At 45.3% G+C, this 115,343-nt stretch carries 98 protein-coding genes, 9 tRNA genes, 3 rRNA genes and 2 other annotated features (2 of these 112 running past the window's edge); of the genes, 96 read left to right on the top strand and 14 right to left on the bottom strand.

Annotated elements, in window-relative coordinates; genetic code table 11:
• The 6 genes in view from MKY99_RS24285 to MKY99_RS24260 are tightly spaced (at most 49 nt apart) and all read left to right on the top strand, a layout consistent with a single transcriptional unit that may run on beyond the window.
• Nucleotides 1–636 carry the final stretch of a UDP-glucose/GDP-mannose dehydrogenase family protein gene (locus MKY99_RS24285; protein ID WP_339271780.1) on the top strand. Its footprint begins 711 nt before the window's first position, so the window shows 636 of its 1,347 coding nt (coding positions 712–1,347); its start codon lies off the left edge, out of view; the stop codon is at nt 634–636.
• A 49-nt stretch (nt 637–685) separates the two neighbouring features.
• Nucleotides 686–2,134, top strand: coding sequence for a flippase (locus MKY99_RS24280; RefSeq protein ID WP_339266760.1), 1,449 nt, complete (start codon nt 686–688; stop codon nt 2,132–2,134).
• Nucleotides 2,135–2,165: 31 nt separating this feature from the next.
• Complete coding sequence (gene rfbA, locus MKY99_RS24275; RefSeq protein ID WP_339266758.1) at nt 2,166–3,044, top strand: glucose-1-phosphate thymidylyltransferase RfbA; 879 nt, start codon at nt 2,166–2,168, stop codon at nt 3,042–3,044.
• Between the two features lie 20 nt (nt 3,045–3,064).
• The gene (gene rfbC, locus MKY99_RS24270; protein WP_339266756.1) at nt 3,065–3,625 is read left to right on the top strand and encodes a dTDP-4-dehydrorhamnose 3,5-epimerase; all 561 of its coding nucleotides are present in this window, start codon (nt 3,065–3,067) and stop codon (nt 3,623–3,625) included.
• 41 nt (nt 3,626–3,666) lie between these two features.
• Complete coding sequence (gene rfbB / locus MKY99_RS24265) at nt 3,667–4,662, top strand: dTDP-glucose 4,6-dehydratase (RefSeq protein WP_339266754.1); 996 nt, start codon at nt 3,667–3,669, stop codon at nt 4,660–4,662.
• A gap of 3 nt (nt 4,663–4,665) precedes the next feature.
• Complete coding sequence (locus MKY99_RS24260; protein ID WP_339266752.1) at nt 4,666–5,310, top strand: YdcF family protein; 645 nt, start codon at nt 4,666–4,668, stop codon at nt 5,308–5,310.
• 456 nt (nt 5,311–5,766) lie between these two features.
• Here the strand turns inward: MKY99_RS24260 and MKY99_RS24255 are convergent, their stop codons facing one another.
• The 3 genes from MKY99_RS24255 to MKY99_RS24245 all read right to left on the bottom strand — a co-directional run bounded on the left by MKY99_RS24255 (nt 5,767) and on the right by MKY99_RS24245 (nt 8,581).
• Entirely contained in the window at nt 5,767–6,831 is a 1,065-nt protein-coding gene (locus MKY99_RS24255) for an acyltransferase (RefSeq protein WP_339266750.1), read from the bottom strand.
• 126 nt (nt 6,832–6,957) lie between these two features.
• Nucleotides 6,958–7,575 (bottom strand): acyltransferase, encoded by a 618-nt coding sequence (locus MKY99_RS24250; protein ID WP_339266748.1) that lies wholly within the window; start codon nt 7,573–7,575, stop codon nt 6,958–6,960.
• Nucleotides 7,576–8,074: 499 nt separating this feature from the next.
• Nucleotides 8,075–8,581, bottom strand: coding sequence for a hypothetical protein (locus MKY99_RS24245; protein WP_339266746.1), 507 nt, complete (start codon nt 8,579–8,581; stop codon nt 8,075–8,077).
• A gap of 285 nt (nt 8,582–8,866) precedes the next feature.
• On the opposite strand from MKY99_RS24245, the gene hemA reads away from it, so the two are divergent.
• From hemA to MKY99_RS24170, 15 genes are all read left to right on the top strand, one after another.
• Nucleotides 8,867–10,264 carry a glutamyl-tRNA reductase gene (gene hemA, locus MKY99_RS24240; RefSeq protein WP_076286482.1) on the top strand — a complete coding sequence of 466 codons (1,398 nt, stop codon included), beginning with the start codon at nt 8,867–8,869 and terminating at the stop codon, nt 10,262–10,264.
• 5 nt (nt 10,265–10,269) lie between these two features.
• Nucleotides 10,270–11,097 (top strand): cytochrome c biogenesis protein CcsA, encoded by an 828-nt coding sequence (gene ccsA, locus MKY99_RS24235; protein WP_339271778.1) that lies wholly within the window; start codon nt 10,270–10,272, stop codon nt 11,095–11,097.
• A 5-nt stretch (nt 11,098–11,102) separates the two neighbouring features.
• Nucleotides 11,103–11,750 (top strand): NAD(P)-dependent oxidoreductase, encoded by a 648-nt coding sequence (locus MKY99_RS24230; RefSeq protein WP_339266744.1) that lies wholly within the window; start codon nt 11,103–11,105, stop codon nt 11,748–11,750.
• Nucleotides 11,751–12,099: 349 nt separating this feature from the next.
• Complete coding sequence (gene hemC / locus MKY99_RS24225; RefSeq protein ID WP_339266742.1) at nt 12,100–13,053, top strand: hydroxymethylbilane synthase; 954 nt, start codon at nt 12,100–12,102, stop codon at nt 13,051–13,053.
• A gap of 5 nt (nt 13,054–13,058) precedes the next feature.
• Nucleotides 13,059–14,606: a uroporphyrinogen-III C-methyltransferase gene (cobA, locus tag MKY99_RS24220; protein WP_339266739.1), complete on the top strand. Its 1,548-nt coding sequence runs from the start codon at nt 13,059–13,061 to the stop codon at nt 14,604–14,606.
• A gap of 222 nt (nt 14,607–14,828) precedes the next feature.
• Nucleotides 14,829–15,827, top strand: a complete 999-nt coding sequence (hemB, locus tag MKY99_RS24215) for a porphobilinogen synthase (RefSeq protein WP_042191201.1) — start codon at nt 14,829–14,831, stop codon at nt 15,825–15,827.
• Nucleotides 15,828–15,869: 42 nt separating this feature from the next.
• Complete coding sequence (gene hemL, locus MKY99_RS24210; protein ID WP_339266738.1) at nt 15,870–17,171, top strand: glutamate-1-semialdehyde 2,1-aminomutase; 1,302 nt, start codon at nt 15,870–15,872, stop codon at nt 17,169–17,171.
• Nucleotides 17,168–18,103: an RluA family pseudouridine synthase gene (locus MKY99_RS24205; RefSeq protein ID WP_339266737.1), complete on the top strand. Its 936-nt coding sequence runs from the start codon at nt 17,168–17,170 to the stop codon at nt 18,101–18,103. Before hemL ends, MKY99_RS24205 begins: the two co-directional genes overlap by 4 nt.
• A gap of 361 nt (nt 18,104–18,464) precedes the next feature.
• Nucleotides 18,465–19,835, top strand: coding sequence for a LysM peptidoglycan-binding domain-containing protein (locus MKY99_RS24200; protein ID WP_339266735.1), 1,371 nt, complete (start codon nt 18,465–18,467; stop codon nt 19,833–19,835).
• A 341-nt stretch (nt 19,836–20,176) separates the two neighbouring features.
• Nucleotides 20,177–20,459, top strand: a binding site (T-box leader).
• Nucleotides 20,460–20,521: 62 nt separating this feature from the next.
• The gene (locus MKY99_RS24195; RefSeq protein ID WP_339266733.1) at nt 20,522–23,221 is read left to right on the top strand and encodes a valine--tRNA ligase; all 2,700 of its coding nucleotides are present in this window, start codon (nt 20,522–20,524) and stop codon (nt 23,219–23,221) included.
• 5 nt (nt 23,222–23,226) lie between these two features.
• The gene (locus tag MKY99_RS24190; protein WP_042191194.1) at nt 23,227–24,603 is read left to right on the top strand and encodes a folylpolyglutamate synthase/dihydrofolate synthase family protein; all 1,377 of its coding nucleotides are present in this window, start codon (nt 23,227–23,229) and stop codon (nt 24,601–24,603) included.
• A 6-nt stretch (nt 24,604–24,609) separates the two neighbouring features.
• Nucleotides 24,610–25,989 carry a UDP-N-acetylmuramate--L-alanine ligase gene (gene murC, locus MKY99_RS24185; protein WP_042191191.1) on the top strand — a complete coding sequence of 460 codons (1,380 nt, stop codon included), beginning with the start codon at nt 24,610–24,612 and terminating at the stop codon, nt 25,987–25,989.
• 281 nt (nt 25,990–26,270) lie between these two features.
• Nucleotides 26,271–27,437 (top strand): GGDEF domain-containing protein, encoded by a 1,167-nt coding sequence (locus MKY99_RS24180; protein WP_339266731.1) that lies wholly within the window; start codon nt 26,271–26,273, stop codon nt 27,435–27,437.
• A 36-nt stretch (nt 27,438–27,473) separates the two neighbouring features.
• Nucleotides 27,474–28,631: a GGDEF domain-containing protein gene (locus tag MKY99_RS24175; RefSeq protein WP_339266729.1), complete on the top strand. Its 1,158-nt coding sequence runs from the start codon at nt 27,474–27,476 to the stop codon at nt 28,629–28,631.
• Between the two features lie 335 nt (nt 28,632–28,966).
• The gene (locus MKY99_RS24170; protein ID WP_339266727.1) at nt 28,967–30,151 is read left to right on the top strand and encodes a glycosyltransferase; all 1,185 of its coding nucleotides are present in this window, start codon (nt 28,967–28,969) and stop codon (nt 30,149–30,151) included.
• A 94-nt stretch (nt 30,152–30,245) separates the two neighbouring features.
• Here MKY99_RS24170 and MKY99_RS24165 read toward each other — a convergent pair whose 3' ends face one another.
• Nucleotides 30,246–31,232 carry a diaminopimelate dehydrogenase gene (locus tag MKY99_RS24165; RefSeq protein WP_076286493.1) on the bottom strand — a complete coding sequence of 329 codons (987 nt, stop codon included), beginning with the start codon at nt 31,230–31,232 and terminating at the stop codon, nt 30,246–30,248.
• Between the two features lie 216 nt (nt 31,233–31,448).
• Between MKY99_RS24165 and MKY99_RS24160 the strand changes: the two genes are divergently transcribed.
• The 40 genes from MKY99_RS24160 (at nt 31,449) to MKY99_RS23965 (ending at nt 63,891) form a co-directional block, all read left to right on the top strand.
• Nucleotides 31,449–32,684 (top strand): SPOR domain-containing protein, encoded by a 1,236-nt coding sequence (locus MKY99_RS24160; protein WP_149645994.1) that lies wholly within the window; start codon nt 31,449–31,451, stop codon nt 32,682–32,684.
• A 240-nt stretch (nt 32,685–32,924) separates the two neighbouring features.
• Nucleotides 32,925–33,170: a DUF4321 domain-containing protein gene (locus MKY99_RS24155; RefSeq protein ID WP_042191180.1), complete on the top strand. Its 246-nt coding sequence runs from the start codon at nt 32,925–32,927 to the stop codon at nt 33,168–33,170.
• A 34-nt stretch (nt 33,171–33,204) separates the two neighbouring features.
• On the top strand, nt 33,205–33,801 hold the full coding sequence (locus tag MKY99_RS24150) for a Maf family protein (RefSeq protein ID WP_042191178.1): 597 nt from the start codon (nt 33,205–33,207) through the stop codon (nt 33,799–33,801).
• Between the two features lie 24 nt (nt 33,802–33,825).
• Nucleotides 33,826–34,515 (top strand): DNA repair protein RadC, encoded by a 690-nt coding sequence (gene radC, locus MKY99_RS24145; protein ID WP_042191176.1) that lies wholly within the window; start codon nt 33,826–33,828, stop codon nt 34,513–34,515.
• Nucleotides 34,516–34,554: 39 nt separating this feature from the next.
• Nucleotides 34,555–35,589, top strand: coding sequence for a rod shape-determining protein (locus MKY99_RS24140; protein WP_042191174.1), 1,035 nt, complete (start codon nt 34,555–34,557; stop codon nt 35,587–35,589).
• Between the two features lie 62 nt (nt 35,590–35,651).
• Nucleotides 35,652–36,530: a rod shape-determining protein MreC gene (gene mreC, locus MKY99_RS24135; RefSeq protein WP_042191173.1), complete on the top strand. Its 879-nt coding sequence runs from the start codon at nt 35,652–35,654 to the stop codon at nt 36,528–36,530.
• Nucleotides 36,530–37,060 carry a rod shape-determining protein MreD gene (gene mreD, locus MKY99_RS24130; RefSeq protein ID WP_081383060.1) on the top strand — a complete coding sequence of 177 codons (531 nt, stop codon included), beginning with the start codon at nt 36,530–36,532 and terminating at the stop codon, nt 37,058–37,060. Before mreC ends, mreD begins: the two co-directional genes overlap by 1 nt.
• A gap of 80 nt (nt 37,061–37,140) precedes the next feature.
• Entirely contained in the window at nt 37,141–37,800 is a 660-nt protein-coding gene (minC, locus tag MKY99_RS24125) for a septum site-determining protein MinC (RefSeq protein ID WP_042191171.1), read from the top strand.
• Nucleotides 37,801–37,805: 5 nt separating this feature from the next.
• Complete coding sequence (gene minD / locus MKY99_RS24120; protein ID WP_042130573.1) at nt 37,806–38,600, top strand: septum site-determining protein MinD; 795 nt, start codon at nt 37,806–37,808, stop codon at nt 38,598–38,600.
• Between the two features lie 276 nt (nt 38,601–38,876).
• Complete coding sequence (locus tag MKY99_RS24115; protein WP_042191169.1) at nt 38,877–39,740, top strand: M23 family metallopeptidase; 864 nt, start codon at nt 38,877–38,879, stop codon at nt 39,738–39,740.
• Nucleotides 39,733–40,575, top strand: coding sequence for a M50 family metallopeptidase (locus tag MKY99_RS24110; RefSeq protein ID WP_076300739.1), 843 nt, complete (start codon nt 39,733–39,735; stop codon nt 40,573–40,575). The genes MKY99_RS24115 and MKY99_RS24110 overlap by 8 nt, the downstream gene beginning before the upstream one ends.
• A 58-nt stretch (nt 40,576–40,633) precedes the next feature.
• Nucleotides 40,634–41,875 (top strand): Rne/Rng family ribonuclease, encoded by a 1,242-nt coding sequence (locus tag MKY99_RS24105; RefSeq protein WP_042194404.1) that lies wholly within the window; start codon nt 40,634–40,636, stop codon nt 41,873–41,875.
• Nucleotides 41,876–41,937: 62 nt separating this feature from the next.
• Nucleotides 41,938–42,023: a sequence feature (ribosomal protein L21 leader region), on the top strand.
• A gap of 14 nt (nt 42,024–42,037) precedes the next feature.
• On the top strand, nt 42,038–42,349 hold the full coding sequence (gene rplU / locus MKY99_RS24100) for a 50S ribosomal protein L21 (protein WP_042130566.1): 312 nt from the start codon (nt 42,038–42,040) through the stop codon (nt 42,347–42,349).
• 12 nt (nt 42,350–42,361) lie between these two features.
• The gene (locus MKY99_RS24095; RefSeq protein ID WP_042191166.1) at nt 42,362–42,697 is read left to right on the top strand and encodes a ribosomal-processing cysteine protease Prp; all 336 of its coding nucleotides are present in this window, start codon (nt 42,362–42,364) and stop codon (nt 42,695–42,697) included.
• 17 nt (nt 42,698–42,714) lie between these two features.
• The gene (gene rpmA / locus MKY99_RS24090) at nt 42,715–43,026 is read left to right on the top strand and encodes a 50S ribosomal protein L27 (protein ID WP_042130564.1); all 312 of its coding nucleotides are present in this window, start codon (nt 42,715–42,717) and stop codon (nt 43,024–43,026) included.
• Between the two features lie 282 nt (nt 43,027–43,308).
• On the top strand, nt 43,309–44,049 hold the full coding sequence (locus MKY99_RS24085) for a Spo0B domain-containing protein (RefSeq protein WP_339266721.1): 741 nt from the start codon (nt 43,309–43,311) through the stop codon (nt 44,047–44,049).
• 15 nt (nt 44,050–44,064) lie between these two features.
• On the top strand, nt 44,065–45,375 hold the full coding sequence (gene obgE / locus MKY99_RS24080; RefSeq protein ID WP_339266719.1) for a GTPase ObgE: 1,311 nt from the start codon (nt 44,065–44,067) through the stop codon (nt 45,373–45,375).
• Nucleotides 45,376–45,587: 212 nt separating this feature from the next.
• Nucleotides 45,588–46,907, top strand: coding sequence for an SPFH domain-containing protein (locus MKY99_RS24075; protein ID WP_339266717.1), 1,320 nt, complete (start codon nt 45,588–45,590; stop codon nt 46,905–46,907).
• Between the two features lie 11 nt (nt 46,908–46,918).
• Nucleotides 46,919–47,665, top strand: a complete 747-nt coding sequence (locus MKY99_RS24070) for a hypothetical protein (protein ID WP_339266715.1) — start codon at nt 46,919–46,921, stop codon at nt 47,663–47,665.
• Between the two features lie 14 nt (nt 47,666–47,679).
• Nucleotides 47,680–48,450, top strand: a complete 771-nt coding sequence (locus MKY99_RS24065) for a hypothetical protein (RefSeq protein ID WP_339266713.1) — start codon at nt 47,680–47,682, stop codon at nt 48,448–48,450.
• A gap of 54 nt (nt 48,451–48,504) precedes the next feature.
• On the top strand, nt 48,505–49,866 hold the full coding sequence (locus MKY99_RS24060) for a hypothetical protein (RefSeq protein WP_339266711.1): 1,362 nt from the start codon (nt 48,505–48,507) through the stop codon (nt 49,864–49,866).
• Nucleotides 49,867–50,024: 158 nt separating this feature from the next.
• Nucleotides 50,025–50,462: an ACT domain-containing protein gene (locus tag MKY99_RS24055; RefSeq protein WP_042130552.1), complete on the top strand. Its 438-nt coding sequence runs from the start codon at nt 50,025–50,027 to the stop codon at nt 50,460–50,462.
• Nucleotides 50,463–50,498: 36 nt separating this feature from the next.
• Nucleotides 50,499–51,785, top strand: a complete 1,287-nt coding sequence (locus MKY99_RS24050; RefSeq protein ID WP_042191151.1) for a homoserine dehydrogenase — start codon at nt 50,499–50,501, stop codon at nt 51,783–51,785.
• Between the two features lie 35 nt (nt 51,786–51,820).
• Nucleotides 51,821–52,825 (top strand): homoserine kinase, encoded by a 1,005-nt coding sequence (thrB, locus tag MKY99_RS24045; RefSeq protein ID WP_339266708.1) that lies wholly within the window; start codon nt 51,821–51,823, stop codon nt 52,823–52,825.
• Nucleotides 52,822–53,709: a prephenate dehydratase gene (gene pheA, locus MKY99_RS24040; protein ID WP_042191147.1), complete on the top strand. Its 888-nt coding sequence runs from the start codon at nt 52,822–52,824 to the stop codon at nt 53,707–53,709. The genes thrB and pheA overlap by 4 nt, the downstream gene beginning before the upstream one ends.
• A 4-nt stretch (nt 53,710–53,713) precedes the next feature.
• Complete coding sequence (gene ilvE / locus MKY99_RS24035; RefSeq protein WP_042191145.1) at nt 53,714–54,595, top strand: branched-chain-amino-acid transaminase; 882 nt, start codon at nt 53,714–53,716, stop codon at nt 54,593–54,595.
• 324 nt (nt 54,596–54,919) lie between these two features.
• Entirely contained in the window at nt 54,920–56,749 is a 1,830-nt protein-coding gene (locus tag MKY99_RS24030) for a LysM peptidoglycan-binding domain-containing protein (protein ID WP_339266705.1), read from the top strand.
• 444 nt (nt 56,750–57,193) lie between these two features.
• Nucleotides 57,194–58,751: ribosomal RNA gene (locus MKY99_RS24025) — 16S ribosomal RNA — on the top strand.
• Between the two features lie 213 nt (nt 58,752–58,964).
• Nucleotides 58,965–61,893: ribosomal RNA gene (locus MKY99_RS24020) — 23S ribosomal RNA — on the top strand.
• Between the two features lie 128 nt (nt 61,894–62,021).
• Nucleotides 62,022–62,138, top strand: a 5S ribosomal RNA gene (rrf, locus tag MKY99_RS24015).
• Together the 16S, 23S and 5S rRNA genes form the textbook arrangement of a ribosomal RNA operon.
• 131 nt (nt 62,139–62,269) lie before the next feature.
• Complete coding sequence (locus MKY99_RS24010; RefSeq protein WP_076287119.1) at nt 62,270–62,809, top strand: AAA family ATPase; 540 nt, start codon at nt 62,270–62,272, stop codon at nt 62,807–62,809.
• Nucleotides 62,810–62,891: 82 nt separating this feature from the next.
• Nucleotides 62,892–62,966 (top strand) — tRNA-Glu (locus MKY99_RS24005).
• Between the two features lie 88 nt (nt 62,967–63,054).
• Nucleotides 63,055–63,130 (top strand) — tRNA-Val (locus MKY99_RS24000).
• Nucleotides 63,131–63,173: 43 nt separating this feature from the next.
• A tRNA-Met gene (locus MKY99_RS23995) sits at nt 63,174–63,250 on the top strand.
• A gap of 26 nt (nt 63,251–63,276) precedes the next feature.
• Nucleotides 63,277–63,354: transfer RNA gene (locus MKY99_RS23990), tRNA-Asp, on the top strand.
• A 15-nt stretch (nt 63,355–63,369) separates the two neighbouring features.
• Nucleotides 63,370–63,442: transfer RNA gene (locus MKY99_RS23985), tRNA-Lys, on the top strand.
• Nucleotides 63,443–63,478: 36 nt separating this feature from the next.
• A tRNA-Gly gene (locus MKY99_RS23980) sits at nt 63,479–63,553 on the top strand.
• 10 nt (nt 63,554–63,563) lie between these two features.
• Nucleotides 63,564–63,640: transfer RNA gene (locus MKY99_RS23975), tRNA-Arg, on the top strand.
• A gap of 19 nt (nt 63,641–63,659) precedes the next feature.
• Nucleotides 63,660–63,738 (top strand) — tRNA-Leu (locus tag MKY99_RS23970).
• Nucleotides 63,739–63,818: 80 nt separating this feature from the next.
• Nucleotides 63,819–63,891, top strand: a tRNA-Lys gene (locus MKY99_RS23965).
• A gap of 118 nt (nt 63,892–64,009) precedes the next feature.
• Here the strand turns inward: MKY99_RS23965 and MKY99_RS23960 are convergent.
• From MKY99_RS23960 to MKY99_RS23950, 3 genes are all read right to left on the bottom strand, one after another.
• On the bottom strand, nt 64,010–64,930 hold the full coding sequence (locus MKY99_RS23960) for an aldo/keto reductase (protein WP_339266703.1): 921 nt from the start codon (nt 64,928–64,930) through the stop codon (nt 64,010–64,012).
• 217 nt (nt 64,931–65,147) lie between these two features.
• Nucleotides 65,148–66,338, bottom strand: a complete 1,191-nt coding sequence (gene fabV, locus MKY99_RS23955) for an enoyl-ACP reductase FabV (RefSeq protein ID WP_076284851.1) — start codon at nt 66,336–66,338, stop codon at nt 65,148–65,150.
• A gap of 272 nt (nt 66,339–66,610) precedes the next feature.
• Nucleotides 66,611–67,546, bottom strand: coding sequence for an aldo/keto reductase (locus MKY99_RS23950; RefSeq protein ID WP_339266701.1), 936 nt, complete (start codon nt 67,544–67,546; stop codon nt 66,611–66,613).
• Nucleotides 67,547–67,730: 184 nt separating this feature from the next.
• Here MKY99_RS23950 and MKY99_RS23945 point away from each other — a divergent pair, with 184 nt between their 5' ends.
• The 11 genes from MKY99_RS23945 (at nt 67,731) to yajC (ending at nt 79,959) form a co-directional block, all read left to right on the top strand.
• Entirely contained in the window at nt 67,731–68,705 is a 975-nt protein-coding gene (locus tag MKY99_RS23945) for an ornithine cyclodeaminase family protein (RefSeq protein ID WP_076284849.1), read from the top strand.
• An 11-nt stretch (nt 68,706–68,716) separates the two neighbouring features.
• The gene (locus tag MKY99_RS23940; protein ID WP_339266699.1) at nt 68,717–69,880 is read left to right on the top strand and encodes a membrane dipeptidase; all 1,164 of its coding nucleotides are present in this window, start codon (nt 68,717–68,719) and stop codon (nt 69,878–69,880) included.
• Between the two features lie 11 nt (nt 69,881–69,891).
• Nucleotides 69,892–72,018 carry a CocE/NonD family hydrolase gene (locus tag MKY99_RS23935; RefSeq protein ID WP_339266697.1) on the top strand — a complete coding sequence of 709 codons (2,127 nt, stop codon included), beginning with the start codon at nt 69,892–69,894 and terminating at the stop codon, nt 72,016–72,018.
• Between the two features lie 116 nt (nt 72,019–72,134).
• Entirely contained in the window at nt 72,135–72,854 is a 720-nt protein-coding gene (locus MKY99_RS23930) for a BofC C-terminal domain-containing protein (RefSeq protein WP_197071247.1), read from the top strand.
• 254 nt (nt 72,855–73,108) lie between these two features.
• Nucleotides 73,109–73,612, top strand: coding sequence for a crossover junction endodeoxyribonuclease RuvC (gene ruvC / locus MKY99_RS23925; protein ID WP_036677679.1), 504 nt, complete (start codon nt 73,109–73,111; stop codon nt 73,610–73,612).
• Nucleotides 73,609–74,226: a Holliday junction branch migration protein RuvA gene (gene ruvA, locus MKY99_RS23920; protein ID WP_042191130.1), complete on the top strand. Its 618-nt coding sequence runs from the start codon at nt 73,609–73,611 to the stop codon at nt 74,224–74,226. The genes ruvC and ruvA overlap by 4 nt, the downstream gene beginning before the upstream one ends.
• Before the next feature lie 36 nt (nt 74,227–74,262).
• Nucleotides 74,263–75,270 carry a Holliday junction branch migration DNA helicase RuvB gene (gene ruvB, locus MKY99_RS23915; protein ID WP_042191128.1) on the top strand — a complete coding sequence of 336 codons (1,008 nt, stop codon included), beginning with the start codon at nt 74,263–74,265 and terminating at the stop codon, nt 75,268–75,270.
• A 32-nt stretch (nt 75,271–75,302) separates the two neighbouring features.
• A complete protein-coding gene (locus MKY99_RS23910) occupies nt 75,303–77,405 on the top strand; it encodes a SpoIID/LytB domain-containing protein (RefSeq protein WP_339266694.1) in 2,103 nt (700 codons plus the stop codon).
• Nucleotides 77,406–77,414: 9 nt separating this feature from the next.
• Nucleotides 77,415–78,443, top strand: a complete 1,029-nt coding sequence (gene queA / locus MKY99_RS23905) for a tRNA preQ1(34) S-adenosylmethionine ribosyltransferase-isomerase QueA (RefSeq protein ID WP_339266692.1) — start codon at nt 77,415–77,417, stop codon at nt 78,441–78,443.
• 21 nt (nt 78,444–78,464) lie between these two features.
• Nucleotides 78,465–79,601 carry a tRNA guanosine(34) transglycosylase Tgt gene (tgt, locus tag MKY99_RS23900; protein ID WP_339266691.1) on the top strand — a complete coding sequence of 379 codons (1,137 nt, stop codon included), beginning with the start codon at nt 78,465–78,467 and terminating at the stop codon, nt 79,599–79,601.
• A 49-nt stretch (nt 79,602–79,650) separates the two neighbouring features.
• On the top strand, nt 79,651–79,959 hold the full coding sequence (gene yajC / locus MKY99_RS23895; RefSeq protein ID WP_042191123.1) for a preprotein translocase subunit YajC: 309 nt from the start codon (nt 79,651–79,653) through the stop codon (nt 79,957–79,959).
• A gap of 94 nt (nt 79,960–80,053) precedes the next feature.
• Here the strand turns inward: yajC and MKY99_RS23890 are convergent, their stop codons facing one another.
• Both MKY99_RS23890 and MKY99_RS23885 read right to left on the bottom strand, forming a co-directional pair.
• Nucleotides 80,054–80,878, bottom strand: a complete 825-nt coding sequence (locus MKY99_RS23890; protein ID WP_094874239.1) for a phosphatase PAP2 family protein — start codon at nt 80,876–80,878, stop codon at nt 80,054–80,056.
• A gap of 110 nt (nt 80,879–80,988) precedes the next feature.
• Entirely contained in the window at nt 80,989–81,381 is a 393-nt protein-coding gene (locus MKY99_RS23885) for a TIGR04086 family membrane protein (protein WP_339266688.1), read from the bottom strand.
• Between the two features lie 225 nt (nt 81,382–81,606).
• Between MKY99_RS23885 and MKY99_RS23880 the strand changes: the two genes are divergently transcribed.
• Complete coding sequence (locus MKY99_RS23880) at nt 81,607–82,371, top strand: DUF421 domain-containing protein (protein WP_042191118.1); 765 nt, start codon at nt 81,607–81,609, stop codon at nt 82,369–82,371.
• Between the two features lie 5 nt (nt 82,372–82,376).
• Here MKY99_RS23880 and spoVB read toward each other — a convergent pair whose 3' ends face one another.
• The gene (gene spoVB, locus MKY99_RS23875; RefSeq protein ID WP_339266686.1) at nt 82,377–83,972 is read right to left on the bottom strand and encodes a stage V sporulation protein B; all 1,596 of its coding nucleotides are present in this window, start codon (nt 83,970–83,972) and stop codon (nt 82,377–82,379) included.
• A 196-nt stretch (nt 83,973–84,168) separates the two neighbouring features.
• Here spoVB and MKY99_RS23870 point away from each other — a divergent pair, with 196 nt between their 5' ends.
• From MKY99_RS23870 to MKY99_RS23845, 6 genes are all read left to right on the top strand, one after another.
• The gene (locus MKY99_RS23870; protein ID WP_042191115.1) at nt 84,169–84,420 is read left to right on the top strand and encodes a post-transcriptional regulator; all 252 of its coding nucleotides are present in this window, start codon (nt 84,169–84,171) and stop codon (nt 84,418–84,420) included.
• 227 nt (nt 84,421–84,647) lie between these two features.
• A complete protein-coding gene (gene secD, locus MKY99_RS23865; protein WP_042191112.1) occupies nt 84,648–85,898 on the top strand; it encodes a protein translocase subunit SecD in 1,251 nt (416 codons plus the stop codon).
• Nucleotides 85,888–86,787 (top strand): protein translocase subunit SecF, encoded by a 900-nt coding sequence (gene secF / locus MKY99_RS23860; RefSeq protein WP_076284843.1) that lies wholly within the window; start codon nt 85,888–85,890, stop codon nt 86,785–86,787. Before secD ends, secF begins: the two co-directional genes overlap by 11 nt.
• Before the next feature lie 165 nt (nt 86,788–86,952).
• Complete coding sequence (locus MKY99_RS23855) at nt 86,953–87,903, top strand: cation diffusion facilitator family transporter (RefSeq protein WP_042191108.1); 951 nt, start codon at nt 86,953–86,955, stop codon at nt 87,901–87,903.
• Nucleotides 87,904–87,932: 29 nt separating this feature from the next.
• The gene (recJ, locus tag MKY99_RS23850; protein ID WP_339266684.1) at nt 87,933–90,335 is read left to right on the top strand and encodes a single-stranded-DNA-specific exonuclease RecJ; all 2,403 of its coding nucleotides are present in this window, start codon (nt 87,933–87,935) and stop codon (nt 90,333–90,335) included.
• Between the two features lie 224 nt (nt 90,336–90,559).
• Nucleotides 90,560–91,078, top strand: coding sequence for an adenine phosphoribosyltransferase (locus MKY99_RS23845; protein WP_042191103.1), 519 nt, complete (start codon nt 90,560–90,562; stop codon nt 91,076–91,078).
• A gap of 207 nt (nt 91,079–91,285) precedes the next feature.
• On the opposite strand, the gene uraA is transcribed toward MKY99_RS23845, so the two are convergent.
• Nucleotides 91,286–92,599, bottom strand: a complete 1,314-nt coding sequence (gene uraA, locus MKY99_RS23840) for a uracil permease (RefSeq protein ID WP_042191101.1) — start codon at nt 92,597–92,599, stop codon at nt 91,286–91,288.
• A gap of 306 nt (nt 92,600–92,905) precedes the next feature.
• Here uraA and MKY99_RS23835 point away from each other — a divergent pair, with 306 nt between their 5' ends.
• Nucleotides 92,906–95,086 carry a bifunctional (p)ppGpp synthetase/guanosine-3',5'-bis(diphosphate) 3'-pyrophosphohydrolase gene (locus MKY99_RS23835; RefSeq protein ID WP_149647662.1) on the top strand — a complete coding sequence of 727 codons (2,181 nt, stop codon included), beginning with the start codon at nt 92,906–92,908 and terminating at the stop codon, nt 95,084–95,086.
• A 21-nt stretch (nt 95,087–95,107) separates the two neighbouring features.
• Complete coding sequence (gene dtd / locus MKY99_RS23830) at nt 95,108–95,551, top strand: D-aminoacyl-tRNA deacylase (protein ID WP_339266681.1); 444 nt, start codon at nt 95,108–95,110, stop codon at nt 95,549–95,551.
• Between the two features lie 163 nt (nt 95,552–95,714).
• Here dtd and MKY99_RS23825 read toward each other — a convergent pair whose 3' ends face one another.
• From MKY99_RS23825 to MKY99_RS23815, 3 genes are all read right to left on the bottom strand, one after another.
• Nucleotides 95,715–96,836 (bottom strand): hypothetical protein, encoded by a 1,122-nt coding sequence (locus tag MKY99_RS23825; RefSeq protein ID WP_339266679.1) that lies wholly within the window; start codon nt 96,834–96,836, stop codon nt 95,715–95,717.
• 130 nt (nt 96,837–96,966) lie between these two features.
• Nucleotides 96,967–98,430 (bottom strand): HAMP domain-containing sensor histidine kinase, encoded by a 1,464-nt coding sequence (locus MKY99_RS23820; RefSeq protein WP_339266677.1) that lies wholly within the window; start codon nt 98,428–98,430, stop codon nt 96,967–96,969.
• Nucleotides 98,431–98,432: 2 nt separating this feature from the next.
• Nucleotides 98,433–99,125, bottom strand: a complete 693-nt coding sequence (locus MKY99_RS23815) for a response regulator transcription factor (protein ID WP_339271773.1) — start codon at nt 99,123–99,125, stop codon at nt 98,433–98,435.
• 283 nt (nt 99,126–99,408) lie between these two features.
• Here MKY99_RS23815 and MKY99_RS23810 point away from each other — a divergent pair, with 283 nt between their 5' ends.
• The 15 genes from MKY99_RS23810 to MKY99_RS23740 all read left to right on the top strand — a co-directional run.
• Nucleotides 99,409–99,564, top strand: coding sequence for a hypothetical protein (locus MKY99_RS23810; protein WP_156113176.1), 156 nt, complete (start codon nt 99,409–99,411; stop codon nt 99,562–99,564).
• A 148-nt stretch (nt 99,565–99,712) separates the two neighbouring features.
• On the top strand, nt 99,713–100,222 hold the full coding sequence (locus MKY99_RS23805; RefSeq protein ID WP_339266674.1) for a type 1 glutamine amidotransferase domain-containing protein: 510 nt from the start codon (nt 99,713–99,715) through the stop codon (nt 100,220–100,222).
• A gap of 44 nt (nt 100,223–100,266) precedes the next feature.
• Entirely contained in the window at nt 100,267–100,716 is a 450-nt protein-coding gene (locus MKY99_RS23800; protein ID WP_076284836.1) for a hypothetical protein, read from the top strand.
• Between the two features lie 351 nt (nt 100,717–101,067).
• Complete coding sequence (locus tag MKY99_RS23795) at nt 101,068–101,208, top strand: hypothetical protein (protein ID WP_339266673.1); 141 nt, start codon at nt 101,068–101,070, stop codon at nt 101,206–101,208.
• Between the two features lie 197 nt (nt 101,209–101,405).
• The gene (gene hisS, locus MKY99_RS23790; RefSeq protein WP_042191091.1) at nt 101,406–102,659 is read left to right on the top strand and encodes a histidine--tRNA ligase; all 1,254 of its coding nucleotides are present in this window, start codon (nt 101,406–101,408) and stop codon (nt 102,657–102,659) included.
• An 81-nt stretch (nt 102,660–102,740) separates the two neighbouring features.
• Nucleotides 102,741–104,519, top strand: a complete 1,779-nt coding sequence (gene aspS / locus MKY99_RS23785) for an aspartate--tRNA ligase (protein ID WP_042191089.1) — start codon at nt 102,741–102,743, stop codon at nt 104,517–104,519.
• Nucleotides 104,520–104,585: 66 nt separating this feature from the next.
• Nucleotides 104,586–105,341, top strand: coding sequence for a tRNA threonylcarbamoyladenosine dehydratase (locus MKY99_RS23780; RefSeq protein WP_042191088.1), 756 nt, complete (start codon nt 104,586–104,588; stop codon nt 105,339–105,341).
• A 238-nt stretch (nt 105,342–105,579) separates the two neighbouring features.
• The gene (locus tag MKY99_RS23775; protein ID WP_042191085.1) at nt 105,580–106,878 is read left to right on the top strand and encodes an NCS2 family permease; all 1,299 of its coding nucleotides are present in this window, start codon (nt 105,580–105,582) and stop codon (nt 106,876–106,878) included.
• A 130-nt stretch (nt 106,879–107,008) separates the two neighbouring features.
• The gene (locus MKY99_RS23770; protein ID WP_339243265.1) at nt 107,009–109,192 is read left to right on the top strand and encodes a UvrD-helicase domain-containing protein; all 2,184 of its coding nucleotides are present in this window, start codon (nt 107,009–107,011) and stop codon (nt 109,190–109,192) included.
• A 395-nt stretch (nt 109,193–109,587) separates the two neighbouring features.
• Nucleotides 109,588–109,869 carry a CD3324 family protein gene (locus tag MKY99_RS23765; protein WP_042191081.1) on the top strand — a complete coding sequence of 94 codons (282 nt, stop codon included), beginning with the start codon at nt 109,588–109,590 and terminating at the stop codon, nt 109,867–109,869.
• A gap of 244 nt (nt 109,870–110,113) precedes the next feature.
• Nucleotides 110,114–111,418, top strand: a complete 1,305-nt coding sequence (locus MKY99_RS23760) for a replication-associated recombination protein A (RefSeq protein ID WP_339266671.1) — start codon at nt 110,114–110,116, stop codon at nt 111,416–111,418.
• A 374-nt stretch (nt 111,419–111,792) separates the two neighbouring features.
• Nucleotides 111,793–112,809, top strand: a complete 1,017-nt coding sequence (locus tag MKY99_RS23755) for an ABC transporter ATP-binding protein (RefSeq protein ID WP_076284833.1) — start codon at nt 111,793–111,795, stop codon at nt 112,807–112,809.
• Entirely contained in the window at nt 112,796–113,731 is a 936-nt protein-coding gene (locus tag MKY99_RS23750; RefSeq protein WP_076284832.1) for an ATP-binding cassette domain-containing protein, read from the top strand. The genes MKY99_RS23755 and MKY99_RS23750 overlap by 14 nt, the downstream gene beginning before the upstream one ends.
• Nucleotides 113,732–113,735: 4 nt before the next feature.
• The gene (gene opp4B, locus MKY99_RS23745; protein ID WP_042191072.1) at nt 113,736–114,698 is read left to right on the top strand and encodes an oligopeptide ABC transporter permease; all 963 of its coding nucleotides are present in this window, start codon (nt 113,736–113,738) and stop codon (nt 114,696–114,698) included.
• Nucleotides 114,699–114,725: 27 nt separating this feature from the next.
• A protein-coding gene (locus MKY99_RS23740) for an ABC transporter permease (protein WP_042191070.1) crosses the window boundary here: on the top strand, nt 114,726–115,343 show its 5' portion. The gene runs 288 nt beyond the window's last position; 618 of the gene's 906 nt are visible here — the first part of the coding sequence; the start codon lies at nt 114,726–114,728; its stop codon lies off the right edge, out of view.

Genomic DNA, 115,343 nt, shown 5'->3' with positions numbered 1-115,343 from the left:
GACATTCAAGAAGTTACTAAAGGAATGGGATATGATGAGCGAATAGGTGATAAATTTCTAAATGCAGGCATTGGATATGGGGGTTCTTGCTTTCCTAAAGATACTAAGGCTCTTCACTGGCTGGCAAGTTTTCATGATTATGAAATAAAGACAATAAAGGCAGCAATTGAAGTGAATGAACAACAGAAGATTAAATTATTCAAAAAATCGCGTAAGTATTATGAAAGTCTGGAAGGGTTAACTGTCGCGGTATTGGGACTAACCTTTAAACCAGGGACTGATGATTTAAGAGAAGCTCCTTCATTAGTTAATGTTCCGTTATTTGTTGATGATGGTGCTAGAGTTAAAGTATGGGACCCAGTAGGGTCTGAGGCATTTAAGAATGCAATGGAACGTGAACATAATAGTGACTTGAACGAAAAAGTAGAATATTGCAATGAAATAGGAGAGGCTTTAAAAGATACGGATATTTGTTTTATATTTACTGAATGGCCAGAAATAAAAGCACTAAGACCTAAAGATTTTGATAATATGAAGGGCTTGATTGTTCTTGATGGTAGGAATTGTTATGACGTAAATCTTTTTTCTGGGACAAACATTAAATATGAGTCTATAGGTCGTAGTTTATTAGGTTGAGAGTAACTAGAAAGGTCTATAGTAGAGTTTACTATATAGTATATAGGAAATGAAACAAAAGTCACTAATTTATAATGTGTTTTTTAATTTTGTATACACTGGATTAAATTTACTGTTCCCTTTAATAACAGCACCTTATGTTTCTAGAGTGCTGGGGGCATCCAATTTAGGACAAGTTAATTTTGCTGCAACTATTGTTAGCTGGTTTGTTTTGTTTGCTACATATGGTACTGCTACATATGGCGTAAGGGAGATAGCTAAGGCCAGAGATGATAAAGAAAAACTTAGTAGTATTTTTTCTGAACTTGTAATTATAAATGCTATTTTATCTTTCGTAGTTGTTGTAATTTACTTTTTTGCGATCTTCAATATTTCAACATTCTATGATGAACTACATTTATATTTAATCATGGCATTGAGTATTTTATTAAATATGTTTGCTATAGATTGGTATTTTCAAGGGATAGAAGAATATAGGTATATAACAATTAGAAGTGCTATTTTTAAAACAATTTCTTTGGTTTGTATCTTCCTATTTGTGAAGAAGCCAGATCATTATGTTTTATATGGTCTTATAAGCGTTTTTGCAACAAGTTTAAGTGGTGTTTTAAACTATATATACAGCAGAAAAAGCGTTAGGATGAAATATAGGGGTATAAACCCATTTAGACATTTTAAGAAATTGAGTGTTTTTTTCTTCCATACATTAATTGTGAGTATCTATACAAATATGGATCAAGTACTCCTTGGTTTATACTTTGATACAAAAGCAGTAGCATTTATGAATAGGAGTAGGACACTTGTAAATATGGCTGTTGCTATTTCCACCGCAATTTCTAATGTTACTTTACCTAGGGCATCGTATTATAAAGCGAATGATGAAAGTAAATTCAGATATTTGTTATCAGAAATACCGAATTATATATTGTGGATTACAATACCTATTACTGTAAGTTTTATGTGCCTGGCTTCTAATATTATGTATATTTTAGGAGGAAGTGAGTTTTTAGAAGCAGGAACATTGTTACAGATAATGTCTATAACCATTGTTTGTTCACCATTATCAGGGTACCTTCAGTATCAAGTATTTGTGGCTTCAGGTAAAGAGAGAATTGGATTATATATCGCTATAATAACCAGTTTGTTTAGTTTAACTTTAAATATATTGCTTATTCCTAGAATTGGTATATTAGGTGCTGGGATTGTACAGGTGCTATCTGAATTTATGGCTGTGAGTATTAGATTTTATATTGCGAAGAATAAACTAAAGTATAGCGAAATAAATTTTGTGAATAAATCCGCAATCTCATATTTGATTGTATCCATTCTTATGGGAGTTGTAATGATTATAGTTCGTAGTCTAATTGATAATCTTTTTGTGTCTTTCGCAGTCGGAATTCTACTAGGCGGAATATTTTATTTCTCAGTTTTATATTTAATTAGAGAGAAAATTACAATGCATTTATTTAATCAATTAGTTCATAAATTTAGAAACTAAGCTTTTTAAATTTAAATAAGGGGGATTCATTTTGAAAGGCATTATCCTAGCCGGCGGCTCTGGAACCCGCCTCTACCCATTAACGATGGTAACCAGTAAACAACTTCTACCCGTTTACGACAAGCCCATGATCTATTACCCTTTATCCACTCTTATGTTAGCTGGAATTAGGGATATCCTAATCATATCTACTCCGGAAGATACACCAAGATTTGAGAGCCTATTTGGCGACGGCTCTCAATTCGGCATTTCTCTTCAATACATAGTCCAACCAAGTCCTGAAGGTTTAGCTCAGGCTTTTATTTTGGGTGAAGCGTTTATTGGTGATGACTCTGTAGCTATGATTCTTGGAGATAATATTTACTACGGAAATGGGATTCGTAAAATGCTCCAGCGTGCTTCCGACAAAGCTCAAGGCGCGACAGTGTTCGGTTATCATGTACAAGATCCGGAGCGTTTCGGTGTGGTCGAATTTAACGACGAAGGTAAAGTGTTAAGTGTGGAAGAGAAGCCGGCACAGCCTAAGTCTAATTATGCTATCACTGGTCTCTACTTCTATGATAACCGTGTTGTGGAGATTGCCAAGAATGTGCAGCCTTCCTCTAGAGGCGAACTTGAGATTACTTCCATTAATGAAGCCTATCTTAAAATAGGTGAGTTGGACGTTGAACTCCTGGGACGAGGGTTCACATGGTTAGATACCGGAACTCATCAGAGCCTGGTGGATGCTACTAACTTTGTCCGGACGATTGAAGACCATCAAGGAATTAAAATTGCCGCTCTTGAAGAGATTGCATACATCAATGGGTGGATCACGAAGGAACACCTGTTAAGCTGTGGGCAGAAGTTATGCAAGACAGGCTACGGTCAATACCTGATTAAGGTAGCTACTGGGAAGATTCAATATTAAGCAGTAAAGGTGTGGAAGATATGAAGTTAACTGAAACAGTGCTCCCTGGGGTATTTGTAGTGGAACCTGCGGTGTTTGGCGATCACCGGGGATGGTTTATGGAGACGTTCAGTGATGCGAAATTTAGAGAGCAGGGCCTTGATATTTCTTTTGTACAAGATAATCAATCGTATTCTGCTACCCAAGGGACTTTGCGGGGACTACATTATCAGCTGAATCCTAAAGCTCAGACTAAGCTTGTCCGCTGCACACGTGGAGTCATATTCGATGTGGCAGTGGATGTCAGACAAGGCAGTCCTACGTACAGCAAGTGGTTTGGAATTGAACTGAGTGCCGAGAATAAGAAGCAGCTGCTGATTCCCAAAGGGTTCGCCCATGGATTCATGACTCTGACAGAGGACGTTGAAGTTCAGTATAAATGTGATGAATTGTATACTCCGGAATGTGATGGTGGCATTCTTTGGAATGATCCTTTCATTGGAATAGAGTGGCCGTTACATGTTACTCCAGTTCTATCTGGCAAAGACGAGAAGGCTCCTGTGTTGAATGATGCTGTTCTGAACTTTACCTATAATAACTGAAGCAGATAGATACTAAATCGAATAATTCTGAGGTGTAACTCATGAGTAGAAAGAAATTGCTGATTACCGGAGGTGCCGGTTTCATTGGCGGGAACTTTGTGCAATACATTGTGGATAAATACTCCGATTATGATGTCTATAACCTGGATCTGTTAACCTATGCCGGTGATTTAACCAAGCACAAGCAGATTGAAGATAGAGATAACTATCGGTTCATCCAGGCGGATATTGCTGACCGTGATGCGATTATGTTGCTTTTTGAACAAGAACGCTTTGATTATGTTGTACATTTCGCAGCAGAGAGTCATGTGGACCGCTCGATTACAGATCCGGCCATATTTGTCCTGACGAACGTAATGGGAACCCAGGTGCTGCTTGATGCTTCACGGGTAGTTGGAGTAGCGAAATTTGTTCATGTGTCCACAGATGAAGTGTACGGTGAACTGGAATTCGATCCATCGGTATTCTTCACTGAGGAGACGCCTCTGCAACCTAATAGTCCTTATAGTGCCAGTAAGGCATCGTCTGATTTGTTGGTTCGCGCGTATTATGAAACATTCGGCTTGCCAATGAACATTACCCGCTGCTCTAATAATTACGGCCCTTATCATTTCCCTGAGAAGCTGATCCCGCTTACGATCTCGAAGGTCTTGAATGAACAGAAGGTTCCTGTCTATGGGGATGGTGCCAACATTCGGGATTGGCTGCATGTCTGGGATCATTGTGCTGCTATTGATCTCGTATTGCACGAAGGTGTAAGTGGTGAAGTATACAACGTAGGCGGTCATAATGAGCGCACTAATCTCGAAGTAGTGAAGACTATTATTCATACCTTAGGTAAGTCTGAGGAATTGATTGAATTCGTTGCAGATCGGCTGGGTCATGATAAACGTTATGCTATTGATCCCGCTAAGCTGGAGAGGCTGGGTTGGAAGCCCACCTATACCTTTGAGACAGGAATCGCTCAGACGATTCAGTGGTATACGGAGAATGCTGAATGGTGGGAACAAATTCTTAGCGGCGAGTACAGGAAGTAACTTATGACCAGAACATTAACCAGTAAAAAGATGGGCAAGTGTAGAAAGAGAATATTCTTTCTGTACTTGCCTGTCCTGCTAATGGTCTTGTTGTTCCTGTGTGTGGGGCGGTTTCTCCCCCTGTCCGAATTTCCCAAGCAGGCCGATGTCATTATGGTACTCAGCGGCGGGGGAGGTCGTGTTGAGAAGGCTGCGGAACTTTTTAAGGAAGGCTTCGCTCCGTACATCCTTCTATCCAAGGCTTCAGAAGTAACAGGTCCTTCAGGCGACTTGCAACAAACTGCCCTCGCCCTCGGAATCCCGGAAAAGGCCATCCTTACTGAAGACGCTGCTCAAAGCACCTACCAGAACGCTGAGTTTACGCTCCCTATTATGAAGAAGAATGGTTTCGCTTCCGTAATTGTGGTCTCTTCTGACTTTCATATGCGGCGGGTGAAATTGATATTCGATCATGTCTATAAGAAGTCTGGTGTTGAATTGACCTATATAAGTTCTGACTCCGGCTATAACACCAAGGAATGGTGGAGTGACCGGTATAGCAGGGAGACAACCTTTAACGAGTATACTAAGATGATTGGCAATGCCTTTGGCTATGATGGCCCGGAAGCTAAGAGTGCTTTGGAACAGATCAAACACTGGTTTCGCTAATGATGTATTTTCGATAAAACTACTTATGATATTATTGTCATCTCATTTACAAAGTTTGTGAATCTTGTGGGGGTACTACATTCACTAAAGGTGAAATAAACAGCGGATATGCTAACTTCATGCAGATTGGTAAACACTCTCCTTTGCCTTACCACTTATATTTACATTTTGTAAAAGATGCGGTGAAGTAGCTTCAATAAAGTTGAGAAACCCGAGGAATTTTAAACCATTGAATAATGACAGATCGTATAAACTTTCAAACCAACCCATCTAATAGTAGTGCCCCTACGTTTTTTTATTTGACACTTTCACAAGCTAAGTGCGACACTTCGTTCATTATGTGACCCTTGCTCTTTATCGTATCAAACTGGAAATGATAGGTAGGGGCTTGAGGTCCTTTCCTAGTCGGTACTATTTTTAGTTATTTACTGCTGGACAGTATGATCCTATAAACTATTAAACGACCACACCGTTGTTAACTTTCGCATTCCTTTTTTTTACATGTCTGTTCAAGACATTCAGTAGAGGTTTTTCTATAATCGTATGGAATACACAACTAATAATTATAGTTAAGAGTATCACCAATAACGTAGCTGCTAAATATCCTAATGTAGTGTAGATATTCAATTTTAAAAAGATTTTATTCAACACTGAGAGTAGCGGATAATGAATCAGGTAAATTGAATAAGAAGCATCTCCTAAAAAAACAAAAACTTTAGGTATTCTAATCTTTTTCAATACCTCATAGGAAACCATCCCGTAAATCAATAGAAATGAAGGAATACCGTAAGAAATCACTCTATTAATTCTTAAGAACCCATAATAATCGTTGCCCCATGATAATATGAAATAAACAAGTCCAATAATAATGAAGTACATTCCGTATTTATTTTTGTTATTCAAAATCAGATGAGCGGCAAAGAGACCACCTAAAAACTCCAAATTAAATGCGTTAAATAAAAAATCAAGCCAATAGTTAAACGAAACTCCATCTGCAAAATCAACTAAGAAGAGAATGAGCGTAGCGAATAACCATGCAATTATAATAGGGTAAGATGCCCGCTTTTTTAGAATTATTAGTGATCCAAACATCAAATAGAACAGAATTTCATGGCTGAGTGTCCACGCAACAGTTAATGGCATATGCTCTGGTGGTTGTGGAATCAACAAAACGGATTTAATCAAATTTCCGACATTTCGTGTTTCTTCGTCACCAAATGATGGAATCAAGAAATAAACAGGAATGAGGAATACTAATATCAGCCAGTAAATTGGATAAACCCTTAAGAATCGTTTAACAAAGAATGCTTTGCCTTTTTTAGAAACACCTATATCTATTTTGTGAATGTAATAAATAACGAAACCACTTATAACAAAGAACAGGTCAACACCGGCATATCCTTGTTGAAATACTCCGTTAAAAAAATCATAGTCAAGTGTAGAGAATAGAAGCGTTGCATGAAAAAACAAAACTGTTAGTGCTGCGATACCTCTCATTGATTGAAGACTATTGAGTCTCATCGAAAAATCCTCCAGTCCCAAATTTATCTAAATCAGAATATCATAATTTGGAACTTAATGTCGCTCTATTTCAGAAAAAGGTTTGTGTTTACAATTTTTATAATTACTGAAGTTACTTAATGTCTCCTATATCCGACTTCTTACAACCTTTACAGGATTCCCAACTGCAACACTGTAAGATGCAACATCTTTATTCACAAGGGAGTTAGCTCCAATTACCGAACCTTTACCTATAGTTACACCGTCTAAAACTACAGTGCCGGCACCAATCCAACAATCATCCTCAATAATAATTCCTAATTGATTAGTACCTTGCTCTCTGATCGGAATATCTATACGGTCAAAGTTGTGATTCTGAGCGTGAAATCGAACATTCTGACCCATTATCACATCGTTCCCGATTTTTATTCCTCCAGCACAGCCAAAGTAACAATTTTCACCGCAGCCAAAATTATCTCCGATTGTCATTCCGGTCTTAGGCCCATTAAAATCACTTTTAATTATTGAAAATTTTCCGATATTGATGTTATTCCCCATAATAACACCACTTGTTGATTCCACGTTTAATTCAACATAATCATTAATTGTTACATTATTACCTATGCTTATGTGGGCGCCGTATCTTAGTGTTGTCCTTTTTCCTATAAAAACTCGCTCCCCACTCTCTCGGAAAAATAACTTTATGAACCCTCCTCTCACTAACCTCATTAACCTCGCCGTCTTCTTTTTAAAAGATATAATCACACTCAAAAACTCCTCTTTTTTTCATATCACTAATCTCTTCTATACGGTTTGTTGTTTTTCCTTTAAACAAGCAATAAGGATTATCAGATCCTCTGAAAGTAAGGGAAGCGCTCAGAATACACTTACGCATTAAGCTCAGTTAAGTTATTATCGTAACTATCTGCTGTTAGCGTAATGTACCCTTCAAATCGTCCTGCCTCAAGCGGTCCCTACGGCTTATAAATGACTTTTGTTTTGCCTGCTGAATAGCTCCAAAACATATTATTGTAGAACGTGATTGTCGTATCCCGGTTATCTCTCCGGTTGCCCCTGGGTAGCTGTTGTTACTGTCTATGATGGAAAGCACTCTGCCGTAGTTACAGCAAATACTTCAGTTTTGCACGATAAGCTTTTGATGCATCCCGGTATAAATTTACAGGTGAAACAGCGCCGGACGGGTGTTTGTTGTGTAAGCCACACCGATTGTATCCGTCAGGATGTCACAATTTTCAATGGTTAACTACTGATTCCCAATGCCTACCGCGGCTGACTGATACGCCTCATTGATCGTTACAGTGTCAGTCACCGAAATCGTTAAACGCACCCAGTAGCAGTTTGACGGGGTTGTAAACGTTCTAACTCCGTCAGTGGTTATCGGGATAATGAACACCTTACTCGCGTCATAGAATGCGGCAGAGTTAAACGCCTTCTTGTGGTAAGTGGTGTTCGGAAGAACCGGAATCCAATCGGAAATATAGCAACCCACCACTGTGCCGACTGTCCCTGTTTCGGTAATGTAAGAGTTTGGCACCGCAGTAGCTTTATTAAATAAGTTCTTGCTTTTTGATCCGATGACAACGGTTATAGCCATCATCGGTTCGGTCACGCTTTTGGTAGCCGTGATTACATTTACGCCAGCTGTTCCGGCAATCTGCGCAAGCAACTCGGGAGTCAAAAAGGTCTGGTCGATCTTGCCTAGATTTTTATAAATTTGATGGATCGATATGTCAGCAGTATTCTTATCCATCTTACCATTGTCTACGCTGATGATCGCTATTCCCTACCCACTTCCACCAACTAATAATTAATCACAAAATAACCCATCCTAACCGTAGCGAACCTGCGGTTTTTTATTTATAATAATTATTATCTGGATTTCATAAAGCGTTCAAAAAATCTGTAAAAAGTCGTATTTTCGTGTGATATACTTAACACAGTGTTTTGAGATGTTGTGAAAGTGAATATTATGTAAAAATATTCTTTAATATAACTGTACACAGTAATGAATAGAGACTAGGATGGTGAACTATCGATGCACATCGTCGTCGTTGGCCTGAATTATCGTACGGCTCCCGTGGAGGTTAGGGAACAGTTTGCTTTTGCGGAGAGTGATCTTCCGGCAGCGCTTCATCAACTGATGAAGACGAAGGGTGTGCTGGAAGGGGTCGTAGTAGCCACCTGCAACCGTACGGAAATTTATGTGGTCATGGACCGCCTTCATATGGGAGGGTATTTCCTCCGCGGCTTTATGGAGCAGTGGTTTGGAGTGAAAAACGAGCAATTTGCACAGCATATGTATATATATGAAGACGAGCAGGCGATTGCGCATTTGTTCCGCGTGACCTGCGGTCTGGATTCCATGGTGATTGGGGAGACGCAGATCCTGGGACAGGTACGGAGTTCTTTTCTCACGGCTCAAGCTGAGGGTGTAACTGGAACTTGGTTCAATCGGTTATTTAAACAAGCGGTGACACTCGGCAAAAGAGCACATAGTGAAACGTCAATCGGCGAAAGCGCAGTATCTGTCAGTTATGCGGCAGTGGAGCTGGGCAAGCGGATTTTTGGCATGTTCACTGGTAAAAGAGTTCTGATTCTCGGCGCCGGCAAAATGAGTGAGCTCACTGTAAAGCATCTATATAGTAGTGGTGCGGCTGAAGTGATTGTCGCTAACCGTACGCTGTCGCGTGCGATTGAACTGGCAGAGAAGTTCTCGGGTAAGCCAAGCACGATTGAAGATGCGCTAAAAACTCTTAATGAGGTAGATATCGTGATCAGCTCAACGGGAGCTGACGGCTATGTACTTTCGGCAGATCAGGTAGCGAATGCTATGAAGCGTCGCCCTTCGCGGCCGCTTTTTATGATTGATATAGCTGTACCCCGTGATATTGATCCTGCAGCGGCTAATGTGCCAGATGTTTTTTTGTATGATATTGACGATCTGGAGGGCATTGTGGAGAGTAACCTGGAAATGCGTCGGAGTGAAGCTGCGAAGATTGAAGTGATGATCGGTGAGGAAATGGATGAGTTCCAGCTGTGGCTTAAGACGCTTGGCGTGAGACCGGTAATCCGGGCGCTTCAGGATAAGTCGAATGCGATTCATGAGGAAACGATGGAGAGTCTGTTCAATAAGCTGCCTGAGCTGGACGAGCATCAGCGCAAGGTGATCCGTCGCTTGACCAAAAGCATTGTGAACCAAATGATGCATGATCCAATCAATGTTATTAAAGAGATGTCCGGTGGCAAGCAGGGGAATGAAGCTCTTGATTATTTCTCCAAAATCTTTGCGCTACAGGAACAGCTCGAATCTAATTCAGATGGCGGAGATTCCGCCCCGGTTAAGCAGTCTAGTTCCACAGAACGTACTGCCGGTAGCGGCGATTTTTCTGTGCCTAAGACGGTGCTTGCTCCGGCAGGCCTGTTGGGTAGGTGAGTGATATGCAACTGCTGAACGGAATATATGATGCCGCTCTGCTGCTATATGCCCTGAGCCTGCTGTTTGTTTTCTCGGATTGCCTTTATCGCAACCCGAGTGGGAAGCGGTTAGGCACGGGGCTTCTTGTTGTTGTGGGTCTTTTGCAAGCTGCAGGACTGGGGATTCGTTTCTCTCAGGAGAAGGGACTGCCCATTTTCACACCTTATGATTTCTTGTTCTGGTTTGCATTTAGTATTGTGCTGACTTCGCTTGCGGTGGCTTTTACACGTGGAGGCGAGTTTACGATTCTGCTGCTTAGTGTGGCTGGATTCTGTGTTTTTCTCCTAAATCGGGTGTGGCTGACGGCGGGGGGACATACGCTTGAGACTTGGAGCTCGGTGTATGGCTGGTTGACAATGCATGTGATTTTGGCCAATTTGAGCTTTGCTGCACTGACACTTGGGACGGTATTTGCAATATTGTACTTATTCCTGCACACCAGACTCAAAAGCAAGCAATGGAGTGACCGAATTCGTCGTTTACCGAACTTAGAGACTACAGATAAATATTCTTACACCGCTATTCTGGTGGGGACTCCTTTGTTGGCAATCTCTCTGGTGGTGGCTAGCTTATCTATTGTTTCTGAGGGACGGACGCTATTATTGAAGGATTTAAAAGTACTAACGACACTTATTGGCCTTGGAATTTACATATTTTATATTATCTTTAAGAAATCCAGGCGGAAAAGTGGAGTAAGTATGGCTCGCTGGGCGATTTTAGGATATGCTTTTACTATCTTGAATTTTTTGTTGAATTCTTTATCTGGTTTTCACGGTTGGAGCGGGGAGTGAAGAGCATGACTCGGTATTTGCCCATAATGCTGGATTGTGAAAAGCAACAGGTTGTGGTTATTGGCGGTGGTGCCGTGGCTGAACGGAAGGTGAGTGGGCTGCTGGAAGCTGGAGCGGTGATTAAGATGATTAGTCCCTCTTTGACAGATACGCTTGCCTCTCTAGTGAAAAAGGGTCTCATGACCTGGCAAGACCGCCCTTATGCTCCCGGAGATCTCCGTGGGGCCTTTCTCGTATATGCAGCCACTAACGATAGAACGGTTAATGAAGAGGTTGCACAGGAGTCTAGGCGACTTGGCATTCATGTGAATGTGGCTAGCCATGCGGAAGCGGGGGATTTTATTACGCCCGGAGTTGTACGGAGGGGTCGTTTGACGGTAGCTGTATCTACTTCGGGTGCTGGTCCGCTTGTGGCTGCGAAGATTAAAAGTGTGCTTGAAGAGGCGCTGGATGCGGCGTATGAGCCATATTTGGATTTTGTACATACCATGCGAACCAGGATTAAGGAAACAGAATCTTCTGCTGAAGTTCGTGGAAGGCTTTTGCGGAAGCTTGGGGCGCTCGATGTGTTGAATGAGATGAGAAACGGTAGCTTTATCGCGTGGAGCCCGGAGGATATGGATGCTTGGATTGCTGATCATCGGGCGGAGTAAAAGTGCGCGTGGACACTGTGAAGATTACAAAATTAGGTTAGATTAATGATATGAGTACGGCTGAAGTGGCTGAAATGGTCGAAAGAGGGGCAAAAATACCCCTTAATTGAGTAATAGTCGTCAAAAGAGATAAATGAAGGGTATAAATACCCCTGATTTGCACTAAAACGCTCATATCAGCCAAAAGAGGGGCAGAAATACCCCTAAATTGAGCTATAACCGACGAAGGAGCTAAATAAAGGGCACAAATGCCCTTTTAATAGTGCGGAGTAGCTTTTGGTTAGTTTAGATTACTATATACGGTCTACGGTGAAGAGTAAGAGGCAGACGTAATCAGGAGGAATGGACAATGCGTAAGATTATTGTGGGGAGTAGACAGAGTGCGCTTGCGTTGACGCAAACAGGGCACGTGATTGCGGATCTGGAGCGACTGAGCGAGGAGCATGGTTTTGGATTCACTTTTGAAGTGAAAAAGATTGTTACCAAAGGGGACCGCATCCTAGATGTCACCTTGTCCAAGGTAGGCGGCAAAGGGTTGTTCGTGAAGGAAATCGAGCAGGCCATGCTGGAAAAGGAAATCGACATGGCGGTGCACAGCATGAAGGACATGCCCTCCGAGCTGCCGGAGGGGCTGATCAACGGTGCTGTGCCGAAGCGCGTCGATCCGCGCGATGCACTGATCTCTAACGGAGGCGTCTCGCTGGACGAGTTGCCTCAGGGCGCACGCGTAGGCACAAGCAGCCTACGCCGTTCCAGCCAGCTAGCTGCGCTACGGCCTGATCTGGTCATTGAGCCCGTGCGCGGCAACATTGACTCGCGGCTGGGCAAGCTGGAGAGCGGCGAATACGACGCGATCCTGCTTGCAGCAGCGGGGCTGTCACGCATGGGCTGGCAGGATCGCGTGAGCGCCTACCTGCCGCCGGAAGTTTGCCTGCCCGCTGTAGGGCAGGGTGCACTCGGCATCGAGTGCCGCGCAGATGACGCCGACCTGCGGAAGCTGCTGGCGTTATACAACGACGCCGATACAGCGTTGACGGTGGCGGCGGAGCGCACGTTCCTTGGCGCGCTGAACGGCGGCTGCCAAGTGCCAATTGGCGCTTATGCTGTGCTTGACGCAGCCGCGGAAGCCACTACCGCGGAGCACAAAATAATCTCCTTAACCGGAATGGTGGGAACACCTGACGGTTCAACGATTTTGAAAGAAACTTGCACTGGGGTAGACCCGGTACAGCTCGGCGAAGAAGTCGCTAAGAAGCTGATCGCAAGAGGAGCGGAGAAGATACTGTCAGACGTTAGGGGATGAGGGGATTGACGGGGAAGGTTTATTTGGTAGGTGCAGGTCCCGGGGACGCAAAGCTGATTACTGTAAAAGGCCTCGAGTGTATTCGAAAAAGCGACGTGCTGGTGTACGATCGGCTGGCAAGTCCTAGATTGCTGAAATGCATGAAGCCCGGCGGCGAGAAGATTTATGTTGGCAAGCTGCCGGATCGCCACACGATGAAGCAGGAAGAGATTAATCAATTGTTAGTTGATCTGGCTTTACAGGGGAAAACAGTGGTGCGGCTGAAGGGTGGAGATCCTACGATTTTTGGCCGCGTAGGTGAAGAAGCGGAGCTGCTGCGCAAAAATGGGATCTATTACGAAATCGTACCGGGTATCACGTCGGCGATCAGCGTACCTGCTTATGCGGGTATACCTGTCACGCACCGCGATCATGCTTCTTCCCTGTCGATTATCACCGGACATGAGAGTCCAGATAAACTGGATCATTCCATTCATTGGGATAAAGTAACGAATGCCACGGGGACGTTAGTGTTCCTGATGGGCGTAGCTAAAATAGGATATATCAGCGCCCAGCTGATCAAGCATGGGCGTCCGCCAGAAACACCAGTGGCGCTGGTGCGCTGGGGTACCCGCGCAGATCAGGAGACGCTGACGGGAACCCTCGCCGATATTGAGGCGAAGGTGAAGGCTGCGGATTTTCAGCCGCCGGCCGTCATTGTCGTTGGCGACGTGGTGCTGCAGCGTGAGCAGCTGAAGTGGGCCGAGGCGATGCCGTTGTTCGGCAAACGCATCGTGGTGACACGGGCTCGGAGCCAAGCGAGCGAGCTGGTGGATATGATTGAGGAACTCGGCGGGGAACCCTACGAGTTCCCGGTGATCGAGACGATCATGCCGGAAGGCGCAGAGAAGAAGGAGAAGATTGCAGCGGCGTTTGGCGCGCTGGAATCGTACGACTGGGTATTCTTCACTAGCCCGAACGGCGTGGAGTTTTTTTGGCGCCACTTGGCGGAGCAGGGGGCGGACATTCGGGAGCTTCACCGCGCAAGAATTGCAGCGGTAGGGCCGGGTACAGCAGCCGCGCTGGCGCAGCGCGGGGTGATTGCTGAGGAACTTCCGGCAAAGTTTCAGGCGGAAGGTCTGATTGAGAAGTTCGGTCCCCAGCTGCTGCCGGGGCAGAACGTGCTGTTGCCGCGCGGCGATCTGGGGCGCGACTGGCTGCCGGACAAGCTGAGAGAGCTTGGCCTTCAAGTCACAGACGTCGATACCTATGAGACGGTTGTGACGGGTGAGGATGACGACGAGCTGCTGAAGCTGCTGGAGGAGGGGCGCGTTCACGCGGTGACTTTTACTAGTTCTTCAACGGTGCGCAATTTCATCCACATTCTTAAAAGAATGGGGCTCGAAGATCCACTCCCATTGCTAGCTAACGTGAAAATAGCCTGCATCGGGCCATTAACTGAGCAGACTGCCGTGGAAGCGGGGCTTACCCCGGGACTGCTACCTGAAGAAGCAACTATTAATAGTCTGGTGCAGGAGCTCTGTCGCTGGAATGCGGAGACTAGGCTCAAGTAGTTTCATAGAGATAGGTGAGCAATAGCCATATTAATATAAGTAACCTTAGACTGGTTGTAGTTTGTACAATAGAATCTCTTAAATTTAGAATCAATTTCAATTCTAAGTCTTTTCTATTGCACATTCTGCAATGAAATCAGATTGTTAACTAACTGGCAGTTAGACGGGCAAACTATAAATGTCCGTTGTGTCTATATATTTTATTTTCAGGAGGATGAACAAATGAGCTTTCCAATTACACGTCACCGTCGTCTACGCGGTTCTGCTGGAATTCGCGGTATGGTGCGGGAGACCGTACTGAATGTGCTGGATTTTGTACAGCCTATATTTGTGACTTATGGAACAGGTGTGAAGAATGAGATTAGCTCGATGCCGGGCGTGTACCATTTTTCGCTGGATACTTTAAAAGCTGAAGTGGACGAGATTGCCGCACTAGGCATTCCGGCTGTACTGTTATTCGGGATTCCTGAAACGAAGGATGCAATCGGTTCTTCCGGTTTCGCAGAGGATGGAATTGTGCAAGAGGCTACTCGCTTGATCAAGCAGTGGTACCCTGAGCTGTTGGTCGTTGCAGATACCTGCCTTTGTGAATTTACGGATCACGGACATTGCGGGATGGTGCATACGCATACGGTAAATGGTGTGGTACACGGTGATGTCATCAACGATGCATCGCTAGAGCTTTTGACCCGTACGGCGGTATCTCAAGCTAAAGCTGGAGCAGATATAATTGCCCCTTCGAATATGATGGATGGATTCGTACATGCGATTCGTGCGGGACTAGATGAGAATGGCTTTGAACATGTGCCGATTATGTCGTATTCGGTCAAATATGCTTCGGCATTTTATGGCCCTTTCCGCGAAGCTGCGGATTCAGCGCCACAGTTCGGAAATCGCAAAACGTATCAAATGGACCCTGCCAATCTGCGCGAAGCGCTCCGTGAAGCAGAGTCCGATGTGCTTGAAGGTGCAGATATGTTAATGGTGAAGCCGGCTCTGGCTTACTTGGATGTGATTCGTACGATCCGCGACCAGTTTGATTTGCCTCTTGTGGCTTACAATGTGAGTGGCGAATATTCCATGGTAAAAGCAGCAGCGCTGCAAGGCTGGATTGACGAGCAAGCCGTTGTGCTGGAAATGCTGACTGGCATGAAACGCGCCGGAGCGGATATTATTATTACTTATTTCGCAAAAGATGCTGCGCGCTGGCTGCGTGGTTAATCTATACCTGTGTGACCAAGAACAGAATAGGAGTGAAGATAGATGAGTAATGAGCCAATGGCGCGTAAAGAGGAAGCGTCCCGCAAGGCTTTTGATGAAGCAAAACAATATATTCCCGGTGGGGTGAACAGCCCTGTACGGGCGTTTAAATCCGTAGGTCTGACTCCGATTTATGTGGATCATGGGATAGGTTCGCGTATTTTTGATATCGACGGCAACAGCTTTATCGACTATGTATGCTCATGGGGACCGCTGATTATGGGTCATGCGCATCCTGAGGTTGTAAAGGCATTGCAGGAGACGGCGGTAAAAGGGACAAGCTTTGGTGCACCTACTTTACTTGAAACTGAAATGGCAAAAATGGTTGTCGAACGTGTAGCCTCTGTAGATATCGTACGTATGGTTAACTCCGGAACGGAAGCGACGATGAGTGCGATTCGTTTGGCACGTGGTTATACAGGACGCAGTAAAATTTTGAAGTTCGAAGGATCCTATCATGGTCACGCAGATAGTCTGCTTATTAAAGCGGGTTCCGGTGTAGCCACATTAGGTTTGCCGGACAGCCCAGGTGTTCCCGAAGGTGTGGCAGTAAATACAATTACAGTTCCATACAATGATTTGGAGTCCACTCAGATTGCTTTCGAACGTTTTGGCAGTGAGATTGCCGCAGTGATCGTAGAGCCGATTGCCGGCAACATGGGTGTTGTACCACCACTTCCGGGATTTCTGGAAGGGCTTCGCAAGTTAACTTCAGACAATGGATCTTTGCTTATCTTTGATGAGGTAATGACAGGCTTCCGTGTCAATCGTGGCTGTGCTCAAGGCTTGTTCAACATTACTCCGGATATTACCTGCTTCGGCAAAGTCATCGGTGGAGGACTTCCAGTAGGCGCTTATGGCGGCAAAAGAGAGATCATGGAGCAAATCGCTCCTACGGGACCGATCTATCAGGCTGGCACACTTAGCGGTAATCCATTAGCGATGGCGGCAGGACTCACTACACTGAAGCTGCTGACACCGGAAGTATATGATCGTCTGGAGCAATTAGGGGCGCGTCTGGAAGCAGGCTTGAAAAAGAATGCAATCGAGACCGGTGTTCCGCTGACAATTAACCGTGTGGGCTCGATGGTCTGTCCGTTCTTCACGGAAGGACCAGTAACTAATTTTGAAACGGCCAAGACTAGCAACACGGATCTATTCCGTCGTTATTTTGGTCATATGCTGAGCCAAGGCATTAGCGTGCCACCTTCACAGTTTGAAGGCATGTTCGTGTCGGCTGCGCATAGTGAGCAGGATATTGATGATACCATTGAGGGCCACTATAATGCCCTGAAGGCCCTTTGAGTATTGGAGCCGGAGAACGAACCGGTGGTGGAGCTTGGACTAGACGTGGGGAGTGGCTGGAAGTAACACCCGGCAAAATCATTACAGGAGCCGAGGATTCTGAAGCTGCAATTGATAAGTGGCTGCTGGAAACTGTAGGTGTGCCTGAGAAGCTTCATCTGCGTCTGCGCCGCGAGGGGGGCATTCAGTGGAAGGGAGATCGACTGCGACTGGCACTTTTTCTGGATCGTGAAGCCGGCATTGAACCGGTATGGGAAGAGCTTGAAGTGTTGTATGAGGATGATTTTTGCTTGGTTGCCCACAAGCCAGCAGGTATGGCGGTTCATCCGGATGGCAGTGGCTTAGGTGTAACGCTGGATCACCTTGTAGCTGCGCATTATGTCGCTACCGGTGTTAGTGCAGCTGTAAGGCATATTCACCGACTGGACAAGGATACAACAGGTCCGGTGATGTACGCGAAGAATGAATTCGCTCAGCTTGTCCTAGACGAGAATATGCGTGAAAAAAGCATCTCGCGGCTCTACGCCGCGATCGTCGAAGGCACAGTGCCGCCTACGCTTAAAGTGATCGACGCGCCGATTGGGCGCGATCGTCATCATGCGGCGCGGAGAAGAGTCTCACCCGGCGGACAGTCCGCCGTGACTCGAATCCTCGGACGCGAAGCACTGCATGGCGGGAGCCTGGTGCATGTGCAGCTGGAGACCGGAAGGACGCATCAGATTCGCGTCCATCTCAGCCATATGGGTCATCCCTTGTATGGGGATGCGCTATATGGCGGCCCGGTTTGGGCTTCCAGCGCTAGTGGCCGACATGCGCTCCATGGCGAGCTGCTGTCTTTCCGCCACCCTTGGAGCGGTGAACAACTGGAAGTAAGCGATCCGTGGCCGGAGGATATGCTTCAGCTGCGGGAGCTGCTGTCTGAAGCGCCTTGACGGCTACGTTATAAACCTGAGAATCGTGGTATCAGCAAATGCTGGTATTACGGTTCTTTTTTTATCTATATTTTCGTAGGGTATATAATTTTCTGTTTTTTCAGAAAGAAGCATCTATCTATGTCCTAATAGCAAAAGCAGCATATAATACTTTGTTCATGCGGAGTAATTCATCTATTGGCCGGCAGATAGGTTCGAATAGTCCCTGAATTTATGAAATTAATAGCATCCTGTCCGGTTAGTGCTACCAAAGTTGTCATGCCTTTCTGTTTGAAGCATATACATGTGGGGAGTAACATTTTGGGCTTATGCTCTGGGCCTGTCTCAGGGTTAGATTATGCCAAGAAGGAGGACATATCCCGTGTTTGATCAGTCCCACGGCTTGCGGTTTGATATTTATGAACGCATTCACCTATCGGAAGAGCTTCCGGGAATAGCTGAGCTGGAGGAGGTTGAACTACTTCCGGAAATCCAGGTGATTCAGCGGGAGGATCGTGCCGAGTTATATGGTCAGCTGTTGCTTACCGGACTCTACCGGAGCGAAGATGACCGAACACAACGTCTGGAGCACGCCATTCCCGTTGAAATCACTGTTCCGCTTACACGCGTCAGCTCGATTGAAGATATTGGGGTGGAGATCGAGAATTTTGATATTGATCTGCTCACGATGCGCACAGTGAATATAACAGGCGTATTATCACTGCGGGGAATCGGTGGTGCGGAGCCTCAACCACAACCGGCCTGGCAGCAGGAAGAGTACACAGTTGCCTATTCCCCTCTCAGTGATGACAGGGTAATCGAAGTATCTGCAGTGAACCAAGAACACGAAACTGATGCACTTTATGAAAATTCACAGTGGACCTTTGGCGAGGATGCATCGGAGGTTGCCGTAGAAGAACATGAGCATGCTGAAGCTAATGCAGACGCATCAGAGGCTCCACTGGTCTCAAGTGGAGCTGGTCATTCGTCCCCTATAGTGAATTTCTCATCCGCTCATGAGAAGGACAAGGGCGCGAAAGCTCGGACGCATAGTCTGGATTCGCAAACAGAGGATTCCAAAGCAGGAATAACGGATTACTGGTTTAAAGCTGAGTCACAGAATGAAGCTGAGGCCACTCAGCTGAATCAAGTTAGCCAGGCGAGTCAAGCGGATCAGGAGCAAGAAGCTGAATATACTTTTGCTTCAAGAGAAACCGCTGTTCCAGCAGCTAATGCTGATGTGGATCAAGATATTGCCGTATTCGCTTCGGAAAACGAGGCCAATAATGAGCTTCATGCACAAGAAGAGAATGCTCAGCCGATCCACGAGAATACGAATGAAGTTTTTGTTTCTCAAGAGACTGTGCCACAGTCAGAGGAGAAGCAAGATCTTAAGATTGCGCTAGGAAGCAAGAAAGATGCTGAGGCTCCAGTCAAAGAACATCTCACCTTCTCTTCATTACTCAGCTCTAGTCGTTCTCGTAAAGAACAAGAGGCTCTCCTATCTGAAGGAAATGCATCGGCTGCAGCGATCATTCCAGAGGCCGGAAATAATACGGAGTGGAAGAGCAGATTCATTGCTGGAGCAGATGGCGCTAACCTATTCCGTAAGGTTCGCCTTTGCATCGTGCAGCGTGAAGAAACGCTGGATACAATCGCAGAGAAATATCAGCTAAGTGCGCGGGAGCTGGGAATGTATAATCGATTGTCTGGGCAGAGTGTAGAAGAAGGGCAAGTGTTGTACATTCCGTAATTGAATTACAATGCGTACTCATATGAATAGGTGAATCCCGATCTGATAGTAGATCGGGATTTTTGTCAAATATAAGAATATATAAGTTTCACGTTATACATTATCCTTATATTTCTCAAATAAACGCTTACCCTCCGTAAAAGGATGTCGAAGGCGTTTATTCTTGTGTGACCGGAGAACGTTAGAATGTGGGGTATCTAACCAACGCAGAGTGATGAATCGAATGAAAATTCGACATATGCACGCTATAAGTCGAAATTCCGCTTAAAGTCCCGCTGTAGAAGCCTATTCAGGTTGACTAGGGATGACTCAAAATGTATTATGGAGTAAGCAATATCTAAGTAAAGACTGGGAACGGGAAGAGTAGGCGGTCAGCCCTTCAGAGAGCGGAATGCAAGTGCTGTGACATTCCGTAGGATACAGCCACCGAAGTCGCCCCGGAGTCGCCCTTCTGAGCTTGTCTTCATGATATGAAAGATAAGTTAGGATGTGGCCGGTAGCAGCCGTTATCTGTACGAGTGTCGCGCTAAGCTTCTGAACCGTAAGGTGAAAGAAGTGCAGGTTTATTTTTCATTGGCGCGAAACAAAGGTGGTACCGCGAAAGAATGGCCTTTCGTCCTTTGAGACGAGGGGTCTTTTTGTTTTTTAGAAACCAACTACAAGTAACCAAGTGGAGGTATCAGAGAATGGCTGACCAAAACAATCTAACAGCGGCAGATGCTGCCGCTGCAAATGATTCTAAGAATGAAATGCCAACCACGTATGATCCGAAATCGGCAGAAACCAAGTGGTATTCCTATTGGACAGAGGGTGGATATTTCCGTGCAGGCGGGCGTCCAGATGCAAAAGCATACAGCATTGTAATCCCGCCGCCAAACGTAACGGGAATGCTGCACATTGGTCATGCGCTTGATTTTACGCTTCAGGATATCCTGATTCGTACAAAACGGATGCAAGGCTTCGACACGTTGTGGCTACCAGGTACGGACCATGCCGGTATCGCAACGCAGACAAAGGTAGAGCAAAAGCTGCGTGAGCAGGGAATTTCTAGACATGATCTCGGCCGCGAGAAGTTCCTGGAGCAGGTGTGGGAGTGGAAAGATAAATATGCGAACACCATTCATGAGCAGTGGGCTAAGATGGGGCTTTCCCTTGACTATTCCCGCGAACGTTTTACCCTGGATGAAGGGTTGTCGAAAGCTGTACGCGAGGTATTCGTTAAGCTCTATAATAAAGGCTTGATCTACCGCGGCAAACGCATTATCAACTGGGACCCGGCGGCTCGTACAGCATTGTCGGATATCGAGGTTGAATATAAAGAAGTTAATGGTCACTTGTATCATCTGCGTTACCCGCTCAAAGACGGTAGCGGATTTATTACAGTAGCGACCACACGTCCGGAGACCATGCTGGGTGATACAGCGGTTGCTGTTCATCCGGAAGACGATCGTTATAAAGATCTGATCGGCAAAACGTTGATCCTGCCGATTATTGGCCGTGAGATTCCGATTATCGCTGATGATTATGTAGACAAAGAGTTTGGTAGTGGTGCGGTTAAGATTACACCAGCTCATGATCCGAATGACTTCGAGATGGGTCAACGTCACAATTTACCGCAGATTAACGTAATGGATGAGAGCGGTACGATGAATGAAGAAGCAGGACCTTACCAAGGTCAAGACCGGAGTGTATGTCGTAAGGCCATTACTGCTGACCTGAAGGAGCAAGGTGTGCTGATCAATATCGAAGATCATGTGCATCAAGTAGGACACAGTGAACGCTCTGGAGCGGTTGTTGAGCCGTACTTGTCCACACAATGGTTCGTGAAGATGCAGCCACTCGCTGAAGCTGCCATCAATGCACAGAAGGATGGGAACGGGGTTAACTTTGTACCGGACCGCTTCGAGAGAACTTACCTGAACTGGATCGAGAACGTACGTGATTGGTGTATTTCCCGTCAGCTGTGGTGGGGACATCGTATTCCAGCATGGTATTCCGAGTCTACTGGTGAATTGGTTGTGGCAAATGACGAGGAAGAAGCGCGCCGGATCAGTGGTCTAACCGACTTGAAACAGGACGAAGATGTACTGGATACCTGGTTTAGCTCTAATCTGTGGCCTTTTGCCACACTAGGATGGCCAGATGAGAACAGTGCAGATTTCAAACGCTACTATCCGAACGATGTGCTCGTAACAGGCTACGATATTATTTATTTCTGGGTAGCGCGGATGATCTTCTCAGCTCTTGAATTTACCGGAGAAAAACCTTTCTCAGATGTATTGATGCATGGTTTGGTACGGGATTCCGAAGGTCAAAAAATGTCCAAATCACTCGGGAATGGCGTAGACCCTCTTGAAGTAATCGAGAAGTATGGCGCAGATGCAATGCGTTACATGATTTCTACCGGAAGTACAGCTGGACAGGATCTACGCTTCCGTTGGGAAAAGGTTGAGCAGGCACGTAATTTCGCCAATAAGATCTGGAATGCATCACGCTTCGCGTTGATGAATTTGGAAGGCGTAAGATTTGAAAATATTGACATTTCGGGTGAGCTAAGTACTGCTGATCGCTGGATTTTGCACCGTCTGAACGAAACTTCTCGTGAGATTACGCGTCTAATTGACTCGTACGAGTTCGGTGAGACCGGTCGCCAGCTGTACAACTTCATTTGGGACGATCTATGTGACTGGTATATTGAGTTCGCGAAGCTGTCACTTTACGGATCAGACGCCGCAGCCAAAGCGAAGACACAGTCTGTACTTGCCTATGTACTAGACCGTACAATGCGCTTGATTCATCCGTTTATGCCGTTTATTTCGGAAGAAATCTGGCAGCACCTTCCGCATGAAGGGGAGACGATTACGCTGGCTGCATGGCCGGAGTATGATGCTGCTCTGGAGAATCCGCAAGCCGTAGCGGAAATGAACCTGCTGATGGATGTAATCCGGGCCGTTCGTAATATCCGGGCTGAAGTGAATGTACCGATGAGCAAAAAGGTTGAATTGATCATCAAAGCGGGTAATGAAGAGACGCTGAGTATTATCACCCGTAACGACAACTACATTGGACGCTTCTGTAATACGTCTTCCTTCGAATCTGGCCTGAATCCAGAAACGCCGGATAAGGTAATGTCCGCTGTAGTAACAGGAGCAGAACTGCTTCTGCCATTGTCGGGACTCATTGATATTGAACAAGAAATCGCTCGTCTGGAAAAAGAAGTGCAGACGCTGAACAGCGAAGTAGAACGCGTAGAGAAAAAGCTGAGCAATCAAGGCTTCGTGGCCAAAGCTCCTGCTAAAGTTATCGAAGAGGAACGGGCGAAGCAGGCAGATTATTCTGCTAAACGTGAGAAAGTACTTGCCCGCATCGCAGAGCTGAGAGGATAAGAGACATGGATGACCTAAATCGGGGCGGAAGTACCGCCCCTCTTGCGACATACACCGAAGCGGTTGATTGGATCAAGAGCCTAATCCCTTTTGGGATACGGCCAGGTTTAGATAGAATCGAGATGTTGATGGACAAGCTGGGAAATCCGCACCGTCGGCTGAAGTTTATTCATGTGGCGGGTACGAACGGCAAAGGTTCAACTTGTGCTTTTTTGACTAGTGCACTTATACAAAGCGGCTATTCAGTAGGCACCTTTACATCTCCGTATATTACAAAGTTCACGAACAGGTTCCAATATAATAATACGGACATCTCTGAAGAAACGCTTGTCGAGCTGGTTAACCAATTGCGTCCACTAGTCCAAGAAATTTCGGAAACGGAGTTTGGCTCACCTACGATGTTCGAGGTAACTACAGCTGTAGCCATTCTATTTTTTGCGGGCGTCTCTTGTCCTGATGTTGTCGTATGGGAGACCGGGCTTGGGGGAAGGCTGGATGTAACGAACATCGTGACTCCGATTGTTTCTGTGATTACTAATGTTGGTCATGATCACATGGATATTTTGGGAGATACGCTAGAGAAGATTGCAATGGAGAAAGCCGGAATTATTAAGACGGGCGTACCTGTTGTTAGCTGCGTAACTCAACCGGAAGTCGTAGCGGTTCTGAAAGAGAAAGCAGCGGCTTGCCGCTCTACTCTTTATCTTGCCGGAGAAGATTTTAGCTATGAGGCTAATGAAATCCGTGAGGATGTGCAGACTTTTCATTTTAAGGGTCCCTTTCGTTCGCTTGAACTTGGGATCGTAATGAAAGGCGAGCACCAGATTAGCAATGCGGCAGCTGCCATGATGGTACTTGAGGTTCTGCGTCAGTATATGGCCTTTATGCTTGAGGATGAAGATGTGCTTGAAGGTTTGCGCCACGCATTCTGGGCTGGAAGGCTGGAAGAGGTAAGCAAGTCTCCAAGGATTGTACTGGACGGAGCACATAATCCGGAAGGTGCGGAGAGTCTTGCAAAAAGTCTGCCTCAGCTCTATCAATACGGTAAATTAAATTTACTTATGGGAATGCTGTCAAATAAGCATCATGAATCCTACTTTAAGCATATACTGCCTATAGTGGATACGCTCATCCTGACCGAACCGGATTTCCAGAACAAAATGGACGCGGAGAATCTGCAAGTTATCGCAGAAAGTCTGCGGGAGAAATATGCCAAGGAAAACTTGGCAATCATAGTAGAACATAATTGGGGAAAAGCGCTGCAGCTACTGAAGTCGATTACAGCGGAGGATGACCTTGCCGTCGTATCTGGTACGCTGTATTTAATCTCTGACGTACGCGGTACACTTTTGCAGCAACCCGATACTGAAAAAGGCTGGTGACGACTGTTGGATACTACTGAACGTGTGCATTTTATAGGGATCGGCGGCTACGGAATGAGCGCGATTGCCCGGGTAATGCTAGAAATGGGATATACAGTTACGGGCTCCGATGTGGCTGCCCAAGAATTAACGGATAAATTGATTGCTAAAGGTGCCAAGATTTATATCGGGCATACAGCAGAACAAGTAAAAGGTGCGGATCTAGTCGTATACTCTACGGCTTTGTCTAGTGATAATGTGGAATGGGTGGAAGCTGAGCGTCTTAAGATTCCAATTCTGCATCGTTCGCAAATGTTAGCCCGTTTATTGAATGAACGTAAAGGGGTAGCCGTTGCTGGAGCACACGGGAAAACTACCACATCCTCCATGATTGCACTTGTGATGGAAGAGTGCGACGTTGATCCAACGTATATTATCGGTGGAGAGATTATGAATGTAGGTACGAATGCAAAGGCGGGACAAGGTGAGTTTGTAGTAGCGGAAGCGGATGAGAGTGATGGCTCTTTCCTGCACTATCACCCTTGGCTTGGGATCGTTACGAATGTTGAAGCGGATCACTTGGAAAATTACGACGGAGACTTTAACCGTCTTAAAGCTGCATACGTGCAGTTCATGAACCAAACGCGCGAAGATGGAACTGCTATAGTATGCGCTGATGACGAGAATGTGATCTCTCTTTTACCTGAAGTAACAGGTAAGGTGATTACTTATGGCATCAAGTCGAACACTGCAGATTATATTGCCACTGATATCGTTCTAGGCGATCGTCAAGTATCGTACACGATGAATCATAATGGAGAAGTGCTTGGACGGATTGAACTCTCCGTTCCCGGACAGTACAATCTTTACAATTCAATGGCAGCGGTAATCGCTTGTTTGAAATCAGGGATTTCTTTCGAGAAAATCGCTGAAGCGATTGTGAAATTCCATGGTGCGAAGCGCCGTTTTCAAGTGCTCGGAGAAGTCAATGACATTCTGGTCATTGATGATTATGCGCATCATCCTACAGAGATTCAGGCAACGATCAGTGCTGCCAAGGCAACAGGAAAACGGATTATTGCGGTATTCCAGCCTCAGCGCTATACACGTACTTTCTTCCTGTTAGATGCTTTCAGCCGTGCCTTTAGCGAAGCCGACGAAGTCATCATCACCGATATTTACTCTCCGGCTGGAGAGAAACAGATCGAAGGTGTTACTTCTGCGAAGCTGGTTGAGCTAATCGTTAAGAACAGTAATGCGGGCGCGAGACATCTGCCAACCAAAGAAGATGTTCTAGCTGATCTGACACCTCGTATTGCTCCAGGTGATCTGGTGATTACGATGGGCGCAGGCGATATCTGGAAGGTCGGATACGCACTGGCAGACGGGTTGAAGAAGAAGCATTAAGTTTACAAATTGAGGCTAATTCGAGGATATTTATATTCTCTATTCAATAGCACTTCCCCAAAATTTCGTTCAGATAATCCTTGTGTTTATCTGAAGGGAGTTTAGAGGGAAGTGTTTTTTTGGTATTGTTAACGTATTTACTGATATAGTTATAAAGTGCTATAGTGCTGTCAGAAGAGGATCGATTTTTCAACGTATATTTGGGATCCCCACAAAGTACCCGAGTACGCATCGAAGCAAAGCCGCACTTTGTGGGGATATTTTCGCATAGGTGGTGACGTATGAGCTCCCTGCTTGAAATTAGAACACTGATTTATTTGTTTATTTTCGGAAATTTATTTATATTACTGCTTATAACCAATTATCGAAGTACCGCTGTTAAAGATACAGCCTCCACCTTGTTCATCCGATCAAAGGAAGTGCAGCTACTCTTTTGGTGTTCGATTTTATTATGGGATTATCTCCCTCATGCGTTGTCCATTCCGCTTAGCAATGCTCTAATCCTTGGAGGGTGCTGTCTAGAAATTACAGCGTTACTGCTGATGATGGGAGTACTGGGGCCAAAAATAAAGCGATATTACATCATCCTTTCGGTATTGAGCATAATTAGTTTTAGTATCATCGCATTATTTTTTAATCATTCCAACTTGCGCATCGCTTGTACTTCACTTTGGTCTATACTATTTATAGTTTATCCAGCTTATCATCTAACTGTGAATAAAAAGGCTACCCCTCTGCAAAAAATATTAGGCGTATTATTTTATGTATTTGCAGCGATTATGCTGATGCGGGCGCTTGTTGCATTGATTTGGGAGCCCGAGATGAATGTGTTCTCAACAAATCTCACGCAATATTTGTATTATTTGGGGATGTATTTATTATTTATCGTAGGGGCTGCCGGTTATATTCTTCTCTCAAATGAGCATTCCTTCGTCAAACTAAAAAGAATAGCCAGTTATGATGATTTGACGGGGATCCTAAACCGTGGAGCATTTCTTCAGGAAGCGGAGATAAAGCTTGAAAAGGCATTTCGAGCGCAGGAGTACTTCTCATTTTTGCTATTGGATTTGGATTATTTTAAACAGGTCAACGATACTTATGGTCATGATACCGGTGACATTGTGCTGGAAGAGTTCGCATCGACGATTAAAAATAATCTCGGAAATGGCGATTTGTTTGGCAGACTAGGGGGCGAGGAATTCGCAGTCATACTCTGTGGGGTAGATGAGCAGAGCTGCGACCAGAAAGCTGAAGCGCTTCGTGAGGCGATAATGAATACTTCCACTAATAAGGTTCAACAGGGGTACACAGTTAGTATAGGTGTAATTACGATCATGCCAGATCAGGAGATTTCGATAAATAATTTGTACAAGCTAAGCGACAAGGCATTATATCAGGCCAAACAAGAGGGAAGAAATAGAGTCATCAGATACCGATATGTATACTGAGAGTCAGGAATACTAGGGGAGGTGAACTTCACTTATATGCATCTGGATCTCCAGACACTGCTGGTGTGTCTCTTTTTGTGGCAATCGTTCACGGTGCTGCTTATCGTGGTGTATCGTTTGCGTTATCCGCAGGAACAGACTTCTTCATTGTTTATCACAGCAAAATATTTGCAACTAGCAGCCTTGATCCTCTTATTACTGAAGGATTTTATAGATACACCACTTAGTCTACCGATCATAGCACTTCTTGCTCTGGCTGGAGGCACGCTCGAAAGCTTGGCGCTTCTAATGCTTCTCCGAGTATTCGGGAGCAAAGTGGAGAGATATTATTCTATATTATTCGGAGTATCCATTCTAGTTGTGGTGCTTATGTATTTGTTGATGCCAAAGGATCCTCTCGTTGTTCCAGTCGCTTGTCTGGCTGGAGTTCTGATTATAGCCTATCCTGCTTATATACTATGTCTGAAGGTCATGGAGACTTCGCTACAAATAATAATGGGACTGCTATATTGTCTTGTTATCTTATCGTTGGCGGGGAGAGCCTTAGAACCGCTGTATTCCGTATTAGGAATCAATACACAAGTTGCACAATTTCTTTATTTGTTTTTTTATCTCGGGATTTATTTGTATATGTTTCTAGGAACCGCGGGAATTATGCTGCTTTATAGAGAAGATTCCTTTGCAGAAATGGAGCGGGTAGCAACTTATGATGAGTTGACCGGTATTTTGAATCGCAGGTCGTTCGTTCTGCGTGCTCGGCCTTTAATAGTTGCTTCAGCGATGAAGAAACTGCCCTATTCTTTTTTACTGCTGGATGTCGATCACTTTAAGAGCATAAATGATAATTACGGCCATAATACAGGTGACCAAGTACTAACTGATTTGGCGTCTAAAATAGAGCAGCAGCTTGGCCATGGTGATCTGATCGGAAGATTTGGGGGAGAAGAGTTCGCAGTGCTCCTGCACAGAGCCGATGAGAAGAGTAGTGATGTTATTGCTGAAGGAATGCGCACAGCTGTTATAGGTTCTATGATTCATGGCGTACCGCTGCACTACACGATAAGTATTGGAGTCATCACGATAGAATCGGGCGAACGCTTTTCACTAAATAATCTCTACAAACTTTGTGATAATGCATTGTATCAAGCTAAGAAAAAGGGTCGGAACTGCGTTGTTAGAAGCTACGAAATATAAAAGTGTCTTCCTTTCGTCATTAGATGAGGAAGACACTTTTTTGTTTGCATAGGGAATAGTTCAGAATACCTAACGAGTATAAAATTTTGGAATAGAAAATTCATGTTCATGTATTACTGGAAAAGTAGTTTTTTTGCTTGAATCTTCAAAAAAATAGCGATATATATAGGTTTATCGCAATGATTTTCGAATAAAGCATGAAAATATATAAAAATTTTAAAGGTTTCCCTATAAATCGACAAAAATTTTATGTGAAATGAGTTACTATTGAACTGCATCTAAAGTTGCAGTGATAAGTAGAGAGAATTTATATAAAAATTCAAGGAGCCAGAGTCATGCGAGAAAGAATGCTGTTCCTTTCAGCACAGAATCAAAGCGCAGAGGATCTAGAAGGAGAAATGAGAACAGGGAGTATTCTCGAGATTTTGCTAGGGAAATTTGATGTTGATTTGCTGACGTATGCCAGTACGCACAAGGATATGTCTACAAATGATGGAACTGCACTAACGGTTCATTACATTAACGGGTGCATTAACTCGTGGAGATCTATGCTGCGTCCCTTACATATATTACGGAATTTCACTAATCGGAGTCATGCGGAGAAAGACATGAAGAGTACCATCATGGAGCTTTGTAGATCGAATAATTACAGACATGTATTTATATCGCATAGCTTGCTGGGAAATTGCATTGATATGGTTCGTAATCTGCTTCCTGAGGCCAGTATTATTACAGATACGTATCGTTTTGAGAGCGGGCTTGCCGTTGGAAAAGAAATTGGGAAGCCGAGCAGCAGTAATCCTTATTATAAACTAAATGAGGCTTTGGTTCGGCGGAATAAGCGGAGACTAATGAATAAAACGGGTGTACTCTTGGCAACCTCGGAATGGGATGCCCTTTCATTCAAATCTCTATCCTTTGCGGATGCCCGTAAAGTTCATGTTGTTCCTCATTTCATAAAAATGAATGAATACGACACTTTTACTGAGCCTGTTGCAAAAGAAAATTCAATGGTTCTGCACTGGAATATGAACACCAGACAGGGGATTAAGGCTGCCCAAAACTTCTTTAAGAAAAGCTACCCTTTGATTAAAGAACAAGTGCCTGATATCAAGTGTTACATCACCAGTCATGAGGTTCATACGGATGTATTGTCGCTTGTAAAGGATGATGTATCAGTTATTATCACTGGACCTTTGAAACCATCTGCTGATTATATACGTCGTGCTAAAGCGGTACTTGTGCCTATCCTTGAAGGTTGTGAAGTCTCCAGAAATATTCTGGAATCATGGGCACTCAAAACGCCGGTGGTTACAAGTTCTATAGTATGCGAGCGATTGAACTGTGAGCATAACCGTAATATTTTGCTTGCTAATACCTCAGTTGATGTTGTTGTTAGCGTAATAACGTTGTTAAAGAATCCTGAGATGGCAACGATTATTGCTGATCGGGCGCATCGCACATTGTTGAAGGATTACGAAGTGAATTATGTGAAGAATAAGATTCTTAGTCTTGTGTAAATGGTACGCCCGAGAAGGCTCTGCCTACAGTATTTTAAAAAAACCGCGAGGGACGTTTTAAGGTCCTACGCGGTTTTTTCATTTTTGTATGATTTTACAGCAGGTTGCGGCGTAATTCTTCTGGAGATTTCGGAGACAACATTCCAAGTGGAATATCGAATACTGTACGCGCTCCACTCTGTCCTTCTTGACTCATACGCTGAGCGGCTCTGGCATAGGCCACGAGAACACTAGCTGTAAATTCTGGATTGCTCTCCAGCTTCAGACCGAATTCAACAATCTGCTTCGTACCTTCCCCTGTTACACCACTGCGAATAACAAACCCGCCGTGCGGAATTCCGCTATGCTGAGCTGCCAATTCTTCTTCAGTGATGAAAGTAACCGTAGTATCATAATCTGCAAAATAGTTCGGCATATTCACGATTTCTGCACGAATGCGTTCTTGATCTGCCCCTGCCTCAGCCACTACAAAACACTCTCTAAGGTGTTTTTGGCGAGTGGTAAGCTCTGGTGTTTCACCAGCGCGAATGGCCTCAATAACCTCTTGTACTGGAACGGTATATTGTACACCAGCTTTAACTCCATCTACTCTGCGGATCGCATCGGAGTGGCCTTGGCTAACGCCTTTGCCCCAGAAGGTGTATTCTTTACCTTGTGGAAGAATAGCTTCAGCGAGCAGACGATTCATTGAGAATAAGCCTGGATCCCAACCAGTAGAAATTACGCTGAGTGTTCCACCTTGTTTAGCTGCGGCGTCAACAGTCTCGTAGAACTCGGGGATTTTGGCATGAGTATCAAAGCTGTCCACGGTATTAAACATCCGGGCAATGGCTGGTGTTTGTTCTGGCAGATCGGTAGCCGATCCTCCGCATAGAATCATAACATCCACTTTACCCTTATATTGTTCGACGGCAGAGATGTGTTCGAACTTCACACCGGCTTCTCCGGCTTCCAGTTGTCCAGGTTCTCTGCGCGTAAAGATCGCAACTAGCTCGATATCTTCACTTTGGTTGATAGCCTTACGTACACCTTTTCCTAAATTTCCGTAGCCTACAATAGCTGCTTGAATTTTTTGTTTCAGAAGAAGCCCTCCTAATCAGTAGTGAACTAAAGCATCATTTCTAGCTTACCTAGTATAGTGTACACTTTTAGCTCTTTTTATATAGTATATAAAAGGTACATGTAATGTAAACTGAATCTGCATAATCTTTCATAATTCCTATGGCTTAAAAATAGCATATCTCTCTATTGTCTATCATATATTTACTTATAGATTAGATGAGGTGAGGTGTAACTGTTGAATAACGGAAGAATGACATTCCGATTTGACGTGAACAAGGACGAGCCTAAACCAAAGCCTAAAGTGGTGGAGCGCTGGTCAAATGGCGGATTGGGCACAGCTGAAGAGTACGCTGAGGGACTGCGTCAAGAGGTAGGTCCAGCACAGCAAACATGGCTTTATGAGCCTGATTTTCGTTCCACGCATGAGGCACCACCGGAAGATTCCTATGACTATTACTCGGGTACTGTAGATCCACGCCAGGAAGAATGGGACGAACAGGATAAGGATTTTAGATATACACAGCAATCGTATCTTCTGTCAGATATGGTTTCGGATAGCAGGGATAAATTAGAGAATGTATCCTCTGGCAGTTACGGAGGCTCTTATCATACTCGACGTCCTTCGTATTGGTGGAAATTAGCTCTTTCTGTTACGGGAGCCATCGGCACAGGGGTACTGCTTGGTTATGCTGCACTTTCTTTCTTTTACGGAGGGAATATGGACAGTAGCTCTGGAAATGGGACAGCAGACATGGCGGCTACTTCAGTGCAGTCCAGTGGAGCTAAAGATCCGGCAGGTGTAGGTACATCAGGATTACCAGTGACGGGTACTGAAAATGCAGGGAAGAACACCATCCCAGTTCAAGTAGCTGCGCAAAGCTATTATCTGCTGCAGTACGGAGTATTCAGTACACCTGCAGGCGCTGAAGAGGCTCGTCAGGAGCTGTTAACTGCAGGTTTGGCCGCGGGTATGGATCCTGCCGACGGCAATCGTGTGTATGCTGGAATATCATCCGACCGTGAACAGGCCAAGCTACTTAGCAGCGGACTAAAGAATCAGGGTATTGAGCTGTATGTGAGAGAGGTGGCACTTCCCGGGGCTGAACAGCTTGTCTATACCGGTAATGCAGAGGAAGTGAAGAACTATTTCTCCGTGAGTGGGCAACTGCTCAGTGAACTAAGCAGTCAATCTGCTTCTTTACTTAGCGCTGGCCAAACTAGTACGACAGCAAATACCTCCGCTGTGAGTGATCTCCATCTGCAATGGAATGAAGCAGTAAAAGTGCTGGAACAAGGCGTATCTCCTGAAGCCAAAAGCATTTGCGCAGCGTTAGAGAAATCAATGAGCCAAGGGATATCAGCCTGGAGTGAATATAACAAGAACAAGGCTCAGGGCCTACTTTGGGAAGTGCAAGAATCGATGCTGAGCTTTTTGACTAGCCAGAAACAGCTACTAACTGCAATGAATTAACTGATAGATTGTTGACTTTAAAAACAGCAAGCCTCCAGATGTGGGGGCTTGCTGTTTTGGCGCGAAAGAGGAAATTATCCCTATATAACTTAAACTATAATTGATACGGAGGATGGTATCGCTCCGCAACTTTTAGTGCAAATGGTGGTAAACATTACCGTAAGGGATTTTACGTTTGTATTGATCACAATTTCACCGTATAATAATTAGGGTGTCAAAAAATGGCGAGGGAAGACTGAGATGAAGAAGAAAAATGTAGGAACACTGCTGTTATTTCTAATTCTAGGCTGGCTGGCTGGAGCCTGGATCGCCAAGCTACTGCAGCCGGTAAAGGCTCTTTCTTTTCTAACAACATCGACTGTGCTTAAGTGGTCTCCGCGAGCCGATTTGGACATCATAACCTATGACATCACTATTCATTTGAAATTGTGCATGCTAAGTCTCGTCGGTATTATTACAGCTGTATGGCTGTACCGAAGACTGTAACTCTCGTTACTGATCAAGAAGGGACGTTTACAACGTGGACAACTCACAACACATTATTTTAGCCTCAGGTTCACCGCGTCGACGAGAGCTTTTGTCTTTACTGGGCTTGCCTTTTGAGGTCATTACCAGCGAAGCGGACGAAAGCACACCACCGGACTTTACTCCGGAGCAAATCGTGCGCAGTTTGGCTCTTCGAAAAGCAGAGGCTGTAGTGGCTGCAGCAGGAGAGCGTAACGCAGTAATTATTGGTAGTGATACGATTGTTGTACTAGATAACACTGTGCTAGGCAAACCGGTGGACGAGCTGGACAGTAAATCGATGCTTACCAGACTTCAGGGCCGGAATCATAAGGTATACACGGGTGTAGCCTGTATTGGACTTCCGCATGGAAAGACTATAGTGGAGCACCGTGTTACTTCCGTAACGATGAGAGCAATGACGGAGAATGAAATTATTGCTTATATAGCTACGGGAGAGCCCGCTGATAAGGCTGGCTCTTATGCGATACAAGGGCTTGGCTCAACCTTGGTGGAACGAATTGAAGGCTGTTATTTCAATGTTGTCGGATTGCCGCTGTCGCTTCTTGGCGAAATGCTGTCCGAGTTCGGTATAACTGTATTGAACCGGTAGGAAGCTTGGGAAAGAGGGATAGGGATGGAGTCGCAATCAGTAATGCTGCGGGACCTCCCCCATGAAGAACGACCAAGAGAGCGCATGATGCATTATGGGGCGGAATCATTAAGTCAAGCGGAGTTGTTAGCCATTCTGCTGCGTACGGGAACACGCCGTGAATCGGCTATTCATATTGCACAGCAGATGCTGGGGAAAATCGGTGGCCTGCGTGGGCTAGTTGACCTTAGCATCGAAGAACTGACCGAAATCAAAGGTATCGGCCCTGCCAAGGCCGTGCAACTAAAAGCAGGCATCGAACTTGGAAGGCGCCTTGCGAACTCCAGGTTTAACATGCCAGTCATTATCCGTTGTCCTGAGGACGCTGCGGAGATACTGACTGAGCAATTGCGTTATCTGCAGAAGGAGCATTTTGTCTGCTTGTTTCTGAATACGAAGAATCATGTGATAGGACAAGAAACGTTGTCTATGGGCAGTCTTAATGCTTCGATTGTTCATCCTCGTGAGGTATTCCGAGCAGCTATAAAATGTAGTAGTGCCTCTATCATATGCGCACATAATCATCCTAGTGGTGATCCAACGCCTAGTCCTGAGGATATCTCCTTGACCTCAAGACTGCTTCAGGCAGGCGAGATTGTCGGGATTGACGTGTTAGATCATCTAATTATCGGTGATAGCAGCTTTGTAAGCTTGAAAGAAAAAGGACACATGTAATATAAATGTGAAGATTTACTTAGGAAAAGGAGAATTAGCATGTTGGGTAGTTTTACGAAAGATTTAGGAATTGACTTGGGGACAGCGAATACGCTTGTCTATGTACGCGGTAAGGGGATCGTTGTAAGAGAGCCTTCCGTTGTAGCCATTAACACTGACACTAAGACGATTGAAGCCGTGGGTGAATCCGCTAAAAAGATGATCGGTCGTACACCGGGAAACATTCGTGCGATCCGTCCGATGAAGGATGGCGTTATCGCTGATTTTGACACAACGGCTACGATGATAAAATATTTTATTCGTCAAGCACAGAAACAACGTTCTATGTTCCAACGTCACCCTAATGTAATGGTCTGCGTACCATCCGGCATTACTGCTGTAGAGCAACGTGCTGTAGAAGATGCTACTAGACAAGCTGGTGCTCGCGAAGCTTACATTATCGAGGAACCTTTTGCTGCAGCGATTGGTGCAGATCTACCGGTATGGGAGCCAACAGGAAGTATGGTTGTTGATATCGGCGGAGGTACTACTGAAGTTGCTGTAATTTCACTCGGCGGTATTGTTACTAGTCGTTCCGTACGTGTTGCGGGTGATGAAGCGGATGAGTCCATCATTCAGTACATCAAACGTCAGTACAATCTGATGATTGGTGAACGTACTTCGGAACAGCTTAAAATGGATGTAGGTTCTGCCTTGCCACTTGAGAAAGCTGAGACTATGGAAATTCGCGGACGCGATCTCGTTACAGGCCTGCCAAAGACGCTTACAATTACTTCTGATGAGATCTGTGAAGCATTGTCCGATACAGTGAGTTCTATTATTGAAGCTGTTAAAGTAACTTTGGAAAAATGTCCACCGGAGCTCGCAGCAGATATTATGGATCGCGGGATTGTCTTGACAGGTGGAGGCGCCTTGCTTCGTAACTTGGATAAACTGCTTGCGCGTGAAACTGGAATGCCAGTTATTGTCGCTGAGAACCCTCTGGATTGTGTAGCGATTGGAACAGGAAAGGCGCTTGATAATATCCATTTGTTCAAGAGTCGCAGCAGTTCCAGTCTTCGCTCTAAGAGATAAGCCTATGTATTGCCACTTGTGTACGTCAACCCCTGTTATGGGAGAAATACTGTTGTTAGAGGGTGTTGAAACTGTTTAAACTCTTAAGCAATAAACGTCTGTTTATTCTGTTGATTACACTGGTGCTGTTCATTGTGGTGATGGGCTTCAGCTTGGCATCAAGGAGTTCCTTGTCCTGGCCGGAGAACTTTCTTAGAGATACTACTGGTTTCGTGCAAAAAATGTTCTACAAGCCCGCTGGATATGTAGCGGGCTTGTTTGAAGATATCGGAAATCTGAAAGATCTTTCTAAGGAAAATGAGCAGCTGAAGATTCTAGCCGCCCAATATGCACGTGATAAAGCGCAATACAATTTCATTCAGGTAGAAAATGAGCAGTTAAAGGAACAGTTGAAGTTCACGAAAGCTCAGGAGGAATTGTATAAATATCAATACCATATTGCGCAGGTGGTTAGTCAGACAACAGAACCAAGCAATAGTACGATTGTAATCGATTTAGGTGCTAAAGATGGCGTTCGACCAAATATGTCTGTGATTTCGGTGGATGGTTTGGTGGGTGTTATTAGTCAAGTCAGCAATTTCACCTCTACGGTGAAGCTGATGACCATGATGGATACGAATGACCCTAATTCTCAGCCGCCAATTGCGGCAACCGCTATTAACAAAGAGGGCAAAACCTTTGGTATGATTGAAAGCTATGATCCGAAGACAAACAAGTTATTGATGAACAAGATCCCGCCAGGTGATCCTATTGCGCCGAAGGATGTTATCGTTTCTTCTGGTATTGGGGGATTGTATCCGCGAGGATTGACCATCGGTACCGTTGAAAGCGTTGAGGTTGGTGAATTTGGATTAACCTCCACAGCAGTGATTAAGCCTTCAGCAGAATTTCAAGACTGGAAGCAGCTGATTGTTGTTTTTACGGAGGAGCGTGCTGAATAGTGAATATGCGCAGATCTGTTCTTGTTCTGTTACTGTTCCTCTTGTTCATTCTGGAGGGAACCATTCTGCCTTGGCTGATTCCAGATGTATGGCAGATGCGAATTATTCCGAATCTAGTGTTCGTTGTGCTATTGTTCGTGGCTGTATATCATCATCGTCATACAGCGCTTATACTGGGCCTAACTTTCGGACTATTACATGATGTCGTTTTTTATGGCAGAATTCTAGGAGCACATTCTTTTGCGATGGGTCTGTCGGCTTATTTAATTGGCCTTCTGTTTCAGATTCCGCGTGCGCCACTGCCTCTTATGATGACTGTGATTCTGCTCGGAAGCTTGCTAGAGGATAGTGTGTTATTTGGTATTTATAGTGTATTCAATCTCAATCAGGAGCCTTATAGCTGGGCTATTTTGAATCATATGCTACCAACGATGCTCTTTCATTTTGCTATTGCTCTGATCCTCTACATACCGTTACGACGCCAGCTTGAGCTGATCAAGAAAGAGAAGAGTACGGAAGAAGCGGCATAAAGAAGCTTCTATTTTCTTTCTTAACAAAGCAGGAATTTAAGGGGCCCGGCACGAATGAATGAGGATAGGGGGCCAGGCATATGACAGTAAAATCCAAGCATGTAAGGATTAAGGGCATCAAGGATGGCCTGATATTCCTGCTAGACGACAAGTGTCCCTTCGAAGATCTTCTGAGCGAGCTTCGCTATAAGTTGGAGCACAGCCATCAAAATATTTTGACTGGACCGATTGTCCATGTAGATATTAAGCTGGGCAATCGTCCCGTAACTGAGGAAGATAAGGAAGCTGTGCTGGAGATTCTGAAGGGACAGGGAAATCTACTGATTCGTTCCATAGAGGCGCTTCCAGTGCCCGGCAGTGAGGATAATGACGCGTTGTTTCTTATGAGCGGGATTCTTCGTTCCGGTCAGGTGCTGCACCATGATGGAAATCTTTTATATCTGGGGGATGTGAACCCAGGAGGAACTATTACCTGTTCAGGCGATATCTATATTCTAGGATCACTTAGAGGTATGGCGCATGCTGGAGTAGATGGAAATGAAGAGGCGATTATCGCTGCTTCATTAATGTCTCCGACACAACTGCGAATTGCTGATATTATCAGTCGTCCTCCCGATGAGTGGGAAACCCGAGAAAGCAGTATGGAGTTTGCATATTTAACGAACGGAGCTATGCAAATCGATAAAATTCATAATTTAGTCAAAGTACGTCAGGATTTAAATGTGTTTAAAGGGGTGTAGCCTCCATGGGAGAAGCGATAGTCGTAACCTCGGGCAAAGGCGGAGTTGGCAAAACAACCACAACAGCCAATATTGGAACCGCACTTGCACTGCAGGGTAAAAAAGTATGTCTCGTCGATACCGACATTGGACTGCGTAATCTGGATGTAGTAATGGGGCTTGAGAATCGTATTATTTATGATCTTGTGGATGTAGCGGAGGGTCGTTGTCGCCTAAATCAAGCACTCGTTAAAGACAAACGCTTTGATGAGTTGTATATGTTGCCCGCAGCTCAAACGAAGGATAAAACGTCCGTCACTCCTGAACAAGTAAAAGATATTATTCTCGAACTGAAGAAGGAATATGAATATATTTTGATTGATTGTCCAGCAGGGATTGAACATGGCTTCCGCAATGCGATTGCCGGTGCGGATAAAGCGATCGTGGTTACCACACCAGAGCATGCTGCTGTGCGGGATGCGGATCGTATTATCGGACTGCTTGAGCAGTCACATGTCGAATCGCCAAAGCTGGTGGTAAATCGTATTCGCCCAGGTCTTGTGAAGTCTGGGGATATGCTTGATATTGAGGATATTTTACAGGTGTTGAATATTGATCTTATCGGAATTGTTCCGGATGATGAACTGGTCATTAAGGCCGCAAATAGTGGAGAGCCTACAGTTATGAATCCCGATTCGTCAGCAGCTATTGCCTACCGCAATATTGCTCGTAGAATTTTAGGTGATGCTGTGCCGCTAATGCAGCTTGATCGGAAACCGGGAGCATTTAAGAAGTTCAAGAAATTTTTCGGTATGGCTTAATTCTGCAAAATATAAGAAAGATAAGTTTCACACAATACTTTATGTCTTATATTTCTCGCTAAAACGCTTACCGTCCTTATAAGGACGCCGAATGCGTTTTTGCTTGCCAAGCAATCTTACTATAGAAGCATTAACGGTCCCACCACTAGAGAAATCTATGGGTGGGATTTATTTATTTAGTGGTATTTAAGTGCTCCACCTTGGGCGGGCTTGTTCTAAAGAGACTTCCGTGCTTCATAAAATGGAAGTAAAACAAGCCCGTCCGGAGGGATAAACATGGATCTCAAATCAGATATCAAGAATCGCCGCAAGGAGCGTATCCGTAGTTTGCTGGAGGAAATCCCGAATATAGAAACAGCAGAGGTGCCTCCGTTATTCGTTATGCCCGAAAAGAGTACGAGCTTCAAGGAGTGGGGTACGGGGTTTAAGAAAAATGAGGAGCAATCATCTATAGAGCCTGATCCGGAAGTGATGTGGAAAGAGAGACGGGGTGGCTGGGAGGAACCAGGAGGAGGAGGTTCTAAATTTTCTTCCGGTTTTATTCGACGGGTTATAGCCAGTGTGCTTGTGTTTGGAGCGGTGTGGGGAGTTTTTACAGTTCACCAGCCATGGTCCTATAAAGTCCAAGCCTTTATTAGTGATGCCTTGAGTAATGACATGGATTTCACAGCAGTGCGGGTCTGGTATGAGGAGAATTTTAATGGTGCACCGGCGTTCATACCGATATTTGGTGACAAAGACGAACCTGCTCAAAAGGCAGCAGCTCAACATGAGCTTAGTGCTCCGGTAGCTGGAAGCATTGTGGAGCCCTTTGCTTCCACGCTAAAAGGTGTAGAAATTATGCCTCAAATCGATTCAACCTCAAATGTGACGGTGAAGAGTATAGACATGGGACGTGTTCTTTCCATTTCCAAAGAATTGGACGGTGGCATTCGAATTGCAGTTCAACATTCTGGAGGAATCACAGCAGAATACGGACATTTAAATGGCACTAAGCTGGAGATTGATGACTGGATTCAGAGTGGAGATGAACTCGGGTGGATGCTGGAGAAAGAGGGCTCCTCAGCTCCAACGCTATTCTTTGCAGTGATGAAAGACAAGACTTATATTGATCCTACAGAAGTGGTATCGTTTGATTAGGATCTTAGGGATTGATCTGTCACTACATCCATTGTTCGTAATCATTATGTTGTTCTCTGTACTCACAGGACAATTTCTGGAGTTGCTAACTTTATTTACGATCGTCCTCATTCATGAAATAGGACATGTGGTGGCTGCCCTTTTAGTTGGTGTTACAGTCAAATCGGTTCAGCTTCTTCCGTTTGGCGGAGTTGCGGTTATTGAGGATCATGGGCGGCTCACCGCTAGTCGTGAGATTGGTATTGCACTTGCCGGTCCGCTGCAAAATGGCATCATGATTGTTATGGCTCTTGGGCTTCAGCAAGCAGGTTATGGTAATCAGGAATTTTTAGTCTATTTTATAAATGCTAATGCCATTATTGCGCTCTTTAATCTTTTGCCTGTTCTGCCACTTGACGGAGGCAAAGTACTTCAGGCTACAGTTAGTTTATTTCTTCCTTATTACTATACTTTGCTATGGAGCGGACGAGTGAGTGTTGCTGCAAGCATTTTTGTGATTGTTTATGCGCTATTGCCTCTTGGAGCGGGCGGAGGCTTGAGGCTGAATATGGTTATGATCGGTGCTTTTTTATTGTATTCAAATCTCACGGATCATCGGAATTTACCGTACCGATTTGTTGCGTTTTTGATGAATAGGGAGGCGGTTTATGAGTATCATTTGCGGACAGGAAGTGTGGCTCGTCCAATTGTTGCCTTATCTGCGAAACCTTTAGATGCTATATTGCGTCTATTTAAACGTAATCAATATCATTTTATCTATGTATTAAACGGCGAAGGAAATGTTGTTGCTGTTGTGCCGGAACAGCGCTTAATATCTACCTACTTCGGAATGTAGTGTATTTATGCAGAGCGTGAGAAGGGATGAATGAATGAACGAAACCAGAGGTGAAGCCATGAAACAGATGATCGTTCACTGCACGCAGCACATTACCCGAATGGCTCTTCTGGAGAACGGAAGGCTTGTGGAGTACGCGGCTGAACGCGATCAGCAGCAAGGGCTGGTCGGAAGTTATTATAAAGGCCGTGTGATTAACGTACTTCCAGGTATGCAGGCTGCTTTTGTTGACATTGGACAGAAGAAGAATGCTTTTTTATATGTTGATGATGTATTGCACCCTCATTTGGATAGACAGCCGGATGTGAAGCCTTCTATCGAGACGCTTTTGCAGCCGGGTCAGGATATTGTTGTACAAGTAAGAAAAGAGCCTAGTGGCGGCAAAGGTGCGCGTGTAACGACCCATTATACATTGCCCGGTCGCTGGATGGTGTACATGCCTTTTGCCGATTATGTTGGGGTATCCAAAAAAATAAGTCGCGATGCAGAACGTAGCCGGCTCAAAGGAATTGGTGAACGTCTGCGAATGAAAGAAGAGGGGGTTATTATGCGGACCGTCTCTCAGGATGAGCCGCATGAAGCAGTGGAGGGTGATCTTTCATTTTTACGTGCGCAATGGGATAACATTACACGTCGGGCACAAACTGCAGAAGCCCCAGCTCTACTTCATCGTGATCTTAGTATTGTTCAGCGTTTTATAAGAGATGCTTTTAATCCACAGCGTGATCAGTTGATTATAGATTCTCCAGTTGCAGTTAAAGAAGCCAAGGCATTTCTGGATGACATGGCACCTGATGGGTACAAGCCTGTGAGTTTATATAATGGACCGGAGTCCATTTTTACAGCTTATGGGGTACAGGAACAGTTGCACAAGAGCTTCAGTCGCAAGATCACGCTGGAGGGCGGAGCGACAATGATCTGGGATGAGACGGAGGCGCTCACCGTTATTGACGTGAACACTGCGCAATACATTGGAGGAGCATCCCTTGAAGAGACGGTGACGAATACTAATTTGCTTGCAGCAGAGGAGATTGGTCGTCTGATCCGTTTGCGAGATACGGGCGGAATTATTATTGTTGATTTTATTGATATGGAAGAAGAGATACACCGTAAAATGGTTACCGAGCGGCTGGAGAAAGTGATCTGCAAGGATCGAACCAAAACCCATATTCTCGGTTGGACAAGACTTGGACTCCTCGAGATGACCCGGAAGAAGGCAAGACATGATTCAGCCAGCTTCGCACCTATCCTTTGTCAGTGCTGTGGAGGGACTGGGAAAGTTGGAGAATGGATGGAATGAGTTGACGATGGGCGATAAGTATGATAATATCTTCAAGTATGTGTTTGATTGATTCGGTCCTGCACATGCTGTAACCGCTCCGATCGGGTACATAAGTGCAGTTCCCACGGGAATCTGCCACCTAGACTAGGCGAGTCTGAGACATGAGGAGGTGCAAGTAAAATGTATGCAATTATCGAAACTGGCGGTAAACAATACAAAGTCCAAGAGGGCGATGTTTTGTTCATTGAGAAGTTGGAAGCTGAAGACGGCGCAAGTGTAACTTTTGACCGTGTATTGGCTGTTTCTAACGAAGGTGGTCTGACTGCAGGAACTCCGCTCGTAAGCGGCGCGTCTGTAACAGCTAAAGTCGAGAAACATGGTAAAGGCGCTAAGGTTGTAGTTTACAAATACAAACCTAAGAAGAACTACCACAAGAAACAAGGCCATCGTCAACCGTACACGAAAGTAACTATCGAGAAGATTCAAGCGTAAGAAGGTGCGTGAATGATTAACGTACGGATTACACGATCTTCGGATCTAGGAACTATCGTTGGCTTTGAGGTAAAAGGGCACGCGGGTTATGCAAAGCGTGGCGAAGATATCGTATGTGCCGGTGTTTCGGCCGTAACGGTTGGAACCGTCAATTCGATTGAGACTTTGACCGGAATCTCCATGGATACATCCATGAAGAACGGATTCCTAAGTGGAACATTAGGTTCCATTGATGATTTCGATACTTCCGCGAAGGTGCAATTGCTGCTTGAATCCATGGTCGTGATGCTAAATGATATCGCAGAATCATACGGAAAGTATCTTCAAATAGAGCAAGTAAATATTTAAAGAAGGAGGTTGACAACATGTTGAAATTGAATCTTCAATTGTTCGCATCGAAAAAAGGTGTAGGTTCCACAAAAAACGGACGGGATTCCCATTCCAAACGTCTTGGCGTGAAACGTGCTGACGGTCAAGCAGTAACCGGCGGCAACATCTTGGTTCGTCAACGCGGAACAAAAATTCACCCAGGCACTAACGTAGGCATCGGTAAAGATGATACGTTGTTCGCATTGGTGGATGGCGTAGTGAAGTTCGAACGTTGGGGCCGCGATCGCAAAAAAGTGAGCGTATACCCAGTTGATGTCGCTCCGGTAGCAGCGGCACTGGAAGCGTAAGCTTACGGAACCATATTTGCATGTAGAAGCCTCCGGCATGAGTGCCGGAGGCTTTTTTGTAGAATATTCAGAAGCGTTTGTGGATACCTCTTTGAGCACTTTAGAAATGTATACCTTCAGAGTTTTAAGAAAACATAAACATCCTTAGACATATGTGAAATCTCACGGTTATCTCTGGTGAACTACAGGGAACTGCTGTGTTATACTAGGAAATGGTAATTGATGAGGGTAATAATCTAAACGAAGTCATGAATTTTGCGAACTGAGGGACGGGGAGAAAGAATGAAATCCTGGAAAAGTGCAATCTGGGCAGTCATGTTATCCGTAATGCTTCCTTTAGGACTCGTGTATTGGCATACTTCCCTTTTGACGTGTCTGTTGCTTGGAATTTGGGTAGCAGCAACGGTTGCTTTCAGTTTGATTTGGAGTCAGCGTCATTGGGAACGGGAACTGCGTATACAAGAGAACACTCTGCAACAGGCGGCGATTCGGACACTGAATCATCATCGTCATGATTGGATGAATGATTTGCAGATTCTTTACGGATATATTCAGCTTGGAAAGCCTGATAAATCCGTGGAGTGTGTGGAAAGAATAAAGGAACGCATAGCGCTTGATAGTCGTATCGCGAAGCTGGGCATTCCTTCATTGGTCTTCTATATCCAATCTTTCCGAACTTACCGGACTAGTCTGGAACTGGAAGTTCAAGTGGAGGAAGGATTGCAACTGGAGGAGAAGCTAAGCCGGGAAGCAGGAGATGAGCTGACTTCAGTGATCATGCAGACCGTACGAGCTTATCAATATAACGGACTGGCTCCTCAGGGTGAAACGCGCAAGCTGCGTCTTGGCTTTATTCAGGATGGAGGAGACATTCTTATCTCCTTCGAAGGTGAGGGAGAGCATGGCAATCCCGAGCAGCTCAAAGGGCAAATTTATAATATAGTACAAGGGAAAATCATGAAAGCGGAGCAGTTTAAGCCCAGCAAGGCTTATGTAGAGCTGCGTTTGCCGCTTGAAATGTGAGGAAGGTGAACATTAATGTTCGTAGATAAAGCTAAGATTTATGTTAAGGGCGGAGACGGCGGGGATGGTATCGTTGCGTTTCGTCGGGAAAAGTATGTACCGGATGGTGGTCCAGCAGGTGGTGACGGTGGCCGTGGTGGCGACGTTATCTTCCGCGTAGATGAGGGCTTGCGTACGCTGATGGATTTCCGTTATCAACGCCATTTTAAAGCGGACAAAGGGATTAAAGGACGTAACAGAAGTCAGCATGGGGCGAACGCTGATCATATGATCGTGCGGATTCCACCTGGAACCATGTTAATTGACGATGATACTCAAGAGATCATCGCCGATTTGACTCGTCATGGTCAGCAAGTTGTTGTTGCCCGTGGGGGTCGTGGGGGTCGTGGGAATGCTCGTTTTGCAACAGCAGCTAATAAGGCTCCAGAGCTAGCAGAGAACGGTGAAGAAGGTCAAGAGCGGTATATTGTCATGGAACTTAAGGTTATGGCTGATGTGGGACTTGTAGGCTTCCCGAGTGTGGGCAAATCTACGCTACTGTCGGTCGTATCCGCAGCTCAACCAAAGATTGGTGCATACCATTTCACTACGATTACACCGAACTTAGGTGTAGTAGATGTTGGGGATGGACGAAGCTTTGTAATGGCGGATCTGCCAGGATTAATAGAGGGAGCTAGTGAAGGCATAGGGCTTGGTCATGAATTCCTGCGTCACGTTGAACGTACACGGATCATTATTCACGTAGTGGATATGTCTGGTTCAGAGGGACGAGATCCCTTCGAGGATTGGGTTCTCATTAATGACGAGCTGAAGCAATATAATGCGGCTCTAATTGATCGTCCTCAAATCGTGGCCGCGAATAAAATGGATATGCCAGAGTCAGAGGAGAATCTCATCGCTTTCCGAGAACGCGTAGCTGAGCTGCGTCCGGATCTTGAGGTTATGCCAATCTCCTCGCTTACCCGTCAGGGTGTTCAGGAGCTGTTATATCGTGCAACGGATATTCTTGATAGTATTCCGGTGGCACCGGTAGTTGAAGATGTATCGGGAACAACTGAACGTAAGGTTTATAAGCTGGAAGCGGAAGATAATAACTCGTTCACCATTACACGTGATAATGAAACATATGTGGTCAACAGCCCTCGTATCGAGAAAATGTTGAAACGTATGCAGCTTAGCACACATGATGCGATTCTAAAGCTCGCCCGGACATTGCGACATATGGGTGTAGATGCAGAGCTTCGTAAACGTGGAGCTGTAGAGGGGACTATTGTCCGTATTGGTGAGTTCGAATTCGAGTTCGTAGAGAATAGCAGTTACTATTAATATTTAGCTGATTACAAAGCGCGACTTGTGTTCTCCTGTAGAGGAAGACACAAGCCGCGCTTTTTTTATTTCCATATCGAGTATATTTTTTTCGTGAAAAGAACCCAAATCACGATATATATCGTATACAATTAATATCGAAATACACAATTTCCCATCCGGGAACGCATACGTTATTCATATATCATAGATGATGAAAGAGGGAATAGCAGATGGCAATTATAGAAGTGGTGAAGTACGACGGTCCTCCGGGGATTTTCGCATGGAAATATCCTAACCAAGAGCTAGGGACATGGACTCAGCTAATCGTTAATGAATCTCAGGAAGCGATCCTATTCAAGGGCGGACAAGCGCTTGATTCCTTTACGGCAGGGCGGCACACCCTGAGCACCGCCAATATTCCTATTTTATCTAATATCGTCAATCTTCCTTTCGGTGGGAAGTCGCCGTTCACAGCAGAAGTATGGTATGTGAACAAGACCAATTCGATGAATGTTAAATGGGGAACCAGCGCACCTTTACAACTCCAGGATCCTAAATACAAAATTATGATTTCTGTTCGTTCCTTCGGACAGTTTGGTGTAAAGGTTGATAACCCGCGCAAATTTTTGTTGCAGCTTGTTGGAACGCTTCCTCAGTTTGATCACAATACGCTCGTGAATTATTTTCGCGGCTTGCTTATGTCGAATATAAATGAACTGATTTCATCCTACCTTGTACATAAGCAAATCAGTATACTGGAGATTAATGCCTATGTTGCAGAGATCTCAAAGCATATCCAGGGGCGGCTAGCATCAACTTTTCTGGATAATGGACTTGAGCTGAATAATTTCTATATTGATTCCATTAATATTCCTGATGATGATCCGGCAACGATTCGATTAAAGGAAGCTTTAGCTAAAAAAGCAGAAATGGATATTATCGGCTTCAACTATCAACAGGAGCGTGGCTTTAACACGATGGAAAAAGCAGCAGGTAATCCTGGCAATCTTGGAGTAGGCATGATGAACACCGGGATGGGGCTTGGACTTGGTATGGGATTCGCTGGACCGGCTATGGATATGGTGAATCGTATGACCCGAGGGATGAGTTTTGATTCAGGGACTACAGTTGTGCGCCAAGAGCGCTCCTGTTCGAAGTGTGGGGTTATGAATTCTGTTGAGGGAAGGTTCTGCAGTGGCTGTGGGCATGCTCTGGAGAGCATTCAGCAAAGCGCATCGTCCGGAAACAAGATCAATTGTTTGGAATGTGGACATGAATTGAAAGCAGGAGCCAAGTTCTGTCCTGGTTGTGGCAATCCTTATCGTGCTTGTCCAACCTGTGGAGCAGATAATCCTGAGGGTGCATCTTCCTGTGTCTCTTGTGGAAAAGAAATGCCTAAAGCCTGTGGTAAATGTGGAGAAATGGTATCACCAGGGGTGAAATTCTGTCCTCACTGTGGAGATAGTTTGGTTATTAAATGCGGAGGTTGTGGGCATGAGCTGAAGCCTGGACAGAAATTTTGTGCAGAGTGTGGAACAAAAGCAGGCTGAAGGAGGACGTTATGAACAAGGGCAAAAGCTATATTCGTATCATCACCATTATTTATGTGGCTGCTATAATACTAACGGTGTTCTCCTTTATAGGGTTAGGCTTCTCTGAATCACTGTTTCGATTCGTGATTTCGCTAGTTGCTGTTCTGCTGGCGGAGAGTGTGGTGTATGGCTATTGTATTTTTTGGCTCCGTACTGCAGGTAGTGTGCAGCGGACCTCACCCGTTCTTCTCAGCGGTGCAATCATCACGGGGATTTATGCGGTTGGAGTATTCGCATCGGCTATTGTCTTCGATTGGCTACTGGAGTTGTCCCCTCTATGGTATGCTGCGGTTCAACTGCTGATTCTTTTGATTGGTGGAATCACACTGGCTGTGATCGGGATTTATGGATGGAATGCCGGAACAGAAGAACAGCAAATACAGAGGTCCTTGCAAGCTTTTCGGCAGCATCAGAGTGAAATAAACGAGATCAGTACGCTGGCAAGCAGCTGGAACAATCCCGAAACTGAACAGCTTGTAAAATTGCTCAATAAGTTACGAGATCAATTCAAGTTCAGTGATCCTGTATCAGATCCATCTTTATATGCTACTGAGGATATCATGCATCAGCAGATCTCCCTGTTGCATGATCATGTGAAGCTTCTGCTCATGACAAATGAGCCACATGAGAACTGGCAAGCTGAAATCAACGAAATGGCCGACAGTATTAAAGCTACACTAGAGCGGCGAAATCGGGAATTAGCGGCACTTAAATAGGAGGAAATAACTACATGAACAGATTGAACATACAAGAGCCGTCACCGACCCCAGCGGGGAGTGCAGCGGTTCCTCTGATTAAATTAGACCGGACTGGGTTTGATTATGTCATTCTTGCAGCAGCTTATCTATTCACACCCATTGGACTCGTTCTTGCATTGTTACGTTTGATGCTAACCCATTATAAAAATCATCGGAGACCCACCAATCTAAATCTGATCATGCATGTATTTATCGGAGGATTTGTTGAGCTCTCTATTGCAATGTTTGTGGATACCATGAGTGGAAACACTGGAACTTCCGAATTATTAACGATCCAGATTTTCCTTGCAGTCATATTTTTGATTCCGGCACTTATTCTTGCGAGTGTGACAGCAAAAGCTAAATATACACTTTCTAAGCTTAACACTTCTTATATAGAGCTGATTCAAAATAAAAATATCCGATATGTCGGCAGTATATCTGAACGGATAGGTCAAAGCGATAGCGATGTACGGAGAGATGTCCAGTATCTAAAGAATAAAGGATTATTGGATATTGATATTGTACTTTCAGAGGGGCGCCAGACGCCAGATCCATCCATGGCAGCACCTAATCTTGTTCATTCTGGAAGGACATCAGGCTTCGGAGCTCAAGCTTCGGGACAGCAGATTCATTCTCAACCGCAGTCCTCACCGCTGCTGCCTAAGTCCATCCGTTGTCCGGGCTGCGGAGCACAGAACACGGTTCAGCCTAGTCAGTCTAAGAGCTGTGAATACTGTGGCACGATGATATCGTACAGTTAATGCCAAGGTTCTCCCTGAGCATTGTAGATATAACTTAACTAGGGGAGATAAAAGATGAGTAAATTGGATATACGAAGGCAGCCACCAACAACTGGCAAACCGATATATAAGCACGAATATGAGCGGACGGCGTTTGATTATACGACTATTGTGTTTGCGTATGTATTTGCTCCGGTTGGCTTTATATTGGCTGCCGTTCGGTTATTATCTACACATTCCAAGAGACAGCGCAAAGCAAGCAATATTAACCTGTTTTATCATGCGTGTATGGGTGCCTTTGTAGAATTGGCGATCTATTTCATTATTAGCAAGCTACTCGGTCAAATCGATTATGTCGCACTCTTGATCAGGCTGGTAATTATCTACGCATTGTTTAGGATTCCCGCCATCAAATTGTCGGTTAGGGCCGTAGGATGGAGAGAGGGATTCACCTATCTTTGCAATGACTATATCGCTTTGGTTCTTGTGGACGGCATAAGGCATATCGGCAGCCTATCCGATATTCGCGGATTCAGTGAAGAGAACGTCCGCGAGGTTTTGGAATATTTAAAAGATCAGGGAGTACTTTCTCCAGATATTGTTTATTATGAAGGACGTGTAGACAATCCATTTGTAAAATTGCCGCCGAAGCTTATTTATTCCAAACGGGCACAAGCACTGGTGCGTGCGCCTGAGAATAACCTTCGCTACCGTAACAAGCGAGACCGGACAGTGTTTGATCGAATCATCATGGCGATTGCCTATTTGTTTGCTCCGCTTGGGTTTGTACTTGCGATGCTTCGTTTTGTAAGCACTCATTATAAGAATGAGCGGAAATCATTTAACTACAAATTGCTCTATCATGTATGTATGGGAGCTTTTATGGAACTTGCCGTCCTCTTCGCCGTGGGGACCTACAAAGGGGATTTTAAGTGGTTCACTTTATTGATCATTCTGGTGGTCCTCTACTTGATCTTTATAATTCCGGCGGACAGCTTTGCAGGGAGGGCTACCTTCGCAACAGAAAACTTTGATTTTCTATGCAAGAAGTATCTCATGCTGATCATAGTGGATGATGTTAGACATATTGGTAATTTAGCTGATATCACGAAACAAAGTGAAGATGATGTACGTAGAGACCTACGGTATTTGGTGAGATGGGGGTTACTTGCTTCTGATCTTGTCTATTATGAAGGACGTGTTAAGCTCTTAGATAAACAACCGCCCAATCTTGTACATCCTGACCGGGCACAGCCCTCCGCGGCATCAGAGAACCAGCCATCATCTGGGCGGCAGTCATTACCGGAGAATAGGCCTAATCCACCTGTCCAACTGCCGAAATCCATCGTTTGTCCGAGTTGCGGTGCTAAGAGTAGAGTACTTCCTGGGCAGGATAAGATCTGTGACTATTGCGGGACGACGATTCCATACAGTTAGCGTACATACGATTGCCTGCTGCCCCCGGGAATCCGGGGGTTTTGCTGCACCGAACTCCCTGGCCTCAGAGTATACATATAAAGTTATTGCATTTTATAAGTCTTTTCCGATATAATGTCCACTAAGAAAACACAAAAGTCTTTGAGGTGAGGACGTTCGTGAAAGAACGCTATTATTTGGTCCGTGAGGACATATTACCTGATGCCGTACTTAAGACTATGCAGGTCAAACAATTGCTTGAGGCCGGGGATGCGAAGACCGTACATGAGGGTGTAGAACAGGTAGGATTGAGCCGGAGCGCTTTTTATAAATACAAGGATGGCATTCACCTGATCCATCAGCTCGAACGTGAGCGAATTGTTACGATCTCCATGGATTTGGAACATGAATCGGGGATGCTCTCCAAGGTTCTAGGATCTGTGGCGGGGCATGGGGCTAACGTGCTGACGATTCACCAGAGTATTCCCCTACAAGGACGAGCGAATGTGGTGATTTCCGTGGAAATCTCACATTTGAATGAGGAGCTCGGAGAGATGCTTGATAGTCTGAAGAATATTCCGGGAGTGAAGCGCGCCCTAATCGTTGGACAGGGATAGAGAAATTATATACGTAAAACTTTTAGGAGGATACTGATGAAGCCGGTTAAAGTAGGATTGCTGGGTCTGGGAACAGTTGGTACAGGTGTAGTTCGTATCGTGGAAGGAAATCAGGAGGATTTGAGCAGTCAAGTAGGCTCTCCAATACTCATTGAGCGCATAGCGGTGAATAATTCCAATAAGCTACGTGATATTGAGGTCGACCCTGCCAAAATAACAACAGATCCATGGGATGTTATTCGTGACCCTGAGATCGATGTAATCGTTGAAGTGATGGGTGGTATCGATGGAACAAAGGAATATATTCTTGAAGCTTTGGACCGCGGTAAACATGTCGTAACTGCGAATAAGGACTTGATGGCGCTGCACGGTTCGGAGATTCTGGCTAAGGCGCAAGAGAAGCAATGTGATGTCTTTTATGAGGCTAGTGTTGCAGGTGGTATTCCGATTATTCGGACGCTTATCGAAGGCTTTTCTTCAGATAAGATCATGAAGATTATAGGTATTGTGAATGGAACAACTAATTACATACTAACCAAAATGAGCCAAGAAGGCGCATCCTACAATGATGTGTTAAAAGAAGCGCAGGATTTAGGATATGCAGAGGCTGATCCAACTTCCGATGTTGAAGGTCTGGATGCTGCCCGCAAAATGGCGATTCTCGGGACCCTAGGCTTCCGTACTAACGTGGAGCTACATGACGTCAGTGTGAGCGGGATTTCAGAAGTGAGTAAAGCCGATATTGCCTTTGCAAAGCGTCTCGGATACGAAATCAAGCTGCTAGGCATTGCTGAACGTCAGGATGAGGAATTCAGTATCAGTGTTCAACCGACATTGATTCGAGCAAGTCATCCACTTGCATCTGTAAATGGTGTCTTCAATGCAGTTTATGTGTATGGTGAGGCAGTAGGAGAGACAATGTTCTATGGTGCGGGCGCGGGTGCAATGCCAACGGCAACTTCGGTAGTAGCTGACTTGGTAGCCATTATTAAGAACCTCAAGCTGGGTGTTAATGGATTGAAGCAGAAAGTACCTTATAAGCAGAAGAAGCTTAAGAGTGATGAGGATATCTTTTATAAAAACTTCCTACTTTTACACGTTGATGATAAAGCAGGCGTATTGGCCAAGATTACTCAGGTGTTTGCCGAGTATGACGTGAGTCTTGATTCGGTAGTTCAGCAAGCCAATCCAAATAATCCTGATGCGGAGATTATTATTGTTACCCATAACGCCAGCAAAGCAAGTATGAATAAAGTGCTGCGCCACTTTAATGAACTGAAAGTCATCCACCGGATCAAGAGTCACTACCGTGTGGAAGGTTAGCACTGTAGATGGACTATACTTTCTATATTTAAACAATGAGTAAGGAGATTGCACCTGTTATGAGTACTTATGGAGTAGCAAGGGTTAAAGTACCTGCTAGTACTGCCAATCTTGGTCCGGGCTTCGATACTCTTGGCATGGCATTGCCGCTGTATGCCTGGATTGAGATGGAGGAAGCAGAGGAGACAGTTTTTCATCTATATGGTGACGAGATGAAGGGAGTGGCTCGGGATAAGAGTAATTTACTCTATAAGGTCGCTCAAATGGTATTTGCAGAGGCTGGCGTTACGGTGCCTGAAATATCTATTTCGATGTACTCTGAGATTCCGCTTACGCGTGGACTCGGCAGCAGTGCCTCGGCCATCATTGGGGGCATGGTCGCAGCTAATACGATGATCGGCTCTCCGCTCGATGATGCCAAGCTGTTTGATATGGCTACCCAGCTTGAGAAGCATCCTGACAATGTAGGAGCTTCCTTGTTTGGTGGCATCATTACCGCAGTGTGGGATGGTGATCATGCGGATTACGTTCGCCTTGATCCACCTCAAGACCTTGAGGTTCTCGTGGTTATTCCAGAATTCGAGCTGGAAACCACAAAAGCACGGGGAGTGCTTCCAACAGAAATCTCAGTTAGTGATGCTGTGTACAACATCAGCAGAACCTCTTTAATGACAGCCTCGTTTGCATCAGGTCGGCTTGACCTGATCAGTAGAGCGATGCAGGATCGTCTGCATCAGCCCTATCGTGCAGCGCTTATTCCAGGTATGGAGAAGCTGCTCGCGGAAGCACCTAACCATGGTGCTTTAGGAATCGCACTTAGCGGTGCCGGTCCTACCCTACTGTGTTTAGTTGATCGCCATGAGACTCGTAAGCGAGAGCTTGAGGCTTTCCTGATGAATACGATGCAAGAACACGGTATCTCTGCTCAGACTTGCTGGCTGATGCCTTGTACTTCAGGTGTTACATCAGAGCTTCTTGAAAGAAACGAGATGCAAAACGTATCATTTTTGGATATGATAAAAGGAGAAGTACGGTTATGAAATCAATAGCGGTATTGCCGCAGGGCTCGGTATCTCACGAAGCGCTGCTGCATTTGTTTAACGGCGAGCCTGTAAAAATTGTGCATCACAAGCTAATTTCCGATGTCTTTCTCTCTACGGCTGGTGGCACCACTGATTACAGCGTTATCCCGATTGAGAATACTATTGAAGGCTCAGTTAGTCTACATATTGATTGGCTCATTAATGAGGTCGATCTGCCTATGCAGGCTGAATGGATCTTTCCATCGATACAGAATCTCATCGGTCACCCGCTGGAATTCAGAGATACGAACGGCAATAAGGATTTCACTAAAATTAAAAAAATCCTTTCGCATCCTGTTGCAATGGCACAATGCATGCAATTTGTTCGGAAGCATGCACCTTGGGCTGAACTGGAGTCGGTCGGAAGCACCTCTGAAGCTGTTGAAATCGTTAAGAACAATCCTGACAAGGGCTGGGCTGCGATTGGTACTGCTCTTGGCGCAGCAACTCATGGGCTGGAGATTGTTGATCGGAAAGTTACAGATCACAACAACAACTACACGCGATTTGTCCTTGTCGGTCCGCAGAAGGTTGATCTTCCACGGAGCAGCAATGGTGTAAAGACGAGTGTCCTAGTTACGCTGCCGGAGGATTTTCCCGGTGCTTTGCATCAGGTCCTCGCTGCCTTTTCTTGGCGGAAGCTGAATTTATCGCGTATTGAATCACGACCAACGAAAAAGAAGTTGGGTACTTATTATTTTTATATTGATGTGCTGGAACCGATAGAATCAGTCCTGCTGCCAGGAGCGATTGAAGAGATTAGCGCTTTAGGCTGTCAGGTTCGGATTCTGGGCTCGTATCCCACATACACCTATGAGGAAGAGAAAGCGGAGGTGCAGTAAATTCATGGCTGAACAATGGATCTATCTGGATGGACAACACGTAACTAAGGAAAATGCAAAGGTATCCGTTTTTGATCACGGTTTTTTGTATGGAGACGGCATATTTGAAGGTATTCGTATCTACAATGGTAATATTTTTAAATGTAAAGAGCATTTGGACAGACTATATGATTCGGCGAAGTCGATCATGTTGGACATTCCGCTCACTTATGACGAGATGCTGGAAGCTATGGCTGAAACGATTCGCCTTAACGACATGCGTAACGGTTATATTCGACTGATCGTATCCCGTGGTCCTGGTAACTTGGGTCTTGATCCACGCCGTTGCCCTAAAGCCAGTGTAATCATTATCGTTGAACAATTAGCTATTTACCCAGAGCAAGCGTACATTAATGGGCTTCGTGCTGTTTCTGTATCCCAACGTCGTAATATTCCGGATGCACTGAATCCGAAGATTAAATCGCTTAACTATCTCAACAATATCCTAGTGAAAATCCAGTCCAATCTGGCAGAAGCCGATGAAGCAATCATGATGAATGCTCAAGGATATGTTACTGAAGGATCTGGAGATAATATTTTCATCATCAAAAATGGTGTGGTCTTTACTCCTCCGTGCTATTTGGGAGCGCTTGAAGGAATCACACGTCTGGCGATCATCGAGTTATGTGAGAAATTGGGTATTAAGCTAAAAGAAGAACCATTCACTATGCATGATGTTTACATAGCGGATGAGGTATTCTTCACAGGTACTGCTGCTGAAGTTATTGCTGCCCGTGAAATTGACGGCCGAATCATTGGTGAAGGACAAGCAGGTCCAATCACTTTGAAATTGCTTGAAGAGTTCCGCAATGTTGTTGACAAAGATGGCTACAAGGTTTGGGAATAACAGTTAATCGTACAATTTGCTCTTTACATGCTAGTCGTGTAATGAGTATTGAATAGGCATTAGATATCCTTTCATGCATATGAAGAAGATGGCCGGAGGTCTCTGGTACATCTTTTCATGTCTCATGAAAGGATTTTTTTTATTTCAGGGATGTCATTCGCCCATGGGCTGCATAAGATGTAGTAACGAAGGAGGCGGCTGTACCGCATATAACTCTGTAAGAGAGCAATGTTCCATCCAAAGGGTGTTTGCTTTCAAATCCAGTTTTGCTGTGTAGCTGTAAGAAAGCAATACTCCACAAAACTTTTAGGAGGTTAATGCTACGTGAAAATACACATTGTCAAACAAGGCGATAGTCTGTATGCATTATCGCAAAAGTACGGAGTGCCGTTACAAAAAATTATTGAAGCTAATCCACAGATCAGTAATCCGAATGTGCTGGCACTTGGTGAAAAAGTAAAAATACCTACGGCTCCTGTATCCGTACCGGATAACAGTGAAGTTTACTACAAGCATACAGTCAAACAAGGAGATACCTTATGGAAATTATCTAAGGCGTGGGGAATCCCTTTAAAAGATATGGTTGAAGCAAACCCCCAACTGAAGAATCCGAATGTACTGATGTTAGGGGAAGTAGTCAACATTCCTAAAAAGACATCAAACGCTTCACCCGTACAGCCAGGCTACATGCCTTCTAATGCTTCTGAGAAAACACAAGTTGGCGGGAAGGAATATACGGGTCCAAAAGAACAGCCAGTAGCTGAGGTAGTTCCTGCACCAAAACCGGAAACTAAACCAGAGGTCAAACCAGAAACTAAACCGGAAGCAAAAGCAGAAAATAAACCAGAGGCAAAAGCAGAAAATAAACCAGAAGCTAAAGCGGAAACTAAACCTGCACCTAAATCATCGCCAAATATCTCGCCTTTGTACAATTCTGCACCGCACCCATCGATGAACATGGCCCCTATTAATACTCAAAATGCTGCACCTAATGCTGCGCCGAATATGCAAATGGAAGTTGCTCCTGTGCAAGAAATTGAAATGCAGAGCCTATTTGTTCAGATTACAGTTCCAAATCAAGAGCCTGTAGCTCATCATGAGGCAGCAAAAGCTGAGATAAAGCCAGTGGCTTGCAAAGAGGAAAAGGCAGATGCTTGTGACAACATGGGATATCCAGGCCTAGGAGGAAATCCTTATCTCTATGATTCTTATCAAAATAGCCCAAATATGAACATGAATTGGGCACCAAGTTATGTTCAACCGGCGTCATATGGACCTGAATGCATGTCTCCATACTACTTTTCAGAAAATATGTATTCACCTAACATGAGTCCAGAACAATGGAATCCGAATGCTGCACCTAATGTGAGTCCAGAACAATGGAATCCGAATGCTGCGCCTAATGTGAGCCCAGAACAATGGAATCCGAATGCTTGGCCTAACATGAGTCCAGAACAATGGAATCCGAATGCTGCGTCTAACGTGAGTCCAGAACAATGGAATCCGAATGCTTGGCCTAATATGAGTCCGGAACAATGGAATCCGAATGCTGCGCCTAACGTGAGTCCAGAACAATGGAATCCAAATGCTGCACCTAACAATATGGAGGCTAATGTTTCAGGGATGAACCCGATGTATGGGATGTCACCGAACCTTCCTTGGCCAACTACTTGTGGGTGTGGGGGAATGCATGTTCAACCCTATTCATATGAAATGCCCGTATATAATACCTATCCTGCATATGGAAACCCAAATGCATTCTCTGCTTATGGAGCGGGAACACCTAATCAGGGAATAGTTCCAGCATCTCCTCTTGGAGCTTTTGGCGGGCCGATAATGTCGAGTATTCCGTCTAATCCGCAGTATCCAGGTATTGGTAATTATTCGCAGCATAATCGGGTTCCGGAAATCCAAGATCCCGAAACGTTTGTACAGGACACTCCCGAAGTTGTTAGAACAGTGAGTGAGGAATCTACTTCTGGCGCTGCTCTCAAGAGCAAGGGAACTGCAACGAAGGAAACGGCATCAAAAGCAAAGACCTCGAGTCAAAACAGCAGTAAGAAAAACAATACAGGTGTGAAGTCTCAACGTTCAAATGCTGGTGGTCGTACAGAGAGCTCAAAGAAACGCAGAAATCCGTGGATTTCTAATTAATACAGTTCTGAACTAACATCCAATCTCTATTTAACGTGTAGGTTCTGATTATTAGAATCTGCACGTTTTTTATGAGAAGATGGGAACGAGAAGTAGGACTGAGGCGAAAGTATTTATTTATGTTTTTTGAATTTAGGGGTTGTTTTTAAAGTGGGTTATATGTTACATTATAAATCCAGTCGCAAAGAGGAGATATAAACTTTCGGTTGGTGAATGTTAATCCGGATGAAATTACAAAAGACTTTGAAAAAAAGTGTTGCAATTCATCGGAAAACATGATATATTATAAAAGTTGCTGCTGAGACATTAAACGGCGCCAACGAGAACTTGATCTTTGAAAACTGAACAACGAGTGAGCAGGAAATCACGAAAGTGAAATCCAAAATTAGAGAATTAATTTTCTCGTCAGATGTTTCAAAATGAGCATATCGCTCTTTTCAATACTAATTGGAGAGTTTGATCCTGGCTCAGGACGAACGCTGGCGGCGTGCCTAATACATGCAAGTCGAGCGGAGTCACTTTGAAAGCTTGCTTTCAAAATAACTTAGCGGCGGACGGGTGAGTAACACGTAGGCAACCTGCCCCTTAGACTGGGATAACTACCGGAAACGGTAGCTAATACCGGATAATTTCTTTTTTCTCCTGAAGGAAGAATGAAAGACGGAGCAATCTGTCACTGAGGGATGGGCCTGCGGCGCATTAGCTAGTTGGTGGGGTAACGGCCCACCAAGGCGACGATGCGTAGCCGACCTGAGAGGGTGAACGGCCACACTGGGACTGAGACACGGCCCAGACTCCTACGGGAGGCAGCAGTAGGGAATCTTCCGCAATGGACGAAAGTCTGACGGAGCAACGCCGCGTGAGTGATGAAGGTTTTCGGATCGTAAAGCTCTGTTGCCAGGGAAGAACGTCCGGTAGAGTAACTGCTACCGGAGTGACGGTACCTGAGAAGAAAGCCCCGGCTAACTACGTGCCAGCAGCCGCGGTAATACGTAGGGGGCAAGCGTTGTCCGGAATTATTGGGCGTAAAGCGCGCGCAGGCGGTCATTTAAGTCTGGTGTTTAAACCTTGGGCTCAACCTGAGGTCGCACTGGAAACTGGGTGACTTGAGTACAGAAGAGGAAAGTGGAATTCCACGTGTAGCGGTGAAATGCGTAGATATGTGGAGGAACACCAGTGGCGAAGGCGACTTTCTGGGCTGTAACTGACGCTGAGGCGCGAAAGCGTGGGGAGCAAACAGGATTAGATACCCTGGTAGTCCACGCCGTAAACGATGAGTGCTAGGTGTTAGGGGTTTCGATACCCTTGGTGCCGAAGTTAACACAGTAAGCACTCCGCCTGGGGAGTACGGTCGCAAGACTGAAACTCAAAGGAATTGACGGGGACCCGCACAAGCAGTGGAGTATGTGGTTTAATTCGAAGCAACGCGAAGAACCTTACCAGGTCTTGACATCCCTCTGAATCCACTAGAGATAGTGGCGGCCTTCGGGACAGAGGAGACAGGTGGTGCATGGTTGTCGTCAGCTCGTGTCGTGAGATGTTGGGTTAAGTCCCGCAACGAGCGCAACCCTTAACTTTAGTTGCCAGCAAGTAATGTTGGGCACTCTAGAGTGACTGCCGGTGACAAACCGGAGGAAGGTGGGGATGACGTCAAATCATCATGCCCCTTATGACCTGGGCTACACACGTACTACAATGGCCGGTACAACGGGAAGCGAAACCGCGAGGTGAAGCCAATCCCATCAAAGCCGGTCTCAGTTCGGATTGCAGGCTGCAACTCGCCTGCATGAAGTCGGAATTGCTAGTAATCGCGGATCAGCATGCCGCGGTGAATACGTTCCCGGGTCTTGTACACACCGCCCGTCACACCACGAGAGTTTACAACACCCGAAGTCGGTGGGGTAACCCGCAAGGGAGCCAGCCGCCGAAGGTGGGGTAGATGATTGGGGTGAAGTCGTAACAAGGTAGCCGTATCGGAAGGTGCGGCTGGATCACCTCCTTTCTATGGAGAATCGTCTTCTGCAATGAAGACATTCAAATCGGAAGTTAAACTTCCACAACTCACTCGTTGCTCAGTTTTGAGAGTTTAAGCTCTCAGGTAAGACTTGATCCTTGAAAACTGGATACCGAAACGAATTTGCGTTTTAGAACATCTTTTAGCAACTTGTGTAAACAAGTAAATGTTATTAGTGAGATTTTTCTTAGGAAAAATCAAGGTTAAGCTAATAAGAGCACACGGAGGATGCCTAGGCGCCAGGAGCCGACGAAGGACGTGGCGAACAACGAAACTGCCTCGGGGAGCTGTAAGCAAGCTTTGATCCGGGGGTGTCCGAATGGGGAAACCCAGCTGTGGTAATTCGCAGTTACTCATCTCTGAACACATAGGAGATGTAGAGGCAGACCAGGGGAACTGAAACATCTAAGTACCCTGAGGAAGAGAAAACAATAGTGATTCCGTCAGTAGCGGCGAGCGAACGCGGAACAGCCTAAACCTAAGAGCTTGCTCTTAGGGGTTGTGGGACGTCTCACATGGAGTTACAAAGGAATATGGTAGGTGAAGAGGTCTGGAAAGGCCCGCGATAGAGGTAAAAGCCCTGTAACCTAAACTGTGTTCTCTCCGAGACGGATCCCGAGTAGTGCGGGGCACGTGAAACCCCGTATGAATCCAGCAGGACCATCTGCTAAGGCTAAATACTACCTGGCGACCGATAGTGAAACAGTACCGTGAGGGAAAGGTGAAAAGCACCCCGGAAGGGGAGTGAAATAGAACCTGAAACCGTGTGCTTACAAAAAGTCAGAGCCCTATTAATGGGTGATGGCGTGCCTTTTGTAGAATGAACCGGCGAGTTACGTTTAACATGCAAGGTTAAGTCGAGAAGACGGAGCCGTAGCGAAAGCGAGTCTGAATAGGGCGATTGAGTATGTGGACGTAGACCCGAAACCGTGTGATCTACCCCTGTCCAGGGTGAAGGTGCGGTAACACGCACTGGAGGCCCGAACCCACGCATGTTGAAAAATGCGGGGATGAGGTGGGGGTAGCGGAGAAATTCCAATCGAACTCGGAGATAGCTGGTTCTCCCCGAAATAGCTTTAGGGCTAGCCTCGGTATAAGAGTAGTGGAGGTAGAGCACTGATTGGGTGCGGGGTCCGCAAGGATTACCAAGCTCAGTCAAACTCCGAATGCCATATACTTATTGCCGGGAGTCAGACAGTGAGTGCTAAGATCCATTGTCAAAAGGGAAACAGCCCAGACCATCAGCTAAGGTCCCCAAGTGTGTGTTAAGTGGGAAAGGATGTGGAGTTGCACAGACAACCAGGATGTTGGCTTAGAAGCAGCCACCATTGAAAGAGTGCGTAATAGCTCACTGGTCGAGTGACTCTGCGCCGAAAATGTAACGGGGCTAAACACACCACCGAAGCTATGGCTAGATACGTATGTATCTGGGGTAGGGGAGCGTTGTATGTGGGTTGAAGGTGTACCGTAAGGAGCGCTGGACAGCATACAAGTGAGAATGCCGGTATGAGTAACGAAAAGATCAGTGAGAATCTGATCCGCCGAAAGCCCAAGGTTTCCTGAGGAAGGCTCGTCCGCTCAGGGTAAGTCGGGACCTAAGGCGAGGCCGAAAGGCGTAGTCGAAGGACAACAGTTTGAAATTACTGTACCACCGTAATCCGCTATGAGCGATGGGGTGACGCAGGAGGGTAGTGACGCGGACTGATGGATATGTCCGTCTAAGCAGTGAGGCTGATGTGTAGGCAAATCCGCACATCATTAAGGCTGGGCTGTGATGGGGAGCGAAAATTATAGTAGCGAAGGTCATGATCTCACACTGCCAAGAAAAGCCTCTAGCCAGGAGAAGGTGCCCGTACCGCAAACCGACACAGGTAGGCGAGAAGAGAATTCTAAGGCGCGCGGAAGAACTCTCGTTAAGGAACTCGGCAAAATGACCCCGTAACTTCGGGAGAAGGGGTGCCCCGGTAGTGTGAATAGCACGAGGGGGCCGCAGTGAAAAGGCCCAAGCGACTGTTTAGCAAAAACACAGGTCTGTGCGAAGCCGCAAGGCGAAGTATACGGGCTGACGCCTGCCCGGTGCTGGAAGGTTAAGGGGAGTGGTTAGGGGTAACCCGAAGCTATGAACCGAAGCCCCAGTAAACGGCGGCCGTAACTATAACGGTCCTAAGGTAGCGAAATTCCTTGTCAGGTAAATTCTGACCCGCACGAATGGCGTAACGACTTGGGCGCTGTCTCAACGAGAGATCCGGTGAAATTTTAATACCTGTGAAGATGCAGGTTACCCGCGACAAGACGGAAAGACCCCATGGAGCTTTACTGCAGCTTGATATTGAATTTGGGTACGATCTGTACAGGATAGGTGGGAGCCGTAGAAATCGGAGCGCAAGCTTCGGTGGAGGCGCCGTTGGGATACCACCCTGATCGTATCTAGGTTCTAACCTAGTACCCTTACCGGGTACGGGGACCGTGTCAGGCGGGCAGTTTGACTGGGGCGGTCGCCTCCTAAAGAGTAACGGAGGCGTTCCAAGGTTCCCTCAGAATGGTTGGAAATCATTCGAAGAGTGCAAAGGCATAAGGGAGCTTGACTGCGAGACCTACAAGTCGAGCAGGGACGAAAGTCGGACTTAGTGATCCGGTGGTACCGCATGGAAGGGCCATCGCTCAACGGATAAAAGCTACCCTGGGGATAACAGGCTTATCTCCCCCAAGAGTCCACATCGACGGGGAGGTTTGGCACCTCGATGTCGGCTCATCGCATCCTGGGGCTGAAGTAGGTCCCAAGGGTTGGGCTGTTCGCCCATTAAAGCGGTACGCGAGCTGGGTTCAGAACGTCGTGAGACAGTTCGGTCCCTATCTGTCGTGGGCGCAGGAAATTTGAGAGGAGCTGTCCTTAGTACGAGAGGACCGGGATGGACGTACCGCTGGTGCACCAGTTGTTTCGCCAGAAGCATGGCTGGGTAGCTACGTACGGACGGGATAAGCGCTGAAAGCATCTAAGCGTGAAGCCCCCCTCAAGATGAGATTTCCCAATTAGTAAGACCCCTTGAAGACGACGAGGTAGATAGGTTGGAGGTGGAAGTGCAGTAATGCATGGAGCTGACCAATACTAATCGGTCGAGGGCTTATCCTATACTTAATACGCAAATTCAATTCGGATTCAGTTTTCAGGCATCAAGCCTGTAACACGCTTAGAAATTCATTCTCACTACTGGTGATGAACGAAATTTCACGCGGCAGCGTCTGTTTCACAGACGCATGTTTGGTGGCGATAGCGGAGGGGTTCCACGCGTACCCATCCCGAACACGACCGTTAAGCCCTCCAGCGCCGATGGTACTTGGACCGAAGGGTCCTGGGAGAGTAGGACGTTGCCAAGCACGCAAGACCACTGTTGAGTAATCGACAGTGGTCTTTTTGTTGTGCATTGTAGAGTGAATTTGCTTGTAAGGGTTTTTATGATAAAGTGGTTTAATAGAGTCACTAATAAATTATTCATGGGGGAAAGATCTTGATTATATGGATCAATGGAGCTTTTGGTGCGGGGAAGACAGAAACTGCATATGAATTACATCGCAGACTTCCTGATTCTTTTGTATACGATCCAGAGAATGTAGGGTATTACATAAGAGCAAACATTCCCGATGTGATGACAAAAAGTGATTTTCAGGACTATTATCTTTGGCGTGAAATTAACCATTCCATGTTAAAATACATAGCTAGCGAATATAGGGGAACGATTATCGTACCTATGACCATAGTCAACCCAGAATATTGGATGGACATTGCTGGTAATCTAATAAATGAGGGATTAGAGGTTCATCATTTTACTTTGTGTGCCTCACGAGAGACGCTGCTCAAGAGATTGGGTGGTAGAGGTGAAGGGAATGACTCGTGGGCCGTTCAACAGATCGACAGATGCCTCACAGGGCTTAACAAGGACGTATTCAAAGACCATTTAGACACAAATAACCTGACTACTCTAGGAGTCGTAAAGATGATAGCTAGTAAGCTTGATATCACTTTAACGCCTATTATAGAAGAAAAGTGAAAATATATTAATTTAGGTATTGCTATACTTCGAAATACATGATATAATCTTTTTTGTTGTCAAAACATTTTGTTTTCAATACGGCCCGTTGGTCAAGGGGTTAAGACACCTCCCTTTCACGGAGGTAACATGGGTTCGAATCCCATACGGGTCACCAATTTCTTTGAAACGTAATTGTTCTTCTGAAATAAAATGTTGCATTACAGGTTGGATTGTGTTATGATAATTGAGTTGCTTCTTTACATGGAGGCTTAGCTCAGCTGGGAGAGCATCTGCCTTACAAGCAGAGGGTCGGGGGTTCGATCCCCTCAGCCTCCACCATTAAGCTTTCTTATGGTAATGAATAGCTAAATATTTTTAATGACGCGGGGTGGAGCAGCCCGGTAGCTCGTCGGGCTCATAACCCGAAGGCCGCAGGTTCAAATCCTGCCCCCGCAACCAATTTTCATCAAGCAATTATATCTTTTGGAACCGTGGTGTAGTTGGCCTAACATGCCTGCCTGTCACGCAGGAGATCGCGAGTTCGAATCTCGTCGGTTCCGCCATTTTTCTTGCTTCATGAGCCATTAGCTCAGTTGGTAGAGCACCTGACTTTTAATCAGGGTGTCGAAGGTTCGAGTCCTTCATGGCTCACTTCTTAAGTGAGTCGGACACTAATACATACCGTGTGCGGACGTGGCTCAGCGGTAGAGCATCGCCTTGCCAAGGCGAGGGTCGCGGGTTCGATTCCCGTCGTCCGCTCCATATAAATTTTGCGCCCTTAGCTCAGCTGGATAGAGCGTTTGACTACGAATCAAAAGGCCGGGAGTTCGAATCTCTCAGGGCGCGCCATATTTTAACTTCATACTTTGCCGGCGTGGCGGAATGGCAGACGCGCTCGACTCAAAATCGAGAGGGAAACCGTGGAGGTTCGAGTCCTCTCGCCGGTATCAATTAGCAAGCGAAGCTCTTATGCGTTAAGCTAAGGGCTTTTGCTTTTCAAGTATAGTAAGGTAAATCATTATATTGTGGACTCTTAGCTCAGTTGGTAGAGCAGTAGACTCTTAATCTATTTGTCCAGGGTTCGAGCCCCTGAGAGTCCATCCTTAAAAGAAACGGCAGAGATGCCGTTTCTTTTTTTATAAGAGTTATACGGTTTCAATTATAGTCACAAAAAAAGCCACAAAGTACGATATTAGCGTACTTTGTGGCTTTTGATATTTATGGAAGGATATTACCCGCAGCGCGGTAAATTTCATACCATTCTGGTCTGGTGAGTGTAATATCGGATGCTTTGGCAATATCCCGCAATCGCTGCGTATTGGTTGTACCTACAACAGGCTGCATATTTGCCGGATGTCTGAGAATCCAGGCAATGGCAATAGCGGTATTGGAAACCTCTTTTTCAGCTGCTAAGCGGTTAATGACCTCGTTCAATTCAGGGAACTTGTCGTTGTCCAAGAATACACCTTCAAAGAACCCATATTGGAAAGGTGACCATGGCTGAATGGTCATGTCGTGTAGACGGCTGTACTCTAAGATCCCGCCGTCATGAACAACCGAACCGGAGTTAGTCATATTCACATTGAAGCCGGTATCAATCATACCCGTAAACATAATGCTCAATTGCAGCTGGTTGAACAGCAGCGGTTGCTTTACATTTTTCTTAAGTAGCTCGATTTGTAACGGGTTCTGGTTGCTGACACCAAAATGCTTGACCAATCCCTTGCTCTCCAGAATGTCAAAAGCCTCAGCCACTTCTTCCGGCTCGAACAGCGTGTCAGGACGGTGAAGTAAGAGCACATCGATATAATCGGTCTTCAAGCGTTTTAGGCTACCCTCCACGGATTGTAGGATATGCTCTTTGGAAAAATCAAAATAGCCCTTGCGGATTCCGCATTTGGTTTGGATCAGCATTTTATCACGCATACCAGGATTGTTCTGAAGTACCCCTGCGAATACCTCTTCAGCTTTGCCGTCCGCATAAATGTCGGCATGATCAAAGAAGTCTATTCCGAGCTCCAACGCACTATGTACATGTGTATCAGCCTCTTTTGCAGACAAATCCGCAATCCGCATACAGCCCAGCGAAATTTGGGATACGTCAAGTACACCATTCGCTACACTAATTTTCTTAACCATGAGTGATTCACTCCTTAGAATGTAAGTTAGAACTTGCAGTATTCTATCAAACCATATCACAAAGTGGGAGGCTAAGCCAATATGCCCTACGACGTATAGGTAGGTTGTAAGCAAAGTACAAAAAAGAGGCCGCCACATCAGTAGACTTCACTACTTTTGCAGACAACCTCTTTGTTTATACATCCAGAATTAGCATATGGATGTATTCAGAATCATTTTAATACATATTCGGAATGTCGACATTAGGATCAATATCTGCTTCGTAGTCTACGCCATCTGTTCTAAAGCCAAACAGATTGAAGAAATCTTGGCGGTAGCCTTCAAGATCTGCCAGCTCACCTGCATTATCAGTTGTCAGCTCGTCCCAACGTTTCATAACCTCTGTCTGAACGTCCTCACGCATTTCCCAGTCGTCAATGCGGATCAAGCAGCTGCCGTCAGCAGTAGCCTTGCCTTCACCGTATAGGTGCTCAGAGAACAAGCGATACATTTGTTCAATACAGTTCTCGTGCAGGCCTTTTTCCTTCATCACTTCATAAAGTGCAGAGATATAAAGGGGTACTACAGGAATAGCTGAGCTGGACTGAGTTACGAGCGCCTTATTAACGGATACAAAGGCACGTCCGCCTTTTGATGAAAGAAGGTCATTCATTTGGATCGCAGTCTGTTCCAGATCGTGCTTGGCTTGGCCAATTGTTCCGTCCCGATAGATAGGGTGAGTGATTTCAGGCCCGATGTAGGAGTAAGCAACGGTAGTAGCACCATCTGCAAGGACATCAGCTGCTTGAAGCTGATCGATCCACATTCTCCAGTCTTCGCCTCCCATTACAGCGATGGTCTGACGTACTTCCTCTTCATTAGCAGGCTCAATGGTGGTCATGGATACTTCGCCTGTATGGAAGTTCAAGGTTTTATTCGAATAAGCTGTTCCCACCGGTTTAATAACGGAGGAGAAGGTTTCTCCTGTTACCGGATGGGTACGACGAGGTGAAGCGACACTATAAATAACTAAATCGATGGTGCCATATTCAGCTTTAATCAGTGCAATGGTCTTCTCTTTAATCGCATCAGAGAAGGCATCGCCAACTATGCTGTGTGATTTAAGTCCAAGCTCTGCTGCTTGTTGTTCAAAGGCAGCGGAGTTGTACCAGCCTGCAGATGCGGTGCGCTGACCTTCCGCAGCCTTATCGAAGAACACACCAATGGTATTGGCGCCAGCACCAAAAGCAGCTGAAATTCTAGAAGCCAGTCCGTATCCGGTAGAGGCACCGATGACAAGTACATTCGCAGGTCCCTCAATTTTCTTTTGTGCTTTTACATATTCAATTTGTTGTTCTATTTGTTTGGCGCATCCCTCTGGATGGGCTGTTGTGCATATAAATCCGCGTGTTTTAGGTTGAATAATCATCAAGGAATTCCCCTTTGTATAAAAATTTAAGTCTACTGATACACAGAGAAAGTATAGCAAACAATATTTACTAATACAAAGAATTTAGGATATTCGGTAAGAATCCGCTACCCTGTATTTTTGTTTGTTAGCTAGCTGTGCTATCGAGTCTTGATCATTTATTAAGGCTTGCGGACTCCAGTGACGCTATTCCTTAGAAAAGGGGCTGCCCCAGTAGCCATTTCATGACTTCAAGGACAACCCCCTTTACATTACTTACATATAAGGATCTATTACGTACGGAAGATTGAATCAATCGCTTTGATCTCATCTGGTGTCAGCTGAACTTTTAGAGTCTGGAGATTCGATACGATCTGTTCCGGACGTTTAGCTCCGGGAATAAGTGCGTCGATGGAAGGTACGGTCAAATACCAGGCTAGCACCACATGTGCGACTTCAACACCTTTGGAATCGGCAATTTGGCGAACCTTGTCCACCTTCTCCAGGTTTTTGGCAAAGGTCGCTCCTTGAAACATTGGGTTGTTCTTTCTATTGTCGCTGAACGTATCCCCTTGCTTATACTTGCCGCCAAGAAGGCCGGACGCGAGTGGGAAGTAAGGAACGAAAGAAATGCCAAGCTCCTGCGTGTAAGGGAGCAGTTCTTTTTCTGCATCACGGTGCAGCAGGTTGTAATGGGATTGGAGAACATCCACATGCCCGTCCTTATTGGCTTCTCTCAGCTGTTCAATGGAGAAGTTGGAGACCCCAATCGCTTTGATCTTTCCTTCATCCTTCAGCTTCTTAAGCTCGCCAACAGCTTCATCCTTAGGAGTGCTTTCATCAGGGAAATGAATATAGTAAAGATCGATATAATCGGTCTGGAGGCGTTTCAAGCTGTCTTCCACAGACTGTCTTAGAAAAGCTGGAGAGTTGTCGATCGTAACCTTATCGCCAGTAATCTTGTGAGCGCCCTTAGTAGCAATAACCACATTGTCACGGCCGCCTCTTTCTCTCAGCACTTCTCCAATAAGTTCCTCGGATCTACCTGGACCATAGATAAAAGCGGTATCAATGAAATTGATCCCATGGTCAAGAGCGTTGCGAACGATGTCTTTACCAGTCTCATCATTTAAGCCGGGAAATAAATTATGCCCACCAACAGCATTGGCACCCAGTCCGAGAGGGAGTACCTGCAAATTTGTTCTACCTAAAGTTATTTTACTAGACATAATCAATCATCAGCTCCTTAAAATAGAATATGAACTATATTAAGTATAGCTAATAGCCCGTGGTAAGACAAATTGCTGATTTCCAGCTTTATACATGAATATTTAAAGCGTATAAGTTATGATATAAAGAATAATTTTGCGTTCCCACATTTGTTGCCACAATGAAGTAAAGGAGGTTTGTCTTATGCTAGTTATTAATCAAAATGAAGTGGCTGAGCTATTAGCAATGGAGTCTTGCATCACAGTGATGGAATCCGTTTTGAAGGACTTGTCCGCAGGACAAGCCATACAGAGCTTAAGACAAGTACTCCCGCTGCACCAAGGCAATCTGATTGGCTTAATGCCGGGCTTTTTGCAGAGTGAAGAAGTAGCAGGTGCCAAAATCATCAGTGTGTTTCCAAGCAACCATGGCTTAGGTTTACCTTCGCATCAAGGCCTTGTTACGTTATTCGATTCTTCTACCGGTATTCTGAAAGCTGTAGTAGATGGACAGAAGATTACCGCAATTCGCACAGCGGCTGTTAGCGCAGTAGCCACTCGTTATCTGGCTAGAGAAGATGCAGAGGTGCTTGCCATTCTAGGTACCGGCGAGCAAGCCAAAAGCCATCTGGAAGCGATGCTACTGGTTCGATCGATTCGTGAGGTCAGAGTTTGGAGTAGAACACTTGCAAAGGCAAGAGATTTCCAAGCAGAAATGAGCCGTAAATATGGTGTGGACATCCTTGTGGCTGAGTCTATTCAAGAGGCAGTTAATCCAGCAGATATCATTTGTACCGTAACAGCATCCACAGAGCCTGTGCTCAAAGGGGAATGGCTGAAGCCTGGAGTACATATCAATGCGGTTGGAGCCTGCAGAGCAGCGGATCGTGAGCTGGATTCGGAGACCGTACGGTTAGCTAAGTTATATGTAGACCGATTGGAATCCGCGCATAATGAATCTGGGGATTATTTAATTCCGCTGAACGAAGGCGTGATTACTTCAGGCCATATTATCGGTGAAATCGGTGAACTGATCAGCGGGAATATTGAGGGCAGAGCTACAGCTGATGAGATCACTCTTTTTAAAGGACTAGGACTTGCAATAGAGGATTTAGCAGCAGCCAACTTCATTTATAATGAAGCTGTTAAATTACAAAAAGGCATTGAAATTGCATTCTAAGGAGCGACCACATGATGAGCACATATGAAGGTTTGTATGATTTCAAGTTGACGGAGCAAGACGAAGAGCGGGCCGTACATTTGCATGAGCAGAACATTAATATTGATTTGCTATTTCAAGGTCCCTTATCTCCAAACGCAATTCCAGAGTCTGTGTCTAAAAAAATAAAAGAGCTGTGTGAGCCCTATAAAGATGAGCCGATGATATATAGCAGCATGCCAGCAAAAATGATCACAAAGCTGTTGGCCAGCGGTGAGATCCCCGAGTATAAAAGTGAATGGTATAAATCGGGAATTACCGCGGGTAACCGGGAACTTCACTTAGAATCTTTAGAAAGCATGGTCACTAGCATGGCTGAAGTTCAGCTTCAGTTCGACTCCGCAGATTGGTTAGTAAAAGCATTAACCGCAGAGGACATTCGTTCAGCCAAGCGTAATGGGCATAAAGCGGGTATTATCACGGCACAAGAAACAGATGGCCTGGGTACCAATCTGGACCTATTAGATGTGTTACATAATTTTGGCTTAAGAATTTTACAATTAACTTATAACAATCAGAATCAGGTCGGTGCAGGTTGTGCAGAACAGTCGAACGCTGGGATTACGAATTATGGAAAAAGATTCATTGAGCGTTTGAACAAGCTCGGGATCATTGTAGATACGGGACATTGTGGAAAACAGACCACGCTCGATGCTTGTCAGTATTCTAAGACTCCAGTCATTGCTTCACACACGGGTGTAGAGGCTATCTATCCACATATGCGCTGTAAAAGTGATGAAGAGATTATCGCGATAGCGAAGACGGGTGGAGTCATCGGTATTTTTGCTATGCCGTGGTTTGTTCATGAAGATCCTAACCATACGACCATTGATCATGTGCTGGATCATATCGAATATGTGATTCGGCTTGTAGGCGTGGATCATGTCGGGATTGGAACGGATTGGCCGATGAGCGATGTGCTCTGGTCATTGGTTTATTTTAAAGAACATATTGCACCTAAGCTAGGATTTGCCAAAGGAGACGGACCTTCTACTGAAACCGTTGCTGGGCTTGAAAAATATAGCTATTTTATCAACTTTACTAGAGGTCTAGTGGCTCGCGGTTATAAGGATGAGGATATTGCAAAGATTATGGGTGGCAACTGGCTGCGTGTATTTGAAGAAATTTGGAGATAGGGGATAAATAGATGACAACATACTTGAACACAACTACATTTAACTTCTACTGTTCTGGCATTTATTCAGGGAAAATACATTTTACGGAACAACAAATTAAACTCGCTAAGGTTGATCCACGCAGACGAACACAAATGCAATACAATGCGCTGGATAGTCAGTTCAAGACCGTTCTTCCATTTCAAAAAATCCACGAACACATGGACGCTTACGCTAAAGCAGAATGGGTCAATGATGAGGTAGTTCTAAGTAATGGTGATCTTTATCAAAAGCATATTCAGTATCAGGCTGTATTGGATGGCCGTGAGCTTACTTCACAAGTATGGGCGCTACGAAAAGAGACGGCACTGGATATTGTGACCTTGGATGGTGAGATTATTGCCTTTCTTACGCCGAATCGGTATGGCATCGAGCTGATTGTTAAAGCAGGATATGAGAAGCTGACGCCTCTGGTTGTTTATGATGATCCCCTTTTGTCCAAACCAGAGTATGGTGTAAATGATTTGGGTACGGATCTGATTCCGATGCGTGATGGCGTGAGACTGGCTACGGATGTGTTTCTTCCTGAGGGCATTCAGCCGGGAACCAAGCTGCCGACGATTCTTGTAAGAACCTGCTATGACCGTAACGGGAAAAAAGAGATTTTTATGAGATGGGCTAACAAAGGTTATGCAGTGGTGTCACAGGACGTTAGAGGTCGGGCGGATTCGGAAGGGGAATTGATCCCTTTTTATAATGAACGGGATGATGGCTACGATACGATCGATTGGATTATCGCGCAGGATTGGTCAGATGGCAATGTTGGAATGTGGGGCGCGTCCTATCTCGGCTTTGTGGTTGTCTCGGCGGCGACGAGTGGGCACCCTAATTTGAAGGCTGTTGTGGATGAAGTGAATGTTGGCTCACCGTTTGTAGATACAGCGCGTAAGGGTGGGACGCTTTGCTCCTGGCCACTCTTGTCTTGGACGCTTGCACAATCTGTGGGTACCCGGACGGATTTTGATATTTTTGGGGGCATTACAGTGAACCCAGAAGCGGCCGTTGATGCGAGACCGATTAAGGAGATTCCACAGCAAATGATCGGCAAAGCATCAGGACCATGGGATTTGTGGAGCCAGCATCCGGAGTATGATGATTTCTGGAGAAACTGTACCTTTACGGAACGTGGGGATCAAGTGCAGGTCCCTATGTATGTGATCTCAGGCTGGTATGATGGCGACAGCCCTGGCGTATCGGAGACTTGGAGAATGCTGACTGAACATGATGTGCCAAATCGTAAAATCCGTCTGGGTGCATGGGAGCATGGGCCAAACCGAGCCAGAGATTATGAGGGAGTAAGCTTCGGCAATGATGCAGTCGTCTATGATTATGATGTTTCTGTACTGCGCTGGTTCGACCGCTTCCTCAAAGGCATTCCGAACGGAATAGATCAGGAGCCTAGAGCCTCTTATTATGTCGTTGGTGAGAATCAGTGGAGAACGTCGGAGGATTGGACACCAGTTGAAGCTACAACTACGCCGTTTTATCTTTCCAGTGCTGGCCGTGCTAATTCAGGACAAGGAGACGGGAAGCTGCTCACAGCGCCAGAGGAACACTCTCCAGAAGATACTTATGTCTATAACCCAAATGATCCTATGAATGATAGCGGTGAGCGGGAGCCTGAAAATTTGCGGAAATATGAGCTCCGAAATGATATTCTTGTGTACACTAGTGAGGTGTTGACGGAAGAATTGACTATTGCTGGCGAATTGTCTGCTGTCATCTACGCCGCTAGCACAGGTAAGGATACGGATTGGGTAGTTACGCTTAGTGATGTGAATGAACATGGAGACTCTATCCGGTTATCTAACTATATTGTCAGAGCTAAATATCGTCATGGGTTTGATGCACCAGAACTGCTCACGCCAGGGCAAGTGGAGGCATACGATATTTTCATGCCGAATATTGCTCACAGATTTGCGGTAGGACACCGAATTCGTTTTTCGATTACCTCTTCCAGTAAATTCGTTGCTTTCCCGAATACGAATACTGGTGGTAACCCGTATGAAGATTCAGAGGCGATTACAGTGCTGCAGACTGTTTACCATAATAGTGAATATCCAAGCCATGTGAAGCTGCCGGTTATTCCTAACGCTTGAACGATACTGCAAGGTCAACCTTGCAATTAGGATAAAATAGCGATTATTCACAGAAAAGCGCATAAATGATCCCTTCTCAGGTCACAATAGGGAAAAACCAGAATGAAGGGATTAACGTGTCGCGCATAAAAAAACAACTTTGGCAGCGATGGAGACGTTGGAAAAAGGCGCTTTGGGTAGGGGCAGCTTGTTTAGCTCTTACTGTACTGGCATGGCGCAGTATGCAGGTACCTGAGGAAATCAGTGGACTGCTGACGGATTCTAGTTGGACGGATAGTGCCGAAAGCGAGTTGGCCGCAGCTGTATTTAAAGTAGGCGTGGACAGCGGTGAGGAGAAAGAGAAGGGCACCATAAAAAACGAGCAACTGTTGCAGACGATCGCTCAAAGCGGACTCAGCAGAACCGTTCATTTAAAAATATCGTATGTATCTGGGGAAGAAGTTCAGACATTGCCAGGTGTAAAGAACCCGCTTCAGCTTAAAAAGATAATTCACGAACACCCTGCATGGAGCGGCTTCATCAGCAGTGATGGAGATTTGTGGCTGGAACAAAAAGTGAATGATCTATCGACCCTAACGAAAAAAGAAGCCTATATCGGGGTCGATGCATTTGGAAATTTGAAATTGTTTAAAGGCCCTCCGGTACAGGAAAAGGTTCTGAAGACCTTTTTTCAAATGGATATGGGTTCCTTGAAATCCTCCCTGCCGGAAAGTATTTGGAAAGAGCTTCATGAGGGCATTCGTGTACAAGATATTGAAGAGTACAACAGCGTATTGTCCACCTTCAGTGACTATGCGCGTGAGGCTGCCGAACATGTCATGCAGAATAAGCAATAGCATCCTTAAGCATATCAGCTGTCCTAAAGTCATTATTAATGGCTATAGGGCAGCTTTTTTTTGCAAATATAAGAAAGTTTGAGGTTCTCATTGTAGGCCTAAAGTTGTCATTTCGCATCAGAGGGTAAACTTTTTTTCTCCCGGAAGGGGTATTTTTGCTATAATGGTTTGAAGGAATACATATGTTCGCTTCGTAGCGGAGTAATGGATGAAAACGGTGGAATAAACTGCCTGTTATAGAGGAGAGATCGTGCTTGCGCATTTTGGGAATTGATCCAGGGCTGGCGATTGTCGGTTTTGGCTTTGTGGATAAGGAAGGTCATAAGTTGACCCCGGTCCAATATGGTTGTATCCAGACTGAGGCTCACACGCCTGAGGAAGAACGTCTGCTGCATGTCTATGAAGGCATGGGTCAGCTCATTGATAAATATAAACCTGATGCTGTAGCGATAGAGAAGTTGTTCTTTGCACGTAATGTTACAACAGCATTGCCAGTAGCACAGGCCCGCGGAGTGACGATATTAGCTGCAGTACAGCGTGGCTTACCCGTCTCGGAATATACACCTATGATGGTGAAGCAGGCTGTAGTTGGTTATGGTAAGGCAGAGAAACGGCAGGTACAGGAAATGGTGAAGCTGCTACTGAAATTATCGGCGATCCCTAAACCGGATGATGTAGCGGATGCACTCGCGGTAGCGGTATGTCATGCCCATTCGAGCAGTCTTAATTCTAAATTAAATGAGGTATTGCGAAAATGATAGATTTCTTAAGAGGACCCGTCGTTCATTTAGAGTCGGAATATGTGGTGCTGGATGTGCAGGGCGTAGGATATCGGGTGTTCTGCCCGAACCCTTATGCTTTTGCTAAAGTAGAAGGACCTGTAACGATCTATATTCATTATCAAACACGTGAGGATGCGACGCTTCTGTTCGGGTTCCCGACTCGGGAGGAGCAAAAATTGTTCCGCAAGTTGATTGAGGTATCTGGGATCGGTCCGAAGGTTGCGCTCGGAATACTGACAGGTGGAACTCCAGATCAGTTGATCTCGGCAATTTACCAAGAGAATATAACCTTCTTAACGAAACTGCCGGGCATTGGCAAGAAGACGGCGCAGCGGATGATCCTAGATTTGAAGGACAAGCTGGACGGACTCAGTATGGCTTCCATGCAAACGGGATTATTTGCAGTTCCAATGGAAGAAGCATCGGATGGGTTAGCTTGGCAAGAGGCTAGGGATGCCCTTAAGGGATTGGGTTATACCGAAAGTGAATTGGACCGTGTGTGGCTCGCTATGAAAAAAGAGGGCGCAGAGACAGGGACTGTAGATGTGTTGATGAAGAAAGCACTTGGGCTATTATATATTGCTAAGTAAAGCCGAACACATCCTTGAAGAAAGGGAGCGATAGGAATGGATGACCGGATTATATCCGCTAATTTGATGATGGACGAGCAAGCCGTAGAATTAAGTTTACGCCCTCGTTATCTGGGAGAATATATCGGACAGAATCAGGTAAAAGAAAACCTGAAAATATATATCGAAGCGGCCAAAATGAGAAGTGAAGCGCTGGATCATGTGCTGCTCTACGGGCCTCCAGGTCTCGGTAAAACAACACTCGCGAACATTATCGCCAATGAGCTGGGTGTGAATTTACGAACAACGTCCGGTCCTGCGATAGAGCGGCCGGGAGATTTAGCCGCCCTGCTGACGAACCTGCAGGAAGGCGATGTGCTGTTCATCGATGAAATTCACCGCTTACACCGGACGGTGGAGGAGGTTATGTATCCGGCGATGGAGGACTTCGCGCTGGACATCATGATCGGCAAAGGGCCAAGTGCCCGTTCGGTACGCTTGGATTTGCCGCCTTTCACACTTATAGGTGCTACCACCCGTGCTGGCCTGCTGTCAGCGCCACTACGTGATCGTTTCGGAGTGGTCAGCCGCTTGGAGTTCTATACCATAGATGAGCTAAGCTTCATTGTTGCTCGAAATGCAGATCTTTTAGGGATTGAGATTGTCGGAGATGCGGCGGAAGAGATAGCGCTTCGTTCCCGTGGAACGCCGCGGATTGCGAACCGACTATTGAAGCGAGTCCGTGATTTTGCTCAAGTGCGCGGTGATGGGATTATAACCCCTGAGATTTCTGGGGAAGCCCTGAAGATGCTACAAGTGGATCCACGTGGGCTGGACAGCATCGACCACAAGATGTTAAGAGCAATGATTTCAAGCTTTCGTGGCGGTCCTGTAGGGCTGGATACGATTGCTGCTACAATTGGTGAGGAGAGTCAGACGATTGAGGATGTTTATGAGCCCTACCTGCTGCAGATAGGATTCTTGCAGCGGAGCCCTCGTGGAAGAATTGTAACCCCGGCCGCTTATCATCACTTAGGCCTTCCGCTCCCTCCGGAGCAGCACTGAGTCAGTAACTACATTTAAAAGGAGGATGCTGGATGAAGCATACGAAGATGAAATGGAGAGGAATAGCTCCACTAAGCAAAGGATTGCTAGCAGCTGCGATTGCTGTGGGAAGTCTCTTGATCCCTGCGGGTGCCAGTCATGCCGATTCTAATAGTACGATACGAGTTGCCCTTTATGCCGATATTGGTAGTAAATATAAATCTACCGTGCCAGTAGTAACTATGTTATCGACACAAAGCTTCACTTTGATGTCAAACCAACCAGGGAGCACTCCTTTGTTATCGGTGCCTGCCCAGAGCAGAATTCGTGTTAGTGTGGATGGTTATAGAGTAAAGGTAATGGAGACTTCAAGCTGGAAAACAGCTGCCGATGCGGCTAAAAAGCTTCAGTCCACCTCTGATAAGCCTCAGATTTATATGATTTCTAGAAATGGAACTAATGTGTATCAGTTGTATACAGGTGTCTATGCCAGTGAAGCTGCTGCCAAGGATGGACTTGCCCGTGTAGTAAAGGCAGGACTCGGCATTCCTGCTGATCAAACCCCTGCGGTGAAAGGGGATAAGCATTTATCGGCGGGTCGCTATTCTTCGGAACAAGAAGCTGATACTGCTCTGAGTAGTATTACAGCTGCTGGTTTTGATGCCTGGAAGGTGTTTCTCTCAGGAAGTGATGGCAGTGCTCAGTTTGAGGTATGGGTAGGCGAAGCTGCGAACGACAAAGATTTGGGTGCTGTTCAGACCGCAGTGTCTGCAGCATTGCCACAGCTTGCTATGTCTACTGCAACTTCACCTGGGTTAATCATGCGTCTGGATGCTGGGCTGGACCTTAGTAGCGAGACACAAGCTAATCATTATATGGTTTCCGGAAATGAAGCTAAATTTTTGGCCGTTGGCAGTGAGGCTGGAATTCAGCTCGAAGAAAGATCCAAGCGTACCTACCGTGGAAATATGGAACTAAGTAATTTGAGAGGTTCCCTAGCGGTTATCAATGAAGTGCCACTGGAACAATATTTGTATGCAGTGGTTGGAGGAGAGGTTTCCTCCAGCTGGCCGGATGAAGCTCTAAAGGCTCAGGCTGTCGCGGCCCGAAGCTATGCAATGGCGCAAGGCAACCGTTTCGAAGTAGCGAATGTAGTAGATTCTACATTGAGTCAGGTATATAACGGAATCGGATCAGAGGCTCCAGTTATTATTAAGGCAGTGGATGCTACTGCCGGTGAAGTATTGATGAGCGGTGGTAAAGTTATAGAGGCTGTGTTCTCCTCGAACAGTGGCGGAGTAACCTCTGATCCATCAGAGGTATGGGGCAATGGTGGAGATGCATTTGCCAGCGTTCCCAGCAAAGAGGATGTCGCAGCTACCGCGACCGCTAAGAAGTGGTATTATTTACTGCTCGCTAATGGCACCTCTGGATACGCACGTGAGGATAACATTAAATTGACAGGAAATAAAACTGCAGCGGGACTGGATATAGCGACAGCCACCACTAAAGATGTCAATGTACGCCCGCTTCCTGCTGTTGAAAGTAGTGTAAGTGCGGTAGGTAAGCTGAATCCAGGCGAGAATGCTGTTGTTCTAGACAAAGTCTATGAGTCCGGTAGTTATAGCTGGATCAAAGGGCCATACACCTCTGCCGACCTTCTAAAAAGCTTGCAGGGTAAAACAACTAGCGCGCTTCCTTCTAGCATCCTTAATCTGCAGGTCACTCAGCGCGGCCCTTCTGGAAGAGCGATTCAGGTGAAAGCAAATGGTCAGGCACTGGATGTGAAATATCCTGATATGTTCCGTTCTGCGTTCAATGGATTGCCAAGTACATTGTTTGATATTGTACCAGCCGGAAGTTATACTGTATTAGGCGCTGACGGTGCTACCAGCACGATTGGAAGTTCACAGAGCGCAGGTGTACTCTCTGCATCAGGTAAGGTTAATGTGAACGGTAGTGGAACTGTAGTGATGGGTGGGGATTCCTCAGCCAGAGCGATTACTAACAGTTCGGGCTTTCTGTTCATTGGCCAAGGATACGGTCATGGTCTAGGCATGTCGCAATGGGGCGTGAAAGGCATGGCTGACAGCGGGTATGATTACAAGCAGATATTGCAACACTATTATCAGAACGTTACTATAGTTAAGGAATGAAGACAGACCATGAATGTAGACGCATATGATTTTCATTTACCGGAAGAATTAATTGCCCAGACACCACTCTCTGACCGTAGCTCTTCTAGACTGCTCTTAGTAAATAAGGAGGATGGGGAGCTGGCTCACCGGCATTTTACCGATATTATTAATTATTTTCAACCGGGAGATACGCTTGTTCTGAATGATACGAGAGTCATTCCTGCCAGATTGTTTGGGGCTAAAGAAGATACGGGGGCTAAAGCTGAAGTGCTTCTCCTTAAGAATCTGGGAGACGATCGTTGGGAAGCTCTTGTAAAGCCAGGTAAAAAGCTCAAGACAGGAGCGGTTATCATCTTTAGTGATGAGCTTCGTGCTGTTATTGAGGACGAGGCTGATATGGGTGGACGAACGCTTCGGTTCATTTATCAGGGTATTTTTCAGGAGATTCTGGACAGGCTGGGAACAATGCCACTGCCTCCTTATATTAAGGAAACACTCGATGATCGGGAACGATATCAGACCGTTTATGCTAAGCATGAAGGATCAGCTGCTGCTCCTACAGCAGGGCTTCATTTTACCAAAGAACTGTTGGATCAGATTGAAGCCAAGGGTGTAAATATTGCTTATATTACACTTCATGTAGGTCTCGGAACGTTCCGTCCGATGTCTGTTGAGAAGGTTGAAGAGCATGTTATGCATTCAGAGTATTTTGTAATGTCTCAAGAAACAGCAGACTCTATAAATGCTACCAAGGAACAAGGTGGTCGCATTATAGCGGTAGGGACAACTTCTTGTCGGACACTTGAAACAGTCGGAAGACAATGCGAAGGCGGTCCACTAGTGGAATGTAGTGGCTGGACGGATATTTTCATCTATCCGGGCTATAAGTTTAGTGTAGTTAGTGCGTTAATTACTAATTTTCATTTGCCGAAGTCAACTTTGGTGATGTTGGTTAGTGCTTTGGCAGGTCGGGAACATATTCTAGCTGCTTATGAAGAAGCGATAGAGCAGAAGTACCGGTTTTTTAGCTTTGGAGATGCAATGTTTATTTACTAAGGTAAGAGGATGGGTTAACTTATGGCAGCAATTACTTATGAGCACATCAAAACGTGCAAACAATCCGGAGCAAGACTTGGAAGAGTCCATACTCCACATGGTGTGATTGAGACACCTGCATTTATGCCAGTCGGCACACAAGCTACAGTCAAGACAATGAGTCCTGAAGAACTGAAAGAGATGGATGCTCATATTATTTTGAGCAATACGTACCATTTGTTCCTGAGACCGGGCCATGATATTGTTCGTGAAGCAGGCGGACTGCACAAGTTCATGAACTGGAACCGTCCCATTCTAACGGATAGCGGCGGGTTTCAAGTATTTTCGCTTAGTGACATGCGCAAGATTACCGAAGAAGGCGTTCATTTCCGTTCCCATCTAAATGGGGATAAGAAGTTCTTGTCTCCTGAAGTAGCTATGGAAGTTCAGAACGCACTTGGCTCTGATATCATGATGGCATTCGATGAGTGTCCTCCATTCCCAGCGGAATATGACTACGTGAAAAAATCATTGGAGCGTACAACACGCTGGGCAGAACGTTGCCTGAAAAGTCATGCTCGCCCGAATGATCAAGGGCTGTTCGCTATCGTTCAAGGAGGTATGTATGAGGATCTTCGCCGTCAGAGCGCGGCAGATTTGACTTCCATGGATTTCCCGGGGTATGCTATTGGAGGGCTCAGCGTCGGAGAGTCCAAGCAGCTAATGTATGAAGTGCTGGATTATACAGTTCCCCTGCTGCCACAAGGCAAACCTCGCTATTTGATGGGCGTTGGTTCACCGGATGCGCTGTTGGAAGGTTCAATCCGGGGAGTGGACATGTTCGACTGTGTTCTGCCTACCCGTATTGCTCGTAATGGAACAACGATGACCAGTCAGGGAAGACTCGTTGTACGCAACGCAAAGTATGCCCGCGATTTTGGGCCGCTTGATCCGGAGTGCAACTGCTATACATGCCGGAATTATTCCCGCGCTTATTTGCGCCATCTAATCAAAGCCGATGAAACCTTCGGACTTAGATTGACGACATACCATAACTTGCACTTCCTGTTGGATTTGATGCGTAAAGTGCGCGAAGCCATCAAGGAAGATCGGCTGCTTGATTTTCGCGATGAGTTTTTTGCTAAATACGGATTATATGATAATCTTAAAGGCTTCTAAAGCTTCGTTGAGGTCCATGTTTTAATGTGCTTTGAAAGGGGGGAGAAATATGTTTCAATATGCAGCAGCAACAGGCGGAGGTAGTATACTGGGTCTTGTAGGTCCATTCGTTCTTATGTTTGTAGTATTCTACTTCTTGCTGATTCGTCCGCAACAGAAGAAGACCAAAACACGTAATGCAATGTTGAAGTCTCTGAAAAAGGGCGATAAAATCGTTACAATTGGTGGTCTTCACGGTACGATCATGGAGATTTCCGATGATATCGTGGTTCTACGGGTCAATGATGTAACTAAACTGACCTTTGATCGCGGTTCCATTAGTCACTCCGTTGCCACGGACGTGGAGGAGAAAGTATAGTTTAGTTATTAATAAGTACATAAAAAGCGGTGTCTTCTCATTAAGAGAATGACACCGCTTTTTTGATGTTCATCTTTCATCGTGATCTATGGGTTTAACGCATATCCGTTATTCGGCTGCGAACGGTGAGCGATTCTTCACGTCCCCGTAAGGTTAATTTGGCAAGCTGTACACCAACTGTTGAAGCTAGGACTGCTAGCAGAGTGCCGCCTATCATATCTGTAAGCCAATGAATGCCCAGATAGAATATACCAAAGACGATTACGACTGCGGAAATACTCGTAATGACCATCCACCGGCGGTTTCCTGAACGGAATGCCAGTAATGCCATCGTAACGGAAATGGACGTATGTAGACTCGGGAAGCAGTTGTTGAGACCGGATAGAGGGCGGTACTCTTGCTCAAACTTCGGAAATACATCCAGCATAGTAAATCTAACGCCTGCAGGTACATAGGACCATACCTCATTTACAGGGAAGTATAGGTAGAATGGAATTGCTACAGCATAGTTAATGATAATAGCATAGCAGGTAGCGTACAGCATCACACGGTTCTTATCTAACAGATAGACACCTAGAGAAGCTGCTAGTACAGATTGAAGCATGAAAATGTAGAAGAAAACTATGATAGGCGTTAGCCATGGACTATAGAATATATCCTGAACAGCTTGGACAAAATGCCCCTCTAGCCCAAATACAAATGATGTATAGTCAGAGGTAAGATGCATTTTTTCTTCAATTTGTAGTTCGTATTTATTCAAGACCAGTACACCAAACATGCCTACCATCAGTAGCAAAAACTTGTAGGATCGCAGCATCTCTTTTCCGATTTCAACTAATGCCATGATTGGATTTCGACGAGCGCCAATCCATACTAATATCACTACTAATGCAACTGTGTACAAAACAATATGATTCATTGATTGGTAAAACAAAGCATTCGAAGCCTCCTTGATTCTCTTTATGAAGTCAGATGATCACAGTTTAACATATTTCCAAGGAATGTTTCGAATTTTATGGAATAATAATTTTAGTTTTTCTGTAAATTAACCCCAAACATTCCGCCAAGTGCACCAATTGCTGCCGCAGCTAGAACCCAAAGAAGGTCAACACCAGAGGGTGAGCTATCCAGTGCCAGAAATCCAATTAACAGAACGATAATCCCGTAAAAGATTCCTGTAAGACTTCCTTGATACCAGCCTTTGTTCGTGGCTCTGCGACCGGCGGTTAGTCCTCCGAATGCTGCGGCTATGCCGTGCACTATATAAGTGTACATTGAGAGATCCTGCTCCTTCAGACCGCTGCCCCATAATAAAAGAGAGAGGACAAACGCGCCAAGCAGCATCCAAAGGAATGATCGACATAGGCCAGACAATACAGGATTGGCTATTCTCCATGAGAACAGGCGCCGGATTAAATACATGGTACAACCTCCTAAAGTTTTTTTAGAAAAATAATCTACATAAGTTATTATTCATTGTATGGGGAGGCTTGCCCCAATAGTACAAGAATGGGCATTGTAGCCTTTTTACCATTAATTAATATGTGAGCTTCCGAATGTTCCCTGTGCTGAGCGGTCAGAATAGGGTTACATTAATCCGCCCGAGAAAACAAGTCTGCGGGTGAGAGTGGAGGGGAGCGAAGCTATATGTCCCAGCATATCACTACCCATATTTTCTTGACCGTGCTGATGTATTTCTTCATATTCCTATGCATGCGTATCATGGGGAAGAGGGAAATCGGTAAGCTGTCTGTATTTGATCTAACGATCTCAATTATGATTGCTGAGATTGCTGTTTTTGTGATCGAGGATATTAATCGCCCGATTTACGAAGGTCTGGTTCCGATGGCCACACTGGTTATCATTCAAGTTGTAGTTGCTCAGCTCAGTCTTAAGAGTAGAAAGATTCGGCTGTTAATGGACGGTAAACCGAGCATACTTATTTCTGGAGGCAAGCTGCACCGGGGAGAGATGCGTAAACAAAGGTACAATATTGATGATCTATTGCAGCAATTGCGTGGTCAGAACATCGCCAGTCCTGCTGATGTGGAATTTGCGATTCTGGAGCCCAGTGGACAGCTTACCGTTTTCGAGAAAGACAAAGGACTTTCATCTTCCAATCAAACAGGCAATAGCAGTTCAGTTGCTGAGAATAATAAGACCGATGAGGATGCAGATGTAAGCAGTCAGAAAGTTAAACTGCCAAAGAACAAAATCAGATATGAAGGGCTTCCTATTCCATTGATTATGGATGGAAAGGTCCAGGATCATAATTTAGAGATGATAGGAAAAACAAGGTTCTGGTTAAGAACACAGATCCGCCAAAAGGGTGTATCAGATTTTCGGGATGTATTTCTTTGCTCCATAGACCATAAAGGCCGAGTTTATGTTGACCGTTTGGATAATCGATAACCATTCTAAAGCCAACGCTTAATGAAAGGCAGTCGATCCAAATCACGAAGGGAAATTAGGCCAGCTAATAGACTGAGACCGAAGTACAGGGCCATTCCTATCGCAGAGGCAAATAAAAATTGAATCCATTGTGCTTCTGCAATGGGAATGGAGATGTATACATAACGCACGCCTGCTCCCATAATGATCATTGCACATAAGGTCTTAATGGTATCGGTTATTCGTAAGGATAATGAAATTAGACTGACTACGCTGTACCCGTGCAGTAGAGTAACAAGAACGCTGTTCACAATAATGGCGATGATTGCGCCGTAGATTCCGTATTCTGGTTGTGAAGCTAATATAACAATCAGAATGATTTTGACTACTGCCCCAATAAGAGTATTGATGAGTGCCCTTCCCGGTCTGTCCATAGCTTGAAGTGCAGCTTGTAAGGGGGCTTGAACATAGATGAACAAAGCGAAAGGGGCCATTAGTTTTAGCATAGGAGCGGTGTCCGGATTTCCGTATAACAAGTTGCATAGTGGGACTGCCAGTACATACATAAGAACAGCAAAGGGAGCCCCTGTTACAAGAGCGAGTCGAAGAGCTTGGTGCATTCGTTTGTGAATGGTAGGTAAGTCCTTTCTCGCGGCAGCCTCGGATAAGGAGGGAACCAAAGACACTGCGAGAGAGGAAGTTAACGCACCGGGAAGCAACAGTAAGGGGATAACCATTCCCTGTAAAGACCCATATTGAGCAGTCGCGGCGGCTGTTGCGATTCCGGCTAGTGCAAGACTACGTACGGTAATTATAGATTCCAGTAGATAGGAAAAAGAACCGACAAGCCGGCTTGCCGTAACAGGAATTGATACACCTAGTAAACGCCGTAGTATGGGAGAAGTTGATTGTACGGCATCTGGATCAGGAGGTATAACTTCCTTCTCAAGCGTTTGCTGTTCTGAGATGGGGGGTGTTTTTTTATCCTTTTTCGTGATGACATAATATTGCCACAGAATGGCTAACATTCCGCCAATCTCTCCCACCGTTACGCCTAGCATCGCCCCTGCAGCTGCAAAAGCGATACCTTTAGGTAACAGCAGCCAGGAGAACCACAGCATAAAAAATATTCGCACGATAGACTCAAAAACTGAAGAAAGTGCGGAAGGAATCATGTTCTGCCTGCCTTGAAAATAACCGCGGTATATTGCAGATACAGCAACAATTGCAATCATTGGGATCATGGCAATAAAAGTATAATAAACTCTGTGGTCTGTTAAGATCACATTGGAGACCCATGAAGCACTGACCAGCGCAACAATGGTAAAGAAGATTCCTAGTCCGACACTAAGAGTAAGGCCAGTCCGTAAAATTTGCCGCGATTTCTCAGGGCGGTTCTCTCCCTCTGCTTCCGCTACCATCTTTGCAATTGCTAGGGGAAGTCCGCCTGTAATAACAGTAGCCAGCACGATAAAGAATGGGTACGCGAGCTGATATAGACCCACACCCTCTGCTCCAATGATGCGTGGCAAAGCAATTCGGGGTATAAATCCAAGCATTCGATTAATGATGCCGGCGGCAAGCAAGATTAAAGTTCCTTGTATAAAGCTCTGTTTCCTCAAAGGTCACGCCTTCTTCCCCAAATGAAATGAAACGCTGGCCAACTTGTCTATTCTTATGGATATGCTATACCCCTATCCCGGCATGCCTTGTTTTAGTAGTTGTAACTTTTTGTGATGGAAGGAGGAAAGCAGAGAACTTGGGTCGAATACCTATGGTAAGCATACGAACACGAGCGATCTTTGGAGGTGTCATCACGTGGAATCGGAACAGTGGAATCATGATCAACATAGTGAAGAAATCGAAGCCATGTGCCGCAGCAAAGCTGAAGAATTCCGGCTCCTCGGCTATGAGTATGTAACCAGCAAGGATATTTGGGATTGTATCAGTCGTAATTATGATAAGGACGGAATGCCTCCCTTACATAAGCTGGTAAATGATATTTATTCCTTAAAAGCCAATAGTTACATGACTTATTTGACTCTTGCAGCTTATCGGGGGTTGAACTGAACAATACACATCTCGCTTCTTTTCTTTGCGAAAAGCCTTATAAAGCAGTAAAGTAAGAGAATAATAATAACTTCACATCTCCTATATAAACGGATGTCTTGCTGATATGTGCAGGGGCGGCCGTTTCTTTGTGTGAGTATAGCTATGACTATGCTGTGAATTGACGGTCATTTCACGTGTAGCTATAATAGGAATATTGAGTGAATGAAAGGGGAACTAGCTAGAGCATGAAGAGACTAATGGGCTTTATTATTACCGTGCTCGTTTTGACAGGCGTCATGGCATTTACTACTCCTGGACTGCTGGACAAGGTTAGACTTGGTCTTGACCTGAAAGGCGGATTTGAGATTTTGTACCATGCAGAGCCTATGGAAGCGGGAGCAGCGTTGTCCCGAGCTTCACTGTTGAAAACAGCAGAAAGTTTGGAAAAACGGGCCAATGCGCTCGGAACCAGTGAACCAGAGGTTACAACTGAAGGTACTGACCGTATTCGTCTGAAAATTGCAGGCGTTACTGATGAAGCCGAGGTTCGTAAGAAGATGAAGGAGCCTGCAGTTCTGACTTTCCGTAGTGCTGCTGAAGGTGACGCTGAAGGTACTTACAGCAAGATCGAACTGGTAGGTAGTGATTTTGTTGAAGGTGCGGCAGAGGTTGGACGGGATAACCTGAATCAGCCAATCATCAGTATCAAAATAAAGGACAAGGATAAATTCGCAGAGATTACCAAACGCCTCTTAGGAAAGAATCTCGCAATTTATTTGGATGAGAACAAACTATCTGATCCTACGGTACAAGCAGTACTTACAGATGGTAGTGCGTCTATTTCCGGTCAGTATACAATTAAAGAAGCACGTGAACTGGCTGACACTATTAATCTTGGTGCGTTGCCACTGAAACTTACTGAGAAATACTCCCAAAGTGTGGGTGCAACACTTGGTAAACAATCGCTTGATCAAACGATCAAAGCCGGTCTTTTGGGTTCTTTGATTATTCTTATCTTCATGATCGGTATGTATCGCTTGCCAGGTCTCTTGGCTAGTTTTGCGCTGATCTTGCATACATGGCTGCTAATTGTAGTCTTTGTCTTAGCAGACTTCACATTGACGTTGCCTGGTATAGCCGCATTTATTCTGGGTATAGGGATGGCCGTCGATGCCAATATCATTACAAATGAACGGATAAGAGAAGAAATGCGCAGTGGTAAAAGTGTACTTTCCTCTGTTAAAGCAGGTAATAAATCCTCTTTCCGGACAGTAATGGACTCCAATGTCACAACTGTTATTGTGGCAGGTGTCATGTTCGCCTTCGGTACAGGTGCAGTCAAAGGTTTCGCATTGGTACTGATCGTGGAAATCGTTCTGAGTATCGCTACGAATCTTTATTTCTCCCACTGGTTGCTTAGCCAGCTTGTTAAAGCCGGTAAGCTGAACAAACCGAAGAGTTTCGGTGTTAAGGAGAGTGATATTCGTGCGCTTTAAGAAAGAGCTTGATTTCGTACATTTGAGTAAATTTTTCTATGTTTTTTCCATCGCCCTTACAGTGGCAGGTTTGATTTTCCTAGCAACCTTTGGATTGAATTACAGCGTTGATTTCAAAGCAGGATCTAATGTTGATATCTCTCTGTCTAAGAATTTGACATTGGAAGAGGTTAATTCAGCAGTTGAAAAAACTGGGATTTCAAGTGAGCCAAGCATTACGATAGGAAGTGAACGGGTTAACGTTCGTTATGATCAAGTGCTCGATGAGCAACAAGATGAAGCTCTTAAAGCAGAGATCTTGAAGCTGGACGAAAAAGCATCGTTTGAGATTAACACCGTGGATACTGAAATGTCTAAAGAACTTGCACGCAATGCGATCTATGCGGTTCTCATTTCTTGTCTAGGGATTATCATTTATGTAAGTATTCGTTTTGAATGGCGGTTTGCATTGGCAGCTATTGTTTCATTGATCCATGATGCCTTTATGGTCGTTGCAATCTTCTCCATCTTCCGCTTGGAAGTGGATTTGACGTTTATTATTGCGGTGCTTACGATTATCGGTTATTCCATCAATGATACGATCGTTATCTTTGACCGTATCCGTGAGAATTTGCGTTTTGGTAAACAAAAAACCTATGAGGATTTAAAAGAGCTTGTGAATAAGAGTGTGGCTCAAACGCTTATGCGTTCTCTTTACACAGCATTTACCGTATTTATTGCGGCGTTCTTCCTGTTGATTCTTGGAGGCGAGTCCATCAAGATGTTCTCGCTTGCGATGGTTATCGGATTGCTATTCGGAGCGTACTCCTCTATCTTTATTGCAAGTCCGGTCTGGCTACTGCTTAAGAAGCGTGAGAAGATAAAGGTAAAGAGCCCGGCTAAAGGGTAATGTCTCAAGAGAAATAACATGGCTACACTTGAATGAAAAAAACATCAACTTTATAATTTAAGAAAGCCGCGTCAAATGCGACGCGGCTTTCGAAATCTTTGGGGTAGTATGTCATGTGTATTGTATCATCATGAGATTACTTGCTAGTGGTAAGGGGGGCCTCGTATGAATAAAGAACGATCACCGCAAAGCAAGACGGTTGCTTGGACAGGGATCATCAGCGATGTTACTTTGGCAGTAGCTAAGGGGAGTTTTGGCTATATTTCAGGTAGCAAGGCTTTAATGGGCGATGCATTATATTCTGGAGCAGATGCTGCAGCTAAATTGGCGGATATTCTCCCATGGCGCTCTGAACAAAGCAGAAAGAGCAAGCAGCGGATAGAAGAGCGACGAGGGAATAAGGAGCCGCTTTTAGCTATACTTTTTTCGGTATTAATTCTTATGGGGGGGCTGCAAATCGCCTTCTCTGCAATCCGTGACTTAACCGAGGGACAGTCATCCACTCGCGGAGAACTTGCACTTGTAACTGTCTTACTATCTATTGTACTTAAAGAAGCTGTATTTCAATATCAATATCGGTACTTTAAAAAAATAGGTGATGGCAGTCATGCTGCTTATGCCAATAGTCATCGTTTCAGTTTGTATACTTCTATCACAGTATTAGTTGGGATATCGTTATCAATGGGGGGTACCTATTGGCATCCTCTACTCTATATGGACCCTATTGCTGCACTTTTAACAGGATGCTTAATTCTACGTAAAGGTTATTTGCTCATTGTTAATACTGTTAGTGTTAAGAATGCGCAGGAGCTACCTTCTGAGGAGGCAGCTAATTTTATTGAAACCGTACAACGTGTTCATGGTGTTATTCGTGTAGAACATTTGAAGGCACTTGAGCAAGGGAATTATGTGAATCTGCAAGTGAAGATCAGTGTAAATCCGCGTATTACGGTGATGGAAGCACAGGATATTTCGGAATGTGCAAGAAAGTTGCTGCAGCACAGGTTTGTTCATGTTGGTGAGGTACATATGGACGTAGTTCCTTATGATCCTGGCTATCCATACAAAAGTAATTATGAATTGGTGGATAATGATATTCCGACGCTGCTTCAGTAGTTCGCAAGGTGAGAGAAAGGTGAGCGCTATTGCTTTATTCAAGAACAAGATGGCAATCTCCGGCAGCCGATCCCGACGTCGTAAGGGATATGGCCCGGAGCCTTTCTATTTCTCCGCTCTTATCCTCACTATTAGTGACTAGAGGAATTGATACGCCACATGAGGCTCTATCGTTCATGGATGGCGGTGTGGAAGCTCCGCATGATCCGTTCCTTCTAAAAGGAATGGCCGAAGCGGTTCCCAGAATTAGAAAGGCTTTAAAAGAAGAAGAACATATTCTGATTTACGGCGATTACGACGCTGATGGTGTGTCCAGTACAGCATTAATGATTCATTTGCTGCGTTACTTAGGCGCTTCCTTTGATATTTATATCCCGCACCGTTCTAATGAGGGCTATGGGCTGCATAATCATGCTTTGGATTGGGCTTTACAGCAGGGTGTATCCTTGATCATTACTGTAGATACTGGCATTAGCGCCTATCATCAGATTGCTTACGCTAATGAACTCGGGATTGATGTGATTGTTACGGATCACCATGAGCCACCAGAGCTTCTCCCAGAGGCTTATACGTTGATTAATCCGAAGCTGCCCGACTGCCCCTACCCGTTCAAAGGATTGGCAGGTGTAGGTGTAGCTTATAAGCTCGCCCAGGCTATGCTAGGGGAGGAAACTCCCGAAGAATGGGCAGAGATAGCTGCTATCGGTACTGTAGCGGATTTAATGCCGCTGCTGGGTGAGAATCGTGAGATTGTTCGAAACGGCTTGGTGAGTATGCGAAAATCTCGATTCCCAGGTATTCGTGCCTTACTCGATGTTAGCGGCGTAACCATGAGTACTGTGAGCGCGGTTAATATCGCTTTTGGAATGGCGCCTCGTATCAATGCGAGTGGTCGTCTGGATCATGCTGGACGGGCAGTGGCGTTGCTTACAACCGAGCATACTGATGAGGCAGAGCAACTGGCTGGGGAGCTTGATCTGCTTAATAAAGAACGCCAATTGGTCGTAGAAAGAATTGTAGTGGAGGCCACTGCAAAACTGGAGCAGATGACTCAGGGTGGAGAAATACCAGACATCATAGTCCTTGCTGAACAAGGTTGGAATGTGGGTGTGGTAGGCATAGTGGCTTCCAAACTGCTGGAGCGTTACTATCGACCTATAATTATTCTGGATATTCATCCGGAGACCGGCATGTGCAAAGGTTCTGCCCGCTCTATTCCTGGACTTGATATATATGCGGCCTTATCCTCTTGTTCTAACTTAATGGATCATTTCGGTGGTCATCCAGCAGCTGCGGGAATGAGTCTGCATCGGGACAGCTTAGAAGCCTTCGCTGCGGCATTAAATGAATACGCTGCTACTGTGTTAACACCGGAGCATTTCGTTCCTGTTACTTCTGCTGATGCAGAAGTGTCGATTTCCGATTTGTCCCTACAGACCGCGCTTGAATTGGAAAGGCTTGCACCTTTCGGGATGTCGAATCCATTGCCAAAGTTCATCATTCGCGGGGCTACAGTGAAAGAGACACGCACCATGGGGCAAGAAGGAAAACACTTGAAGATCGTCTTGCAACAGGGTAAGAGTACGATCGAAGCCTTGGCTTTTGGTAAAGGGGATTTGGCTAAGCTGCTCCCTGTGGGCACCCCGATCAATGTGCTGGCTGAACTGTCGATCAACGAATGGAATGGCTCAAGGAAACCACAGCTGATGCTACAGGATTTATCAGTTCAGGATGCTCAATTATTTGATCTTCGTGGTGCTGCTGACGCTGTACGGCAGGCTGCGCATATTAGAGAGCTGCTGCTTCCCTATAGTGGTGCTGGCCCTTATCGTGCTGCAGCAGTATTTCAGAGTGGACGTATGTCTTCACAGGCTGAATTGATAGGAATGTCCTTCTGGGTATATGATAAAGAAGCTGGCATTAGCGCCGCTATTAAGGATGATTCGATTCAGGAGTCAGGGCATGTCTCACTGTTATGTCTACTGGATATGCCGGAGACTCCTGAACAACTAGACGCGTTACTGAAGGCTTTTCCTAATGCTGATAATATTGCGTTATTGCATTCTATAAAGGATGGCCGAGAACGACTTATCATTCCGACACGGGATCATTTTAAAATACTCTATAAACTGCTGGCTTCGATCACTGCTGTTGCAACGCCAGAACATGAAGTGCTGCTGCGGCTAAGTCGACAATCCTCATTAAGTATTCGAATGCTTAGTAATATGCTAGATGTGTTCGAGGAGCTGGATTTTATCGAAAGAAGTCACGGAAGTGTGACCTTTATTACGCAGCCTACAGCTAAAAGCCTTACAGCATCAAGACATTTTGTCAGACTGGGGCAGATGGCGGAAATGGAGCAGTACTTCATGGAAGGTAGCTTGTCTGAACTGCAGGATTGGATGTTATCACGCCGTTTAGGCGTATCATAAAGACTAAACAAAACAAAGCAGACGCTTACGAAGTAAGTTTTGCCGAACCGGACTCAAAGTAGCATATGCTAACAAAACAAAGCAGACGCTTACAAAGTAAGTTTTGCCGAACCGAACTCAAAGTAGCATATGCTAACAAAACAAAGCAGACGCTTACGAAGCAAGTTTTGCCGAAACGGACTCAAAGTAGCATATGCTAACAAAACTTTTAGGAGATGAAAAATTTGGATTTTAAAGATAGTATTCGCGTGATTCCTGATTTCCCAAAAGAAGGTATTAGTTTTAAAGATATCACCACCTTGTTAAAAGACGGTGATGCATATCGCCAGGCAATTGATGCCTTGAAAGCTCTTGTATCCCACTTAGAAATCGATGTGATCGCTGGACCGGAAGCACGTGGTTTTGTAGTTGGTGCACCTCTTGCTTACGCATTGGGCGTAGGCTTTGTGCCGATTCGTAAGAGTGGTAAACTGCCGTATGAGACTATCGAGGTTGGATATGATCTTGAATATGGCAAAGACACACTTGCTGTTCACACGGATGCTATTAAGCCTGGACAAAATGTATTGATTGCTGATGATTTGTTAGCAACAGGAGGTACTATAGCTACTTCGGTTAACCTTGTGGAGCAGCTTGGTGGTAAAGTGGTAGGTGCAGCGTTTTTGATTGAATTGGTTGAGCTTGCTGGACGTAATAAGCTTTCTGGAATTGAAGTTATTACATTAGTTGATTACGAAGATTAATACGATAAACTTGTCTTTTCCCGGGAAATAAATCGGGATTTATGTATCGAATAATGTGGAAAAGTGCAAACAATAGCAATTCTCTGTTACTACTAGCGGAGGGTTGCTGTTTTTCGATTTTTTGGTCAAAAGAGATACGAAAAAAGACTGCCCAATCCATAAAATGGATCTGGAGCAGTCTTTTTGAATTATTAATTCATAAATAAATTAGTGAGCAGCTTTATCGCTTTCTCCACCTTCATTAGACAGTCCAAGAACTTCAATAAGTTTGAAGAATAGGGCTAGAACGATACCAACAATCGTAGCTAGAGCCATACCACTGAGTTTTACGCTACCCATAGTAAGGGTTGTACCACTAATTCCGACAACAAGCACCAACGTAGCCATAATCATGTTAGTGGCTTTGGAAAAATCAACTTTTTGCTCTACGAAGATTCGTAGACCGGATGCGGCAATTACACCGAACAACAGTAGTGATACGCCGCCCATTACAGGTGTTGGGATATTAGCGATAACGGAGGAGAAAGTTCCGGAGAACGATAGCAGAATCGCAATCACTGCTGCGCCACCGATCACATATACAGAATAAACTTTAGTTAATGCCATAACCCCGATATTCTCACCGTAGGTTGTATTTGGAGTAGAACCGATAAAACCGGAGATAATTGTAGATATCCCGTTACCCATCAGGGAGCGGTCAAGTCCAGGGTCTTTAGCCAGATCTCTGCCAACAATATTGCTGGTTACAAGTAAGTGTCCAATATGTTCAACGATTACTACTAGCGATACTGGGATGATAGTCAGGATTACATTCCAATCGAAGGATGGAGTAACAATGGTAGGGTGCGCTAAAAAATTCGCATTAGATATTGCAGCCGTATCCACCATTTTCATAATATAAGCTAAGCCATAACCAGTTACAATACCGATGAGGATGTGAATGATTTTTGGGAAACCGCGGAAGAGTACAGCTCCAATTACGGTTACGCCCAGTGTCACCATAGAAAGTGTGATTGCTTTGCCATCTGGAGTCCAGTCTGCAACTGCAACACCTTCAGGGGCAATAAGTCCTGCCATTCGCGCGGCAACAGGCACAAGTTCAAGTCCGATCGTTGCTACGATAGCTCCCATTACTGCTGGAGGGAAGACAACATCGATCCATTTTGTTCCTGCATAACGGATGATCAAAGCAACGAGCACAAAGATAACACCTGTGATGATGAAAGCGCCCAAAGCAAGCGAGTACCCTTTCATATGATCATCTTTATGATCAGCAAGCACTGATAATACGGGTGCGATAAATGCAAAGCTGGAGCCAAGGTAGGCAGGTATTTTACCACGGCAAATCCAAATGTATAGCAGTGTGCCGATACCGTTCATCAGCAAAATCATGCCAGGGTCAACCCCGAACAAGTTAGGTACTAGCACTGTACTGCCAAACATGGCGAACAAATGCTGTAGGCTTAATAGAAAACCGGGGCCCCATGGAAGTTTTTCATTAACTTGAATTTCGCGTTGCAATGGAGTTCACTCCTCTTTCTTAATGGATATGATGTTGTCCAGCGAAAATCCGCCTTTACTAGATTAAATAGAACTGGACATTTTTACAACAACATTTTCACAAGTGTTATTAATTTGTCCGATTTTCATAACTTTTACTTCTTGAGTACCATGAGATGGCAAGTGTTGACGTAATCCCTCGTAAGCGTCATAATTATAGACAACTTTGAACAAGAGCGTAAGTTGCTTGCGAAATGATTGGAACCTGCAGATTTCAGAATGATTGCGGGTTCATTTTATTATAGAAAGGAAACGGATACGACGAGAATGGGCATAGAGCGATTAATTGATAAGGCTGGCGCCTATATAAAAGATAAAGATCTTCTCCGCATCCGGGAAGCTTATGAATTTGCCGATCAGGCTCATCACGGGCAGATCCGCAAGTCGGGGGAGCCATACATTCTGCATCCGCTGGCGGTGGCAGATATTGTCGTCAATATGCAAATGGATGTTATATCTATTGTTGCGGCGCTTTTGCATGATGTTGTGGAAGATACGACGGTCTCATTGGAACAAATCCGCGCGAAATTTGGCGATACCTGCGCGATGCTTGTCGATGGCTTAACTAAGCTGGAACGCATCCGTTTTCGCTCAAAGGAAGAGCAGCAGAACGAGAATTACCGTAAGATGTTTATTGCGATGGCGCAGGATATCCGGGTCATCGTTATCAAACTAGCGGATCGTCTGCATAATATGCGTACGTTAAAGTATCAATCTGAAGAGAGCCAGCGACGTATTTCTTACGAAACGCTGGAGATTTTCTGTCCTGTGGCTGATCGTTTGGGGATTTCCGCGATTAAGTGGGAGATGGAGGATATTGCGCTTCGTTACTTGAATCCGCAGCAGTATTATCGCATTGCTAATCTAGTGCATAAGAAGCGGGCTGAACGTGAGCAATTTATCGACAGCGTAATTGGCCGTATTCGTGCCAAGCTGGATGAAATGGGCATTGAAGGTGATCTTTCAGGTCGTCCGAAGCATATCTACAGTGTCTATAACAAAATGAGTACGAAAAACAAACAGTTTAATGAGATCTATGACCTGCTGGCCATCCGTATCATTGTGGATAATATCAAGGATTGTTATGCAACCCTCGGAATTATTCATACCCTTTGGAAGCCAATGCCAGGTCGATTTAAAGATTATATAGCTATGCCCAAAGCCAATATGTATCAATCTTTGCATACTACAGTGGTAGGTCCTGGCGGAGAGCCAACCGAAGTGCAAATTCGCACTTGGGAAATGCATCGCACGGCTGAATTCGGGATAGCAGCACACTGGGCATACAAAGAAGGAACCAGCAATAATGTGAATCCTGAGAATCGGATGCCTTTTTTTCGCGAAATATTGGAGCTTCAGCATGAGGCCAAGGATGCCGAAGAGTTCGTAAAATCACTCAAAATGGACTTTTTCTCGGATCTTGTGTTTGTGTTTACGCCTAAAGGCGAGGTTATTGAGCTTCCTGCGGGTTCTGTACCACTTGATTTCGCATTCCGTATTCATACGGAAGTGGGTAATCGTACGATTGGTTCTAAGGTGAACGGGCGGATCGTACCATTGGATCACAAGTTGAAGACGGGCGATATTGTAGAGATACTGACATCGAAGCATTCGTACGGACCAAGCCGCGACTGGCTCAAGATTGCTCAATCTTCACATGCGCGAAGCAAAATTAAGCAATGGTTCAAAAAAGAAAAACGTGAGGAAAATGTCGAAAAAGGTCGCGAAGCGATTGAACGTGAGCTGAAGCGTCTGAATGTCGAAGTTTCCGAGTGGATTTCTGATGATAAGCTTTTAGAAGCAGCGAAGAAATTTGCTTTTAACGATGTTGAGGATATGCTGTCTGCCGTTGGATTTGGTGGGATTACCGCTTCGCAGATTGCTTCCCGTCTGACGGAAAAGCTGCGCAAAGAGCAGGAAGAAGCTGCTAATCATTTAGAGCTTACTTCAGAGATGAAGGAGATCAAGTCTTCCGGCGAAAAACGTAATCAACCGACCAATGGTGTTAGTGTAAAGGGAATTGAAAATTTACTTGTCCGTTTTGCACGATGTTGTAATCCGGTACCGGGTGACGACATTGTAGGGTATGTTACACGGGGCCGGGGTGTATCTGTACATCGCCAGGATTGTCCTAACATTCCGGGTGAAGGTGACGGAGAAGAAGCAGCAAGGGTGATTGAAGTGGAATGGGAAGGTACGATGGAAGCAAACTACAGTGTGGATATTGAGATTACAGGTCATGATCGTAATGGACTGCTCAATGAAGTGCTGCAGGCAGTTTCCGAGAGTAAAACGAACATTTCTGCGGTCACTGGGCGCTCTGACAAGAATAAAATGGCAATGATTCATATGACCATTCTCATTCGTAACACGGAACATCTGCAATCCGTTGTAGATAAAGTGAAACGAGTCAAGGATGTATATACAGTGAATCGGATCATGCAATAGGGCAAGGAGCGGAGTAGTACGATGAGAGTTGTAGTACAGCGTTGTAAGGACGCCAAAGTAACCGTGGATAAGGCAGTGACCGGAGAAATTGGCAAAGGCTTAATGCTGCTAGTTGGCGTTACGCATGAGGATACAGAAAAGGATGCCAAATATTTGGCGGATAAAATAGCAGGACTACGAATTTTTGAAGATGATGCTGGTAAAATGAACTACAGTGTCACAGAGACTGAGGGAGCAATTCTTTCAGTATCCCAGTTTACTTTATACGGGGATTGTCGTAAGGGGAGACGGCCGAATTTCATGGGAGCAGCAGCTCCCGCGGAGGCCGAGCGACTTTATGATTACTTTAACCAAGAGCTTAGAACTGGCGGCCTTCAAGTGGAGACGGGGGTATTTGGAGCGATGATGGATGTGTCACTGACCAATTGGGGCCCGGTTACTCTCATTTTAGATAGCCGCAGTTAATGAAAAAAATGTCGAAGATTGCTTCCTATTTATCAAGACCTTAATCAAAAATTTCAAATTCAAAAAGCGTTCAACATATTAGTCGTGACTAATATGTTGGACGCTTTTTTGTTATTGTAATATTCGGTCTCCGTTGGTGTAATGAACATATTAATCTTGTTAATCACTTCAACACTAGCCGATAAGTCGTGAGTTTGGGCTTATTATCCACAAATGTGCTCGTCGAGACCATTAGTTGCTTGCCGGAAGGGCTCCAGGCGACGGTTGCGACATCCTGGAAATCGCCGAGTTGCTCGATCTTACCGGTCTTCGCATTCGCAACGTAGACACCGTTCATGCCGTCCCTGTCCTTGTTATACACGGCGAACGCCAAGTACGAGCTATCTGGGGACCAATCGAAAGCGTACATCTGAGTCGTCACGGCGAGCTTAGTCCGCTTCGAGGTGTCGTTCGAGTTCATGAGGAACAGCGTGCGTTCCGTATCCCCCGTACTCTTCAGCATGGCTAACTGATTGCCGTCAGGGGACAGCGACATTCTCCAGACGGATTTGTCCACGATCGTCTCTTTCTTCGTCTCCAGATTGTAGGCCGACAGTGTGTTATCGGGATTAGGGTTGACGTAGAAGAGCGTATTCCCGGTCTTCGCTGCATAATCGAACATGACGTTTTTATCTTTGCTAAGCAATACCTCGTCTTTACTAACTGTCCCAACCTGCAGAATAGCACCTTTACCGTTGCCGACGATCAGATGGCTGGAGTCTGTCCACTGGCCCCATTCTTGTCCGCCCTTATCCTTATCCGTGATTATTCGGCTAGTTCCGGTTGGCACATGCACAAGGACACCGCGGCCACCGTCCATCATGAACGAGGTGTTTTCATGGAAAAAGACATATTGGCCGTCCGGCGAGACAATCGGACTCTCATGCACGCGGTCTTCGCTCGGTTTCAGCGCCTTGACCTGCTTCGTTTTCAAATTGTAAATGTACAGCTGGGCAGGCTTCATTGGACCAGAGTCGGAATCAATCTTCTTCGCGTCCGGATTCGTCTGGGCAATTAACAATTCGTTCTCATTCAGCCAATCTTGCGCATACAGGCCGTCAAGTCGCTCGAGTTGATCCATGGTGATTGGTTTATCGGTTTGCGAATCAGGCTTCTCTGGCTTGTTCTTGTCGATGACGGTAACTGGTGGGCTATTAGTTGCTCCACCGCCGTTACTCTGTGTTGTGCTGCTGCAGCCTGCGATCCCAACCGCTAGTAATACGATCCCAACTTGTTTCATCTTCATGAATGATGTATCTCCTTCTAAGCTGTGTTATAAATCTGATAAGAGTGTACCAACAGGATGTCTCCACAGTATTTCGAATTGTTTCCAAGTTGTAAACGGATCGAGACTTGGAGAAGTGAGGAGTTGGGACTTATACAGAATCATGATTATAGAGGGAAAACTGTACTTCAAACACGCTCCCAGTGGAGTCAGACCGCTTTAATTGTATGATTCCTCTTTGCTTCTCCACCCATTGCTGAACGAGAGCAAGTCCCAAGCCGCTTCCTTTCGTTTCTTTTGAACGCGCCTTGTTCGCGGTGTAGAAGGGTTCAAAGATTCGCTCCTGGGATTCGAAAGGAATGCCAATTCCCGTATCAATAATTTCTATCTTTGCGTGATTCTGTTCGGTATACAATCGAATATTGATGCTTCCACCGGGGAGGTTGTATTTGATCGCGTTGTCCAGTAAATTAACGAAGATGTGTATTAAACTCTCGCGTTCCGCCCATATGGTGGCAGGTACTGTGTGAAGCTGAATGGTTAGTCCGAATTTGTCAGCCTTGCCTTTCATAAGAGAGACGAGCTCGTCCAGCACGATATCAAGTGACACGGCTTCAGCCTGATATTCGAATTCGTACTTCTCCAGTGAGGCAAGGCGCAGCGCGTTTTCCACTAGCTTGTGCAGTCTAGACGATTCCTTGCGAATGCTTTCCATCGCTTGCTGAAACAGTAAAGGATCATCTGGGTACAGTTCCAGTAGATCGGCATATGCAGTGATAGAAGTGAGAGGTGTCTTAAGTTCATGACTAATATTGTTAATGAATTGCTTCTGTTGCTGCTCCAATACTTGTAGCTTGTCTACGACAAGCGATAGCTTCACTTTCTCCGTTTCTAACTTCTTCATACTCGATTCGATCTCACGGCTCATGCTATAAATGCCCTCGCTTAATTCGCCAAGTTCATCCTTACGGACTAGTGGTGCATGATCAATATACGCTCCTGCTTCGATGTTGTTCGCTGTCTGCTTGAGCAGAGTTATAGCTTTGGATTGTCGGTAGACATAGAGGAAGCCGAGCAGGAAGCTGGCGAGCAGAACGGTTGACCCGGATAGGATGAACATTGTTCTTGTCTGCCGGTAAAAGGCGTGCAGCTCGCCCACGGGTCTCTGGAATTCGGCTACAGCGATCAGTTGTTCCTCGAACATGATGGGTGTGAAATAATATAGCACGTCCTGAACGTCCGAATAAGCAACCTTGCCCTGAAGTGCATACTGCAGCGCATCCGGCATAGTGGGGGAAGGAACGAGAGGCAGCGAATTCCCGATCTCGATACCGGTCTCATCGTACAGTCGGACGTGCAGTCCGTTGGATTGCCCCAATAGATTGGAAAGATCCATGCCACGATACTTCATAAATGCCTTCAAGCTGACCTGTTCCCCGGACAAGTAGCTCATCTTCACCGTCAATTCGGCGCGGTTCGCCATCTCCGCCATTTCACGCTCCAGTCCAGTACGTTGGTTGTGACGGATACTGCGTAGTACTAGCACACTAAGCACGCTCACCGTGAACAACAGCAGGCCGGCGAGCAGCAGAGAGAACTTCCATCGTAAGCTCACCCTCATAAGGACTCCCGGGTGGCCTTGTAACCTACTCCGTATACGGTCTGGAGTAGACGTTGACCTTCGTCGCCCAGCTTACTGCGGATTCGCTGTATATGAATGTCGACAGTGCGCGTGCCCCCGTCATAGTCGAGCCCCCAGACAAGATCTAGTAGTTCCTCGCGTGTGTATACCCGTTCCGAATGGAGGACGAGCAGGTGTAGCAGCTCGAATTCTTTGGGCGTCAGCCCCACCTTCTCACCGGCCACCTGTACGTCACGATGTGACGGGTTCACTGTCACCGCACCAATCATAATTGGACTGTCGGAGGGAGTGTGTTCCGCGCTTTTCTCGACTCGACGGTGCAGCGCTCTAACTCGGGCGACGAGCTCCCGAATATCGAACGGCTTGGTCATATAATCATCTGCACCCAGCTCTAGGCCTAGTACTTTGTCTACAATGTCGTTCTTGACCGTGAGCAATAGGATGCCAATCCCTCTCCGGTTCTCTAGCCGACGGCACACATCATAACCAGACTGCCCTGGCATCATAACGTCCAGTACGAACACTTGCGGCTGGAACGATTCGACGAGCCTAAGCGCGGCTTCGCCGTCAGCGGCCGTTTCGACCTGAAAGCCTTCCCGCCGCAGTGCATAGGCGATCGCTTTCACGATAGAGCATTCATCGTCTGCGACAAGCACTCTTTTATCCATGCTGTTAATCCTTTCCACCTCGCTATTGTTGTATTGATACGCCTATTCTACATATTGCGCTCAGCAAAAGCGAACCAATTGGGGGTTTGAAAGCAAACACCAGCTCAAACGGAAATTCCGAAATTCCAGTCAGCCTCCTTCTTCTGATGGCTACAAGTATCCTGCGCGTAAAAGTCTGCTTGTTTCTGTTGTGTTGTAAGTAGAATCTTGCGCGGATAGAGCCTCTTGGAGCTGGATAAACTAAAGGTAGACAGTTATCTCGCACGATGCAAGGAGCTTAGTAATGAGACATTCACAGAAGGCATGGGTATGGAGAAGTATCCCGGCACTAGCGACAGGGAGTCCTGTAGAAGCCTATGCATTAGCCAAAAAGACGGAAGATGATATTGAATCTCAAGTGATCAAAGGAAGAAGCCGTAATCTCTTACCGCGTACCTGAAATGGGTGGTGGAGGCGGCTTTTTGATGCGGTTAACCGGGGATATTTTCTGATTAGAGGTTAGAAATCATTGTGATAAGGGTAATAGACGACAAGAAAGATCAATAAGTACCTATTCATTTGCACAAGCAGAGAGGAGAACTTATCACATGAGTAATGTTGCATTTTTACTAGCTAATGATTTTGAAGATTCTGAGATGAAGGTCCCTTACGATGAAGTTATAAAGGCAGGACATCAAGCTGACATTATTGGTTTAAAGAAGGGTGAGACCTTACTAGGCAAAAAGAAGGAAGTCTCCTACGCAGCCGATAAAGCTATAGCTGACGTTCAAGCAGGTAATTATGACGCGATAGTAATTCCTGGAGGTTCTTCCCCAGAAAATTTACGGCAAAATGCAGATATTTTGAAGTTTGTGAAAGAAGCAAACGAAGCTGGTAAGCCTATCGCTTCTATTTGCCACGGACCCCAAATTCTGATCAGTGCAGACTTGCTTAAAGGACGTACCATCACCTGTTATCCTCCGTTGAAAGATGATGCTGTGAACGCTGGTGCGGAGTTTAAAGATGAAGAAGTGGTAGTTGATCGTAATTACATTACTTCGCGTACCCCGAAAGATGAGCCTGCCTTCGTTCGTGAAATATTGAAGGTTCTGCAATAGCAATTAATAACACAGAGTCTTATAATCTAAAGGAGGTAATGGTAATGACCAGAAAAATCCAAGCATATTTTAGAACGGAAAATGAAGCAGAAGGTGCTAAAATAGCATTGATTAGTTACAAGGTAGATGGCTTGGAGGTATGGCCACTCACGGACCCTATTGGGGAAGATCGTAGAATTCTGTTTCCGATAGCCCCGTTTAGTAATACGACGTTAGCCGCAGGTACAGTGGGGACGCTTGGAACGGGTAGCACTCCGGCAGCTGGAGCTATGTTGGCCCCTGGTGTTGCCGCCTCCGAAACGCGTGATGAGCCTGAGACCCATTATAGCGTGGATGAAGACCAGGTTAGTGCGGATGTAGCAGATGGAGAGCTCGAAGATGGGGATTTAAGTAAACTTCGTTATGTGATGGACCTAAGTGTTGCAGAAGAGAATTATAATGAGGTTGTGGAAACCCTTCGGGGCAAAGGAGCATTTGTAGAGCAATTCGATTGACAACAATCTATTAAAATAAACCGCTTTCATGAATGTAATATAATCGTAATATTACATACATGTTTCCTTAATATAGCGTGTTTATAATAAAGGCATGACCCCCTTTTTAATAATATATGATGATGGACCTGCAGCATTTGGCTGCAGGTCATTTTTTTTGTAACGGTTGAAGTTAAAGGTCAAAAGTTGAAAGTTGTCGAATTTTTTATTCATCTTCGCATTTCCTGCCTTGACTTTAGCGCAGTAGTTCAGTAGAATTTAAAAATATACGATTTTATCATATGGTTTTGATGACGGGAACAAGTAATTCGAGGACCCACAACTCCAGAGAGGAATCCCCTGTAGATTCAGATGATATCCAGTACAATGGATGATCTATCGTTTCTGCTTGGCTGCAAGGATTCTGTTGATGAGCGAATGAATGACCTCCCCGAGAACGTACGGCGAAAGTGGGCAATGTATATTGCCGCTATCAGTAGCCGTTATGCGTAGGCGGGCGTTAACCGCTTTGAGCGGATTCAGAATGGTTCTGATCCGGAATGTGGGTGGTACCACGGGTGTATTATTGGTTATGATAATCCCTCGTCCCTGTTTTTTATAAACAGGGCGGGGGATTTTTTGTTTTGTTTAGCATGATGAAGTGATGAAGAGAGCAGATTTAGAGGGGTATTTTTTAGGAGGGATAGACTGTGGCTAAAGAAAGATTCGAGAAACCTACAGGAACGCAGGATGTGCTTCCGGGAGCTGTGGAGAAATGGCAGTATATTGAGGGGAAGGCTAGAGATTTATGCCGTCGTTTCAATTACCGTGAAATCCGTACACCGATGTTCGAGTATACGGGGTTATTCGAGCGTGGAGTAGGCGAAACAACGGATATTGTAGAAGGCGAGATGTACACGTTCAAGGATAAAGGCGATCGTGATCTGGCGCTGCGTCCAGAAGGAACGGCTGGTGTCGTTAGAGCTTATGTTCAGAACAAGCTTTACGGTGAACCTGATGTAAGTAAGCTGTATTATATCGGACCTATGTTCCGCTATGAGCGTCCACAGGCAGGTAGATATCGTCAATTCCATCAGTTTGGTATTGAGGCTTTTGGAGCTGTGGATCCGGCTATTGATGCGGAAGTAGTCTCCTTAGGCTATCAATTCTATAAGGATCTTGGCCTTAAGGATGTAAGAGTGGAAATCAATTCTGTCGGTAACGCACCTAGCCGTGCAGCTTATCGGGAGAAATTATTGGGTTTCTTAAGACCAATGAAGGATACCCTTTGCAGTGACTGTCAGCGTCGTATTGAGCGTAATCCGCTTCGCGTGCTGGATTGTAAGGTAGATCAAGATAAATTTACAGATGCGCCTTCCATTTTGGATAGTCTGGACGAAGAGTGCACGACTCATTTTGAAAAGGTGAAGATGCACCTTGATATCATGGGTGTGGAATTCACCATTAACCCTCGACTTGTAAGAGGACTGGATTATTACACGCATACAGCGTTTGAATATAAAGCAGCAGGTATTGGTTCGATTGATACCGTGGGCGGCGGAGGCCGTTACAACGGTTTGGTTGAAGAAATTGGTGGACCGGATCAACCGGGTATTGGTTTTGGGATTGGACTTGAACGAATTCTCCTCATTTTGGAGGATCAGAAGGTAGAGCTGGAGACGGCGAAGCCACTGGATGTGTACTTCGTAGCTCTCGGTGAGGAAGCTGATATCGAAATCTCTAAGCAGCTATATATTCTGCGCAGCCAAGGGTTCTCAGCAGAACGTGACTACCTAGGCCGAAAAATGAAGGCACAGATGAAATCCGCAGACCGTATGTCGGCACGTTATACTGCGATTCTTGGCGAAGATGAGCTGAAGAATGGTGTAATTACCGTGAAGTCGATGAATACAGGGGAGCAACGCACCGTGAAGCTGGATGAGCTGGGTCAGGCACTGGTTTAGACCATCTGACTAACGTCTTATGGTGACTGTATAGAGAAAGATTAAAAATGTATTTTTAACCATGAAGGGGAATGATAAATTATGCAAAGAAGTCATCAGTGTGGACAATTAACACCAGAACATATTGGACAGACGGTAACCTTGAACGGATGGGTGCAGACTCGCCGTGACCTTGGGGGCGTATTATTTATTGATCTGCGTGACAGAAGCGGTATTGTACAAGTTGTATTTAACCCAGACTACTCTGGCGAAGCCTTACAAATTGCTGATAAGGTTCGTAGTGAATACGTCCTGGCTGTTAAAGGTAAAGTTGTTAAACGTGATGAGGAAACCATTAACCGCAACCTGCCAACAGGTGAAATTGAAGTGCAAATTACGGACATTGAAGTGCTGAACGCAGCTAAGACACCTCCGTTCTTCATCGAAGATGGTGTGGAAGTAGACGAGTCTCTGCGTCTCAAATATCGCTATTTAGACCTTCGTCGTCCGGAGATGCAAAGAACCTTGCTGCTTCGCTCGAAAGCTTCTAAGATTTTCCGTGATTTCCTTGACAGTGAAGGATTCATCGACGTAGAAACACCGATCCTAACTAAGAGCTCACCGGAAGGCGCGCGTGATTATCTGGTACCAAGCCGTGTGCATGAAGGCGAATTCTTCGCATTGCCGCAATCTCCACAAATCTACAAGCAATTGTTGATGGTCGGCGGCGTTGAGCGCTATTACCAAATTGCTCGTTGTTTCCGTGATGAAGATTTGCGTGCTGACCGTCAGCCTGAATTCACTCAAGTCGACATTGAGACTTCATTCCTGTCACAAGATGAATTGCTTGGTATGATGGAGAAGCTGATGCAGCGTCTGTTCAAGGAAACTGTAGGAGCAGATATTGAGCTTCCGTTCCAACGGTTGACTTATGCTGATGCTATGGGCAAATACGGTTCTGACAAACCTGATCTGCGTTTTGGATTAGAGCTTGTAGAAATGAACGATATTGTTGCTACTAGCGGTGTTAAGGTATTCGCTTCTGTAATCGAAAAAGGCGGCGAAGTGAAATGTCTAAATGCTAAAGGCTGTGGCACTTGGACTCGTAAAGAAATCGATGACCTTGGACCTTATGCTGCTCGCTATGGCGCGAAAGGCTTGGCATGGATTCAAGTGAAAGACGGGGAATTCAAAGGGCCGATTGTGAAATTCTTCTCCGAAGAAGAAATTGCGGCTGTGAAGGAACGTACAGGCGCTGAAGAAGGCGACCTTCTCCTCTTCTCCGCTGATAATAAAAAGGTTGTAGCAGACGTTCTAGGCGCCCTTCGTGTTAAAATTGGACGTCAGCTCGGTCTGATTGACGATAACGTGTTCAAGTTCGCTTGGGTAACAGACTTCCCACTCCTTGGATATGACGAAGATCAGAAACGTTATGTAGCAGAACACCATCCGTTCACTCGTCCACGTGAAGAGGATCTGCATCTATTTGACACAGATCCAGGTGCGATCCGTGCACAAGCTTATGACATCGTTCTGAACGGTTATGAAGTAGGCGGAGGCTCCATGCGGATTTACAAACGCGAAGTACAGGAGAAAATGTTCGAAGCCCTTGGATTTACGAAAGAGGTTGCTTATGAGAAGTTCGGCTACCTGATGGATGCGTTCGAATATGGTACACCTCCACACGGTGGTATCGCTTTCGGTTTAGATCGTCTAGTTATGCTGCTGTCCGGTCGTACAAATCTGCGTGAAACCATCGCATTCCCGAAAACGGCAAGTGCAACAGATCTACTTATGGATGCACCTTCACCAGTAGATGGTTCACAATTGGAGCAGCTGCACATTAAGCTGGCGCTTAAACCGAAGAAAGAAAAAGAATAATTAACTAATCGAAGCGGGCGAGGCAGATTTCTGCTTCGCCAAAGCTTTTGAAGGAGGCTGAACCTCATGCTACATCAGTTCTCACGCACGGAACTGGCGATCGGACCGGAAGGTCTGGAAATAATGAAGAACAGCACGGTAGCGGTGCTTGGCATCGGCGGTGTTGGCGGTATAGCAGTTGAGGCTTTGGCGCGTACCGGCATCGGCAGACTGATTCTGATAGATAAGGACACTGTAGACATCACCAATGTAAACCGCCAGATTCATGCACTCACAACTACGGTTGGGCAGAAGAAGGCTGAACTGATGGTAGACCGTGTGAAGTTGATCAATCCGGAATGCGAAGCGATTGCGCTCAACATGTTCTATACGGAAGAAACCTATGAGGAATTGTTCAAATTAAAACCTGATTATGTACTTGATGCTTCGGATACGATTATTTATAAGGTTCACATAATCAAAGAATGTCTGTCTCGTGGAATTCCAATGATCTCAAGCATGGGCGCTGCCAACAAAATGGATCCTACAAGATTCCAGGTAGCGGACATTTCCAAGACAACTTATGACCCTATTGCGCGTGTCATTCGTCAGAAGCTGCGTAAGGAAGGAATTAAGAAAGGCGTGAAGGTGGTTTTCTCTACGGAGCCGCCAATGAAGCCACGTCAGGATGTTACGGATAAGATCGTTCCGGAGAATGCGCCGGATCGACGTAAAGCGAAACAACCACCAGCTAGTAACGCCTTCGTTCCGCCGGTAGCAGGCCTGATCATGGTCAGTGTTGCCGTGCGTGATTTGCTTGAGGCTGGAGGCGTCAGCGTGTAAGTGAATCGCTGAGCTGAAGCTGTTTCAATTATAGCGATAGTAGTAGTAAAATGGACCAAAAGGGCGACCAGCTGAAATCCAGTTGCGTACGCCCTTTTGTTGTGGTTAACAGGCGGGTCTGCAAGATGCAGACCACAAATAGGCATAATAATTGAACCGGGATGAACCGTTGATTATAAGCCTTATTATCCGGGTAATATCCGCCTGCGGAACTTAATATCAGTGGAGGTTTTTGTACATGAAATCAAATTTTTGGCGAAATAGTGTAGGGCTTGCACCTGAGAATGACTGGAAACGGGAGTGGGCTGCAGGGATCCTTTCGTATTTTGCTTCGGTATACATTGTAATGGTGAATGCGACCATTCTTCATGACGCGGGTATGCCGCTTAGACCAGCAATGGTGGCTACACTATTGACTGCCATTACAGGCTGTCTACTGATGGCCTTCGGTGGGAAGACACCAATCATCGTGGTACCAGGGATGGGGATAAACGCATTTTTCACATACACACTTGTACATTCAATGAATTTAGGTTGGAGAGAGGCACTTACTGTAGTTGTAATAACCGGTGTGTTATTCGCTATCGTGGCCTTCACATCGCTTTATCGTATTCTAAGTGAGGCGATTCCTCAAAACCTACAGCATGCCATTACAGTCGGGATAGGGCTTTTTCTGACCTTTATAGGACTGCAAAAAAGCGGGATTGTGATTGCGCATCAGACCACGTTTGTTGCTATAGGACATTTTAGCGATCCAGCAGTTATCACTTCCTGTGTAACCTTATTACTCGCTTTAGTACTGTTTATCCGCGGGACCAACGGTGGTTTGCTTATCAGTATGCTGGTTGGTACAGGTCTAGCCTACTTGCTGGGAGCGGCTCACGCGCCTGAGAAGCAGGCATCCGGTCATGTATTTACGGGTTATGAAAGCTTATTTCTGGGAATGGACTGGAGCGGCATAGTGAGCCTTGTGTTCTGGATTGCTGTTTTCTTACTGCTCTTAATTGTTGTATTTGAAAATATTGGGCTAGTCGCCTCACAGACTATGATGGCAGGGCGTCCTGAGCGCTTCAAGAGTAGCTTACGAGCACTCTCTATTGCCAATATCGCTGCAGGTCTCTTCGGAAGCAGTCCTGTAGTAGCCGCTGCGGAATCTAATGCAGGTATTGCTGCAGGTGGACGTTCGGGACTGACCTCACTCGTGGCAGGACTGCTGTTCGGGGCGACATTCTTGTTCCTCCCTCTGCTCTCCTACATTCCAGACAGTGCTATCGCTCCGATCTTGATTGTAATCGGTGGGCTTATGGTACAGAATGTGCGTGAAATGGACTTGGGAGATTTAACAGAGCTCTTTCCTTCTTTCCTAATCATGGTCATGATTCCATTCACCTATAGCATCGTAGATGGTATGGCTTTTGGATTTATTACTTATCCGATCGTGAAGCTTGCGGTGGGCAAGGGCAAGGAAGTACCTCCTGCGCTGTATGGCATTGCGGGTTTATTTGTAGCTAACTTTATTTTGCAAGCTGTGCTGTAGTCGTATGTTCGCTTGAAAGATTTGGTATTTTAGTGCTGATTATGCTACAATGGGTATCCTTTTTGCGTGAGAAGAGGGAATGAGGAGAATGAAAATTTAAGCTCGATAAACTTTTAGGAGGTAACTGAAATTGGAAGACAACTTTCAAAGTGCCTATCAAGAGGAAGAAGACAGGCTGAATCAAGCGCTTACTGAGATTGACACCTTACTGGAGAAACTTAACCAGACTCCGGTGTACACGGGACATGATTATACGGAACAGGTGTTAGAAGCGAACCGTGATCAGAAGCGCAAAGATCTTGCCAAGCTTCGGCAGGAGCCTTATTTCGGACGGCTTGATTTTCAGGGCAATGATGAGAAGCAGCGGAAGGCACTCTATATAGGAAAAATCGGCGTAGACCGCGAGCAGGTAAGCGACCGTCCGCTAGTCATCGACTGGCGCGCACCGGTAGCAAGCCTGTTCTATTCGTTTACCGGTGGTACGGAGCCTGCCTCTTATGAAGCTCCTGAGGGGCTGATAGAAGGACTGGTATACCTCAAGCGCAACGTGGTGATCCGGAAGCAGATTCTGGAGCGGGTCGCAGATACGTACAACCGGGAGAGTGACGCACCTGTGGTGTCAGATGAGTTTCTCGTCTATCGCCTGGGTGAGAACAAAGATAATCGTCTCCGCGATATCGTATCGACCATTCAGGAGGAACAGGACAAGATTATCCGTGCCGCCAAAAATACAGCATTGATCATACAGGGCGTAGCGGGAAGTGGTAAAACTACAGTTGCACTACACCGTTTAGCCTTTCTGCTGTATCAATACAAAGATCAGGTCTCTGCAGAAAAAATGATTATTTTTGCACCGAACCGAATGTTTCTGGATTATATTTCGGATGTACTGCCTGAACTTGGTGTAGGAAATATTGCCCAGAGCACTTTCCCGGATTGGGCTGCAAATGTACTAGGTCTGGAGCTTCCAGAGCAAGATGCTACGGAGACGATGAACCGTTGGTTCGAAACTCCGGGCGGCATGCCTGTGATTACAGAAGAGACACCTGGACGCTTCAAGGGTTCTACGGTGTTGATGGGAATAATAGAGTCCAGCATCAAGCTATTGGAAAGCAGCTCGGTACCTGAGGGTGATTTTATCCCATGGGAAGGTGCTGTACTGCGCCGCTCCATGATCTTGCGCTGGCATAATGAGGAGTACGCTCCTTATCCGCCAGCGAAGCGTAAGGAACGTGTAATGGCACGGATACATCGCTGGATTGAGATGGAGCTGAAGAAAAGTCCTTCAGCTGCAGCTATGAAGGATCGCAAGAAAAAAGGTGCTGCACGAGAAAAAGCATACAGTGCAAAATGGCCTAAGTATGATCCGCTGACGATCTACAAGCAAATCTTTCGTGCGGCTAAAGTCCCGGAAGATTGGCCGGTGGATCCACCTGAGAATATTCCAGCAGCTGTGCTGAAGGAAACGGCAAAAGAGCTGAAAAAAGGGATTATACGTGAAGAGGATTTACCACCTCTGTTATATATTTATTATCTTTTGAATGGGAACGAAGGCGGCGCTCGTTTTGATCATGTGGTGATCGATGAAGCCCAAGATTTCTCCCCCTTCCAAATTGCGGTGCTGGATTTATACGTGCGTGGACATTCCTTTACCATTCTAGGCGATCTGTCGCAGGGTATACACGCTTATAAAGGCGTACACGCATGGGAAGAGATGCAGACCTTATTTGCCCCTGAGAACACGGCTTACCATGCGTTGACACGCAGCTATCGTTCAACCATGGAAATTATAGACTTCGCTAATGGAATTCTATCCTCGGGAGTAGAAAGTTCGTTGTTGGCTGTTCCTGTCTTTCGTAGTGGTGACCCTGTTCGGATGATCGCCTACGGAGAAATAGTCGGAGAACGGGAAGCTGAAGGAAATGCTCGTTTGAGCACTATACAATCGGCACTGAAGTCCCTGTCTGGAAGGGAATATCGTACGGTGGCTGTGCTGACACGTAGTCTACGTGAAGCCACAGAGCTGTATGCTGAACTAGAGCAGCATTTTGAAGATATTCATCTGATCGACGGTAGCATGACGCAATATCAGGGTGGATTATCGGTACTACCTGTGTATTTATCTAAAGGATTGGAATTTGATGCGGTCATCTTAGCAGATGCCGATCAAGACCATTACGGAGCGACAGCATGGGATGCGAAGCTGATGTATGTAGGCTGTACACGAGCGCTTCACGAGCTGTGGTTACTCCATAATGGGGAAATGCCTTCCTATGTGCAAACGGCGGTTGAAAGCGATTCTGAGGGGAACTAAGTCTGGTGGAGAACAGTTATAACTGTTTTTGAACTTGTAACTCCCCTACGGGTATGGCTTAATAATAAGTGTCCGGCCGGGCAAGAACACTTCTGGAAGGAGGCTGAGTGAAATGATTTCAGTATACGAGGTGGTTTCCGTCTAAGACGGAAACCCGCTTAAAGCGAGGAGGCCGTAAGGCCTCCTTATTTCAAAACATGAGATATAAGTACCGATTATTCATTAGGATTACGAAATGTGAATTAGAATGTAGACGCTACCAAGAGGTTTTTATATAATGAAATTACGGATTTTTCCAAATATGAGGAGAAGAAAGGAGGCAGGTGACGTGGAAATTACTTTATCAGTAGTTGACGGACGCATAGGAACACACCTGTTGAAGGAGGAAATGCAAGTTGAGTTATGTAAATGGGAAGGATGTGCTCCCCCCTGGCTTGCTCAAAGAGCTTCAGGGATACATCCAAGGTGAACTGCTCTACATCCCGAAGAAAACGGAAGAGCGGGTTAGATGGGGCGAGAACAGCGGTTCGAGGAAAGAGATAGCAAACCGCAATGAGGAAATTTTCAGTTGTCATCGAAAAGGCGATTCCGTAGCAGAGCTTCAGAAGAAGTATCATCTGTCGGAAGAGAGCATTCGGAAAATTATATCAAAAATGCGGCTGGCAATAAATTGCTAGCGTACAGTTCAAGCATAAACGCCTTTGGCGTCCCTATATGGACGGTAAGCGTTTATGCGAGAAATAATAAGGATAAAGTATAGCGTGGAACCTATACTTTCGTATATTTTGAAAAAAGAGCATGGCTCCCGCCTTTCTAAGACGAGATCATGCTCTTTTTATTTTTTTGTGAAAAATAAGTCTATGGTATGATAATGGGAGATGTACATTGGCTTTTATAAGAATATAGCAAGGAAGTGGAGTTATGGATTTATTTTCTATGGGAGAGGACAACGGGAGCGGACGGTTGCTTGCGGACCGAATGAGACCGGAGAATCTGGATGAATATATTGGTCAAGAACATATCATAGGCCGGGGAAAGCTGTTGCGAAGAGCGATCGAGGCAGACCAGGTCTCTTCGATTTTGCTCTATGGACCTCCTGGATGTGGCAAAACAACATTAGCTCATATCATTTCTCATCACACACAAGGTGAATTCGTACGCCTGAATGCGGTGGAGGCTTCTGTGAAGGATGTACGGGAGGTCATTGAACGAGCTCAAAATAATAAAACCCTTTACGGTTCTAAGACGATTCTTTTTCTGGACGAGGTGCATCGGTTTAACAGTTCACGTCAGGACGCGCTATTGCCAGCAGTAGAAAAAGGTACCATTACATTTATTGGCGCAACTACGGAGAATCCGTTCCATTACGTTAACGGAGCACTTATGAGCCGTTCTACCTTGTTTCAGCTAGAGGCGCTAACGAGTGAACACAGTCTGGTCGCGATGCGCAGAGCTTTAGCAGACAAGGATAGAGGGCTTGGATTCATGGAGCTTCAGGTCGATGAAGAAGCATTGCTGCATATTGCTACTATGGCTAATGGAGATATCAGGCGGGCTTTAAATGCTCTGGAACTAGCAGCGTTAACTACTGCTCCGGAGGTAAACGGGAGTGTGCATATCACGCTGGAGGTGGCGGAAGAGTCGATTCGGCGCCCCATTGTGAAGGCAGATGAATCGACGCAGTATGATGTTCTATCTGCTTTTCACAAAAGCATTCGAGGTTCTAGTGATGCTGCCTTGTTCTGGTTTCTGTATGCGGTAGAGAAATTGGGGATGGACCCGATGACTTTTATTCGTCGACTAATTGCAGCGAGCAGTGAGGATATTGGCTTAGCTAATCCCCAGGCTATGGTCCAAGCGGTGAGTGCGCTTGAAGCCTATAGAAATAACGGTTGGCCAGAAGCGAAGCTGAACATTGCACAAGCCATTCTTTTCGCGGTGGAGAGTCCGAAGTCTAATGCCGTCTATACTGCTATTTCAAATGCAATGGCGAGTATGGATGAGATTAAATCCGCCGAGGTACCGCTACATTTACGTGATACACACTATAAAGGTGCTACTGCTCTAGGGCATGAAGGGTATCAATATCCGCACAATTTTCCGGGGCATTATGTGAAGCAGGAGTATCTGCCTAAGGAGATTTCTCAGCGTGTCTTTTATCAAGCGACCGAGCAAGGAAATGAAATTAAAATCCGTCACAACCAACGACTCCGACGAGAACAATAGTCCACCAGTGACTGTAGTATCTTCCATTTTAATGCTAATAAGCAAATAAATTTAATGTAACACGAAAAAAAATTATTCCAAAAAAAAGGCGGCCTAGAGCCGTTTTTTTGTTGTCTGCGTTACTTTTAATCACATGAACGAATTTTTTTTATAGGAAAAGATTGATAATTTACCATAAGTTAATTAAAATGAACTACAAAGTTACGGAGAAACAAGTTTTTATTCCGATGAAAGTACTTGTTCTATTCTTAATGGTGTTAATAATCATAACAGTCAATGTTTGATATGTTTCATGAAAAGAATGCTGTTATATCAAAATTTACATAATATTTCATTGGGTAAATTTTGAAACTTTTGCCGTTAGGGGGATTAATTTGAGCGAAGAATTACTAGAAATCAAGAATTTGTCCACATCGTTCAGAATCGTAGATGACTATTATGCTGCAGTAGACGATGTTACCCTGTCCGTTCGCAAAAATGAGATTCTTGCCATTGTTGGAGAATCCGGCTCAGGAAAAAGTGCGCTCGCCTTTTCAATTATGGGATTGCACACAAGGGCCAAAATAGACGGAGAAATCAAATACAAAGGTCAGGATATCGTTACTATGTCTCCTGCTGCACTCAACAAGCTGCGCGGTCAAGAAATGTCTATGATTTTTCAAGATCCTTTATCCGCATTAAATCCACTCATGATTATCGGTTCACAGATTGAAGAAGTACTCATCCTACATGATTCCAAGCTTTCGAAGAAGCAAAGAAAAGAGAAGGTCATTGATCTTTTGACCAAGGTTGGAATCTCCCGTCCCGAACATACATATCAGCAGTACCCCCACGAATTATCTGGTGGAATGAGGCAGAGGGTTGTGATTGCTATTGCGATTGCCAACGGCCCCAAGCTTTTGATCGCCGATGAGCCGACTACGGCACTAGATGTAACCATCCAATTGCAAATTCTTGAACTTATAAAAAAATTAAAAAACGATATGCAAGCAGGCATTATCTTAATTACCCATGACCTAGGGGTTGTGAGTGAAATGGCTGACCGGGTTGCGGTAATGTACGCCGGGCAAATCGTAGAAATCGCAGATATTTATACGTTAACGTCTAATCCAAAGCATCCGTATACAAGATCCTTGTTGAACTCCATTCCAACCGTTAAAGAAGAGAAGTCTAGACTTCATGTGATTCAGGGAATTGTCCCACCATTACAGAATCTTCCGAGAAAAGGATGCCGTTTCGCGGCCCGAACACCTTGGATTCCGGAATGGGAGCATGAGGAAAATCCGCAGCTGCATGAAGTAGCCCCAGGGCATTTTGTTCGCTGCACCTGCCATAATAACTTTCATTTCCCGGATACTAACGAGGAGGCAATCTACAATGGGACTTCTTGAGGTTAAAAATTTAGCAGTTCATTTTCCAATCCACGGCGGCGTTTTTCGAAGAGAAATTGGCGTAGTCAAGGCAGTTGATAATGTTAGTTTTACTATTGAAGCAGGCAAAACTTACGGTTTGGTTGGTGAATCCGGATCAGGTAAGACGACTACTGGTCGTGGAATCATTGGACTCAATTCTATTACTAGCGGTAGTGTGATTTTTGAAGGACAGGATTTGGCTTCAAAGGGTGTACGTAAGCAAAAAAATATCCGCAAGGACATTCAGATGATCTTTCAGGATCCGTACTCTTCCTTGAATCCTAAGAAACGTGTGCTGGATATTATTGCTGAACCCTTACGTAATTTCGAAAAGATGTCTCCGGGCGAAGAAAAAAGACGTGTGCAGGAATTGCTTTTGCAGGTTGGATTAAGCCCTGAAAATATTCTTAAATATCCGCATGAATTCTCAGGCGGTCAACGGCAGCGGATCGGTATTGCAAGAGCTATTGCGCTCAAACCGAAGTTGATTATTGCGGATGAACCTGTCTCTGCGCTGGATGTTTCCGTACAGGCACAGGTGCTCAATTTTATGCAGGATATTCAAAAAGAACTGAATCTTACGTTTCTGTTCATCAGTCATGATCTCGGAATCATTAGGCATATGTGTGATCACATTGGGATTATGTATAAAGGACGTCATGTGGAGCAAGGGACTGCTAAAGATATTTTTGACAATCCTCGTCATATTTATACCAAACGTCTAATTGCTGCCATTCCTGATATTGATCCTAAGCAAAGAGAGAAGCAGACGGAGTTTAGAAAATCAGTAAGTCTGGAATATGAACAAGCGCACCGGAATTATTTTGATGAACAAGGCATGCCTTATCCATTGAAATCCATTTCCGAGACTCATCTGGTAGCCTTGCCTGAGAAAGGTTGAGAATATGTGGAAGATTATTGTTCGTAGAATTCTTATTATGATTCCTCAAATATTTCTATTAAGTATTCTTGTTTTTCTAATGGCGAAGGCGATGCCGGGAGATGCGTTATCAGGGATGCTTGATCCAAATATTGATCCTGCGGCCATCGATGCGATGAGAGAAAAACTAGGCTTAAATGATCCGTGGTACATCCAGTACTGGGATTGGATCACTAAAGCGATTCAAGGTGATTTTGGTCAATCCTTCCGTTTCAAAATGCCTGTATCAGAGCTTATCGGTCAACGCCTCATGAATACACTTTGGCTGGCGATTGTCACGCTGATCCTTACATACCTTATTGCTATTCCACTTGGTATTACTAGTGGTCGTTATAACGATTCATGGCTGGATCGCCTCATTACTGGATACACCTATATTGGCTTTGCCGCACCATTGTTTATTTTCGCTCTCTTAATGGTATGGCTCTTCGGATTTCATCTTCATTGGTTTCCTACTAGCGGCAGTGTTAGTCCTGGAGAAGTTCCGGGTACGCTAAGCCACTTCTGGAGTAAATTCTATCATCTGCTACTGCCCGCGTTATCAATGGCGCTGATTGCAACGGTGGGGACAGTACAATACCTGCGGAATGAGATTATTGATACGAAACAAAAGGATTTCATCCTCACCGCAAGAGCAAAAGGTGCTTCAGAGTCGCGCGTCTACAATCGACATATATTGAGAAATTCCTTACTGCCAATTGCTGCATTTTTCGGATATGAGATTACTGGACTGATCGGCGGAACGGTGTTCGTTGAAAGCATCTTTAGTTATCCGGGTATGGGTATGTTGTTCCTCAGTTCGATAACAATTCGGGATTTCAGCGTAGTAACGGCTCTCGTTCTTCTATATGGGATTGCTGCCATCGTCGGTGCGTTGTTATCAGACATTATCTTAAGTATCGTAGATCCGCGTATCCGGATTAAATAAGAAGATGAACACTTTGAGGTGAATAAAATGGCAAAGACAAGCGCAGAGTTAGCTCTGCTGCAGGAAACAGATAAAAGTCCATCAGGCTTCAGGATTGTTTGGCGTGAGATCGTGCGGGATAAACTGGCTTTGGTCTCACTGATTTTCCTATTTACGATTATTGCCGCCGTTTATGGGATTTCCTTATTTTTAGATCAAAAAGAGATTGTTACGGTTGACTTGTTCGCACTGTATGAGAAGCCTTCGGCTGTACATTGGCTGGGGACCGATTATGGAGGGCGGGATGTATTCGGTCAATTAATTATAGGCACACGAAATTCCATGTCGATTGCTTTTATGGTTACTTTTTTTACGGGAATCATTGGGATTCTAGTAGGTTTGTTCTCTGGATATTTTGGGGGAACGATAGATAATATTTCGATGCGTGTTGTAGATTTCTTCATGATTCTACCCTTTCTAATGATTGTTATAGCTTTTGTAAGTGCAGTTCCTAAATACAATACGTTAACCTTCTCCTTTATCATGACTGCCTTTCTATGGATGGGGATTGCCAGGTTAATACGTTCCAAAACGCTACAAGAGAAGGAACTCGATTACGTTCAGGCATCAAAGACATTAGGTTCCTCCAATCTTAAAATTATGTTC

This window comes from Paenibacillus sp. FSL R5-0470 (genome assembly GCF_037975205.1).
GTDB lineage: Bacteria > Bacillota > Bacilli > Paenibacillales > Paenibacillaceae > Paenibacillus_AQ.
The sequence above is the reverse complement of the archived record's forward strand: the minus strand, read 5'-3'. Positions and strand labels throughout refer to the sequence as shown.

Bases quoted from the DNA above. Each gene is read 5' to 3' on its own strand.
- MKY99_RS24280 (WP_339266760.1), top strand. From the start codon at position 686: ATGAAACAAAAGTCACTAATTTATAATGTGTTTTTTAATTTTGTATAC.
- rfbC (WP_339266756.1), top strand. From the start codon at position 3,065: ATGAAGTTAACTGAAACAGTGCTCCCTGGGGTATTTGTAGTGGAACCT.
- rfbB (WP_339266754.1), top strand. From the start codon at position 3,667: ATGAGTAGAAAGAAATTGCTGATTACCGGAGGTGCCGGTTTCATTGGC.
- MKY99_RS24260 (WP_339266752.1), top strand. From the start codon at position 4,666: ATGACCAGAACATTAACCAGTAAAAAGATGGGCAAGTGTAGAAAGAGA.
- MKY99_RS24255 (WP_339266750.1), bottom strand. From the start codon at position 6,831: ATGAGACTCAATAGTCTTCAATCAATGAGAGGTATCGCAGCACTAACA.
- MKY99_RS24245 (WP_339266746.1), bottom strand. From the start codon at position 8,581: ATGGATAAGAATACTGCTGACATATCGATCCATCAAATTTATAAAAAT.
- hemA (WP_076286482.1), top strand. From the start codon at position 8,867: ATGCACATCGTCGTCGTTGGCCTGAATTATCGTACGGCTCCCGTGGAG.
- ccsA (WP_339271778.1), top strand. From the start codon at position 10,270: ATGCAACTGCTGAACGGAATATATGATGCCGCTCTGCTGCTATATGCC.
- MKY99_RS24230 (WP_339266744.1), top strand. From the start codon at position 11,103: ATGACTCGGTATTTGCCCATAATGCTGGATTGTGAAAAGCAACAGGTT.
- hemC (WP_339266742.1), top strand. From the start codon at position 12,100: ATGCGTAAGATTATTGTGGGGAGTAGACAGAGTGCGCTTGCGTTGACG.
- hemB (WP_042191201.1), top strand. From the start codon at position 14,829: ATGAGCTTTCCAATTACACGTCACCGTCGTCTACGCGGTTCTGCTGGA.
- hemL (WP_339266738.1), top strand. From the start codon at position 15,870: ATGAGTAATGAGCCAATGGCGCGTAAAGAGGAAGCGTCCCGCAAGGCT.
- MKY99_RS24195 (WP_339266733.1), top strand. From the start codon at position 20,522: ATGGCTGACCAAAACAATCTAACAGCGGCAGATGCTGCCGCTGCAAAT.
- MKY99_RS24190 (WP_042191194.1), top strand. From the start codon at position 23,227: ATGGATGACCTAAATCGGGGCGGAAGTACCGCCCCTCTTGCGACATAC.
- MKY99_RS24180 (WP_339266731.1), top strand. From the start codon at position 26,271: ATGAGCTCCCTGCTTGAAATTAGAACACTGATTTATTTGTTTATTTTC.
- MKY99_RS24175 (WP_339266729.1), top strand. From the start codon at position 27,474: ATGCATCTGGATCTCCAGACACTGCTGGTGTGTCTCTTTTTGTGGCAA.
- MKY99_RS24170 (WP_339266727.1), top strand. From the start codon at position 28,967: ATGCGAGAAAGAATGCTGTTCCTTTCAGCACAGAATCAAAGCGCAGAG.
- MKY99_RS24155 (WP_042191180.1), top strand. From the start codon at position 32,925: ATGAAGAAGAAAAATGTAGGAACACTGCTGTTATTTCTAATTCTAGGC.
- radC (WP_042191176.1), top strand. From the start codon at position 33,826: ATGGAGTCGCAATCAGTAATGCTGCGGGACCTCCCCCATGAAGAACGA.
- MKY99_RS24140 (WP_042191174.1), top strand. From the start codon at position 34,555: ATGTTGGGTAGTTTTACGAAAGATTTAGGAATTGACTTGGGGACAGCG.
- minC (WP_042191171.1), top strand. From the start codon at position 37,141: ATGACAGTAAAATCCAAGCATGTAAGGATTAAGGGCATCAAGGATGGC.
- minD (WP_042130573.1), top strand. From the start codon at position 37,806: ATGGGAGAAGCGATAGTCGTAACCTCGGGCAAAGGCGGAGTTGGCAAA.
- MKY99_RS24115 (WP_042191169.1), top strand. From the start codon at position 38,877: ATGGATCTCAAATCAGATATCAAGAATCGCCGCAAGGAGCGTATCCGT.
- MKY99_RS24105 (WP_042194404.1), top strand. From the start codon at position 40,634: ATGAAACAGATGATCGTTCACTGCACGCAGCACATTACCCGAATGGCT.
- rplU (WP_042130566.1), top strand. From the start codon at position 42,038: ATGTATGCAATTATCGAAACTGGCGGTAAACAATACAAAGTCCAAGAG.
- MKY99_RS24095 (WP_042191166.1), top strand. From the start codon at position 42,362: ATGATTAACGTACGGATTACACGATCTTCGGATCTAGGAACTATCGTT.
- rpmA (WP_042130564.1), top strand. From the start codon at position 42,715: ATGTTGAAATTGAATCTTCAATTGTTCGCATCGAAAAAAGGTGTAGGT.
- MKY99_RS24085 (WP_339266721.1), top strand. From the start codon at position 43,309: ATGAAATCCTGGAAAAGTGCAATCTGGGCAGTCATGTTATCCGTAATG.
- obgE (WP_339266719.1), top strand. From the start codon at position 44,065: ATGTTCGTAGATAAAGCTAAGATTTATGTTAAGGGCGGAGACGGCGGG.
- MKY99_RS24075 (WP_339266717.1), top strand. From the start codon at position 45,588: ATGGCAATTATAGAAGTGGTGAAGTACGACGGTCCTCCGGGGATTTTC.
- MKY99_RS24070 (WP_339266715.1), top strand. From the start codon at position 46,919: ATGAACAAGGGCAAAAGCTATATTCGTATCATCACCATTATTTATGTG.
- MKY99_RS24065 (WP_339266713.1), top strand. From the start codon at position 47,680: ATGAACAGATTGAACATACAAGAGCCGTCACCGACCCCAGCGGGGAGT.
- MKY99_RS24060 (WP_339266711.1), top strand. From the start codon at position 48,505: ATGAGTAAATTGGATATACGAAGGCAGCCACCAACAACTGGCAAACCG.
- MKY99_RS24050 (WP_042191151.1), top strand. From the start codon at position 50,499: ATGAAGCCGGTTAAAGTAGGATTGCTGGGTCTGGGAACAGTTGGTACA.
- thrB (WP_339266708.1), top strand. From the start codon at position 51,821: ATGAGTAAGGAGATTGCACCTGTTATGAGTACTTATGGAGTAGCAAGG.
- pheA (WP_042191147.1), top strand. From the start codon at position 52,822: ATGAAATCAATAGCGGTATTGCCGCAGGGCTCGGTATCTCACGAAGCG.
- ilvE (WP_042191145.1), top strand. From the start codon at position 53,714: ATGGCTGAACAATGGATCTATCTGGATGGACAACACGTAACTAAGGAA.
- MKY99_RS23960 (WP_339266703.1), bottom strand. From the start codon at position 64,930: ATGGTTAAGAAAATTAGTGTAGCGAATGGTGTACTTGACGTATCCCAA.
- fabV (WP_076284851.1), bottom strand. From the start codon at position 66,338: ATGATTATTCAACCTAAAACACGCGGATTTATATGCACAACAGCCCAT.
- MKY99_RS23950 (WP_339266701.1), bottom strand. From the start codon at position 67,546: ATGTCTAGTAAAATAACTTTAGGTAGAACAAATTTGCAGGTACTCCCT.
- MKY99_RS23945 (WP_076284849.1), top strand. From the start codon at position 67,731: ATGCTAGTTATTAATCAAAATGAAGTGGCTGAGCTATTAGCAATGGAG.
- MKY99_RS23940 (WP_339266699.1), top strand. From the start codon at position 68,717: ATGATGAGCACATATGAAGGTTTGTATGATTTCAAGTTGACGGAGCAA.
- MKY99_RS23935 (WP_339266697.1), top strand. From the start codon at position 69,892: ATGACAACATACTTGAACACAACTACATTTAACTTCTACTGTTCTGGC.
- ruvA (WP_042191130.1), top strand. From the start codon at position 73,609: ATGATAGATTTCTTAAGAGGACCCGTCGTTCATTTAGAGTCGGAATAT.
- ruvB (WP_042191128.1), top strand. From the start codon at position 74,263: ATGGATGACCGGATTATATCCGCTAATTTGATGATGGACGAGCAAGCC.
- MKY99_RS23910 (WP_339266694.1), top strand. From the start codon at position 75,303: ATGAAGCATACGAAGATGAAATGGAGAGGAATAGCTCCACTAAGCAAA.
- queA (WP_339266692.1), top strand. From the start codon at position 77,415: ATGAATGTAGACGCATATGATTTTCATTTACCGGAAGAATTAATTGCC.
- tgt (WP_339266691.1), top strand. From the start codon at position 78,465: ATGGCAGCAATTACTTATGAGCACATCAAAACGTGCAAACAATCCGGA.
- yajC (WP_042191123.1), top strand. From the start codon at position 79,651: ATGTTTCAATATGCAGCAGCAACAGGCGGAGGTAGTATACTGGGTCTT.
- MKY99_RS23890 (WP_094874239.1), bottom strand. From the start codon at position 80,878: ATGAATCATATTGTTTTGTACACAGTTGCATTAGTAGTGATATTAGTA.
- MKY99_RS23885 (WP_339266688.1), bottom strand. From the start codon at position 81,381: ATGTATTTAATCCGGCGCCTGTTCTCATGGAGAATAGCCAATCCTGTA.
- MKY99_RS23880 (WP_042191118.1), top strand. From the start codon at position 81,607: ATGTCCCAGCATATCACTACCCATATTTTCTTGACCGTGCTGATGTAT.
- secD (WP_042191112.1), top strand. From the start codon at position 84,648: ATGAAGAGACTAATGGGCTTTATTATTACCGTGCTCGTTTTGACAGGC.
- MKY99_RS23855 (WP_042191108.1), top strand. From the start codon at position 86,953: ATGAATAAAGAACGATCACCGCAAAGCAAGACGGTTGCTTGGACAGGG.
- MKY99_RS23835 (WP_149647662.1), top strand. From the start codon at position 92,906: ATGGGCATAGAGCGATTAATTGATAAGGCTGGCGCCTATATAAAAGAT.
- dtd (WP_339266681.1), top strand. From the start codon at position 95,108: ATGAGAGTTGTAGTACAGCGTTGTAAGGACGCCAAAGTAACCGTGGAT.
- MKY99_RS23825 (WP_339266679.1), bottom strand. From the start codon at position 96,836: ATGAAGATGAAACAAGTTGGGATCGTATTACTAGCGGTTGGGATCGCA.
- MKY99_RS23815 (WP_339271773.1), bottom strand. From the start codon at position 99,125: ATGGATAAAAGAGTGCTTGTCGCAGACGATGAATGCTCTATCGTGAAA.
- MKY99_RS23810 (WP_156113176.1), top strand. From the start codon at position 99,409: ATGAGACATTCACAGAAGGCATGGGTATGGAGAAGTATCCCGGCACTA.
- MKY99_RS23805 (WP_339266674.1), top strand. From the start codon at position 99,713: ATGAGTAATGTTGCATTTTTACTAGCTAATGATTTTGAAGATTCTGAG.
- MKY99_RS23800 (WP_076284836.1), top strand. From the start codon at position 100,267: ATGACCAGAAAAATCCAAGCATATTTTAGAACGGAAAATGAAGCAGAA.
- MKY99_RS23795 (WP_339266673.1), top strand. From the start codon at position 101,068: ATGATATCCAGTACAATGGATGATCTATCGTTTCTGCTTGGCTGCAAG.
- aspS (WP_042191089.1), top strand. From the start codon at position 102,741: ATGCAAAGAAGTCATCAGTGTGGACAATTAACACCAGAACATATTGGA.
- MKY99_RS23780 (WP_042191088.1), top strand. From the start codon at position 104,586: ATGCTACATCAGTTCTCACGCACGGAACTGGCGATCGGACCGGAAGGT.
- MKY99_RS23775 (WP_042191085.1), top strand. From the start codon at position 105,580: ATGAAATCAAATTTTTGGCGAAATAGTGTAGGGCTTGCACCTGAGAAT.
- MKY99_RS23760 (WP_339266671.1), top strand. From the start codon at position 110,114: ATGGATTTATTTTCTATGGGAGAGGACAACGGGAGCGGACGGTTGCTT.
- MKY99_RS23750 (WP_076284832.1), top strand. From the start codon at position 112,796: ATGGGACTTCTTGAGGTTAAAAATTTAGCAGTTCATTTTCCAATCCAC.
- opp4B (WP_042191072.1), top strand. From the start codon at position 113,736: ATGTGGAAGATTATTGTTCGTAGAATTCTTATTATGATTCCTCAAATA.